Genomic DNA, 115,343 nt, shown 5'->3' on the forward strand with positions numbered 1-115,343 from the left:
GTGTGTATCCGGATAGTAGATCCGTGTTTGTTTCAGTCGAATTCATTGCGAATCCCGCATGATCGTTTACCGCATAGAAGATGCTTCGAACAGGCATTTTTCGCTGACGAAAAAAGAACGATTTAACTCCCTCAATACGTAAATAGACACCCTGCAGCTCTCCGTTTAGATACAGTATGCAGTGCTGCGTCGACGGAGCCGGAACCCGAAGGGATTCAAAAAAACGGAACGAGAGTGCATTGCGCAGCAATGAGGGATCATCATACTCGGCATTGAAATGAAATGTTCTGCTGGACGTTCGAATCTCAAAAGACTTTTTGACATAGCCACGTGTGTGCCCTCCCCGGTATCGAATTCGGATGGGAAGCGGTTTGCCGTCCATCAGCATCGTTCCGCTCACAAACGTATCTGACCAGATATCTGATGTTAACTGTTGATACTCGTTATCGGACACCTTGATGTGGTAGACAGGTAAAGCCATTTCCATCCGCCTTTCGAAGACTCCTGAGATTGCCCGTAGGCTGTTACATCATCCTATGCAGGAGCACAGCAAGCCGTAAGGGCAGATACACAGGTCCATTCATAGCACCTGCAAGCTCACCTTCCGGAATGCGGAATAATCGTGCCGTTAATCTATGATTATCTTCATCATCTCATAGATTATAGCCAAAATAGTATAGAAATGGTTGTCTGGCTAGTCCCTCTTAGAGGTATGTTTCATATGATTAAACTACAGACAGACACGAATGACGAATGCAGGGGATCAACAAAACATCCGCCATTAATGTCCATCTGAACTTATATCATGGAAGGGGCGCAACACTATGTCTATGAATGGTCAAGGTATGAGAGGTTTGCTCGGAAGAGAGATCAAGATTAACCGGGGTGGCCCAGATTCCGTAACGGGCACGCTGATGGACGTACGGTGGGACTATATGGCGGTGAGCTGCAAGGAAGGTATCGTCTATGTCAATGAAAACCATGTTAAAAGCATTACAGAGACAGGCCGTTCCGGTGGAAACAGAGCTGCAGCCTTAGGAAACCCAATTCCATCCAATACGTTTCTCGGGGTTATGCAGGCACTCCGCTTCCGTCGTGTGCAGATCAACCGGGGAGGTCCCGAGAAAGTCGAAGGCATTCTGGCCGATGCCAATCAGAATCAACTGGTTATGGCTTTGAAAAACCAGGAGATCGTTCGTATTCCCCTGCAACATGTGAAATCCGTATCCGTTGTACGCGGTAGTAACAACAATAATAGCAATAACTCTAACAATAGCAACAACAATAATGGTAATAACACGAGCCAAGGAAACCAAGCTGCTCAAGGCAACCAATCCCAGGGTAATCAGGCCGCTCAAGGCAACCAGGGTAATCGCTCCCAAGGTGCCCAACAAGGCGCTCAAGGCAATCAATCACGCGGTAACCGTTCCCAGGGAGCTCAAGGCAACCGTTCGCGCGGCAACCAAGGCAACCAATCCAAAGGAAACAAATCTGGCGGGAATAAATCCGGTGGCAACAAGTCTGGCGGTAAAAAGAGATCTTAATCGTTTCGTGACAGCTTAGGTTATCAACCAGTTTAAAGGGGGGAAACATCATGTTGATATTCGTTGCCGTTGTCTTAATCGGTGTGCCTTTATACTGGGTTGTTGTGCCCGGAAGGCCCGCTCCAACCCACGAACATTCGATTCAATCTCCACCAGGACTTCTCCCCCTTGGAGGTGAATCACAGTAAATGCCTGATTACCAGTTGTGGTTAACCTTCGGGGTGTTTATTATTACTGTCATTTTCCTGATGTGGCGACCTGGCGGATTAAATGAATCCATTCCTACCTCGCTTGGCGCCCTTCTTCTTGTGATTACTGGTGTGAGCAGCTTCGCTCATATTGTTGGCATCTTCGGGATTGTTTCCGGTGCTGCCGTAACCATTCTCTCGACTATTGTTATGTCCATCATTCTTGAGAGCATCGGTTTTTTTCGCTGGATCGCCATCAATATGATCGAAAAGGCACGAGGCTCTGGCTTCCGTTTATTCTGGCTGATTCTATTACTCTGTTTTCTTATGACCATCTTCTTCAACAACGACGGCAGTATACTGATTACAACTCCGATTATCCTCCGAATCTGTTCCATTCTACGCCTCAAGGTGCATCAGCAATTACCTTACCTGATCTCAGGTGCACTCATCGCTACAGCTTCCAGTGCCCCGATCGGACTTAGTAATCTCGCTAATCTCATCGCCTTGCAAATGGTTGGATTAAACCTGAACACCTACACCCAGATGATGTTTGTGCCATCGATGCTGGGGATCATGGTGATGACCATACTGCTGTTCTATTATTTTCGCAAAAGTATTCCCAAGGTTATTCATCACTACCCCATGTCCATGCAAACCACATCGGGTTCGGGGTATCATCCGCTGCAAACAGGAGATCAGGATACACCACGAGCAGATAGTGGAAAGAGCGTAGACTGGTGGTTGTTCCGTGTCTGTATCGGGATTGTTGTATTCATTCGTGCAGGCTACTTTCTCGCTGAGCAGTGGGGAATTCCTATGGAGATTGTCGCGATCACTGGTGTTGTTCTGATGCTGGCTGTGCGTTGGTATCGCACCCGGACTGGACTTAAGGATGTAGTTACTCAAACGCCCTGGCACATTCTGCTGTTCGCCTTCAGCATTTATATTATCGTGGATAGTCTTCACCGGGCTGGAATGACAGCTGTTATCGTTCAGTGGATGAAGCCCATGATAGAAGGTGGTGACGCCAGTCTCATTGCCGTATCGGGTCTAATGCTCACTCTATTATCCAATCTGCTCAATAACCTGCCTTCCGTCATGATTGGCACCTTTGCAGTAACCGATCTTCAATTAGGTGATACCCAGCTGCATCTGGCTTACCTTGCCAACATTCTGGGGAGTGATATTGGCGCCTTGCTGACACCGATAGGTACTCTAGCAACGTTGATCTGGATGTTTATTTTGAAGACCCACCATGTTCGAGTCTCTTGGAAACAGTATATGAAAGTAACCTTCATAGTGATACCAATTAGTCTAATTGTCAGCCTATTTTCCCTATATATTTGGACGTCTATTCTATATTGAGAGGAGGTATACTGTGAAATTCCCAACTATGTGGCTTGGAAAATCCATCGAATTGACACTATCCGGCTGTAAACTTCCAATTCAGGGTGAGATCATTGATATGGGTCAGGACCTGATTGTGGTTTACGGAGATCAACGATTCACCTATGTACCTCTTCATCACCTTCAATCCATGCACATAACCAAAGGGGGCGATGCCAGTTCTACCTCCAGCGTGCCTGTGCCTGATCCCGAGATGGATCACAACAATATATCGTATCGCAAAATATTAATGAATGCTCGTGGCAGATTCAGTGAAATTTCGATAGGCGGACGCACGCTGCATGGTTATATTACGAACATTATGAACGACTACTTCATCTTCTTCTCTCCGCTGCATCATTCGGTCTACGTCTCCATCAATCATCTGAAATATATCATTCCTTCTCCAACCAACAGCACGCCTTATTCCCTAAGCCAGCAGCATTTCCCCATTCAGCCTGCGTCCATGCCTCTTTCAAGGACAATGGACCAACAGCTTCAGAAAATGGTTGGTGAACTTGTCATCCTGAATCTTGGTGACAAGCCATATCGGGCTGGATTGCTGAAGTCCGCAGACAATAAGCTGATTGAACTGGTAGAGGCAGAAGGTCAGTCCTTGATTATGCATACCGATCATATTCAAACCATTCATCTGCCTTGAATATAGGAAATAACCGAAAAGGTCCATCCGCTTATCGGATGGACCTTTCATTTATGTTGGTAAGTTGTTGGGGCCCATGCATGCATGAATAGGACAGGCCGCGCTTCTACTTTCCGTATGTCTGTTCCATACGCTCTTCCTCATTCGTAGACAGCAATATGTTAAGCAGCCCCATCGCATTATTGGCATCGGTTCTCGCCGTTTGGTACTTCTCGGCAAACGCTGCCTCATCCTGCTTGGGGTCCATTGATGCCAGCTCTCCCCATGACTTGCGGGCCTTGTCGTAGAGTTCGCTTAACGTAATGTCATATGGATGCTGTGCAACCGGAGCCATGGATTCGAATTTTGCGGTGACTCTGAAGAAATCCATGGAATCCTGAAACGATTGGCTGCTGTAATCCTTGTTATTCATCGCATCCTCGGTGATCAGCAGACCTTCACGTGAAATGAACAGCGTCTTGACCATCGCGCGCTCCAGGTTGGTGGCTTCATCCCAGGTAATGTAGGACTCGTCAGGTGCCTGCACAGTTGTAAAGAAAGGAAAGGCATCATCGATTAAACGCTGTGTATTGGCATGAATCGGAACCTCCGCGTTCATATCGACAACAGTATCACTGTAATTGGCTACGTTAATATTCTTGGACCCTTCCTCACTAACCCGGCGAACCGGATGGTCGTCCAGCGGAATACGGATATAGCCCAGCTTGTCAGCGTATTGATCCTGCAGTTCTTTCAACGTCTCCGTAGCATCCGCGGCTGGTTCCGCCGCGTTACTCTCACTATTCTCTTTTGCCGTATCAGCACCGGATGGCTCTGTACTGCTGTCTGCTGTCGCTTCAGCTGCCTCCTGGGCAGGCGCTGGGCTGGCTGCTTCCTTGTCCCCGCCACCGCATGCGGATAAAACTGCAGCCAAACTGAATATCAAGGTAAACATCCGAATCGGTTGTATCCATCTCATGGTATAATCTTCCCCTTATCTTATGTATGCATCTAATCTACATTAACCATGGCATGTACGATTGAACTCCTATTCTCCTTAAGATCTATCTTCGGATAACATGCCGTATTCACAGGTAAGTATTGGTCTACATTCTAACATAAGTAAAATCCTGGGTGTATACGACGATGTACCTGTCTCCTTGAGCTGTCATGACTGGATGCCCCCGACAAAAGTACAAAAAAACACTGTCATCCCGAAGGACGACAGTGTCTGCAAGAAAACCTATCTATACGCTATTTAATCCCCTTAGCCTTCTCGATATGTTCCGCCCGAGTCTGAGGCTCTGTGCAATTGGCTGACGACAGCAGGGAATAGATGGCCTGAATATCCTGCTCCTTAAACAACGTTTCAGGCACTTCTGCTTCGAGTCTTTCCGTTTTGCGCAGAATCGTCTCAACCAATTCATGATCATATATCACCAGTTCATCGGAATTCACATACCGTACCGCAGGATCGACACTGATCCGGCAGCGATTGGTGAAGGTCACCATGGAAATCATGCGGATCCGCTTATAATCTCCGAGGTGTGCATGAACCGCCTCTACATGACCCCGATGCTGCATCAGCGGATTATACATCTTAATGCGACTGGTACTGACCGTCCAGTTGGCTTCTCTGCGCCCACCCCGAATCTCGCCTGTTGTCAGGTTACGGGTCTCGATGACGAAGATCCCCCGCGGACCAATAACAACATGATCAATCTGAGAATAGCCTGAACGGGATTTGGGATTAGCCACGAGCAGATCACTCAAAACTTTATATTGTCCCGGGAGACTGTACAGTCGTTCTGCTGTAGTCGGTTCTTCCGGCTCGCTAATCCAGGCGGCTTCATGTTTGGATTTGGATTTGGGTTTGCGTCTGCTCCGCGTCATTCGGGCAGGTACGGGGCCCGTATCCGGCATCGCAGGGGCCGTGGCCGTAATTGAACTCGCAAGCTCTGGCTGTGTCTTGAACAGAGACAGGATTTTTTTGAACATGGGCAAGCTCCGTTCTACAATTTAGTGTGAGTTACAGGTGATCGGTTACGACAATTGAACAACATAACAACATCGTTGGACTTCCATTATGTAAACTTCTATTACTTATGTCGGATGAAGACGGGTAAAAATAAAGGTCATCAGGCCTAATTTCCTTGCACAAACCAAAGTATACGAAAATATTTAACCAATATTGTGACTTTAGACACATGCGATCCATTGAAAATTCTAAAAAAACAGCGCATCCCTTTCCATTTAAGAAAAAGAACACGCTGCCGCTTACCAAAATGCTATTTATGCTTGAAGATAGTACGTATAGAGCACCTGCGTGCCCTTCTCATCCAGACCGTTTCTGGATATTTCCTGATACAGGGATTCAGCCAGTGCCAGTCCTGGCGTCTTCATGCCCATGGCTTTGGCCGATTCGAGGGCAATTCCCATGTCTTTAATAAAATGTTTCACATAGAATCCAGGCTCGAAATCGCCTGCGATCATGCGCGGACCGAGATTGCTCAGCGACCAGCTTCCGGCTGCCCCGGTAGCAATGCTCTTCAGCACGTTCTCCGCGTCAAGCCCCGAACTCTTGGCATAGGCGAGTGCTTCGCATACGCCCATCATGCCGGATGCAATGGCAATCTGGTTGCACATTTTGGTATGCTGACCGGAACCGGCCTTGCCCTGCAATACAATGTTGGTGCCCATACATTCGAACAGCGGTCGTACCGCTTCGAATGCTTCCTCGGTGCCACCAACCATGATGGACAGCTTGCCATCGCGTGCGCCAATATCTCCACCCGATACGGGTGCATCCAAGGCATGCAGCCCCTTGGCTTCTGCCGCCTCGAAGATGCGAGCAGCCAGCATGGGACTGGATGTCGTCATATCAATCAGGAATGAACCTGGTTTGGCATTGGCCACAAGACCGTCCTCGCCAAGATAAATCTCCTCTACATCCTTCGGATATCCTACCATGGTGATGATGACATCACACTCAGCCGCAAGCTTGCCTGGTGTATCGTGCCAAACGGCCCCTTCATTCACCAACGCCTCCGCTTTGGCAGCTGTGCGGGTATACACATGCAGCGGATAGCCCGCTTTCTGGATGTGACCTGCCATGCTTTTCCCCATAACGCCTGTACCGATAAAGCCAACTTTCGTCTCTCCAGGTGCCTTCGTCGTATTTGTCATCGTAGGTTTCCTCCTTGTATCTCTATGGTTTGGTGAGGTGCTTGTCTTGGATTGCTATATCTGTATGTTATAGCTTTCGCACGCCGCCGTCTATCATTTACATGAAATCTAGCGGACCGACATTCGATATTGATTGGGCGACATCTGAACAAACCGCTGAAAGGCCCTGTTCAGGTTACGTTCCGAATATCCCACCTGTTCGGCAATTTCCGTAATGGTGCAATCGGTATCCTTCAACAATTGCTTCGCTTTTTGCACCTTCAGATTCATCATGTATTCGATAAAGGACACCCCCATTTCCTTCTTGAAGAGCCTGCTTAGATAGGAAGGACTGACATTCACGAGTTCTGCACAATCCGATAGTGACTGCATTCCTTCGGGATGGCTGCTCAGATGCTCGCAGACCCGCTGAACAATCAGGCGGGATGAATTGGTGCGAAGATCCTGACTGGCCTCAATGCATAATGGAAACAGCACACCGATAAACCAGTCGTGCATCTCCTTCGATGTCTGATTCTCCTGCAGCTGATCGAACAGATTGCTGCCCAGTCGTTCAAGCATGCCGGGTCCCTTCGTCTCCATGAATTGAATAATGGCCGACAGCAGCATATGATATCCCTGAATCATGACCGTATAGGATTCGGAAGCACGCACTTTCTTGGAAAACCGATGCAGCGCATCCTCCGCATTCGTAAGCGTTCCGTTCCATAGGGATTCAAGAATCTCCTCTTCGATCTCCCGGGGATACATGAAGACCGGATTACGCTGGGTGGTCAGAATATCTTCATAGAACAGAACGTTCTCGGCATCATCAAATAGCCGATACTGCAGGGCAAGCTGCGCTTCACGAAAGGACTCTGCGATCCCATGCAGTTGACCCGGACGCCCTACGCCCACCGTTGCCGAGAAAGACAGGTATTGATCCAGTGCGTGATGAATCTCCTCTGCATAGCTGCATACCCTCTGCCTCGCTTCACGAGCAGAAATCTCTGAATCGAAATGCAGAATTGCCACCGAATCACTATCATTTTTGTCTACAACATACCCCGTCAGATCCGAGTTTTGGCTGAGCAGTTCATCCATGACGTTTCTCAGGGCAAATACAATGACGGGGCCTTCACTGGGTAAAAATCGTTTCTTCTTGACCAGATTTTCCACTTTGACGACCAGCACCAAAAATTGTCCCTCTGTCCGGAACTCGTGTCTGGCACATTCTTCTTCCAACCTGCTGCTGGTCCATGAACCGCTGGATTGCAGTAATCTCTGCAAAAAACGATCGCGGAGGTCTGGCTGTATGCCCTCTATATACCGATTCAGGGTTTCGGTCTGTTCATTGAGATAGCTGAGCGAAGACCGGATATATTCAATTTCATTCCCCTGGGGAGCTGTTTCCTGCCCGTTCCTGCGCAAGTGCTCCCCATACCGCAGCAGCTGCTGAATAGGGTTATAGGCTAGCCGTGAGCTGAACCAGGTGAGCAGCATACCGACCAACACAAAGATGGACACCGAGATCAAGATGAGCACCTTGATCCAATTCAACTGGGCAATCATCTCCTGCTCAGGGAGCTGGGATATATAGGTCCTCCCCATGGAGGCTGAGGCATATGCCACAAGCTCATTCCCCTGCTCCCCCTTCAGTACCTCATGGCCCGAGCGTTCTCTGCCTTCTGCATATGCGATCTGCTGCAGCACCTCGTCCTCTGATGCCCGTTTGCCAATCTCTCCAGGGCCGTCCGTGTGCAAAATAATTTGCTGGTCCGCATTAAGAATGGCGAGGGATTGATCTTCCAGACTGACGGAATAGCTGCGCAGCAAACTCCGCAGCTCCTGTTCCTTCACTTGGAGTATGACCACGCCGCGCGGTTCTCCCTGTCCCATGACAGGCACTTGCCTCACATAGGAGATATAGCCCGCTTCTCCGGACTCGGGAAGATACCTCCAACCTGCAGCTGCCTGGCCTTCCAGAGCAGCCCCCATGTCCTGCTTTTCCTTGTAGTCTGCCAGCGAAACCAATCCGTAATAATGGGACAGAACCATATCTGTTTTGGCATCATAATAGATCATTTCTTCAATTAGATTATTGGTGTTTTTGTGGAGCTGAAACAGATCGAGCAGATCCAAGTGGAGAAAGTAATCGCTCTCATAATGAGCACTGCCTAATGCATTTCGCATCAACGGGCCACTGGCGAGCTGCATCGATTCATGCTCAATATTGGTCAGAATATTCTCCACCCTGTCTTTGAGCAAGTTCAATGAGGCCATATTGTTATCCTGAAATTGTTCGGTCAGTTTGATCATCGAGAAATGATAGTACGCGCTTCCGGCAAGCACCACCGGGATGACCACCGACATGCAGCCCAACCAGATCAGTCTTTTCAGATAACCATTCGTTGCGAACCAGCGGTCAAGCGCTGATTGGATGGTGTGCATTACCTGTCTCATGGAATCACCCCCGTATGCTGCCTTAGGCTCATTTTCGCATGTCTCTGTTCGGGTTCATTATATCAAGAGAGGTACCCAGATACACTCCCAAACGTCCAGCTTGGGGACGCTAATTTTCAGTTTATTTCCAGACCGTTCTGTCTTAAGCTTCGTTCCTGCGATTAACGCTTCAGCGTCTCCTGCAGAATGATCCTCCCCTGTTAGAACTGTAATCTCAATATCATGGATAGGGAGCATGGATGATAGCGGTCTGCGTCCTGCCCCGTTCACCAGATGAATCAGCAGGTCGTTATCCTTGCGGAAAACAGTCAGCTGTAAACCGGGTGCTTCCGTGATCGATACCAGAGCTCTATTATTCAGCTGCACATGAACAGCATTGGCAAACAACCGAAAATGCTCCTCCAATTTGAATTCCTGTATAAGACCGCTAAGCGAAAATGGGAAATATAAGGTCTGCCCTGTGCCATAGCTTCGCAACAGTGCCAGCGGAAGATCGGTTTGTTTAACAGCCAGTGAGGCCCGTTCCGGAGGCGCCCCTACACTTTCCAACGGAGAGAACGGAGGAACTAACGTTGCCAATACCTGAACATCTGCATCCTTGGGCTTACAGTACATCACCTTACCTCGATGCGGTATAAGTTCCGTTTCCTCCAGCTTCCGCTGCAGTGGATTTCCTTCATTGTCTGTGCTAGATATCTGTTCAAACCGTAGATAGGATGCAGCCAAATACTCGCTCTCCTGCATTTCCCCGGAAATACCAAACAGGTCCATCAGCATCGTATCCGTCGGTTCTTCCATCTTCGGCAGCTCTCCCTCTGCGATAAGGCCACCTCCCTGACTCACATAATCGCGGAGCAAATCTATAACATGGGATGAATGTGCGAATCCTTCAGGCAAAATAACGACCGGATAGTGGTTCAGGTTCACAGTGCCCACCTGTTCAGGCAGAATCACATCAAAGGGAATGTGCTTATGGATGAGCGTCTCCGCCAAGCCTTCCGCTGAACGATTGGCACTCCACATGAGTGCCACCTGGTTCACGGGTTGTGCGCCGTCCATATGGGTTGCAAGCTTCGCTGCATCCCTGTTGACCTCTGTTACGGTTCGCAAAATCCGCTTATCCGTAATCGTATCCGGGATTCCGGTTAATGAATGCCAGAGCTGACCGCCATTGGCTGGAATCTGCGAGAGCCAGAAGCGGTATTCGGCAGGCGGAAGCCCGGTATGCCGCCAGTCCATGCCAGGGCAAGAATGTACAATGCCGAAGGGATCAGGACGACCCGGAACGGAGCGCCCCACCTTGATACTGAGCGCAGGCTGCCAGAACTCCGGGATACGGGTGTGCCCCAGCGACAACACATCCTGCGGTTCAGTACAGAGCATGTCGGTAATGGACACCCGTTGCTCCAGATTATCCCGATGCAGATTGTAGTACAGAATCATCGGTACCTCAGGCCGAACAGCCTTGATCTCCTGATACATCCGGCCCAGATTATCATCGAAGCAGCGGGCTGCAAAATCAGACGCCAGCTCTGCTGAAGTACTCGGCAGCTCTGTCCCATACAGTCCCTTGTATTTCTTATGACAATGCGAGCATTGGCAATATACATATCCGGGTGCGTTGAAGAAGACACCGTCAATCTCATAACGTTCCAGTGCTTCCCGGATTACAGGAACCGCCAGTTCTTCGTTACGGTAGCCTCCGTTAATGCAGGTCGACATCAACAGAGGCCAGGCCCCCGGCCGGGTGGCGCCGATAATATCCGGCTGACCCCCTTCCTTGCGGACAAACCACTGGGGCTTCTGCAAATAAACGGAGTCCTCTGCCTTGCTAAAATCAAAGCGGGCAATGAAGCGAATCCCGCGCTGATGACAGCTCTGGATCATATCCCGCAGTAGATCGCTGCCGCGGGGCAAGTATTCATTTTGAACATGAAATGCGACATTCGATCGGTACCAGGCATAGATTCCACCCACATTAAACACCATGGCATTGGCACCCATCTCGAGCATTTGTTCCGCAAGCCGTTCGGGATCAATCCTCTCGGTGTCCTTCACCTGCATGTTAGGTTGAATGATGCGCAGCGGCTGCTGCCACCAGGGACGTTGTTCCTTATCGCTAAGTATGGGAGTTTTCATCGCTTCTCCTTTACCTCGTTATTGTTGATTAAACTGCTCATAAGCCTTGGCCATTTCCTGATAAGCCTGCTTGATGTCCGGCTGACTGTTCAACTTGTCTACATAGGCTCTGAATTCTTCAACACTGATCTGTCCAACAATTGTTCGGGTCAACATGGAGCTGTACTCGTCTGCATATTTGGGCCATGTCTCTCTCCAGGCCTCCGAGGTAATCACCCGGTAGAAGTCGATCTTTCCAATTTCATCGAAATTCTCGACTTCCTTGATTTTGGCGTCATTATAGGCTTTGTCTCCGGAAGCACTAATCACTTTGCCCCACTTGGCATAGGCGAGCACACCTGCCCCTTTGCTCGTTGTGTTCACTTCCTTGACGCCTTGCTCCGTCAGCACTTTCTGACCATCCTGCTCCGTATAGTGCGTACCCTCGATTCCATAGTAGGCAAAGTCCGTCATTTCCTGGGAAGCAGTCAGATCAAAATACTTCAGGAGCTGCTTCACCTTCTCTTCAGGCACCTTCTTGGAAATGTAGAATCCACCCGCGACACCAGTCTCCAGACCGACCGCTGCGTCTCCATGAGGACCTGTCAGAGACAAGTTCAGAATTTTGGCGTCAGGCTGCCCTGATTTTTTCATGGCCTGCTCCCATTCATGATCCCACCAGATTGGACGTCCGTAAGAAGCCGCCCGGTTGGTCTTAAATAGTTCCTCGGCCTGACTCTCCTTCATGACAGCATATTCCTTGGAGAGCAGCCCATCGGCGTATAGTTCCCGGAACCACTCGACCATCTCCACATATTGCGGTGTTAATCCAGGGCTCATCAGCCCGCCATCGTTATCATAGGTTGGGTTATATGCCCCGAATCCGGCTTGGAACATGGCAGGTGGGTTGTTGACGAATAATAGGCCAACCGTGTCCTTCTTGCCATTGCCATCCATATCACTGTCCACGATTTTCTTCAGTGCTTCTCTATATTCCTCAAACGTCTTGGGAATCGGCAGGTTCAGCTGCTTCAGCCAATCCTCCCGAATTTTCAGTCCGCCATCAACCCGGGAACGGGAGCGTGGGACGGCGTAAATACTCCCTTCCACCGACAGGTATTTGAGCGCATCCGGCGCCAGATTCTCCTTCAAATTCGGATATTCGCTGAGATCTCCAAGGAATGGAGTCAGGTCCCAGAACGCGCCGTTCTTGATCGCAGTAATCAGCGTGGGGCGAATCTGATTCTGGTAGGCCACCACTTCTGGCAGATCACCGGAGGCGAGCAGCAAATCCAGCTTCGTATCCAGATCGCCTGAAGGCACCCATTCAATATCGAGTTTGGCGTTGGTCCGCTTCTCCCATTCGGTCCAGTATTCGTTGTTCATATCGGGAATTTCATTGTACAATCCGGCAAACATCTTGATGTCCAGCGGCTGGTCTCCACCGGATTCCCCGCTATTTGTACTGCCAGCCGTTTCACCTGAACCACTGTTCCCCGTACACGCCGCCAGCATGGTTACTGCCAGAAACATGCAGAGCCATGTCGCCCATCGTTTGTTCCCCTTGTTCATTCGCCTTCATCTCCCTTATCGTCAGATTGGTAAGCGTTTGCATTTATACATAAAGCATAATTTAACTTCAGCAGCGTTCAACCTTTGACGGAGCCAATCATGACCCCTTTGGCAAAATGCTTTTGCAAAAATGGATACACGATCAGGATCGGCACCATCGCGAGTACGATTGACGCCATGCGAATGGTCTCCTGCGGCACAACGCTTTCATCACTTGCCCCAGCCTGAGCTACGGCGACGGAGTTTGAATCGATAACGAGTGTTTTGATGAGCAGCTGCAGCGTCCATTTGCTTGAATCGGATAAATAGATCAATGCATTGAAATACGCATTCCAGTGTCCTACCGCAAAAAATAATGTAAACGTGGCGATCGCTGGCATGGATAACGGTACAATAATTCGGAAAAATGCGGTGAGATCGCTGCATCCATCAATCTGTGCCGCGTCCTCCAGCTCCGAAGGCAGCGATTCCAGGAAGCTTTTGATCACAATCAGGCTCCAGGCATTCGTTAGTCCAGGCAAAATCATGGACCAATAGGAGTTTAACAGTCCCAGCTCCTTCACGAGCAAGTAATTTGGGATAATCCCGGCACTAAAGACCAAGGTGAAAATGACCAATCCCATAATCCACTTATGCCCGGGCAGAGAGCGTTTCGTTAACCCATAGGCCATGGTGAAGGATACGATAATATTCAGTATGGTGCCTACAACCGTAATAAACAACGTGCTTTTAAACGCATTGATAAAACTGTTGGTTGATAAAATATACCGGTAGGATTCCAGCGACCACTTCTCCGGGAACAGATAAAACTTGAGCGGCACATACACCTTCGGATCGGTAAACGAAACGCTGAAGACATATAAGAACGGAAATATACATGCCAGCGAGATCAATGCAACCAGACTGTAATTGATCCAGTCGAAGAGCGTGAGCCCTTTTTTCTGCACAACAAAGCTCATAACCTATCCTCCTTTCTGACAGTCCACCCACCTATGGGACTAATAGATGCCTTCATGTCCAAGTCTTCTGACAATTTTGTTGGCAGCCACAATTAGGAACAATCCAACCAGTCCCTTGAACAGCCCCACGGTAACCCCAATGCTGATCTTGCCTTGCAATATCCCGTACGTATAGGAATACGTATCAAATACCTCTCCAACCGAACGAACGAGCGGATTCATCATCAGCAAAATTTGTTCAAATCCTGTATCCGCCATGCTGCCGAGGCGCAGGATCAGCAAAATGATAATGGTCGGCCGGATGGCAGGCAGCGTAATATGCCAGATTTGCCGGAACCGTCCGGCTCCGTCAACAACGGCAGCTTCATACCGCTGAGGGTCCACTCCCGCCATCGCCGCGAGGAAAATGATCGTTCCCCAGCCGGCTTCCTTCCACATGCTCTGAGCGGTAAGCAGCCCCCAGAAATAATTCGGTTCCGATAGAAACGAGATCGTATCCTTGCCGCTCTGTGCAATCAGCTTGTTCACAATGCCGACGTCCGTGGAGAGCAGAAAAAACGTCATGCTGGCAACGACGACCCAGGACAGAAAGTGTGGTAGGTACACAATCGACTGGTTGATGCGTTTAAACGTCTCATGCCGAATTTCGTTCAACATGAGTGCCAGCAGAATCGGCAGCGGGAAATGGAATACCAGTGCGATCAGATTAATGGCGAGCGTGTTACGCAGCATGATGTAGAAGTTGGAGCTGGCAAACAGCTCATTAAAATGCTTGAGTCCCACCCATTCACTTCCCGTAAAACCGAGGAACGGATTGTAATCCTGAAAAGCCAGCAGCAGTCCCCAGAGAGGTACAATCTTGAACAGCAGGAAATACAGCAGTCCCGGCAAAATAAGCAAATAGATCATCCGGTGTTTGTACATTCGTGACAGAAGGCTGCCCGATTGCAGCTTGCCCGTGGCACGGTTCACCGTAGGTATCTGGGATTTCATTCGGTTAATGCACCTCTTTCTTCGGGACATGTTCCATCTCGATTACAATGGCTTTATACCGCTTTAGCTCGGGAATGGTTAGTCTGACTTTGTTCCCCTCGGCTTGAATGGGAAGGGTCTCCATCGAATGTAAGGAGTACGCCCGAACAGGTACTCCTATATCGCGGAACTCTATCGTGCGGTTATATAGCGGAATCGCTTCCAGATATGTCGTTCCGTTGAAACCGGACAAGTTCAGGAGCTGGAGAAGTACATCTCCTTGTTCCGTCCGATTCAGAAATAGCTCCGTGCTGGCAGGCAGATCATTCTTTAACACGTTCTCCCCGATCAACCGGGCCAGAATATCCACCACGGCATGCTTGTGATCTTCGAAACCGTGCCTGTAATACAGAACACCCGGATTCCACGAGTAATAGGCTGCTGTACCGCCGGTTGGTGGATTGGAGATTCCCAGCCCGTAACTGTCCCCTACCCGGTGTCCATACGCCCGTTCAGGAGGACCGAATGATGCAGGTTCAATATACGGCATACAGCATTCGGTATTCGATGGGTCAAATTCTACGTGATCAAAATTACCGCTAACCGTGATCCACTCCCGGTCCTTCAGACTGGGAAAACGCTCTTCATCTCCCACGTGAAGATAGGCAGAGGGAAGCAAGTTGGTATTCCCTGTATGCACGGCTCCGAACCAGTCTGATAATGCTTCTGCATCCTCTCTTAAGGCATTTCCCGTAGCAAGCAGCGCTGCGCCTTGGCTGAGCAAATTGCTCAACGTTCTCTTGGTATCAATGTGTGGCCTTTGCAAACCAGGAAGGATGACTGCTTTCACAGCGGCCAGCTTATGTGCCATGGCGGTAATCTGGTCTTCGACAATGACATCGAACAGGACATGGGCTTCTTTTAACATTTTGAACAGACCCAAATATTCAGTCCCTGCCTCTGGTGCCTTGGGTTTAATCAAAATGACTTCAGCCATGGAAGCAAGATTTCCATAGATATGTTCATGTGCTGCATGATACCGGAAAATGTCCCGGGCTGTTTCAAAGTTCTTCCGATCCGGATATCCCTCGAAAGCCCCTATAATACAGAAATCAAGTCCGGAGCCGCTGGCGATGTTCTGATATAACCTTACTTCCGTCTCATAGGGAGACACTCCCGTGAATCGATAGGTCAGATCTATGGCATTGATACTGCAATTGCTGACCATTTTATCGTCCCAACTGCTCACGACGGAGGCCACATTCTCTGAAGCGGAATACTGCCATAAAGGCAGGCTTCGGGTTAGCGATGTATTCGATTCCTTGCGAATGATGTCAACCCGGTGCGGGTGATAGGTGCTTATCGCCACATCCGGCCAACGGGATTTTACCCGGTCTGCAATGTTCTCCAGGATCGCCCTGGATGTAACCTCCTGAAAATGAAGATACGTTCGATGCAGTTCATGCTCCGGCCCCGTGTAATCCAGCAGTTCAGCCCCGCAGATCTCCTGGAAACGACGTCTGCAGTTGTCACAATAACAAGGTCCGTAATGGTTGCCACTGTAATCCCAATGCTGGTATCCGAACATATTGAAGAAAATGCCGTCCACCGGATACCTCTCAAGCACCTCCATAATCGTCTCGATCGACTTTTCCTGCTGATACGCCCCATTCAGACACGTATGCACAATGCCGTAATAGTTCACTTCCTGTCCGTTACGGTCACGATAAAACCATTCCGGATGTGCCTCAAAAAGCGATTCGTGCGCCTTGCTGAAATCGAAGCGGGCAATAAACTTCATTCCTTGCTCATGGGTCTTCGATACAGCTTCTTGCAATAAATCAGTTTGAAGATAAGGTGTGACATATTGATGCTCCAGTGCAGAAGGGTAAAAGGCGAAGATTCCTCCCGCATTCATCATCAGCACATTGGCTTGGAACTCCTGCAGCTCCTGGATCAACAGGTCCACATTCATATCCGCATCAATCTCGCGGAGATTATTTTGAATCAGGCGAAGCCGGTTTGAAGACCACCATTTCATTCGCATCATCCTCCTCTTGTCTGCGATGTACCTTAACGGTATACCTTGAGCGGCAGGCACAGTAGGGACATATTTTGCAGATATAGAACAGGAAATTTATGTCCGTTCTATTGGAGAAGATGTGCTGTATTATGGCAAATGCTTCGGAAAAGGAGACAAAAATTGTCCGACCGTTAAGCAATGGAACGTTTTGCTTCAAAAAGCAGATTAGAGGAATCGAATCACCATATGCTGTACAAGCTAACGGAAACTTCCTCGTACGGAAAGGAGAATTTCCATGAGCCGTGAAAAGGGGGAAATCACGATATGGCTGTCCTTTTCCATCATCTTGCTCAGTGCCGGACTGGTATGCCATGTTCTATCCATTCCGGCCATTCTCGATCAGGCCGGTAGAGACGGCTGGCTATCTGTAGTAGCTGCTGCGCCTTTTTTCATGCTTTTTCTATGTATGATGTTCATTATTATCCGAAGGGTAAGGGGACAGCGTCTGACCGACTGGATTACGCGGGAGTTTGGTGCAGTTTTTTCCTGGATCTTTCGTATTTCGGCCTCTCTTTTACTGCTCGCACTTGGCACACATACCTTATATGAGACAACGAACTGGACGGTATCCACGTATCTGCAATTCACACCGCCATACGTGCTCGCCGGAGGCGGAGCGCTGGTTGCTGCCTGGGCGGCTGCCAAAGGGATTCGTTCCATTGCCATGACTTCGAGCATTCTGCTGCCTTTCGTGGTCCTACTCGGCTATTTTGTCATGTCAGCCAACATGAAATACAAGGACTACGGCCAGTTATTTCCGATCATGGAATATGGTGCCGGACCCGTTATGAATGGCATGATCTATTCGCTTGCAGGACTGATGGAGATCTGGATCTTAATGCTGTTTCAGCATGATGTTAAAGGCAAAATTCGTTGGTGGCACGTTCTGCTCCTTGGTCTATTTATGCTTAGTATGGCCATCGGCCCTACCCTGGGAGCCATTGTAGAATTTGGCCCGGAGGAGGCCGCCAAGCAGCGGAGCAGTCCTTATGAGCAATGGAAGCTGGTGAATATCGGGAAGCTGCTTCAGCACGTGGACTTCCTATCCATATATCAATGGCTGAGCGGTTCTTTTGCCAGAGTAGCGATTTCAATCTACCTCATTGTAGATCTGCTGGATATACGCAGGCCCAAGAAACGATACATTGCCGTATTGTCCGTCACATTCATTATGTGCTTGGTAGCTGTACATTGGTGGCGGATTGATTATGTTGATTTTTATGTGAAGCACATTCAATTTCCGACGATGCTCATCTATGTATCCATTGTTACCATCCTGTTAACCCTTGCAGCGTTCATACACAAAAAAGATAAGGAGGCTCCTGCCCATGCCGATCAAAACCGAACCCAAGAAGGCCACTAATCCGGTTGAATCTTTTCGAATCAATGAGCATAACCTGACGACGTTTTTTACCGGGTCTGACGATGTCATCATTAGCAGCCATATGATCGGGGAGTCTCCCGTACAGATCATCCTTGTGTATTGCAGCGGCATGGTCGATAGCAAATCGATATACGATATTATTCTGCCTGAATTGACTCGTGCTTACGAGCATACTCACTTTCTGCGTACATCCGATATCGAGAGATCCATCACCTTGCAATGGACACGTATGGATTTGCAGGCCGAACTGGGGACAGAGCTGATATCCCTCCGGGTGTTTGAGGGACATATGCTGGTCTGCATCCCTTCCCTGCAGACCATGTGGAGCATGGATATATCCAATATTCCTACCCGCACACCGGAAGAATCCACAACGGAAGTATCTATCCGCGGTCCAAGGGATGGCTTCATCGAACGAATGTCAGTGAATATCACGTTGATTCGTACACGTCTGCGTACAGCCGAATTAGCCTGCAATATCGAACTAATCGGTTCACGTACGGTGACCAAAGTCGCTCTGATGTACATCAAAGATATTGCCAACCCCGACTTAATTGACGATGTCAAGGATCGGCTGCGCAAGATTGATACGGAACGCATTATGGCAGCCAACGAGCTGGAGGAATTGTTATCGCCATCGAAGCTCACATTGTTTCCGGTAACTCATTACACGGGCAGACCCGATTTTGCAGCAGAATGCCTGCTCAATGGTCGCTTCATTATTATCGTAGATGGCAATCCCAGTGTTATCATTGGTCCGGTGAATCTGTTTCTGCTTCTCAAATCCCCGGAGGATGCAAACTTCCCTTTCCTCCCGGTAAACATGGGCCGCATGCTCCGCTTTATCGGTCTTTTGGTGACCATATTCCTGCCCGGATTTTATATCGCCCTGACTTCCTTTCATATGGATCAGCTGCCTTTTCCACTCGTAGCCACGATCTCGGTTGGACGGATGGGTCTGCCGATGGAATCGGGTGTGGAGATGTTTCTCATTATGCTTCTGATGGAGCTGTTCCGGGAAGCAGGAGTACGTCTTCCCAGCGCTATTGGTCAAACGCTGACCGTCGTTGGTGGTTTGATTATCGGGGATTCAGCCATCCGTGCAGGCATGGTCTCCCCGCTCATGATTGTCGTCATTGCCGTCACAGTGGTCGCAGGCGCTACAATCGTGAATCAGGTGATGACCAGTTCCGTGCTGATTCTCCGTTTCTTTTGTTTTGTCCTTAGCGCATCCCTGGGTATATACGGCTTCATCCTGTCCATCATCCTGTTCCTGATCTATCTGACCGATCTGAAGTCGTTCGGCATTCCTTACCTGACCCCGCTGACACCACTTAATTTCAAGCAGGCCATGGCATCCCTGTTCAAGCTGCCGAAGGGATGGATGAAGCGCAGACCGGTCTATCTTGAAACACAAAAGCCACGCAAAGAAGGTAACGATCGATGAAACGGCAGATGCGAAGGTGGTCGCTCGGGCTGCTTAGCCTTGCTCTGTGTCTCGTGACCAGCGGATGCTGGAGTGCCTATGAGATTCAGCAGGTCGATTATGCCAAAGCGATCGGCATTGAATACAAGGACGGTTTGTATCACATGTATGTTCAAACGATGGACTTTGCCAGTGTAGCCAAAAGCGAAAGCTCTGCCAAAACAGCGGATACCCCTCCCGTATGGGTGGGACATGCGGCTGGGAAAACATTGAATCTGGCTGTAAATGAACTGTTCCGGAGCGCTCAGCTTCATATCGCCTGGGGCCATGTGACCGCTATCGTCATGGACGAAAGCGTTCTGACAAGCAATCACATCAAGGATGTGTTCGATATGCTCGGACGCTTTCCGGAATCGCGATATACCACTTGGGTGTATGGTACTCGTGAGCCACTGGAGGATATTCTGAGTGCGACATCCATCTACAATATGTCGCCGCTGGACAGTATTCTTCATAACCCGCTCCCCACATTTTTGGAGGAGTCGCTCTTTCCTCCAGTGCTTAGTTTCAAGCTGATTGCCACGCATAACAATACGTCCACGACAACGTATCTGCCAAGTATTGCCCTGAACAAGGAGCATTGGTCTCAAAACAAAAAGAAACACGAACTGTTTGTCATTGAGGGTGCTTTTTTCGAACGAACCGGAGATAATTTCGAATATTTGCCTCGCAGCAAGCTTCAAGGATACCACTGGCTGCTCAAGGATATGCGGCGCGCACCACTGATGATTGAAAATGGGGGAACCATCTATGGGGTCCTCAGTGTGGGCCTGCCCAATCTTAAGATCAAGCCTATTGTTAAGGGGAATGAGGTTCACTTCAATATCGATGCCAAGTACCTGACCGCCTTGTACGAATATCTCACCCCCATTTCCTATGATGAAATGGTCAAATTTAGCGAGAAAACGTTACGGGCTCAAATCTTGCAAACGTACCGTGAGGGACTGCGGCGCGGAGTCGATGTGTACGGTCTTCAGGAGAAGCTGTACCGCAAAAATCCAGGCCTGTGGCGTAAGCTATCCAATAATGGCTCGAAGATGATCCTGACCGAAGACTCCATTCAGAACCTTAACATCAAGATCACCATTCCCTATACGGGAAAATTCCAGAGGAGAGTATAGCAAAGGTGAAACAGTAAGCCCCCTTGACTGGTCAAACCGGACAAGAGGGCTTATTTGGGTGTTAGTTGGGTTATTTCAGATATGTGAAGGAAGATGGAAAAGAAGATGGAAAGTGATTTATGAACCGTTCTTGCGTACACTCCGTTCCATTAACCAACCAATGAATATAGACAATGACAATCCGAACAGCAGGATTGGAACATTATAATAAAGAGTATTCGTATATTGATTCAACCAGCCAAAACGGTACACCACCGAATTTGGATCATTCGTGAAACCACCTAGCTGCACTCGCAGGTCCTTAATCATGAACAGCTGCCAAAAGACAGACAACACGCATAGTAGCAAAGCAGCCAGGGGTACCATGACATGTTTTTTCTTGCCCCAGCGCTGTTGCTGATCATATAACCACCACTTGGACAGTGACACCGTCCAGATACACAAGATCAGAAACGTAAGAAGGGACGGAAACAAGATGAGTATCCCCGGGTTACCATTGCCGGAGACTCCTTTACCAGCTTCATGCTGAAATGTTAACCCATGTACGGCAAAGATCATAAGTACGTTCCAGACAAGGAAGATGAAGTAGGGTTTGTTTATTCTTTCTACATGATTCAAGAACATTCCTCCTAATCTTCGTTCTCCTGCGATGAGTAGATCACTTGGCCTCCATTGTCCAACCCCTGTATCTCGAGCTGTATCCCCGTTGTCGGGTGCGAAGTATGGAGTACCATAATCTCTTTTCGCGTTCCACATGAACGTCCCTCACGTTGATGCATGCATCAAGGCTACCGTAAAAATGGCACCTCCGATAGCGCTGTTCCTAAGTAGCTTACCAATATCCAGGCCGCAATCCACAACAGAGGCAGCTGTATAATCCAGTAAGGAAAGATGTACCAGGTAACCAATGTGCCTTCTCCAATCACTTCTTATAATATTCCATAATCCTTAGACGAGTGGTCAGAATCAGCGCCTGAGGAATGAGCACGAAAACGATATATATAACGACAATCAACCATAGATGTGCAGCAAAATTTTCCGCACCGAAAGTCGGCTTCGGACGCTCAATAAAATACCACCAGCATGGGATGGCCACAAACCAGGTCAGGCCGGTCGAGATAAACATCTCCTCAATCCCGCTCCACAGAAAGCAAAATAAAGCAACAAAGATAATGGGACCGGCCCATGATTCCAATATGGGTCCCCAGCTCTGAAAGATGAAAATAATGGCTGGATACAGCAGCGTAAAGGACCAGCGCCAAATGGGGTTGTTATAGATGTGCATCGCTTCCTCCCTTGTGATAAGCAGTTCAACTCTAAGGGTAGTGTACGGCCTACCGAAAACAAAGGTCAGCAAAAATAAGCTAAAAGTCTTTAATTGATGACATCAAAGTACCATCAATAAAGAATTAAGTTAGGCTGTTGTTACCAGCACTCTTGGGGATATGCGTAATTGCAGGAAAGAAATTCTGCGGAATAAGCATGATTCGATATATGTTGGCTCATACTACCTTCAGGAAAAAATTGAAGGAGTGACAACATGAGCTTGAAAAGCATCATTGCAGTCGGTGCAATCCTGACCTGTTCATCTTTACTATGGGGATGCGGGAATAACGGAAATAGTGCAAACCAGGCATCACAGCAAAATGAACCTGAGGTTCAAGTTGAAAGCTGGAATGACCCCAAGCGACTTGAGGCTTCTCATCTTGAGGCTCTGGAGCGTATGGAAAAAGATCATATTCACCGAATGGTCTCATTGAGTGCACATACCGATGGAGATCAGGTGATGACCACACTCGAACGATCCAGTCAAAAGCTTGAGGAAATGAGACCACTTGCTGAAATGCTTCAGCATGAAGGGCACCCAGCATTGCTGCAGCGAATTCAGGACATGTCAGGTGATATCGAAGGCTCCAAAACAGCACTGACCGAGATGAAAAAGAACCCTGGAAACGGTAAGGTCAAAATCCAGTCATCTAAAACCGATGCTCTGCATCATATCAGCAGTTTCCGTGAATATCATCAGTATATGCAAGGGCAAGTGCAACCTCTGGAACAGAAACACCCGCAAGGGTCACACTAAAATAAAGTTAACTCAGAGAACCGCTAACCATTGGAATGCTCCATTCTGGTGATTTGTGGTTCTCTTTTTTCAATAGAATCCAATAACTTCAAAACACCTACTCCTCTTCGCTCGCACCCAGATACGTTAAGAACGCTGCCAGTGCAATGACGACGTAAATGTTAATCCATACTTTCGCAGCCCCATAGGTCATATTGAAGAACCCCAGATACACAAAATCTTCACCCTGTTCAACCGATTGAAATACAAGTAACAGACACAGCAATATGCTGTACACCACAACCGTTAGTGCGCCGATTCTCAGTCTTCTTCCTTCATTAATTCGAACGATCAGCAGAGCACTGAATATAATCGCAACAAAAAAAACTGCAAATAACATAAGTACCTCCCTTGTCTCTCGATGTCAATTTCTTGCTTCTCCCCTATACAAGGTAATTACCCTCTCGGCTTCAATCTCATTCCACCCACAGCGACACCCATATGAACATGCTAAATAACAGTACAGGCGTAAGTGCACCCGTCGCTAAAATAACCCAAAGCGTTACCGGTTTTACATTTTGAAAGTAGGTGTCGAACTTATGCATTCGTCCTTTTCGCCATTTGGCAAACTTGAGCTGTCTGATCATTCGATTCAGGACTCTTTGCCGCTGCTCGCCATCCTCTATATCCTCCAGTTCACGCCTCAACTCTTCATATAATTGTTCCTCTTCAAGCTCTGCCGCCACTGTGGATGTAGTCATCCTTCATACCCTCCCCTTGTCAAAACGTACTGAAATATTCCTCGGTTACATGTTAAATACCCTCTCAGCATCAGCCCGCCGTTATAACCCACTACCTAATCAACACGTAAATCATCTTCAAAGTTTGGACTTTAGTCGAAATTAACATAAATCAGGACCACCCGTCCAACGGGTGGTTTGCTTTTGGGGTATAACCCCCTGTTGCCAAACTGCGCCTAAAGACGCTAGCCTGACCACAAATCCGTTCAGGCTCAGTGTTCTTGTCACTTTCACTTACCAGTTAAACTGGTCTTACTTCTTTTTGCTCCGGTTACTGTTAAATGGATCTTCGTATTCTTTTACACTCAGCTTGTCTACCGCTTGATCATGTGCTTCTTGCTCACGAATATACTTTCTTACGGTTGCTTCATTTAGACCCACTGTACTCACATAGTACCCTTCTACCCAAAACTTCCGATTCCCGTATTTATACTTCAATTGGGCATGTTTTTCGAATATCATTAGCGAACTTTTTCCCTTTAAATATCCCATGAACGTTGAGACTGCAATTTTCGGTGGAATTGCTACCAACATGTGGACATGATCGGGCATCATGTGACCTTCTATAATCTCTACTCCTTTGTATTTACACAAACGTTTGAAGATTTCGATTAAATCTCTTCTGACTTGATTGTAGATTTCTTTCCGTCTATACTTCGGGGTGAACACAATATGGTATTTGCACATCCACTTTGTGTGAGCTAGACTGTAGCTCTTGGTTGCCATGAATGACCATTCCTTTCTTTTTGAGCCTGAACATCTCAATTTTATTGGAATGGTCATCGTGGTCAAACCTTCAATCCCTCCACCCGCATAGCGGGTGGTTTTTTGTTTCGCGCGTTTCACGCACTCAACTGGCTAAAGCCATAACCAAAAAGCCCGGGCAGGCCCGGACTTGGTTAAACACTTATTTAGTCTTCTAATTCGTTTGTTCTCGTTCCACAATCATTTATGTTTGAAGCGCTGCACGTTACCCATAAATTTAGTGGAAAGAATGACTTTGCGCCTAGCTGATCAATTCATTCAGACACACTGCACCCTGTGCGCGCACGTTCACGACAATAATTGGCGTTTCCAGCATGCCATGCATCCAGGACATATACTCCTCGACTTTGTCGTTTGGAAGGATGGTCAGGATAACCCCAGCGAATCCACCACCGTGGATACGGCAGGCACCATCGCCCAAGTTTTGCAGATAGTTTTCGGTCAGGGCCAGCGCAATCCCAATCTCCTGCTCTTTCACGGAACCACTTTGATATACATTCTGAAGCCACTTCCAAGATGAATTCCCTGACGCTGTAATCAGGTTCAGGAAGTCCGCAAAACGCCCATCCCGCAGCGCCTGCACCTGGCCATCTACCCGGTTGTTCTCCTCCAGGAAATGAAGTGCACGCAGCACCGCACGATCTCCCGCAGTTTCACGGATCTGCTTGAGGTTCGCGTAGATGCTCTCGGCTGTAATCTCACGAACATACTCCTGGCCCAGCGCCTGAGCAACCGCTCTCATCTCATAAGGCACGGCAGCGTAATCTTCGGTCAGATCGGCGTGATTCCCGCCTGTATTTACAATTACCAGGGAGTAGCCATTCTGTTGGAAATCCCATTGCACAGGTTCAATGACAGGCTCAGCCGGATTCGCAAAATCAATTGCAATCAGACCACCATAAGCACAAGCCATCTGATCCAGCAAACCGGACGGTTTATTCCAATATTGATTTTCCGCATACTGACCGATCTTGGACATCACCACAACATCCAGCGTTCCTTCGTTGTAGAAATGATTCAGAATTGTACAGATCAGCATCTCGAAGGAAGCCGACGAGCTTAGACCCGATGCCGAGAACACGTTACTGGAGATGTACGCCTGGAAGCCACCCACCTTGTATCCAAACTCTCCGAATCCCGCAGCCATACCGCGAATCAACGCCGTCGTACCATCGTCTTCTGCCTTCGGCGTCAGATCTGTAAGATCAATTACATATTTCTTGTCATAACCTTCCGAATAAAAGGTAATCACGGATTCCGCGGTTGGTGCCGCCACTGCAATTGTATCCAGCGTAATGCTGCCTGCCAGTACCTTGCCATGGTTATGGTCCGTATGGTTACCACCAATTTCGCTGCGTCCTGCAGCGCTAAACAATTTGCTGCCCTCTTGTACACCAAAGTACTCTTCAAAAGAAGCGTTCAGCTTCGTGTAACGTGCAGTCTGTTCCTCGACCTGCTGCTGTCCGTACATTTGAGCAAGCAATGCTTGGCCTTCTGCGGACTGGATCAATTGTAATGGTTGTGTCGTCATCTCTACTCCTCCTATGGGTATGTAGCGTTTATTTATGCTGTGGGTGAGGACTGTTTACCTTTGGTTTCTTGGCCATATTCCTCTCCCATTATCTCAGCTTCGCTCCTGAAAAGGTAGGGCAGAATTGAAAGTTTGTAAACGTTTTATGAAATGTATTAAATGTATCGTGCAATAGGGTTAAGCTTTTGTATTTTCAACTGGTTCGACTTCAATCTGATCAACGATGAACTCGTTCTTGGCCTCGTCATATGTGTAGGTCACATTAAAATCACATACATATGTGGGAGATATGCCAACAGATCGTTACATCCCCACATCCAAGCTGATCTTTTGTAATCCGGGGCTGGATCAGAATCATATTCACGAAATTATATGCTTTTCCTTGTACCTCAACTGTAATCGTTTACGTCCCATCCCCCTTCTTCAATTTTATAAAGACTTAATTCCTAAAGTTAGTTCTTTTGTATCATATTAATTTTATTTAACTTATACGGTATCTTCTGGAAAATATATATGTTAGGGTAATTAAGAGAATAAAAAATTACCAATGGAGGGTTTAAATGAGAATTAACAAAAAAATCTTAATTTTATGCACAAGTCTAATCCTAAGTCTTTCTTTAAGTGGTGCCAGCTATGCTGCAAATGAAAAAACGTCTGAAGGAAATTATAGCGGGTTTAGCTATAATTCAATCGATAATGTTTTCGCAAAAAATGCCGACTTACAAGATATTGAAATCTCGCTTTCTGATTCACATTTATCTTTGTCCTATATTTTAGATAATGTAGAAGTTAATATTGAGGCTGATAAATATTCAGATCAAACATTGGACAGTTACGCCGGTGATGCACTTGTAGGTAAAGATCATCTACTAACAGATATTGTTACAAATGAATATGGGTTGAGTGGAGTAGTTATGGATTCAAATCAAGAAGTTCACCATGCTTTTGCCATTGATGATAGAGGTGAAGTAGTCAAGAACTCGAAACAAATCATAGATACTATTAATGATAGTCAAGGGGATTTCGAAGTATCAATCAATGAAAATAATGAATTTTCTACGTTTTCAACAGCTAAAAATATGACAGTTAGACTCAGTCATAAGTCTTCGGAAATGGGGGGCTTTGTAAGAACAGGTTATAATGATGGTACACTTTACTATACAAGATATACAAATGACCCCGATGGAATTAAAATCTACTTTAATAAACTTAACGCAACAATTGAAAAATTAGGCCCCTTTGGTTCCTTTGGAATAAAAAATAAAGATGGAGGCTATGGATTCGTATACACAACACCTAATGAGGTCACACAACCCATTAAGGACTATCCTATTAATAAAACCTCTACAAGTAGTAATGATTTTATACTTTACTCCCAAGCATCAAGAGTAGTACAGGCGGGCCCTATTCCTATATATGCTTTTGATACAAAAGAAATTGTGATACCATAACGATAAGTTAGAGGGAATATTTATGAAAAATGATTGGCTCATTGCAAAAATTATTGTTGTAATTATCATTATCAGTAGAGGGTACTACCATCTTATTCCTTTTATGAACCAAGATTTATTTCCTTTTTTTGACTTGGAATTAAGTACGTTTTGGTATCTCCCCTCAATAATATTGGCAGCAATTGTACTTTTGTCGGCAGTTGTTTTAATTCTAACGAGACGTGCGATTGCGAAGAAGATACTGGGGATTTTTATATTAACTGATAGTGTGTTTTTTATGCTCTATTCATTAATAGCATTCATCCCACAATTCTCAACTTCTTGGTATTTACTTCTCTTTTGCCTATTTTTAGGTGTATTTGAACTGGTAACAGGCAGGAGAACATTATCTGAAATTTATTAATTAAAAACCCGAATTATAGAAAATCAATCTATAGTTCGGGTTATTTATTTTAATTGGATAGTGGATTTTTTTGCTATTTACATGTACCACGCTCAAAATACGCATGCAATCGATATAGACAAATCTCCCTTGTCCAACGGTATAATAATGACCGTTCCTCCACATCTTGCACATGTACGTTCAGTGAGAATATCCCAACATCAAAACTCGCCATACTCCCTTTCGCCTTACTCCACATGGACATCGGCATTTTAACAATTAACTTCTCAATCTCAGTTGCCGTCTTCTTATTCCATTCCCAGAGCGCAAGCTTGTCCTTGTCCGAAAAGTCCTTCCGTTTCCGATATTCCTTCTCTGTCAGATACGTATGGAAAAAATTCGCCAACTCCCCCGGGGTCACCGGGTCCATCCAGTACTCTTCGCCTCGCTCCAGCATGTACAGCAACACAATCATCTTGTAGCTTTTGTTCATAACCGTCTTCTCTACATCCCTCAGCCATGCTTCATGGCGGACATATACCTCTGCCTCAACCGAGGACAGCAGCTCCGCCCAATAAAGAAACCCAACATATGAGCCAAATTCGCTTCGATACCCGATGCTCTTGGAACGTCCCATAAGATGCAGCTCCAGATATGTCGGAATGCGTCCCAATTCTCTTTTCACATCCAGAAAATCCTGTTGCAGCTTCTCGCGGCGTGGCAGTCGTTTACGGCTTAGCTCCTGAAGCAGATTCACCACTCGGGTCTCAAGATGAATCCCGCAGTTGTCCGGAACTTCCGGCACAGCCGAATCCATTCCTTTCCCGCTTCGTTCCTCCTCACCACGCACATCCAGCAGACTCAGCTTCACATACGCATTCCGGTAATTTCCGATCAGGTCAATAATAACACAATGTGATTTTCCTTCCGCCAGCCGCAGACCTCGGCCCACCTGCTGGGTAAACACCGTAAGTGATTCAGTTGGGCGCACGAAGAGCAGCGTATCCACACTTGGAATATCCGTTCCTTCATTGAACAGATCCACCGTCAGCACAATCTCGAGTTCACCCGCATCAAGCTGCCGGATGGCTTCCTCCCGCGACATCTCCGACGTGCGGGAATGCAGACTGAGCACCTTCACCCCCTGACTGCGAAAATACGCTGCCAAATAGTCTGCCTGCCGGATCGACGAGCAAAAGCCAATCGTTCGTGTCTGTTTATGCCGCATCCAGGCTGAGTAGATGTTCTCCACATGCTCCTCATGTAACTGGACCGCCATAAGCTGTTCTTCATCATACTTTGTCCCGATCCAACGAATTTGCGAATAATCCGTATCATCGAATACCCCGTAATATTGAAATGGAGCAAGCCATCCTTGCCGGATCGCATCAATAAAATGCATCTGGTAGGCCACGTTTCCATCACATAGTGCATACACATCTTTGCCATCCAGTCGATCCGGGGTAGCGGTGATACCCAGCAGGAACTTAGGCTGAAAATGCTCAATCACCGACATATATGTCTTCGCAGCCGCATGGTGGAACTCATCCACCACGATCAGATCAAAAGCATCCGCCGCAAACCCATCCCGGTGCTTCTGCATACTCAGCGTAAAGATCGAAGCATACACACAATTCGCTGCTCCATCCTTATGCTGCCCGTTGTAGATACCATGACTGCGCTCCGGCATAATCTGCTGAAAAGACTTCTTCGCCTGGAACAAAATCTCTTCCCGGTGTGCCACAAACAGTATCCTTTGGAATCGCTGGGCGAAGAAGCCCGCCAGATACGTTTTGCCAAGCCCGGTCGCCATGACGACCATCGCCTTGTCATACTGCTCTTCCATCGTGCCTTCCAACGCTTCTAGTGCATCGAGCTGCGCAAACCGCGGCTGGATCGGTATAAGCGACAGCTCGGCGGCTTCTTCCTCTGTTTCTTCTGGCAGTCCGGTGCCGAACTCTGCCTCTTCCATCTCCGTGATCCGCTGGATCATCTCAGGGTTCTTCTGGTGGTACTTTCGGTACTCTTCTTCATAAAGCGCAATTGAATCCGGGTTCACCGGCAATGTCGTCTCATGATAGAAGCTCTGCATGAACTTGTCCAGAGCCATCTGGAACGTATATGGTTCTGCCTCTGCATTCATTGCGAGATTCCATTCATACCCCGTCTTCAGCGCCGTGAACGAAAAGTTCGACGATCCGACAATCAGCAGTCCTTCCCCGTTGTCATGATCGAACAGATAGGCTTTCGGGTGAAAAGAAGTTCCCATACTTCGCCACAGTCTTGCCTCAATTCGTGGATCTACCTCACACAGCGCCCGCAGTCCTTCCGGTTGCGTGATATACAGATAATCTCCCGCAAGCATTCGCACCTCGGCTCCACGTTCTGCTGCCCGCTTCAAATGCGGTGCCAGCAACTTCACCCCGGACTGCATAATAAAGGACGTCATAATATAAATCCCGGATGCATGCTGCATCCGGGTAATCAGTTCATCTGCCAGATTATCGGTGATTAGTTTAACGTTAAGCTTCGTCGACATCGATTAGATACACCCGCTCCTGGAATTCGCCACGCGCCTCGGCTTTGTCCGCCCGCAGTTTGTCAAGCTGTGCCGCATTCGCCCCGTGCACCTCTGCCAGTGCCCGAATGACCTCCAGCATATCGGCCAGTTCTTCCAACGCTTCCTGATCGCTTACTGCATTTACGTACTCATCCGATTCTTCTTGCAATTTCGTTCTTAATTCTTGCTTATATTCCTCCGGGTCTAGAATGCGCGTCCGGCATTCCTTACCACTGGATGTGATAATATGCGGAATTTTGTCCCGTACCAATTTGTTGTATGTAGGCATGTGGTATAACATCCTTTCTGCTATGAGAGCCTTCGGCCTTCACGCGAGAATCTCCCTTTTTGCCATTATACCATTTGCCATGGGGAGAGATGGGTTGATTTTGTAAAGTAGTACATCCTCATGTCTATTCAATAAAAGCCCATTTTCACTCGAAATCGAGTTAAAATGAGCCTTCAATTATATGAGCTGTTCATTTTTTTACTTAGAATCATTTATTTCTATCATCATTAAATGTGGATAATCAAATAGCTTTTGTTTTTCGACAATTCGGGAAGTTGCTACATCCCCAAAATTCCGCTCCAGTCTTATTCTTTCGTTTAACCATTGCAGCCCCGCAACTGCACTTGATATTAGATACTATTTTAGATGAAGATTGCTCTTTCTTGGACGTAATAGTTTTTATTTTTTTATTGGATGGTGTCCATTTCCCCCAACTGCGCAGCTTGCTGTCTACTAACCCACCGTGCCAGTAATCCACTTTGAATTGATCTGCTTCTTTTCTTGCTGGACCTGTAAGATCAGATGTAGTTACGATTAAAGATAAAATACAGTCATGATTCCTCTTCGCACCTACTAGTTCACGAACAGTCATCACCTGAACCTTGTTATGGTCAGCATAACACTTTGCCTGAACCGCTGTTTTCTCACCACGCTTATCCGTGATAACCAAGTCTACTCCACCATCTTTACCCCCAACGCCAACTTCTTTTACCGTATAACCTTTGTCTCTAAAGTAGAGTGTAAGCAAGCGTTCAAACTCTGCTCCTGTCATTTTATCTAACGGCAAAGTTAGAATCACTTCGTCAGGTCTGCACGTAGAGGAAGCACGATTAAAACCGTTATTCACTGGCTTTTTGGTAGTCTTTTTCTTCCGTGTGCTGGAACTTCTTCTTTTTTTCTTTTTTGAAGGTTGTAATAATCCAGCAAGAACACCTAGGGCTATAATTCCAATGACGAACCAAATGATTTCTTTCATTAATATTCTCCTTAAGGATTGATAATGTATTAATATCTCTATTTAACTATTTACTATGCCCCACAAATAATATGTACGTTAAAGTCTAACAAACAATATTTATCTCCAGAACCCAGCTATTCTGTTCCAAGTCCATATTGAAGATAGAAATAAAAAAACAGATATCACCTTCTTTTTGTAGTTCTATTTTATCAGTAAATATTAAAATGAATTTAGGTCCACAGAATCATTATTCAACAATAAACTGCTCATTTCCACTTTAAAATACATTATTAAACAAAAAAACCTCTTATACATAAGCAGGTCATTCATTTCATTCAAACAATACACTTATTCGCCACCGCCACCATTTTCGCTGGCATCTCTTCCCTTAGACGCCACACAAAACTCATCGGCTTATTCCCCTCATGACTCACATAATCAGCTTCGCCCAGGAAGACAAATGGAGACGTATAGCCATGCTCCTCCTTATATTCCCGCACGAACAGCGCGATCCGGCTCCCCGTCTCCCGATGATGAATATACCGTTGCGCCGTAGCCGTATGCTCTGAAACCCGGCTCTGAGTCTGCCAGTGGAACAAGCTCTCATTGATCGCATAATCCTCATATAGTGTGGAGGGCGAGAAGTCTTTGTCCGATTTGTTCAGCGTAATGAAGAAGATATCCGTCTGTTCATCGGCAAAATACTTCACGCCTTCACGGAAGGCGGGTGATTGTTGAGCATTCCAGTAGCCGAAGGCAGCAAGCACTTGGTCGATAGAGTACATACAGTGGACATCCAGTGGACAAGTGTATGGAAACGAATTACTTTTATCCACAAATCGCAGATGAGCCAAATTATATTTGAAGATATCCACAAGCTCTGCCCGGAATGCCTCACAAGACAGTACACGCTGCACACCGTCTTCGATACTGTTCAGTCCCAGCTTCTCAGGTGCAGCCCGATGGAAGGTGTAATAGAACATGATCAACATGCGACGTTCAACAGCGGTCGTGGGTTCTTTCCCTTTTTCAATATAGTCGATCAGGAACGTCAGCCAGCTTCGGGAGTTGATTGTCAGCACAGATGGAATTCTGCGGATATATTCCTCTTGCTCATTCTCGATAGGCTCTGTCAATCCAGCTTCGGCCAACATACCGCGGAAATACCTTCTTCCCGAACGCCCGCCATAAAATTCATAAATTGTCATTCCGTGATATTCCACAAAATGAGCCAGCGTCAGCGGCAATCCGGTGTCTTGCTGGAACGTTTGCAGCTTCTGAATCAACGCTCTGCGGTTACGGCTCATCTGCTTCAGATTACGCATGACGTAATCCTTTGCCTGTTTCTCCAACTGAATGAAAGTGCCGCGAGGCAGATTCGAGAAGCCATTCTCGACGTAGTGCGAGATGGAGTGTTTGGTTGTGCCGATCAAGGCCCGGAATTTGTCCTGGAAGCTGTATTCCTGATGGGCTTGCCCGATGAAGTCGAGCACGGTCAGGCACTCTTTGCACTCAGCCATCCGCAGTCCACGGCCCAACTGTTGCAGGAATACGGTCAGGCTCTCGGTAGGACGTAGGAACAGAATGGTGTTCACTTCCGGAATATCCACGCCCTCATTGTATAGGTCTACCACAAAGATCATTCGCAGTTCCCCGCTTACCAGTTGCCCTTTCGCGGAATGACGCTCCTGCTCGTTCGATCCGCCATGCAGGGCCATGGATGGAATGCCCGCTTCGTTAAATATTTTTGCCATATACAGCGCATGATCTACCCCTACGCAAAACCCGAGCCCCTTGACCTCTTCAAGATCAGTCACGTATTTGTTCAGGCTATGGATGATCTGAGTGGCTCGGATTTTATTGTGAGTATACAGCTTCTCCAGTTCATTAAGGTCATACCCTTTACGTGACCACTTTACTTGGGACAGATCGACGGTATCGGTTACGCCAAAATATTGAAACGGGCTCAACAGCTTCCGATCTATTGCGTCGGTCAGACGAATCTCAGCAGCAATCGTATAATAGAAGTAGGCTGTAATATCTTTGCCATCCATTCTTTCAGGGGTAGCAGTTAAACCTAATAAAATCTTCGGCTCGTAGTGAGACAACAACTTCTGGTACGAAGGTGCTGCAGCGTGATGGAATTCATCCACAATAATGTAATCGTAAAACTCCCGACTTGTGATCTCTGTCAACTTCATGGAGTTAAGGCTCTGAATGCTAATAAATAGATGGTCAAGCGCCTGTGCCTGATGATTTCCCACATGCAGCTCACCAAAGTTCATATCCTTCAGGATATACCTGAAAGTATCACGGCTTTGCTTCAAGATTTCTTCACGATGTGCGACAAAAAGAATTTTGGCTCCCGCGCAGCTTGCCAGAAACCGTTTATAGTCGAAAGCAGAGATAACCGTTTTGCCCACACCTGTGGCAGCGACGATCAGGTTACGGGTTCGCCCATACAGTGTACGCTCCGCGTGCAACTGCTCCAGCACTTCTTTTTGATAATCGTAGGGCTGGATGTCGAGGTGGAATGCATTTAGGTTATCTTTTTTACGATTCAGAGCCGCCTTCAGCTGTGCTTCATGTCTCTCATTCTCAGCCACATACTTTGTAAATTCACGGTCGTTCCAGTAACTCTCAAAGGTCGCTTCAATCTTGCGCAGCACATCGAGTGAATCCTTCTCCGTCACCTTGAGGTTCCACTCCATACCACTGGTCAGTGCAGGGTTGGACAGATTGGAAGAGCCTACATAGGCGGTCGTAAATCCGGTCTCGCGGTGGAAAATGTACGTTTTGGCATGTAGCCGTGTAACCTTCGTATCATATGAAATCTGTATTTCGGTGTTGGGCAGTTTGCTGAGTTCGACAATGGCCTTAAGGTCGGTCGCTTCCATATAAGTCGTCGTGATGATGCGCAGCTTCCCGCCACCAGATGTAAATTGCTGAAGTTGTTCCAAGAGTAGGCGAAGCCCACTGAATTTGATAAAAGACACGAGCCAGTCGATCCGGTCTGCTGTCGCGATCTCTTTTTGCAACTCCAGAAGCATACTCGGCTCAGACTTTGCACCAGTGAATAATGAGCTTTGAGCGATAGGCGTATCTGGGCGAATGATTTTACAATTTCGTACGGCTCGAATATTGTTCAGCTTGGAATACACATGGGTCAGCACTTCACCTTGCTCATCCAGCTGTAATTCACTATACTCCTCTTCCCCCAGCGTCTCTTTTAACGTAGCGATAATTTCATTAGATGTACGGATCTGTGCAAGTACTGCCGTGCTATCTTCGGTTTGTTCTCTCACAATCTTCAGAGCTCGTCGGGTCACCGCAGCCAAATACGTAGATAGTAGTTTTCGCGCTTCCTCTGCATCTAGCTTCTCAGTCCCAATGTTATACACATCCGGATCTAGTGCCGAAATCTCCTGCCTGGTGATTGTGTTGATAAGCTGTTCATATATGCCTTGTTTCATGAATATACCTCGTGTGGGTGTAGGATGGTTGTGTGTTATGGATATGAAGGTGATTCAACTAGGACGTCGTATAGTCAATACAACTTCAACTATATTATCGTCCAGCATAAGGAAAATTTCATTAGTTGTTTTGATATCAAAAAAGATGGAGTACTCCTTATGAAAGAGTACTCCATCTTGGACTTGATCATATCTGAGCCATATATTTTACAACCCATCCGAATACAATAACTTGTCAACGTTCAAATTGTTTGTCCGATCTGTATATAAAATTCGCAAACGCGGTTGTCCTTGGTATGTGTCTAGATAAAGCGTAACTTCTGTTTTCTTATTATTGATTAACCAACGTGATTTAAACAAAATGTTCCCCATCATCAAGTCCAATCCATCGTCGTTCCTTAGGCTAGACTCTGCACCATTAATGGTGTATTTGTCATTCGCATTGGTAGGTTTACCGTATTTGTTTTCCAATGCCTCTTTGATGCCATAGTATGTGTTAATCTTATCACCAGCAGTCGCAAACGTGTTACCCTTCACTTCATAAATGCCACGAACTAGTTTGTTCTTGTAGAATAAGTAAGATAACTCTGCAGATGTTGAAGATACTGACGAGTTGTATGTAAGATACGAAAACTTGTTAACACTGCCAGAATCGATTAGTTTATCCTTCTCTAGTTTCTTCACCTGCTTAGTGTTCATTCCCCACTTTACAGTGCGAAAGTCAGCTTTTGAAGCAGCAGAGGCAGTAAGTGGTAAGATAGTGATAGCTACCATAAATAGAACTATAAACATGAGAGGAATTTTTCTCATACGTCAACTCCCTAGTGTGTTATTTTCACAATTACGCTCAATCTGTTGATACATTTGACCATCTTTTTTATATTTTATTAAGATGATATCTCACGAACTCCTCCAATTGAGAATGTATTAGAGGGATCCATTGTAGGAACAAAGACAAAATCACCTATAAAATCTTCCCCTAAGGTTGTCATTCCTATAGCCACTATTTCTTTAGTTGATACCCTAATCCAACCTAACAAAACATTCTCTTGTCCCACATAAAACTTCCCTGGTATCCAAATCGATTGAGTGGCTTCATCGTACAATTCCTTTATTCCTTTTGAATGTATGATAGAAAAAGTATATTCTTGTACTGCGGGCAGATCTTCTTCCCTAACAAATAACTCGGATGCATGGCTCTGAACAGCTTCCTCACTCAGTGTAGCAGGAACAAAATTCCCAAGCTTATACGCATGTTTTGCTTCAGGTGCAGCCATGATCACTCCTCCACAGTTAATCAAATTAACATGAATTCCACTTCTAAACCCCACATACTTCCCTAAGCCGAGACCAGCCTGGGAATGTACTGTTATTGTTGAAGGAACCACTCTGTTTCCACGCAATCGAACTGGCTTTTCTTCACGCTCAATTAATATAAATGGCACGTTTTTCTTCTCAGTCCTTTCTTCATTGTATATATTCTCCGTTCTTAACACGCTTTATATCATGAAGAAGTTCCTTCTTGAGATTAATATCTAGTGGATATTTATTTATGATAGCGCGTTTAGCCATAATTTCAAGGTCTTCTGGTGAATACCCTGCCTTTTGTAATCCATTTTTATATTGTTGCCAATGATTGATTTCCTCTAGCATGTCCACAGAACGAAGTTTACTAGGATTCCACCTGAACCATACTCCTTCTTCAATAGAATTCCCACCAAAAACAGCATAAGTAGGGCCCATATCTGCTTTTCTGATCGTCCCACCAGATGATCTAACTTCACTCAACATCCTAGCAAATTTAGTTCTCATGGGATGCCACTTTGGCAAATCCTTGACTAATTGTCCATACCCATCACCAGGTTGACCAAATGAACTTTTCCAAGGGTCTATATATTTTTAGCAAGTTTCTTTTCTGCCCATTCTCTTGGAACTGTTACTTTTCTGATACCGCTATTTCCTTTATTACTGTTGTTTATGTTAATCTTTTGCATTACATTGGTCCCTATCAGGTTACCCTTCATCCCCACTCCTTTGGATAGGATAGCGCTTGTTGCTACGCCGAACATCGCTCCGGCCTTTAATTCCGCATCATGTTGCATATACTGATTGTTTAAAGTTAGGAATGTTTCATCGTCAATAGGCGTTTTGAGCTTATCAGCGACTTCATGAATGCCTTCAGCATCATAGCCTCTAGATAACCAATAATCTCTTGAACCTAACTTATCATCTGTCGCACTATAATCGTTGAAGTATTCTCTCAACCCTACACAATGTAAACCAAATAGTGGGTATTGATCAGGATTTGATAAAGCATAGTTGAAATATTCAAGTGCCTCGTCCAGCTCTTCTGTAGCTACAGCCATTTTTTCACGCTCAAGTTCAGCTTCAACGACCGCTTTATGCTTCATAAGCTCCCAGTTTTCACGTACTGTTTCGGTTAAATAATCCCATGTCTGCTCCGTCCTATGAGTTAGCATCCTCCATGCTTCCTGGGGGGTGTCCGGTAAATGGACTTCACCCGAATCCGCATCAGTGAAAAGAATGACGATCCGCTCCAGCTCTTTCGCTGTATTTTGGATCACTGCCAAAATCATATTCATGCGATTCTCAGCCTCGCGATACTCATATCTGAATCTCTCGACCGAGTGACCTTCCAATCCAAGCATTACACTAGACAACGATGTATTTAATCTATTTAACTCATCACTGAGTCTCACGTGTTCATTATGAAATTTTTGTGCTACTTTCCTTAAATGATCTGGCGGGACCTGAATTCTTCCCATATGTAACTCATCCTCTATAAGTAATAAATGATATATTATGACAATATTCAATTATTATACAGGCAATATGTTTAATTTTATGAGGTACTAATGTACTATGTTAGACGAAATATTTAAAGGTAATACCCCGCCATCAGCAACACCAACAGTCACAGCTCCCCTACTTTCCTCTCATCTCAAAACTCTTCCAAAACCTTATACATTGGTTAATATACGTTACATTTCCAAAAAAAACTAAAACCTCATTTCCAGAAAGGAGCCTGTCCACTTGAACAAAAGAAGTATCATCATAGCTATACTCATCGGCCTTATTGTGCTCATTCTTCCCATCATACTTTACTTTGCAGTTGAAGTGTCTGATGAATCAGCACCGCCGGAACATAACACTCACTCTCCATATACACTGGAACTGAAAAAGAGTTAATTCATGATCACCATGAGTTAACTCTTTCTTATTGTCTATTCCAAGGCTTTTCCCATCCACAATTTTATATATAGGCCTCAACCCACTGAAGATACACTCAGACATCTGCGAATAGATTGAATGTATCCCAGATGGTACCACTCATGATAGAGCGTACGCGGTATCACTTCGCCGATTGTACTCATGCCTAACTCGCTCTCCCCGAGCAGCGGCTCTTCCAGACGACCTGTAAATTTGTTTTTCAATTGGTCTGGTTGTGCCCTTAGACGCTCCATCAATTCAGTCCAGGATGGGGGTGTACCATCCCACGTTGCCGGGCTTGTCCCATAACCGAAGAACTTTGCATAGTCCGCAGGCACTTCCGAGTCATCAGCAATGAGATAATGAAACCACATATCCTGGTCCAAAATGATGTGTCCCACATTCCACAGAATGGAGTTATTGAATCCCTTCGGTACATCATGAACCTGTCCCTCATCCACAGAGTCGCACACTTCCAGCGTAAATTGCCTCACATCCTGCAGTTGATTCCATAGTACATCTTCATTAAACTTCATCGTTCATCCTCCTTTTCTCCCTTACCTGAATGGTCCATTGATTCACATAGTTAGATCTAAAACATTTTCAATATATAGGCATTTTATCATTTCTCTGTAACTTCATCACTCCCAAGAGCGTTTAGACATATAGAAAAACCGCAGTCCCCTAACCCACTCGAAAAAGAGGCGATTTCATGAGCTGGCCGGAGCCATCTGATCATAGAACTAATCCAGAACAAACTTCCTTCATACCACCCGATCCCCCTGTAAAAGGTAAACCCGCTCGTAGATGGCGGCTGGCGGTCGCTTCTACTTGGTTGACCACAACCCTATTAACGGGGCTGGGCCATGGCTCAATATCATACGCAGCAACAACTCCGCTGCCTCCCAGCAGTACATCTGCGTTCCATACCACCGCGGCAACCACAGAAAACAGACTTACATATACCGCTGTGGAGGGAGCTCGTTATTATACAATCGCACTGCGAAGTGACGGTTCCGTCTGGGCTTGGGGTCGCAATATGTTCGGAGAGCTTGGTGTCAGTGAAGACATCCGTTACCGCCATACGTCCAGTCCCATTCGCATTCCGGGAATTTCGAATGTCATAGCTATTTCAGCCGCAGGAAGTGGGATTAACGCAGCGGTTCAGGCAGATGGAACGGTGTGGGAATGGGGCGCTGGTACACTCCCCTACCAAGTCGAAGGCATTTCCTCTGCGAAGGATGTGGTGACTGGTTCTTTCAATATCGCCCTTCTCCGGAACGGTACAGTTATGTTATGGCTGAGCCAAGGGACTCAAGAAAACGATTCTGAAGTACATCGTCCACACGCAATAAGCGGTTTGAAAGACATCATTCAGGTAGGATCATCGGGCCAACAAGGATATGCCTTGAAGAAAGATGGCTCCCTGTGGACATGGAATGAACCAAATCAACCAGATAACCCCCCTTCCAAACCAGCCAAGTTAAAGGGTCTGTCCAACATATCATCGATCACAAGCACAGATAGCTCCCTACTTGTACTGGACCAGAACGGGAAAGTGTGGGGCCTGGGGGAAAAGGGCAAACCAGTTCTTCTGCATGACGACCTCAAGGTGAAGCAGATGGACGGGAATTCGCAATATATCCTGCTGTTAACCACTTCGGGTGAGGTGTACAGCTACGGAAGGACGGTTACAGGCAAAGAAGGCAGAGTTAAGCATCTGTCGGGTATTACCGATATTTCGGCAGGGTATCACCACAGTCTTGCCTTATCCTCCAATGGTACCGTCTGGGGTTGGGGAAGCGACAAGTATCAGGAGGCTGGAGCACCTGCAACATCATCTGGAGGTATGGTTTACCAACCCGTTCAGGCCAAGCTGGGCATCGATGTATATATCAACGATGAGCTGCTCCAGTCCACGTATTCGGCAGTCCAAACCCAATATACCGTTCAACTTCCCGTAAGAGCCGTATCCGAAGCAATTGGGGCAGCATTTGAGAGGAACCAGGTAAACGGAATAGCCAAAGCTTATTCATTGCAATATGAAGATCGTACCGTCACAATCCGCCCTAACGAGACGGAGGCCACGGTGAAATCCACCTCTTCCACTACAACTCAATCCATTTCATTACCAGAACCAATAGGTAATTACTCAGGTGCGACCACTGTTCCCTTTGAAATATTCGAGGCCTTGGGACTTGCTGTGAACTGGGATGAAGAGACAAGCAAGCTGACGATCCAAAGTGATACGTAGCAACGAGAATATTCATTATGTACAGGAGGATTATTACCATGTGGTTAAAAAAGATCATGGGTGCAGGTATCGTTTTCTCTGTCCTGCTCATGCCCATAAATAAATTGGATGCTGAAAGCAGAATCCCTGCTGAGACATCATCTAAGGTAGCCAATGCTGCAGAAGATTCAGTAAAACCAGATCTGAATGCTCTGCTCATTGGTCAAACCCATCATCAAGGCCGTGCAGCATACACCGGCAGCTTCACGATGGTTGCTGACAATGGAACGCTTGCGGACATCATCATTGAAAATCATAGTAATCACCCCATGTATATGAACCTGTATGTTGACGACTATAGTGAGCCTATGGAGACCACGATCAGCAAAAACAGTGAAAAGACCGTGAATCTCCTTGCCTTACAGGACACCGATGTCAAAGTATACATCTACAGTAGAATAGGGCATGACATGGATCTCTCTATACGTGCGGAGCAATTCCGTTAGACATTCGCGCTCAAATAGGTTACATACCAAAATCCCCTTCACTTGTGCGGTTTAGGTTCATTTGAACTTAAATCACACACCTTGAAGGGGATTTAATTTATTTATATAGTTTATTTTAAAAAATTTACTCTACTATAAGGCCGTGTATCTCTTAAAACCACTTACTTCTCAAACCGGAACCATCCGAAGTCAAACTGACTTCCCGGCAGGAAGATAAAGGTCACTTTTTGCACGCCTGATACCTGTTCAAGCTCAAACACCCGCTCTTCATACCCTTCCGAGTGCATGAACTCAACCAGCTGATTGCTCTGTCCAGCTTCGCCTGCGAAGCGGATATGAATCGTGTTCTTATCAATCGGTGAACGGCCATAGATGACGAGCTTCGACGTGCCTTCTGCCGTAAAGTCCATGTTTTCGAACTCCAGTGACACGTTGTTACCGATCCCCTCTACATACTCATCTTGGATCGAGAACGTATCGCCGTAGAGATGGTCGCATGAAGCGGCTGTATTTTGCTCAAATGCACGACTCTGACGCTCGAACGAGAAGCCCTTGATATGAATCTTCTGCTTCAGTACAAAACAGATCGACGTAATGCCGCTCAGCCGCTTGGACAGCTGGTACGTCTCTTCCTGATACACATTCCATCTGGATTCCTTCTGGTAAACCACGTCAGCCAGCAGCGTGCTGCCCTCTTCATCCGGCATACCCTCCCAGATTTGCAGGAAATAATCCTCGCTCGACAGTGCAAAGATCGGAATCGTAATGGTATCGGAGCCGTACGGTCCGAAGTCGATATTGCGGAATCCGACATGCGTCTCCCCATCACGACTTGTCGCTACACCGCGTTCGTTGCCGTTACCGACATCGCCTTTGGTGTAATCGTACAATCCACCAGTAATGAAGCCGTACGGATCTTTGTAGGCTGTGCCCAGACCCGTTGCTTTGAATTCAAGCTGCGAGATCAGCTTGGTTTTGTCCGTACCATTGCTGCTCGTTGCACGAAGGCGGAATTCGCCATCACCCAACGCTGATACGCGTACTTCCAGACCGTTCGCTTCGACCTTTGCAATGTTGGACTCAATACCGGCATCGTTGACCACAGCCCATTCAATGTCACGGTACGACGTGTTCTCAGGATACAGCTTGGCGGTAACCACCATCTCCTGGATCGACGGATCGAAGGCTTGCCCGGCTTCACTGATAATCTCGATTTTTCGCAAAGGAATCTCTTGCACATGTCCGGTGAGGACTGGACGTTCTTCGTTCTCGGTTAACACGGTTTGTCCTTGAGTCGCAACGGATGCGGACGCACTCATGACTTCGCTATCCACTGCCTTCGATTCAAACTCGGCTGCTGCACCCTGGAGTCCTTCGGAGGTTACTTCGATCCGGATGCTGCCCGGTTCATGTGTTGCCCCGATGATTGCCATCAGCTTGCCGCTGAACAATCTTCTGCTCAGACCTTTGTACGGATCATAGTCCGTGCTGTCCCCGTTATCCAGACCAAGCAGTCGTCCTGCACCAGTCACCTTAACTTGTACACGATTGTTTGCATTTTGCACGGGATTGCCTGCTTCATCTTCCACTTGAATTTCCACGAAAATAAGATCAGTTCCATTCGCTTGCAGCTGCTCTTTATCTGCTTGCAGACGAACCTTCTGTGCGTCCGTATAAGATCGCTGTACATCCGTTGCGATAATTTCCCCGTTCTCATCATAGGCGATCGCTTTCAGCTCGCCCTCTTCATACGGCACTTTCCACCAGCCGACCAGCTGGGTTCCGTTCGCATGATCAATATCATACGTGCCGATCGTGTTGCCGTTCAGCTGCAATTCGATCTTCGGCGCATTACTGCACACGCGTACATCAATCAGCTGACCAGGGCTGAAATCCCAGTAAGGGAACAGGTGCACCATCGGGCTTGTTTTGTAATCGGTCCAGGCTGCTTGATAGATGTAGTAGGAGTCTTTGGGGAACGTTGCCGTGTCCAGCTGTCCAAAATATGAATTCTTCGTATGGTATGGCGTCGGCTCTCCGATATAATCGAACCCCGTCCACAGGAATTGCCCCAGTGAATATGGCCGATCCCGTTCGGCCAGAATGCAGTATTCTGCCGACTTCGCGCCCCAGCTTGTCGTGCTGTTTCCCAGTGCAGAGCACTGCTCGTCATCATCTGCCAGGATGGATTGCTCGAACGGGAAGTGATAGATCCCGCGGCTCTGGACTACAGATGATGTTTCACTACCGTAGATGATCCAGTCCGGGTGCTCCTCGTGATGCTTGTCGTAATATTTCTCCGCATAGTTGTAGCCTGCCAGCTTCACGATATCCGCGCATTTTTGCGCATTTTCCCAAGGCATGTAGTTGGAACCGATGGTTATGCCTGCGTTGCCTTTTGGATCGAATTCCAGTACATACTCCATCAGCATTCGCGTTACTTCCTGGCCCCGTTCATCTGCGTGGGTATCATAGATTTCATTCCCGATACTCCACATGACCAGACTTGGATGGTTGCGGTCACGCTTCACCCAGCTCTTTACATCCGTGTGTGCCCATTCCGGGAAAAATCTCGCATAGTCATAAGGCGTCTTGGATCTTTCCCACATGTCGAAGGCTTCCGAAACGATCAGCATGCCCATCTCATCTGCGAGCTCCATGAACTCCTTGGCAGGCATATTGTGCGCGGTCCGGATCGCATTGACGCCCATCTCCCGCAGCAGGTTGAACCTTCTGCGAAGTGCCGTCAGGTTGAAAGCAGCCCCCAGTGCGCCCAGGTCATGGTGTTCACACACGCCGTTCATTTTCATCTTGACCCCGTTCAGATGGAAACCTTCGTTCGGATCGAGCTGGATGTCCCTGAAGCCAATTCGCTGCGATACCGATTCAAGCGTCTGTACATGCTGGTCTGCATCCACCACTTGCAGTTCCGTAACCAATTCATACAGATTCGGTTCATCCGTACTCCACAGTTTTGGGTTCTCCACCACGATCTGCTGACGATCCGTTACTGCCGTATCTCCGCTTGCAGCCGCCGTAACCGCCGCTGTATTAGTCGCAATAACCTGACCCGCATATCGGATCGTATGCACAAGCTGTGCGTTCTGATCGATATTCAGCTCCGTGTCCAGTTCAACCTGCCAGCCCGCGGGCTGCTGCTTGATCGATACGTAGATGCCATCGGTTACGATATGATTGCGGTCTCTCGTCTTGAGCCATACATTGCGATAAATTCCGGCTCCGGAATACCATCTGCTGTTCGGACTCTGATGCACCACTTTTACGATAATTTCATTATCACCTTCCACCAAAGCCTCCGTGATCTCATGTTCAAACGCGGAATAACCATATTTCCACTCCCCGACCAGCTGGCCGTTTACATATACGGAAGAGTTCATGTAAACGCCATCAAAACACAGCATATGCTGCTGATCATCCTTCGTGTACGGGAATGTCTTGCGGTACCATCCAATGCTGTCTTCGTACAGGTCGAGTGTATTGTAGATCAGCCAGTCATGAGGAAGCTCCACAGGCTCGAATCCCAGTCCCGCAGGGTCCGTAACATCCAGTTTGGTTTTGGCAAATTGCCACCCATCATTAAAAAGCTTTTTCTGGTTCATCGCTATTCTCACTTTCTGTGTGATTTATGTTTGCGTTTACAAAAAAATGACGACTTTCGCCGATAACCTTTTCGAAAAACGGTTCGACGTGACATGAATACTCCAACCGATTATATCATCTGATGGTTTCTATGTACTTTAATTTCATGCATTTTTTGGTGAGATTATATGAACAGTCCACATTAGAATTTAATGGGTGCCTGATGGCCTCTACTCATGTTCAGCTGAGCGTTCATATTTGAACATATGGATATTCCTTTATACCTATATAATGTATCAGTCTAACGATTCAAATTTAAGGAAACAACGCCGGTCTCCAAAAATTTGTAAAACTATTCCTGTAATTTCTTGTAATCCTATGTTAGATTATCCCTTGGAATAAAATCACATCTATAGATAGGGGACATGTAACGTGAAAAAGAGGTCTTGGGTATTATCCATTATTATGAGTTTTGTATTGCTGGGCGGGGTATTCGCTCCTGCTGGTTCCTATGCGGCTGCAGCGGAAGACACCACCACTACATATTCGGAAGATAACTACACGGAAGTGGACACATCGGAACAAGAGCCGATTCCTAGCGCTGAAGAGGAAGATTTCCTGAACTACCTGGATGCACTTGATCGCACAACTGTTTATGAAAAGAAAGCCCTGGATTCCATTGGCAGCACGTATGTTACATCCGCCAACCGCAAATCCATCTTCCTGAAATTGAACAATACTGCGGTTCCCAATTACACCAAGTATGTGTCCATGCTGAAGCAGATCAAGCCAGAGAACGCAGAGCTGCAAAAAATTCATAACAAACTGATCAAAGGAAGCTATGCACAGCTTGAAGGCTATCTGCTGTTCAAGAAATCCGTATCCAAAACCAAAGTAAATAGCGCCCTTCTGAAACAAGGCAATGCCAAAATTGACACAGGCATTAAAATTCTGGAGCAATACAAAAAAGAAATCCAAGCCTACGCACAAGAACTGGGCTACGATTTTTAATGAAGCAAACTTTAGACGAAAAGCCCGAGCAGAGGCATTCACATCCACCTGCCTTCCCATTTAAATAAATTGAGATTTCAGGAAAAAAAAGTGTTTTCTTTTGCCGGGATAATTCGTATAATAGCCGTATAATCAAAAGGCTATGCTGCCGAAAGGTACAACCTCGTGAACAATGGAGGTTGTGCCTTTTTTGCGTTTTCATGGCCGAATATCATCTGAATTTCAACGTATAAGGAGTGATTCAACATGATTCTTGAAGCCATTTACCATCGTCCCAAATTAAACTGGTCCTATGCCTACGACCGGTCTACCATGCACCTGCGACTGCGTTCCAAACGCGGAGATCTGGATGCGGTTATTGCCATTACCGGGGATAAATATGCCTGGGAGCAGACCATCACCCACACACCGATGCGAATCTTCGCCCGGGATGAGCTGTTCGATTATTGGGAAGTCGAAACCCAGCCTCCCTACCGGAGACTGCGTTACGGCTTCCAGCTGGTCGAGGGCGAGAAAAATGTCTGGATGACCGAACGTGGATTCGAGGAAGCTCTGCCGGAACATCCGCTGGAATTCTTCGATTTCCCATTTATGAATCCGGTCGACATTTTTGAACCGCCTGCCTGGGTCAAGGACGCTGTATTTTATCAGATTTTCCCTGAACGCTATGCGAATGGTGATCCTTCCATTAGTCCGAAGAACGCCGAGCCTTGGGGTGGGGAGCCTACACCGGTTAATTTCTTCGGGGGTGATCTGCAGGGTGTGCTGGATCATCTGGATCATCTGAGTCAGCTTGGCGTGAATGCAATCTACTTCTGCCCGCTGTTCGAGGCTACAACCAATCACAAGTACAATACAGCCGACTATATGAAGGTGGACCCTCATTTCGGGACCAATGAACAGCTGAAAGAGCTGGTGGATGCCTGTCATCAGCGCGGCATTCGGGTTGTGCTTGATGCGGTCTTCAACCATTCGGGCAGAGAGTTCCCGCCTTTTGCTGACGTATTGGCGAACGGGGCAGCTTCCCCCTATGCGGACTGGTTCTACATCAGGGATTGGCCGCCACGCATTGAAGATGGCATACCGACCTACGATACCTTTGCCTTCGAACCGCTTATGCCCAAGCTGAATACGGAGCATCCCGAGGTTAAAGCCTATCTGCTAGAGGTGGCGCGGTACTGGATTGAGGAAATGGACATCGATGGATGGAGACTGGACGTTGCCAACGAGGTGGATCATCAGTTCTGGCGTGAATTCCGTCAAACGGTAAAAGCCATCAAGCCTGACGCCTATTTGCTCGGCGAGATCTGGCATGATTCACTGATGTGGCTGCAGGGAGATCAGTTCGATGCGGTGATGAACTACCCATTCACCAACTCGGTACTGGACTATGCAGTTCACGGCAAGCTGGATGGACTTGGCTTCGCGAATGAGATCGGCAAGCTGCTCGCAGCCTACTCCCAGCCTGTGACTGAAGTTGCCTTCAACCTGCTTGGCAGCCATGATACACCCAGACTGCTCACCCTGTGCGACGGGGATATCCGCAAGATGAAGCTTGCCGTTACTTTGCTTCTCACGTACCCAGGTGCACCCTGCATCTATTACGGAGACGAAGTTGGCCTGGATGGCGGATATGATCCTGGCTGCCGCAAATGTATGGAGTGGGATGAAACCAAGCAGAATCTTGAGCTTCTCGACTTCTTTAAGCAGACGATTGCCCTCCGCAAGGAGCACCCTGCACTGCGTAGCACCGAGTTGAAGATTCTCCATGCCGAAGCTGGAGATCCGGTGATTGCAATGGAACGAGTGGATTCAGCCACAGGGGAACGTTTCCTCATCGTGCTGAACGCTGGTGACGAAGCTTGCAATATAGACCTGCCGCTGACGGATCGAAGCGTCTGGCGAGACCTGTTTACGACCACTTCTATAGAAGCGAAACAAAACAGATTATCTGTAAAACTGGAAGCTTACGGCTTCTCCCTGCTGCAGCTCGAAGTGAAACAACCTGCAGAAGCCTGATCACCTGACTATTCCTATGGCAGCAGTCTAAGACTTAGGCATTTCACCGTCCGTGCACCCTATTTCTTGATAAACGAAAGAACAGGACGACATGCCATTATCGCAATAATCAATTCATTAAAATTCATTAATTCCGCTCTCCTTTTGGGCAAAAAAGGGCTGAACGTTGAATAACGTCCAGCCCTTATCTCTTAAGCGGCCCCATTAAGCGTTCCAATACCCTAATGAACTATCCAACATCCCTCTTCTTAGGATATAAGCTTACGACGATTCCGATTCCAAAGCTGCAGATGTCTCTTCCCTCGCTGCTGCAACTTCATCCATGGGTGAATCAGCTGCTGCAGGTGTTCTGACTTTCTTCATTCTCGAGCTCACAAGTCCCTCTTCCGTAATGACAATTTTCTGTGGAATCTTGTACGGAGGCAGCTTGTCCTGGCAGTACGACCAGATCAAACGTCGCAGCTCGGCAAGCGTGCAGTCTGTCGCGAGCTTAACGGTGGCCTTCACCTTCTGGCCTGTGATGCTGCTCGGTTCCCCTGTAACTACTGCTGCCTGGATGCAGTCCATCTGTTCCAGAATGCTCTCCACTTCGGCCGGATACACCTTACGCCCGCCTACATTAATGATCTCGGAGCGGCGCCCCAGGATACGGATATACCCCTGCTCCAGTACCGCTTCGTCCCCTGTGCGCAGCCATCCGTCGTCCGTAAATGGTGACGGGGCGTTCAGATAACCGATCATCGCTGTTTCTGTCCGGATCTGAAGCTCCCCTTCAACTACCCTGAACTGGACGTGATCATCATGAATGGCAAACAGCAGCGATCCTGGCTCCTTGGAACGTGTTGGCAGAATGCCGAGTTCAGACATTCCATATGCCTGTATCGTTCGTATCCCTGGGAACCGTCGATTCCAGGCAGCCAGTACCGTTTCGGGCATGACCTCTGACCCGTAGGAGACAACTTCAAGACTCGATAGATCGTATGCCTCATCATTTCGGCCCAGAAGCAGCAGATTCATGAATGTTGGAGAAACCGGGAGAGCCTGAACTTGATGCTTCTCAATGGTCCGGCACACTTCCTCGGGGGAACGATCGGCAATAATGCACAAGCAGCCTCCACTGGACAGCGATTGCAGCATTGTATTCACCCCGCCAATGTGATCAAACATCATGAACGGAATCGTTCGCAATGGCCGCACCTGCCGCCGAAAACGCTGTAAGAGCCGATCTGCACGATGAACCGTGGCCTTGCTCACACCTGTTGATCCGGATGAGAAGAGAACGAGTCCACCCACACCTTCCTGCTCAAGCGCAGCCAGTAAAGCAGGACGCAAACGGGCATTAGACTTATCCCGGATTGATAACCTGCCATTTTCAATGCCAAGACGCCACTGTACCTGTGCCAGCTGAATATATTCCTGCCGCTTGGCTTCAACCAGATGAAGGTCCATGGGCAGCACAATGCATCCCTTCCCAAGAAGTGCGATGAACGCTGCGGCCGCATAAGGAGAGTAGTCCTCTTCCAACGTCACGAGCTGTCCACGCAGTCCTTCTGCCTTAATCCATTCATCCATCATTACGATCTGATCAAGCAACCATGCGTAGCTATACTCCCGATCTTCCCAGATGAATGCGGGACGCGCGCCTTGTTCTGCGAATCGCTCCAGCAGGAATCGAATGCTCATCCCGCATCCTCCTCCTGATCAGGCAGCCATTGCTGTTCCAGATAGTTCACCAGCGAATCAACTGTTTGATATGGACTCTCTGGCAATGAAGCTGCGGCCATCTCGGAAAGTGCGGCTCCTGCTCCCGTTCCCCATTCGTCTTCAAGCCCCTGTTCGACGACAGCAAGCAAGGACACCAGCTCCAGTGAATCCAGTTGTCCATCTCGGCCATATAGCGGAGCATTCCCACCCTTGTCGAGGGGTATGGTCGTATTATGGTACGCATTCAGTTCCCGGCAGCTATCCAGTACAATGCGCAGCAGGGCATCCCTGTAGTCATTTTCGGTTCGCGGTTCCATCTGCCGATTGAAGCACGCCTCCTGCGGCACAGCACGTCGGAGAGCTTCGTACCAGCGCCATTCATCGGCTATCAATTGCTGGATTACGCTTGTTAGCTGTACCCGCCAATCCGTCCGCTGCTTGATCCGACTGACCTGAAGCAATTGATTTGCTTTCTCCCAACGTTCAATGATTGCGTCATACGCTACAGAATACTGATCCAGCGGAGAACCGAGCCATAGCGCGGCTTCTTGAAGCAGATCACGGAGAAAATAACGGCTCCAGCGCATATCAAACAACAGATTCGATACCAGCGTGTCATCGGCTTGCTTTCCTTCATTCCCCTCCTGCAGTGCCTTCATCAAATGAAGGGAAACGCCTTGTCCAAAATGATAACTGCGCTCCTCTTGCGTAATGGTCCTGCCCGTCATAAATTCACTGATCTGTGTCCCCAGCGCCTGGGTCAACATGTCACGATAACCGGAGGAATCAAGCTTTCCGGTTGAACGGACGTCCATGGTGCCATAGGTACGCAGCTTCTCCTTACGCTTGGCAGGAGCTAGCTCGGGTATGCTTTGGTTTCCTTTCCAGAATTCATGAAAGGCTTCTTGGGAAATCTTCCCCATATATTTCGAGGGTACCGGATCATAGACGTGAAAATGCTCATCATCGATGCCATACACTGCAATCCAGTGATCCACAAGATGCAGACGAGAGCCTGGTTTGACATGTTTGCGGATGTACTCGGGGTTCTGATAATCTTCGCAATACGGCAGGTGATAACTGGTTCCCGTAGCGAGAAAGAGTCCCCCTTCGCCTATATGCTGCCGCATATGCACCTTCCCCTCCTCGAAGCTGCCAAGCTCCCGCTGGCCATACATCTCCCAGATTGGTTCCTCATAGTCCAGCTTGTGAAAATAAGGCTTCACCAGTCCGTTATCCGCGCACGAAGGGAGGCAGTACAATCGGCTTGCGGCGAGCAGAGCCAGGCTGCTGATCGAACCTTGCCGCAGAAGCACCTCATGAATCAGAGGAAAATTGCAGGGATAGTAGTAAGGGATGTCCATTACTGGAGCGAACGATTGGATCATCATGATCATTGACCTCCTGTTCCCGCTTTGGCAGTTGAACTGCCCCATGACTGGATGCGGTAATGTACTGACATGTTATCTGTTGCCCGAATGACCCGATTGGCTACTGGCATGCCACTTTTGTCCGTCTCAAAACGCCGGAAACCACGTGTGAACCGGAAGGAAAAACCGCTGTCGCGCGGAACAAGGTAACAGCCTTCATAACGCCCCGTTCCCGTCCGAACCAGCTTCATGCCCATCCCTCCATATATGGATTCAGCTGGTTCCTCTTCATGTTCCACTTCGGCACAGATACATACCTCAACGCGAGCAGAGAGTTCAGGAATAACGGTATACTGACGAGTCGTTGATAACTCTCCTACGGTCAGAGTGATGAGCGCACTACCTGGTCCGACAGGCACCAATTCACCATTCGGCCGTACTCGAAGCACATGTGGGTGACTTGATGTATAGCTCCCTTCGAGCAGGCTCTCTACCCATCCGCTATCATAGTGAAGCCGTGCATTAATGCACGTGTTCATTCCACCGGATAAACCAATGATCTCTCTGCCTTGCATTTCCAATGCCACAGGTTGGCCTACTTCGCCGAACATGTATAGTAACGGAAGGTCGACACGTGCTCCCCAATCCGATTCCTGATGACAGGCCTCCGGTTGCTCCAGAAAAGCCAGGCTACCCCGAGTTCCGATACCTCTCTCAAGTAATTCATGAGCAACCCTTCTTACCTGGGAGGGCAGGAAGAGTCCTTCTGCATCCCCAATGTCCATCCACATTTGCACGTCTGGCACCTCATCCGGCAAGCGATACATCGCTTCTTCCAATAGACCGCTGTCCGACATTTCATCCAGCTGCACATCTACCAAAAACGGCGACATCATAACCAGTTTTCCGAATACCTCCGGATTCCGCATGCCCATATGAAGTGTACATAGTGCCGCTGCTGATGAACCGAGCAGCCCTGTATTGGACTTGTCCGGAAGTGTACGGTATCGATGGTCGATCAGGGGCTTCAGTTCATGAATGATGAAATGCTCGTATGCGACCCCTGAACAACCCACGCTGATCGCTTCCCTCTCGGGTGCAATGAAGTGATAGAACTCGTTGTGCGTCACCGGACGGACATGCGCAATGCCAACCATAATCAGTGGCTCGATCCGCCCGGACACAATTAGCTCGTCCACCGCTCGGTCCATATGCCACGTTTCATTGCCGGGTCCGGGTGGACCAAAGGCCCGCTGCCCAGCATGAACATAGAGAACAGGATAATGCCGATCCGTCTGCTCCTGATAACCTGGCGGGAGGTACACATAAATGTTGCGGACATTGCCCAGCTGTGACGCATGAATACCTTCCAGACATTCTATGACCGAATGCGTGCTCAATGGATCATCAACCGCCTCTCATCTCCGAATTGCTCTGAATCATACATGATTCAGGTACCCTACGTTCCCCTATTCCATCCCCGCCATGGCTTCATGCACAAACAACCCCGCCTCAGTAGAGACGGGGTTGTTTCAAGACACATCAATGTCAAAATACATGGCCCTCATATTGGTGGATCTGCGAATAGTTTAAGTCCCGGATCGTCATTTGTAAATATGAAAATAGAAAAAAAATTCTCTTGAGAAAGTTATTGACATAATTGTAATTTTTTCTTACGATAACGATGTGATCATAACTCGAGGGCCATGCTTTTAAACCCAAGCGGTTTAGGACAACCCCGGTAACTCCCCAGGAGATACCGGGGTTGTTGGCGTGTCGAAGGAGGGAAGTCTTTAAGCCACAGAATGTCTCCTCGTACAATTGTAAGCGCTGTTATTCAAGAGCCAGGTTAGTTGTTTTTGTTGAAAACTACTACATTCATGAAGGGTGGATTACCATGTTTCAAATGGCCAAACGCGTTCTCCTCAGTACCACGCTAACGTTCAGCCTGCTTGCCGGCAGTGCATTGCCTTTCCTGCCTGCTTCCGCGATTTATGCCGATGCGGATACGGCTGTCACCAACAAGCAGAATTTCAGTACCGATGTCATCTATCAAGTTTTTACGGACCGGTTTCTGGATGGTAACCCATCCAACAACCCCACCGGGGCTGCCTTTGATGGCACATGCAGCAACCTGAAGCTGTACTGCGGTGGCGACTGGCAGGGGCTGATTAACAAAATCAATGACAACTATTTCAGTGACCTGGGTGTCACAGCCCTCTGGATCTCCCAGCCTGTCGAAAATATTTTTGCAACCATCAACTACAGCGGTGTAACCAACACTGCTTATCACGGCTATTGGGCACGGGATTTCAAGAAGACCAATCCATATTTTGGAACCATGACCGATTTTCAGAATCTGGTAACCACCGCCCATGCTAAAGGCATCAAAATCATTATTGATTTCGCGCCAAACCATACGTCCCCTGCCATGGAAACCGATACGTCCTTCGCTGAGAACGGCAAACTGTTCGATAACGGCAACCTGGTTGGCGGGTACACCAATGATACGAACGGATATTTCCACCACAATGGCGGCTCCGATTTCTCCACGCTTGAGAATGGCATTTACAAAAACCTCTACGATCTGGCCGATCTGAATCACAATAACAGCACGATCGATACATATTTCAAAGACGCCATCAAGCTGTGGCTGGATATGGGCGTGGACGGCATCCGTGTCGATGCGGTCAAGCACATGCCTCAGGGCTGGCAGAAAAACTGGATGTCATCCATCTATGCGCACAAGCCGGTATTTACCTTCGGTGAATGGTTCCTGGGATCGGCTGCATCCGATGCGGATAACACGGATTTTGCCAATGAATCTGGTATGAGTCTGCTTGATTTCCGTTTCAATTCGGCTGTCCGCAACGTGTTCCGGGATAACACCTCCAACATGTACGCGCTGGATTCCATGCTTACTGCTACGGCAGCAGATTACAATCAGGTCAGTGACCAAGTCACTTTCATTGACAACCATGATATGGACCGTTTCAAAACAAGTGCGGTGAACAACCGCCGTCTGGAACAGGCGCTGGCCTTCACGCTGACCTCACGTGGCGTACCTGCCATCTACTATGGTACCGAGCAGTATCTGACCGGGAACGGCGACCCGGATAACCGGGGCAAAATGCCTTCCTTCTCCAAATCGACTACAGCGTTCAACGTGATCAGCAAGCTGGCACCTCTGCGCAAATCCAACCCGGCGATTGCCTACGGTTCCACACAGCAGCGCTGGATCAACAATGATGTATATATCTATGAGCGCAAGTTTGGCAAAAGCGTTGCCGTCGTTGCCGTTAACCGCAATCTTACGACGCCAACCAGTATTACGAACCTGAATACGTCGCTTCCATCAGGAACATACACCGATGTGCTGGGCGGCGTGCTGAACGGAAACAACATCACGTCCAGTGGAGGCAATATTTCTTCCTTCACGCTCGCAGCAGGAGCTACCGCTGTGTGGCAGTATACGGCAAGTGAAACGACGCCAACCATCGGTCACGTTGGCCCTGTAATGGGTAAACCAGGTAACGTCGTTACCATCGACGGACGCGGGTTCGGCTCTGCCAAAGGTACCGTCTACTTCGGTACAACAGCCGTTACGGGCTCAGCCATCACTTCATGGGAAGACACTCAGATCAAAGTCACCATTCCACCCGTAGCAGGCGGTGACTATGCAGTGAAAGTAGCTGCCAATGGTGTAAATAGCAATGCCTATAACGATTTCACCATCCTAAGCGGCGATCAGGTCTCGGTTCGGTTCGTCATCAATAATGCCACAACTGCGCTGGGTGAAAACATCTACCTGACGGGCAACGTGTCCGAACTGGGGAACTGGACCACAGGTGCTGCTTCCATTGGACCAGCTTTCAATCAGGTCATCCACGCCTACCCGACTTGGTATTATGACGTAAGTGTTCCAGCCGGGAAACAGCTGGAATTCAAGTTCTTCAAGAAAAACGGCGCTACCATTACATGGGAAGGTGGATCCAATCACACCTTTACAACACCGACCAGCGGTACTGCCACAGTAACGGTAAACTGGCAATAACTAGCCATAATCCAATAATGAAGCCCGGAGCAGCGCTCATGCAGCGCACCCTCCGGGTTTTGACGTTTCATCTTGTTTCTGGTTTATCGGTAAGTTCGAATGGACTTCAATGTGGTCGCGGCAAGGATTCCGGTTGCGAGCAGCAGCATGCCGAGTCCCTCCAGGACCGCCGCTGCCCCCCACTGATCAGCCATCACCGAGACAACTGTCAATCCCAGGATAGGCGCCGTGCTTGTAATTGTACCGACAACACCATAGATTCTCCCCTGCAGCTCATCGGGTACCGCTGTTCTTAGCATGATCTGGGTGAGCATCGTGCAGCAGGCAAACATCGCTCCCCCGCCCACGATAAGCGGAAGTGCCATCATGGGAGAAGTTACCCGGGACAGGAGAATATAGAGCGGCCCCAGAACCAGCAGACCGATGAATACCCATCGCCCTCTTCGCTTCATTCGTTTTCCCGATGCGATCAACACTCCCGATCCAAGCATATAACCAAGCGGAATACACGTTTCAATCAATCCAAACTGTACGGGGTCTGCTTCCCATACCTTGACTGCCATCACCTGAACCAGCATCATGGCTGACATAAAAAATAAAATCAGCAGTGGATTAAGCAATACAATCGACCGAATTAGTGGACTGCGATAGATATAGGAGAATGATCCCCGCCATTCCTGAACGAAAGTGGTCCGCTGATCGCCCGATCTTCTGATCTCCGGGAAACGGCCGGCCATCAGCACACATACCGCCGACAGAAGAAAAGTTGCTCCTGTAATCAATATGGCGACAAACCCGCCAAAGGCGGCAACGGCGACTCCGGCTGCTGCGAGTCCGCTGATTCGGGCCAGGTTATCCACCAGATGAATGGCCCCCGTAGCTTGCTGAATATGCTCCCTTCCCACCATACTTGCCACGGACGCGTGGAATGCAGGCGCCTGAAACAGGCTGGAGAACATGGAAAGCGAGAGCATCAGCAGCAGCACAGGAAATGGTACATGCAGCCCAAACAAACCAATCGCGATACATATGGCCATCACACCCCGAAATACATCCGAGGTCAGCATCAGCTTCCGGCGATCCAACCGATCAGCAACCGTACCTGCCAGTGATCCAAACAAAAAACTGACCGCCATGTTGCAGATTTGAACAGCAGCCATGCTCTTGGCACTTCCCGTTGTCTGGAGCACCCATAGACTAATGGCAATACCGTTAAAGCAGTCTCCAAACACAGAGATGCCGTAGCCGTATAAAATCCTGCGGAAAGTGACATGCTGCCAGAGCTTTGGCGGAACCTTGTTTTCTTCGCGCAGCACGGCTTGTCCCTCTTCATATCCAATCGCCTCGGGCTCAGTGGACGGTATTATTCCCATACTTCCCTTTCCTCCCCTTGTTATGATGGAGCCCTAGGCAAAATCAGGCACTTCCGTTGTCATGTCCGTCGAAAAGAGACATACATGGCGGAAGTGCCTGAATGTGCGGCCGCGTAGAGGCGGCCATCTATGCTGTTAATGGCACGGCATTATCCTTTGGAGGCACCTGTTGTGAGCCCCTGAACCAGGAAGCGCTGAAGGAACACGAACAGCAGCGTAATCGGAATCGCAATCAGCACGGCCCCTGCGGCAAACATGGTGAAGTTACTGTCCTGGTACCGGTTGACCAGATCCCACATGCCTACGGCAAGCGTCCAGTTTTCCTTCGTCCGCAGAACAAGCCGGGCGAAGATGAAGTCCATCCATGCGCCAGTGAAGCTGGTTAGCGCCACATAGGTCAGCATCGGTTTGGATAACGGGAGGATGATGCTGGTGAACACCCTCAGATGACTCGCACCATCAATGCGTGCTGCCTCATCCAGACTGCGCGGAATCGTATCGAAGAATCCTTTGACGATAAATCCGCCGAGTACCGCTCCGGAAGAATACACTAGAATCAACGCGGCATGCGTATCGAGCAGTTTGATCTGCAGCAAAATGATATAGATCGCGATCATGCTCATAAAACTCGGGAACATGCCGAGAATCAGCATGGTGGAGAGAATCGTCTGCCGCCCGCGAAACCGGAAACGGGATAGGGCATACATCCCAAGCGTCACCATGAGCGTGGAGAAGATCATGGTGAAAAAGGCAATTTTCAGCGTGTTCAGATACCACCTGCCATACATGAAGGACGGATTGTTGAACAATTCGCCATAGTGGGACAAGGTAAAGGCTTCAGGCCACAAGCGCTCGCTGAACAGTGCCGCACCAGGTCGCAGGGAAGAGAGAAAGATCCACAACACCGGATAGACAGAGACCACGGCAATGATGATCAGCAGCACATAACTAAGCGTTAACCGCAGCGGATTATTGCGTTTCTTCATTGAATCATGTCCTCCTCCTTAAACGATTTGGAGCGACGGAAATTCCAGATGGAAAACGACGCGATAATAATGAAGATGATGATGCCCACCGCTGAAGCCATGTTGTATTTGTTGTTGTCCAGCGTAAGCTTGTAGAGCCAGGTCACCAGCAGGTCTGTTGCTCCCGCATACTGGTAATCTCCGCGTAACGGATTACCGTTGGTCAGCAGGAATATGACATTGAAATTGTTGAAGTTGCCAGCAAATTGCATGATAAGCACCGGAGTTGTTGCAAAAAGGATGAATGGCATCGTGATGATCCGGAATTTCTGGAATGCGGATGCTCCATCCACTTCAGCGGCCTCATACAGATCACGTGGAATCGCTGTCAGAACGCCAAGGATCAGCACCATGCTGACCGGAATACCGATCCACATGTTAACAACAATAACCGTGACCTTGGCCCAGAACGGATCGGTCAGCCAGGGCAGTCCCTCCAGCCCAAAAGCTCTCATATACGTATTAATTGGACCGAATTGACCATTGAACAGGTTCCGCATGAGCAGCAAGGAAATGATCTGTGGTATGGCATAAGGGAGAATGAAGATCGTCCGCCACAGCTTTTTGAACCGGATGCCGCGCTGCTCAATCAGCAGTGCTACAAGTACCCCGCCAAAATAAGTGGTTACTGTGGCTAGTACCGCCCATATAACTGTCCACGTTAATACACCATAAAAGGTGTGACTCCATGATTTGAGCTGAATCAGGTCGCTAAATGTCTTGAACCCTACCCAATCCACGAGCTTGGCAGGCGGAATATGGTCCGGGGCCGAGTAGTTGGTAAACGCGAGGGTGATCGTAAACAGGATCGGCATGATCGTGAAGAACAGCACCCCCAGAGCCGGAATGGACAAAAACAGATACGGAAAATTTTTGTCCACCATATTACGGAGTGAAGCTGCCGCTCCCAGTGTTTTCTTTCCTTCCTCCCTCGCAAGTCCCGTAAGGTACGCATCACGGATGTTCAGGATGTAGACTATGATGAACACAAAAAACACGAGCAGCACAATAATTCCTTCTAACAGTAAAAAGATTGAATGGTCGCCCCGCTGAAGCACCGTAGACCCATTCACTTTGACAAAACGCTGCGTATTTTCCCCCAGTGTCCATATTCCCCATACGGCCTGCGACAGGCGGGGAAGCAGGTAAGCAAGACCTGCCCCCTCCAGTAACAGTAGGCAAATTCCCTTGATCCATTGCCGGTTGTACAGCTGTCCTAGACCCTGCAGTATGATTGATAATATGGCCGCTGTCATCCGGTGCTGCTTTTCCCTGCTCTGGGGAGCAGACACCGGGACATGCTGCTGTTTCATTCGCTCTCTCCTCTCCACCTTCTCCTTAACAGGTGCTCCGTCCGATTATTGAACCGTTGCCAGACTCTCCTGGATCTGTTTCACGGCGTTGTCCAGCGACGCCTTCACATCCTTGCCGCCATCCCAGATATCGGTCATGGCTGAAGTGATCGGGCCCCAGACGCTATCCATCGCGGGAAGCGAAGGCATCGGCGTCGAATTGTTGAACTGCTCAAGGAACGCCTTATTGATTGGATCCTCCTGTACCTTCGGATCAGCTGCCACATTGGCGTTGGCAGGAAGCGTGCCGTTCATCTCAAAGTTGGTCATCTGGGCATCTTCATTAGAGAGGAAAGCCGCAAAAAGTTTGGCTGCATTCGGATATTGCGTGAATGCATTGACGTAATAGGCTTTCACGCCAGAAAAGGATGTCATCGGTTTGCCATCGATCGCCGGGAGCGGTGCAACACCGAAATCAATACCTGCATTGCGATAGTCGGCAATCGTCCAAGGACCGTTAATGTCCATAGCCAGTTTGCCGCTGGAGAACAATCCTTTTTTGATATCATAGTTCACGTCACCCATCTTGAGCGGCAGCACTTCCGACTTCAGCGTCTTCAGGAACTCCCCACCCTTCTGGGCTCCTTCGTTATTCAGGCCAAGATCTTCGCTGTTCATTCCGTTATCCCCGAAAATATAACCGCCTTGGGAAGCCAGGAACGCATAATTGTAATAGAACTGCTGCAGTTCCCACATGAGGGCATATTGGTTGGATTTCACATCATTAAAGGTTTTGGCGAAGCTGACAATCTCCTCAAAATTCTTCGGTGCTTCCGGATAAAGTGCCTTGTTATAAAAGAGAGCGTACGTTTCCACGCTGTACGGATATCCGTATAAAATGTCCTTGAACGTAACGGCCTTCAGCGCATTTTCGCTGGTGTTCGCTACCGTCTCTGCCTCAAATATATCGTTTGGCAAAATGAGCCCCGCTTCTGAAGCGCTTCCAATCTTGTCATGCGGGAATACAACAACATCTGCTGCGAGTCCCGCCGGACCGTCCGTTGTCAGCTTGGTTACCTGATCGGTAGGAGGCAGCTCCTCCATCTTCACGGTTACACCATACTTTTCCTCAAACAGCCTGGCTCTCTCCTCTACAAAACTCTGTTGGTTCTTATCTTCCCAGATGACCAAAGTTGCGCCTTCTTCCGGCTGAAGATTATCTGCTGTCAGCTCCACAACTTCCTCTGGAGTCTCGCTTCCCCCCGCTGCCGGAGAGTTCGTTCCACCACCAGCCGAGCATGCGGCCAATGTAAAGGCCATGATGACAGACAATGTTGCCCCTTGCCATTTTCTCATGTAAAATGTCCCCTTCCCTCTGTTTGGTTCAACCAGTCTCGCGCTTTCCACCCTTGATTGGTACGAATGATGCAGGTTTTGCAATCCATGTTCGCTTTTGCACAAACGTTTGCTCAAATGGAAGACAAGGATACTTCTAAGTATGTATTCAGGGAGAAATATTCTAAGATGCAGGCTAAACCCACTTATGTAAGCGCTACAACAACAATCAAATCATACAATATCAGGCTTTCTTTGCACAAACGTTTGCACAAGCCATATTTGTTCAATTTCATCCATATTCCTTGTTCTACCTCCAGTAATTTCCTGTTTGCTTGATCTGTCTTCTTCTTCCTTATTTTTACTTCTTCTGTATCCTGCATGCTGCAGTTTGCAATTGATTTATCGAATCTGTTGCATTACCATAGGAGAATGTTGAAATGATGGATCAGAAGGGATTTTTTACATGATTACGATCAAAGATATTGCCAAAATGGCGGGTGTCTCCCCTTCTACAGTTTCACGGGTGATCTCCAACCATCCCAGAATCAGCACCGAGACGTCTCTCAAAGTGAAGCAAATTATGAAAGAACTGAATTACCATCCCAATATCATGGCCAAGAGCCTTGTATCCAAGACGACCCAAACCCTTGGCATCATGCTTCCGCGTCCTGCCGAAGAATTGTTTCAGAACTACTTTTTCGGAGAACTGCTGCGAGGAATTATTACGCATGCCACCCGCATGAATTATGAACTGCTGCTAACCACCGAAACGTCATCAGACAATGAATTACATGCGATTTCCCGCCTGGTTCATGGACGGAGAGTGGATGGCATTCTGCTGTTAGGCTCCAAACGGGACGACCCAATCATCTCCTTTTTGGAAGAAGAAAAGTTCCCTTTCGTACTGATCGGACGCAGCGAGGCTCACCCTGACGCGCCGATGGTTGATAACGACAATGTACAGACCGCTTATGATGCAACCCAGCATTTAATTGCTCAAGGGCATACACGGATTGGATTCGTCAGCGGCCCGCCGGACATTACGTTATCGCATGACCGCATGCAAGGATACCAAAAGGCACTTGCCGAAGCGGGACTTTATACCAATAATGACTGGATTGTGGAAGGAGAATTCCTGCAAGAGAGCGGATTCCGTGCCATGTCGTTGTTCATGGCCCTGCCCGACAGACCTACCGCCATCGTTGTGATCGATGATAATGTTGCTTTTGGCGTACTGAGAGCTCTTGCCGAACTTGGTTACCGTGTACCTGAAGATATCAGTGTGGTCAGCTTTAATAACATCGCCTTATCGGAATTAGCTTCTCCGCCTTTAAGCTCCATCGATATCGGAACCTACCAGCTTGGTTATACGGCTGTTCAAGTGTTGTTGAAAATTCTGAACAGGGAAACGCTGCCTCAGAATCCGGTCATTATTCCGCATCGTTTAATTGTGCGCGAATCTTCTCTCTTTTCGAAGTCTAAACCAGCCTCTATTTAGACATCATTGAAATTCAATACAGCAATGCAAACGTTTGTCCTTTTCCTTGAAATTCCTATCGATTTCAGTGATGGATGGCAGCAAAAAGAAGCCGCTGCATGCGGCTTCTCGTTTACATATCCATATTTGATTGTCATATGCATGGATTAATAGGCATTCCAGCCTGAGTCCGCTTCAATCACAGTTCCGTTCACGAAGCTGGACTCGTCCGAGCCGAGGAACAGGGCTACCTTGGCAATCTCTTCACTTGTTCCTATCCGCGGGTTAATCGCCATGCCCAGTTGTTGTCTCGACGCACCGAATTGGCTGATCCCTGTCATGGAGGAACCGATATTCGTTGCTACCCCACCCGGAGCGATGGCGTTGCAGCGAATGCCCTGACCTGCATACATAAACCCTGTATTTTTGGTAAAGCCGACCACAGCATGTTTGGATGCCGTATACGCCGCTCCCGCACGTCCACCATGCAATCCGCCTGCCGATGCAACGTTAACAATGACACCGTTTTGCTTCTCTAGGAAGATCGGCAGAACTTTGCGCGTTGTACGCATTACACTCGTGGTATTCACCGCAAAGAGTCGCTCCCACTTCTCATCCGTTACTTCCGCAGCCGGCTCCATGCCATCCATAATCCCTGCATTGTTTACCAGAATGTCTACTGTTCCGTACGTACTAACCGCCTGATCAATCAGGTTTTGCACATCTTCCTCTTTGGCCACATTGGCCAGAATCACGATGGCATCTCCGCCTTGGGCTTTGATCTCATTTACTACCGCCTGTGCGGATTCCTCGTTGATGTCCGATACAACCACTTTGGCTCCCTCCTGCGCATATAGCGTGGCAATCGCCTTTCCCATACCGGAACCTGCTCCTGTAACAACAGCTACTTTATCTTGAAGTTTCATCCCATGTATCCTCCTTTGTGTATTCGTTTACAATAAGTTAACAAACAAATGTTCATTAACTCTTATCCTTAGTATAATAAGTCATAGCATTCTGGTTCAATCAGTAAAAGCTTGCCCGATTGTACGTTAATGAACACTCTAGAACGTTAATGTACGTTTACTTGAATTCGACCCTGTTCAGGAGGATTACACATGTCTGACATTTCCAGTTCAACAGATAGAAGAATCAAAAAATCAAAAGCATCGTTGAAGGATGCCCTTCTTCAGTTAATGCAAACACGCTCATTCAAAGAAATTTCCATCACGGATATTGTACAGCTTGCGGATCTGAACAGAGGCACCTTCTACCGGCATTATCAATACAAAGAAGACCTGTTTGATGAAATTATAGATGATGTGATACAGGATCTGGTGACTTCTTTTCGCAAACCCTATCAAGGTATGGAAAAATTCGAGGTTGGTCTGATGCCCTCTTCGGCAATCACCATATTTGAGCATGTGCACCAGCACGCACAATTCTACACGCTTGTTGTGAAATCCGAGGCTTCTTCCAACTTTCAGCGCATGATCTGTGATGTTCTTCGGGATCTCTCCTTAAAGGATCTGAATCAGATCTTCCCGCAGCACATCAACCCTGAACTGCTGGCAAGCTATCAGTCTCATGCGATATTCGGCATGATCTTGGAGTGGATCAGACAGGATTTCAAGCACACCCCCGCCTACATGGCCGAAGAGTTGTTCAAGATCATTCATTACCGACCTGACAATGTCGTGTTGAAAGACTGAATGAAACTTAGCAATATCCAAGAAAAGAGTAAATTACACGTTACTAAAACAGGGTAATGCCAAAGTAAACACCGCTGATTTTCTAATGGACCAATGCGAAGAGCAGTTATATGCTTATGCAAGAAGTTTGGGCTATGGCAGCCAGTAACGATTTTCATAGAAACCCAGAAAAGCGACCATTCCCCATACTTAATAGAGAACAGTCGCCTTTTAATAATTATAAATCAAGATAACAATCTAATACGTTTTTATTTCTCTCTTTTGATTACAACCCCAGCTTCTGCCCTTTCTCCAAACGCTGAATCTGCTGATCTCCGGTATCCGCGAGTTCACGGAACTGGTTGATCGTCTCCCGCATCCGCGGTAATGCCTCCTGCTTATAGACACTGATGGAATCCAGTGCAGACAGGACATCCGTGAAGGCCTGCTTCATCGTATCGACGGAAATGCTGGCATCATACGCCTGCTTCTGAATGGCGATACCCTGGTCCTTCAGCATCTTGGACGTGCCTGCGATCAGGTCATTGGTCGTCTGATTCAGCAGCTCGATCTTCTGCAAAACAATCTTCTGATTGTACAGCGCACTGGCAACGGTAACGGCAATTTTTAATGCCGAGATCGTCACATTCTTGGCCCGGTCGACTCCGCGGATCAATTCCTTGTTGTTGCGGATGACCACCTCAATCGCCATGATGCCCTGCTGGTTCACAACCAGCATCTGCTGCAGATCCATGACCCGCTGACGCAAGGGGAACAGGACTTCTTCCGTAATAAACCGGACTTTCTCCGGGTCCTCATTCCGAACCTTCGCGGCTTCAATCTGTCCGTCGATCGACTCATCCATGAGCACGCCGAGCTGAATTTCCTTTTGCAATCGTTTGGTCAATTCCCTCAGTGTATGCTGCTCGATCTCCAGTGTTGTATTATCATTGCGCAATGTTGCCCTGCCTTTATCCAGCGAGGTTACAATATCGGCGATGACTGCATCGGCCTTCTGGTATTTGAGAAAATAAGCCCGCAGCGGATTGAACAATTTGCCGAGGAATCCGGTCTTGGCGAAATCGACCACGCTGGGGTCGAGATCCTTGAGCTGCATGTGCAGCTCGGTCAAGCCTTTGGCGACCTGACCGCCCTCGTCTCCCGTCTTGGACAGATGTCCAACAGAGACTTGAAGCAGCGCGTTTTTCTCCGAAGAGGATCTCATCGTGTTCATGCCAAAGCCTTCAATGGACTGTAAAATCTCCTTGCGCTTATCCAGTGATTCCAGATCCAGTGACATGATCATCTCCACATTGGCGTTCGCCACCTGCTGCAGCTCCGCCACCTCGGCCGGAACGGGCTTCACCTCTTCCTCGATAACCTTCTGAATCTCCTTCTGGCTGGGTATTTCCATTGAAAACGACATCCGAACTCCCCCTTAAATTAAGAGCTATATAAATAATGTAACTTACACTGGTTCACTTCGAGTGCAGCACCATCTTCAGACTATTTACATCTGGACGTTAAACAGGTTTCCGATCTTGTAGACGACATCATCTGTATCTGCGTTGATGCTGGCAGCTTCGTTAATGCTGGAGATGCTCTCCAAGGCTTTGATGTCGGCGTTGTATCCGATCGTATAGATCGGTACTTGGTAGGTCTCGACCAGTTCACGTATATCTTTCAGTGTATGTCCCTCATTGGTCTCTCCATCACTCAGGACAAAAATCAGCGGTTTCACGTTCGGATCAGCCGCCATATAGTCCTCCAGCATCTTCATGGCGACCACGATACCATCAAAGGTCGCTGTACCGCCGCCTGCTTGCAAGCTATCCACGGACCCGACGAACATGGACTGCTGGTTGGTATCATACTTGGCAATCGGCAGGTTCACGGTTACACTGCTGGAATAGGACACGAGGCCAATACTATTGTCGGTACCGAGATATTTCTGACCTTTACGAAGGGATTCCTTCAACCGGTTCAGTGGTTCCCCATCCATGCTTCCGGATACGTCCGTAACGAATACGGCAGCGATCGGTTTACTTCCGTTCTTTTTCTCTTTCCATACCTTCTGAGCGGATAATAGCGTCCCTCCATCGACGGTCGCCAGCTCAGACTTGTAATCCTGCAAACCGTTAAATCCGAACTCTTCCGCCGACTTCTGGTACTTATCCTGAGTGACGAATTCAGCGAATTTCCGGATGATTTCCTGTTTGTTCTGCGGCAGCTGCCCCAGTGCATACAGCGGGCTGTCATGTCTTACACCAAACGGGGTAAAGACATATCCGCTCTTCAGGTCTGCGGTATTGACGTATGTCTGGTATTCAAGCACAAAGGCATCCAGTCGGCCCGACTTCGCGGCTTCACGCATCTGAATGGTTGTGGAAGCCGTAAATGGCACATTGGCCTGGAACTTCTCGAAGCCTTCAATCGCTTTCTCCCCCAGCGGATTGGAGCTGTCGTACGTGTTCAGTGCCGTCACAAGAAAGTTAAGTCCTGTCGAGCTGGCAAACGGGTCGGTATACCCCATTGCGAGTTCATTATTGGCAATCGCTTCGGTGACCGTTTTGACGTTGACGGAGCCGTAGGTGTCAACGAGCGAATCATATTTGGCTTTGGAGATTACAATTCCGGGCACGTTGCCCACGAGTCTATCGGATACCTTTTCGGTCTTTACACCGCTTGCGGCAACCATCTCGCCCCACAGTTCATTGGAAGGCGTGTATGCATCGGGCACGTATTTGCCAGACTTGATGTAATCGGCTGCAGTACCGGAAGCAATATTCCGGATTTTTACCGATACCGGTTGACCGCCCACTGTAATATTAGCCTTGTTGAATTCTTCACTGACCTCGGTCAACCAGCCGTCTGCTCCGGTGCCTGACTTCTCAATGGAAGAGAAAATCTCGACATACTCGTTCGTGGTATTCTCAACGGTAATCGGGAACTTCGAGATATCCGGGAGGGAATCTGCCACATCAACCGGATCCAGATCAATCTGTCCCTTTACAGGTTCAGCCGTTGCTGGCGCAATGTCCGCGTACAGCTTGCCTAATTCTTTGCCTGCATTCTCTGTTGTCACCTGTGTACTGGATTTGCCGAAATTCGATGTCAATGTAATTCCTGCATAGACCAATCCGAACACGAGCACCAGCATAACAATCGATATGAGAAAAAACTTCCCCTTCTTCTCCATAAATGCAACCCCTCACTGTCTGTATAATTTGGTGTGCTTAATTAACTGATCAATGTCCTGCATACAAGGCATCTGTTCAATATCCCCGGCTTCAAAACTGTCCAGGCGTGATATTTCCAGCAGCAGCTGGTCAAGTTTGAGCAAGATTTCTTCATTCGTATGGAGCGAGTCTTTTACATAGGATAGATAGTCGTTATACACTTTGGTCTTTTCCTGAACTAATTTGGGTGGAATCTTGGAGGATTTGGATTTCATTAAAGCGGCGTATTCGGCTTCATCGAACACATGGAGTCTGTTCAGCACGCTTCGAATGTTGAGATACAGCAGCTTCTCCACTTCAAGCGTGACGGAGGCAAATTTCTTATAACTCAGCTCCCCCGGATCGAACCGCTGGTTCAGCACGTTCAGGAGCGTCTCTTTCTTTTTCTTCATCCGTCTCAATTGGGACAATCCCAGCGTAATATCTTCTTCCAGCACTTTAATTCGTCTGTAAAAAGATAAAGCTTCTACATAATCTTCATGCGTCTCGATCTGCTTAACCGGCAAGACTACAGGCTGTTTGAACAGCAGGGTGTAACTTCCGTAAAACAGGGCCATCACACTTCCGAACAGCAGGGTGACGGACAGTGCAGTGGAGAAGGCTCCACCACCGAAACCAAACCCGATGAAGCCTGGTGAAAATAACAGAATATTGATGACAACAACGCCGAAGATCAGGCCCAGCCATTTTATGTATTTGATCATCGTAATCCACTGACCTCCTTTCTCGCTATATGACGGATCAATTGTCGATATTTCCCACTAGCGTATATCACTCATTGTACATGATGCAGCCCTGATTCGGTCGAAGATTATGGATATTCCTAATATACGTGACGCCAGCTTATCCCATTTCATCGATACAGGGACATGTGGACGGATTTTTGACGGCTCACTATTGAACCGATTTACGACGGAGGAGAAAAACGAAAATATCCGTTAAGGGAAAAAGAAAGATTTACAGGTAATACGTGGAATATGGAGGTTACGTGTCATTTTTTATATAGTACAAGCCGGAGAAGGCAACAAAAATACTCCGGGCACAGGGCACCGGAGTATTTCAAATTTTATTCTATTCCAGCCTGAACAGCTGATGAAAGGGTATTGCGAGTTCCGGGAACTGCTTAGATTGAATCATCTGCTCTTCCGTATACAGCCTGCGATCTTGATAGCTTCCGTCCTCCAGCGTGTATACATGTACCGTCTGGTTGCCAGGATCGACAATCCAATATTCATTCACACCATATTTCTGATACAAATTAAACTTCTCATTAAAGTCCTTCAGGGCTGTTGAAGGAGATAGCACTTCTATAATTAAAGACGGTGCACCGTGACAGCCATTTTTGTTGATTTGGTCTTTGGAACATATGACAGACAGATCCGGTTGTACAACATGGTCAGGTGTATCGTATTGTTCATTTTCGCTAAAAAACACATCGAACGGTGCAACAAACACATAGCATTTTTGGTTCTGTAAAAAAGTTCGCAAGGAGAAATGCAGCTCGCCCACGATAAACTGGTGTATGGAGGTCGGTGCCGGGGACATATTGTAGGCCTTGCCGTTAATGAGTTCCCAGGCTCCTTCCCAGGTCAGCCAATCCTGAAAGTTATAGATGCCTTTGTTATCCGGTTTTGCCACACATTCCACCTCCCTGATCCCTAATCGACTTCGTCCTCATTATACCATTGTGTTGGCTGATTTCCATGCTCTGCCTGTTTATGAGGTCACAAAGTTTGGCTTGCTTCGGGTTGTTCGCACCTCTACGACTTTCCCTGCGCATCCATGATCACCAATCGCCTCAAACGTAACTGTCACACTCTCCTTACCGGAGGTAACAGCCTGAGGAATATCATAGGTCGCATAGAACACTTCACCAATCTTGTTCAGATGAATTCGCTGCTCGCCAACTACAACTCCATCCACCACAAGGTTGAATATTCTGTCATACCTCGTCCCTTCCCGTTCAAATGGTGTATGATCCCCGCCCCAGTAGCCAACGCACAAAACATTGGTGCCGGAACCATCCACCGCCAGCCGGTAACTGAAATAGGCCCCGCTGATACCAAAGGCTTCGCGCCACATATGCAGCCTGTTACGGCTATCCGTGTAGGAACCGTTGTGATGCTCTGCTCGGCAGTTGCTATCCAGATGATGCCCAATCTCGTCCTGCTGACCGTCTGGCTGCACCCTGTCAATCGTAATCGCATTCAGTTCCTTCTCCAGTGCATCGCCTTCATCGTTGAACGGCCAATAGACCGTATAAAACTCATGATGCACATCGTAGAACGGAATCAGCTTCACGGCTTCACCCGTTGACGTCACGTCCTTGCTAAGCTCAAAGGTTAACGTCCCCTTATCCACCACCTTGATCCATTCCCGGACATCCTCCTGCTCCGTCCAAATCACTGGCACGGGTGCTGTCTTCGGATTTAGCGCGGTCTCATCCACAATGGTATCCTCCGGCAACCCTTCGCTTCCCAGTGCGCCCGCGAGCACAATGGGTCCATACAGGAAGGCGACTTTGTGGGTATCATCCCTGGACGTGTATCGGCTCAGCGACATCGGCAGGGTGATGGTCACGACATCCCCGGCGGACCATGTACGCTGGATAGAGAGATAGCCGGCTTCAATCCGTGTATACGGATGGGCCGTATCCCCATTGACGGTTGCCGTCATTGGCTCCTGCAGCCAGGAGGGCACGCGTAGTCTTAGATTGGCCGGGGCATGGCCTCCGGTAATCGTCAGGGTTACCTTTTCCGAATAAGGAAAGTCGGTTTCAAGCTTCAGGGATAGCCCTTGTGACGTCCAGTCCAGCCCGGATGCGATATACAGGTTCACATACAGGTCCTGTTCATCTTCGAAATAGACGGCCTCGGCATATTTGCCCGGGTTCTCCATCCCTGAGCCTGTGCAGCACCACCATGCGGTATCGTGTGTACCGTAGATTTTGTAATGGCCCTGGAGGGTTGAGGCAAAATACGTTTTGTTCCCTGTATCGGGGTCCTGTGTGCCCAGAATATGATTGTAGATCGCGTTCTCATAATAGTCCATGTAGGCACTGTCCGGGTTCCAGGCAAACAGCTGCTTCGTCAGATGCATCATGTTGTGGGTACAGCAGCTCTCCCCGGTTTTGATGCCAAGACTCTCCATACCCTTTGCTTCATAATGTTCCGATATGCTCGTGGCACCAAACACATAGGAGCGGTGATGAATCGTTGTGTCCCAGAAGAACTCCGCCGCTGTCCGATAGCTCTCATGGGAATGATCCTGATTGTAAATCTCGGCTGCACCGATCACTTTCGGAATTTGGGTATTTGCATGTTTGCCCTGAAGGTCATCGCGCTCCTGCTCCAACGGCTCAAGGATCATCTGGTGGGTAAAACGGTTGGCCGTATCGAGATACACGCGCTTACCCGTGATGCCATACAATTGAGCAAATACTTCATTCATGCCGCCATGCTCACATTGGAGCATCGTCTGTACCTGTTCTTCCGTCATGCCACTCATGCCTGTCACAGCCCAATCAGCGAAACGGATAACGACATCCAGTGCGAGCTGATTACCTGTGAGCTTGTAAGCATCAAGAAGACCACGATAAATTTTGTGGACACTGTACCACGGAACCCAAAATCCGTTGATATCAAAACTGCCAATGCGTTCGGCCCGAAATGCCGCGTCGAAGGCCTCCTCGGTTAATCCACCGATATATCCGCTGCCTGCTGCCTGCTGAATTCCCGCAAGCTCGGTGACGGCATAATCCAAAGTTTGTTTGAGCGTCTCATTACCTGTCGCCTGATAAGTCACTGCCAGAGCAGACATATAGTGCCCCAGGGAATGTCCACTGATCGTCCGTGCTTCCCAGCCAGCGTACCGCTCCTTCTTCGCCGTTAGCCCGTGTGCCTCATAACATGGAGCCAGAAATCGATCAATATCCAGTGATAACAGGTAACGTTCCCCGACCTCCTGAGATGTTTGGAAAACCCCGTTTAATAGCTGCACGTGCTCCGGACCCAAAAATCCCCGTTTCGTTTCGATCATGACCAATGCTCCTCCTCATTATGTACAGAATGTTATCGTTCCTGATATCTTTCCGGCATCATACGAGAGGGTAAAATCCGTTCTACCCACCAGCTGCTTCTTAACCCCCAATTCATACAAACCCTTGAATATCCACATATTATCAAATAAAATACAACTACATCAGACTCATAATCCAAGAAAAGGTGGATAAATCCGTCTTATGCAGAAGCCACTCGAATTTTATCTGTGCGGCAAGTTCATCACGGAAGGCAATTGGACACATATGAAACGGATCATGCCCGTGCATGAGATCATTTTGATGCTGGAGGGAGAAATGTACATTGCGGAGGAGGAGCGGCATTACGTGGTTCGCGCCAATGATCTGCTGTTTCTGAGAGCCGGCCATACCCATTACGGATATCAAGTCAGCGATGCTCCTGTCAGCTTTTACTGGGTTCACTATGACACCTTGGCAGAAGGATTCGATCGTTATCCCACACATGCGACCATCCCGGTACCCTCCACGGCCAATCAGCTGTTCAAGCAGCTGCTGCATGTCTCATCCTTCTCCACCGAAGAGGCAAATGCCGCACTTTTCCTACTGTTAAAAGAATTGGAACGCAATACGGAGGCTGGTTATCGCCCTCATAATGCGGTTGTTGACCATATCTGCAAGTGGGTTGGTATTCATCTCCATACCGATATTACGGTAGGCAAGATTGCGGAGCATTTTAATTTTAACAAGGACTATATCTCCAAAATGGTAAAACGAGAGAAAGGCATTGGGCTGAAAGCCTACATCCTTACCGAGCGGATCAACCGGGCCAAACAGCTGCTGCTCAATACCAATGCCAGTGTTAAGGAAATAGCCGGACAATGCGGATTCTCGGACTACAAACTGTTCCTGCGCATGTTCAAGCAGTACGAAGGCAGTACACCAACCGAATATCGGAATAACCTGTATTCCACTCAGCTCAATCGTTTATGATCGATGGATTAGTATGAAATCATAAGATTGTCGCATAGACTGACTCATAGAAATTCATGCGTATCCAATAGAATATTTTGATTATTCCGATAAATTTAGTTGTGTTAAGATGTGAAATAACTGTATTTCATCCACCCCATTTCAGAAGGAGAAATTGAAATGACGACAACGGCAGTCACGATTCAACCCGCTTCAGAAGCTGATCATAAAGGGATCGTAGATATCCTCATTGCAAGTTACGCAGAGTACAAGGATACCTTTCAGGATCAACAACGTTGGGAAGCCTATGTGAAAGACATCGAGGAATCACTGGATAATCCCTACCTCACACAATTGTGGGTCGCCAAAGTGGACGACCAGATTGTGGGGACCGTGCAATTGTTCGAAACCGCACACCATGCCTATCCCAATTTTGAGCTCCCGATTGATTATCCATTCATTCGCCTGCTTGGTGTGGATCCTACGTGGCGGGGTCACGGTATTGCCCGGGAGCTCCTTCGTCAGTGTGTTGCATCCGCCAAGGACATGGGCAAAAATACGGTGTATCTGTTCACGGGCGGGCAGATGACAAATGCCATCCGTTTATATGAACGTTTTGGCTTTGTGGAGGATGAAGAATTCAGTACACGCAGCAGCGGCGGCAACGCCATCTGTTATCGTTACGATTCATGACCAATGTTTCATGCGGGAGTACATGGAATTAAGCGTAAGTTATAAAACTTCAGTTCAATCAAAGTGATAAAGATGAAAAAAAGGCCACTCATCCGAGTGGCCTTTACTATTGGGAAGATGCAGCAAGGTATTAGCTTATTAACCGCCGATCTCTACCAAAATTTTTGCATGACTCTTGTCGCTCATCAGCAGTTCCAGTCCTTCTTCCACGATGTTATCCAGTTTAATTTTCTTCGTAATGACCTGTTTCACATCGAGTGCTCCTTCAGCAATGAGGGAGATGACTTCAGGGAAAATGTGGCGATATGCCAGTGTGGCCGTCAGATTCGCTTCCTTTACCAGAAGATCGAAGAAGTTCACTTGCAGTGGGTTAGGGATGGCTGCAATGACAACCACTTCTCCACCTTTTTTGACTACCGCTACAGCGCTATCCATCGTAGGTTGTACACCTGCTGCTTCATAGGCGACATCAATTCCGCCAGATTGCTCCAGAATTACTTCCGTTGCATTCACTTTGGCACTGTTCACTGGAATGGCTCCCAGTTTAGCTGCCAGGTTCAGGCGTTCCTCGAATACGTCAACCGCATAGATCGTGGAAGCTCCTGCCGCTTTTGCAGATAGAATGGTCAGCAGTCCAATTGGGCCTGCACCATACACGGCTACCTTCTGTCCCACTTTCAGCTTGCTGTGGCGAACGGCATGGAAGGCTACCGCTGTAGGCTCAACAAGTGCTCCTTCTTCAAAAGAAACCTTGTCTGGCAATGGGTGCACCATATATGCTTCGACAACAACATACTCGGCAAAACCACCATCCCCATTCAAACCTACGAAGCCGAATTCGGTACACTGATTATAGCGGCCCTGGATACAGTATTCGCATTTACCGCAATGATACAATGGCTCCACCACAACACGGTCTCCTATGTTGATATCGCTTACATCACTTCCCAATTCACTAACTGTTCCGGCGAACTCATGGCCCAATGTTAATGGTGCCTGCTGACCTGAGAGCGGATGATTCTCACCTTCCTGAATTCCTACACCATGGTGATAAGCATGCAAGTCACTGCCGCAGATCCCCGCATATTCCACTTTAATTTTGACTTGTCCGGATCCAGCAACCGGAACTTCACGTTCTTCCACTCGAACATCTTTATGTCCGTACCATACTGCTGCTTTCATGTAAATCCATCCCCTTTTAATTGAGCTTATAAATAGCTTGTCTATGTATTATATCGCCGTTCACTTATTATTCATATTTATAGATACTAATGTTAATATTAGTAGCAGTAATGTTAAAACGGAGATGAACCTATGAATCTGGAACAGCTTGAATATGTCGTTGAAATTGCCAAAACCCAATCGTTCTCCGCCGCTTCGGAGCACCTTCACGTTACCCAATCGGCCATCAGTCAGTCCATCCATCGTCTGGAAAAGGAGCTTGGCCTGATCCTGTTCGAGCGCTCCCGTCAGGGAACCCACCCTACACCGGAGGGCAAACAGTTTATTGCCAAGGCACTGGACATTTTGCAGCGGGTTGATGAATTGAAATCGCTGAATGTGGAAGCATCCTGCCTGACAGGCGAGCTGCATGTAGCGACCTTTCCCAGTGTCATGCACTACCTTGTCCAGACCACTGCCGATATGAAACGGGAGCATCCTCTATTGAACATTTCCATTGAAGAGAAAGGTTCGATGGAGATTATCGAAGACATCCGGAACAACAAGGCACACCTTGGTTTCATTGCCATCTACACGAAACAGCTGCGTGAATTCGACGGGCTGCATTTCAGCCCCATGTATTCCGGCAAACTGGTTGTAGGTACCCATCACCAGTCTGATCTGGCCAAGCTGAATCGGGTGACGCCGGATCAACTGAAGGAACATCCCCTCGCGCTGTACCGCGATGGCTTCATAGAAGATTTCATCAAGGATTTCACATACGATTATGGAGCATTGTCCATCCTCTTCAAGACCAACAATTCGGAGGCGATCAACACGGTGCTTAGAAACAATATAGCAGCCAGCATCGGCCACGACTTCTCTTTCTACCAGAACACATTGTGGAAAGAAGGCCTTGTGAAAATGGTGGAGATTGCCTCCATTGACCAGCCCAAGATGCAAATTGGCTTCGTTCAGACTGAGTCCAAGGAGGTCGCCGTTGCCGCCGAACGATTTGCTCAAAAGTTCAGACAGGCGATCGAGCTGGATTATTTGAAAAGTTAATTTTTTTTCCATTTCACTAAGAACTCGCATCATTAATCAGGGCCCAAACCAAAGAAAAAGGTACACCACACGCTGGGGATAATCCACTTCAACTCCTCCAGCAGCATGGGTACCTTCTCTTATGTGATGCCTACACCTTTACTTTTCTCACAGCTTCGCTCATCTCATTGGTTTGCTGCTCCAGCAAAACGGATGTCCGGGCGACTTCCTGGAACAAGGCCTTCTGCTCCTGCATCAGGCGGTAGATGTCATCGGAATGATCCGAAACCCCGGAAGAGATCTGCGAAATGGTATTCACCGAAGCTGCAGCTTCTTCCGAGCCTGCCGAAATCTCTTCGGCTGCTGCTGATACTTCCTGAATACGGCTGGTCACCAGTTGGAAAGCTTCCACCACATGGGAGAAGGCAAGCTCCGCCTCCGCTGTGATCATAACTCCTTGTCCAATCTCCTCGGAGGCCACTCCCATCTGTGAACCGATCTGTTGGGACTCCTGCTGGATACGAAGCAGCAAACCCGAAATGAGCTGCATGGATGTACTCGAGGCTTCAGCCAGCTTGCGGACCTCTTCCGCAACAAGGGCGAAGCCTCTCCCATGTTCCCCTGCATGAGCTGCCTCAATGGAAGCATTCAGTGCAAGAAGCTTTGTCTGGCTCGCAAAGTCATTTACCGTATGCAGCGCACCGCCAATCTCCTGGGAGTAATTATTCAGCACATGTACCAATGCCACCACTTCATCCGAAACCTTTGAAATACTCTGCATCTGCTCCTTCATTCGGGACATGCTCAGCTTACCGGTTTGCGCCGTGGTTAGCGCACTGGTTGCCGCATCGGATACGGCCATGGACGACTCGGATATGTCGGTGATGCCTTTAGCGATCTCCTCCATGGCATGGGCGCTGTCGCTTGCCCCCTGTTTTTGCGTGTGGGCTCCCTGACGAATCTGTTCAACGGATTGATCAACCGTCTGACTCATCTCCACCATTTCATCGGTGCTTTGGTTAAATTGCTTGGTTGATTTGGCGAGCATATCGGTGGTAGCGGATACACCTGCGACCATATCGCTAACGATTTTATTTAGATGACCTGACATATGAGTCATTGCCTGATAGGTCGTGCCAATCTCGTCTTCGCTGCGCGGGCGATACGACGTCAATATGCGGCTGGCTTCTGCAAGCTCGCCCTGTGCCATCTGTTCCACACTCGCCTTCAAAGGCCGCAGCGGACGCAGCCCTCTTACAATGAACCAGAGGACCACACCAATGCCTGCAAGGGTAATCAATAACAGAAGCCCATAGAACGGAATACTCGACTTCAGGATATCTGCCTCGATGCTGCCAATAACAGATACGGCTGTATCAATTCCGAGCGCACCAATCATGACACCATTTTGGTCCACAATCGGAGCATAGGACGAGATATATTCGCCGTACTCCTCATTGTTAATGATCGGTGAGCTAGCCGTATTCCCTTGCAGCAGCCGCTGGACAGCATCGCTTGGAATATCGGTGACTTCATTAATCGGAGAAGCCTTATCGGCATCTTTCATGCCATCCACCATAATAAGTGGCGTGCCTTGATCATCTATTTTGACAAAATACACATACATGGCCCCAATGCTTACGCGAAAATCATCCAGTTCATCACGAATCTTCAGGAACAACTCATTTTCCTTCGGATCTTGGGCAAATTCGGCATAGGGTACAGTATCCATCTGCTGAACATAGCTCTGTGCAATCTGGATATTGTAACTTGAAATGGCCTCCTGCGCGGCTAACTTCATATTGGCCAACTGAAGCAGCATGCTCCCCGTGTAGATCACCAACATCACCAGTGTAACCACTGCAACAATTCGCACCACCAAACGCTTTCTGAAAAACCTGACCATCCGTTCCTCTTCCTCTCCCCTGAAACCCAAGCCGCTATCATCTGTCCTACCCAAAAGTCATAGGCTTGAAGCACTAAGTATGGGAAAATAGTATATGAATATGTCGAATTAAGCAAGAAAATATTGGATGTCTTTAAAACGCTGTCATCACTGTGTCAGCTTCAATTGGATGGAACTCTGTTGCTGCCTGCTTGAGGTAAAATTGTACGTTATAGTGCAAATAAAAAAACTCCAACGTGGTCGTCAGAGTTTACCGTATTATTCGTTGCATGATTGACCCTTGTCGCCATGATTACCGTCTACATGTTTCAGTGCAGCCCGGTGCTTTTTCGTTTCCAAATCAGCTTGTCTTACAGGGATAGGCAATCGGCTTTCTTTGTTAATTAACGCCAGGGTCACTTCGGTAGCCGTATTGATATCAATCCCATTGCCACAGGAGACAAAGATCGGTTTGACCTGTGAATGCGTTCGCAGTGCACGGCCATAGACTTCACCGTTAATCACAATATCCGTGAATTTACCCGATTCGCTTGCTGGCATTTCATAGTCCGTGTCTTGAATTCGGAGATAGCTTTTGGCGATCCCGATGGTAGGCTTGTTGAGGTAAAACGAAGCATGTGTGGCAATCCCCATATGCCGTGGATGCAGATAGCCGTTTCCGTCAAACATGACCAGATCCGGATCATTCTCCAGTTGGCCTATCGTATCCAGGATGAGCGGCAGCTCCCGGAAGGACAGATACCCTGCGATGTAAGGCACCTTGATCTCATCCTGCAAGGACTTCGTTTCCACAATCTCATGGGTAGTGTAATCCACTACGCTAATGCAGCACACCGCAAGTGTCCGGTCTCCATCCTCCCAGTACGCCAGGTCCACACCTGCCACGAGACGGACATCTTCCATGTTGAAGCTGTTCTGCAAGTGTATTCTTGTCACCAGCTCCCGCTGGATCTGATCAAAGGTTTCTTCGTTGAATGCTTCAGGGGGTGAAATGTTAAGTTGATTCAATAATGGCACCTCTCCGCTGGATTTTGTTAAAAAATATCTGTACCTCAGTAGGGGAGACAAGCTCCCCTTCATTTATTTTACCTCTTCTGTCTTTGTAGCTGCCGTTGGTAACTGAATCATTGGTGTATTGGATCCACTGACATATGGCAGCACACCGTCCCACTTCTTAATCGTTTCGTATTGAACAAGTTGGGTTGTAAGTGATTGTTGAAGCTCTTTATTTGCTTTGGCTTGACCTTCTGCTTCGATCAATAGTTTGTCTGCATTACCTTGTGCTTCCACACGTTTTCGTTCTGCCTCTTTCTTGGCAATTTCAAGCTCAGTCGTTTTACGTTCCAACTCTTGAGATGCCTCAACTCGTTTATCTATGGCTTCTTGGGTTTTTGCATCTGGTTGAGGAACACCAACGGTCACATTGGATACAATGAAACCCAGTTCTTTGACATCGTCTGCGAAACGCTGTTGAACGTCTACGCCAGCCTCAGATGATTTTTCTCCATATACATCAATTACAGTAAATTTAGAAATACCTTTCCGTGCTGCATCACGAAAACGTGTTTTCAGATATGTATCTTCAATTTCCTGAATGCTAATGGGTCCAAAAGTATTGAAGATCGAAGACACTTGGCTTGGTTCTACTTGATAGTTGTAAGCAAAATCGATTGTGATGTTTTTTCCGTCAGACGTAGCAATCTGTATATCCTTGTATTCAACAGTTTGGATTCGAATTGGATATTTGGTTACTTTATCAAAAGCACCAACCAACTTCCAGCCCTGACTCAGCGTATTATCCTTTACACCCCCATTTGGTGAATAGACAACGCCAACATATCCGTTAGGAATTCGTGTCACAAAAAAGCTAACCAATACTACTCCTACAATAATCACTAAAGCTACTGAGATGGCTCCCACCTTAAACGTCTTTAGATTCTTCATTTACATTCTCCTCTTGTTTGAATTTGTTGTATCTTTTCAACACTCTTCTACCTACCATATTGAATAGCGGGAACATTAATGACCATAGAATAAACGCTAAGATAAAGACTAAAATAATTCCTCCAATGAATGGCATATTCGTCCTCCCTCTATGGTTGTATCCAAATACAAACTTCATCATCACCTAGAAACTCACACAGATCGTATGCGTTCAATGAATTACACTTCTGCTTAAACTCTCCCCCTGATAATCCTTCGTAAACCAAACTTTATTTAAAAATGTTATTAAATCCGTCTCTCCCTTCTCCCAGTCGTTAACTAAAATATTTAATTCTTCTAATTATATACTTCTATTTTCATATCTGGTTTCAATGATCTCTAAAGGCTTCTTGCTGACCAAGGATCTCTGCCTCACTTTTCAACATTGTAAAGACATGAAAGAGCAAGACCTCGTTCCTGCCTGATCTCAACTCTCTGAGCTCATTCCTTTGCACATAAAAAAAACACCCCGGCATACATGCCGAGATGTTTGTTCAGTGCAGCTCGATGACCAACTCCTGCTGGATCTGACCAGAAATTCTTCGTTAAATAATTCTGGGGTTAAAATGTTAAGTTGATTCAATAAGGGTACCTCTCAGTTAGATTTGTAAGGGATATCTATGTCTTCTCCAACTTCATCTATAGACTCTTCAATGATTTCCTTAACTTCCCTATCCAAATCCATATTTAAAGCTGACTTCATCAACTCATAACTTTTTCGCAAATTCAGGGTTTATAACTACATAGGCATAATTATCGACCAGTTCCCCAGATGAAACCTCCCTAAGATTAATCGACTCTTGATCTTAGATTAGATTCTAACAATTCGTGAGTATAGACCTTTCTATCAGCTAATTCTGATAACGTTTCTAAAACGTCTATGCTGTCCAAATCATCGGTGTTTTCAATTAAATCCAAGTAAGCATTAAAGTACTTATTTAATGTTTCCTTCGACATTACATCAGGTAAGTTTTTAAAGTCCTAAAGTTTCATACTTACCTTTGCAAGCTATAATTAAAATATCCTCAATCGAACTAGTCAGACTAAACCTCCCTTATTCATTATTTTCATCTTTCTTTGTGTAAGGCAACCATCATCTAATCATGACATTAAATTCATTAAGACTTGTCTGTATACACTTCTGAGTTAAGGGGAATTTCAGATTGGTTGATTGATCTACCAACACAGATACCAATGCTTTTCTTATTCATTAATGAACTTGAGATTTGTATTGAAACCACTTCTATTGAAAATTCTTTTTTATCAGGTGTTCTAATAACAATACGATTATCGATGCGATTTTTAATTTGATCATGGCTGAGATCATCAAGTTCAGGATTGATCCCCACTAAAATAGTGCCATATTCCAATGATTCAAAAACATCTCCAACATTCATCAATTTATACATACTAATCTCCTTTCTATCTATGTTGAATATAAAGTTCATTCTTGACATCTCGTACACGGAGATTTGCATTTTTCAATCTAGTAATTGCATCTCTTAATAGTGTTATTCTCTCTACAGAAGTTAACTCGGGAGCAAATCTCGCTGCTCTTATGCTGGCTTGAGCTTCGTCTAAAGCAAAATTCCGTGTATACGTATTATCATCAAGATTATATAGTTCAAAGGCTCTTCCGCTTTTAAACGCTTCATAATGTCCAATAATTTCATGAGCTACAGTAGCTCTACCCGAAACACGTGCGTTGGCACTCAATGTGCCAATTCCATGGGACTCTGCAGGTAGAACGTCTGTATTGATATACAGTCTGTCATACATCATTCCGGTATTCCAATGTTCTCGAAACACTATATTCTCTTCTGGGAAACCTAATCTTTTAGAGTAATTAACCAGTTCGGTTTTCTGGGCATCTGTTAGTTCTAGTTCGTTCCTCAAACCGTCTGAAGATATCTGACGATGATCCCCTTTTCCTATTTCCTTTTCCTTCTCCAGAAACTCGGAGAATCCAGATGATTCTCTCGCCTTTTTACTCTCGGCAATATTGTCCAATACTCGAATGCGGGGATCCTGAAAGCCATTAAATCCACCCGTCATTTGTCCTGTACCCGATGGACGTGTGAACGAATTTATTTTCGCGCCCCCTCCTGAAGATGTCAGTAGATTATGCGGTTTGATCATAGAAGAGGCATATCCGGTACCAACCATCAGCCCTCCCATACCAATCATATTCGCCCAGTGTTCGCTGGACCAGGCATTGGTTGGCATAGTAGCCTCCCTAATCGTGCCGTGAATACCGAATGTAAGCCAGTTTGCTGTATCATTGGGGGAGTTAAATGCTTTATCCGCCCGGTCTACATATCCCTCAACCAGTCCACTCGGGATACCAAACGTCCAGTAATCCAGGAATCCCCCTACACTATCATAACGTTTTTGATATCGATCGTCCGCAGATTGCATAAATGCACGACCCAACTCGGCCAAGCTGTCAGCTGATTTTTGGAATGCATTACGGTTGTCCGCTGCCGGAGCACTACATTCATCCGGCGGTGGGGGTGCACACCTCGAATCATAAGATTGCACTGCTTGCTGATCTGCAAGTCTGAATTTTTCTGCATGTCCTTCGAGTTCTTTCGAAATCGACTGAGATAATGAAACAAAGTTATCCATTTTCTTTTGGGCAACCACAAAATCAACGTAAAACTTTTCCTTTGTGCTTCCATCCCACTGTCTTTCGATCTCGAATAAATGTTGTTTCAGGATACTATTCATCTGAAAAACCTGGCTCTGTGCGACTGCAAATTGTTTAGAAACAGATGATAATTGTTCAGGTGTTACCTTTATCGTTGTCATATGATACCTCGTTCGAAATATGTATTACGTTGTTATAAGAATACGGCAGGCACGAAATATTGAATTGATTCAAATATATACACTTGGCCTTCTATTATAAAATGGAACAAAATTATTTCGTAGCGACTGCTGGTTTATTTCCATAGTTCGTATCACCCCCAATATCTCCCAAATGTAACAGATCATATCTTCCCTTATACTCTGAGTCCATTCCTTTGCACATAAAAAAACATCCCGGCATACATGCCGAGATGTTAAATCCATGTAGAGGTACATACCTCTACTCTTCAATTTTACTTCTGCAAACCTTAAACTTCTTGTCCATTCGACTTCCTGAACCGGATCAGGGACCAGATAATCAATATGGCTAGAACACCGAGGCAGATACTGATACTGAACCGATTGGCCTCATCGAATATGAACATCACCGCAATAACACCAAGTGCAAGTATGGTGAGTCCGGTTACGTAAGGGAATCCCCAGACTTTGAATGTCGGTGTGACCGGGTAGCTCTTCCGCAATTTTAACTGGGAAGTGGCAATGCAGATCCATACAAGCATCACGACAAACCCAGGCACTGCCAGCAATACGCGGAACAATTGATCCTGAGCGAACAGTCCAAGCATGGAGCCTCCGAGCAAAATAACGGAACAGACCAAGAGCGTATTCACCGGACTTCCGCTCCGATTGGTTTTGGACAGTGCTTTGGGAGCCTCACCGCCCACCGCCATGGAATGAAGCATCCGCGATGCGCCGTAGATGCCGGAATTGGCAGCAGATAGAACGGCAGTAACCAGAATAAAGTTCATAATATGTGCTGCTCCAGGCAGACCTGTGGAAGCCAATACTTGTACAAACGGGCTGCTCTCCGGCCCGAGCTCATTCCATGGAATGAGACCACAGATGATGAGAATGGGCAGCGTGAAGAACAAAATAATTCGGAGCATGAAATTGCCCACAATTTTCGGCATGACCTTGTCCGCATTTTCCGTCTCCGTCAGCGTCAGACCAATGAGTTCCGAACCTCCATACGAGAACATGACGACCAGCAGCGCGGAGAAGATCGATGACCAACCATTCGGGAGGAAACCTCCGGCTTGTGTGTAATTTTGCAGATAAGGTGTATTATCACTTGGAATAATGCCAAAGATCAATGCAGCACCCAGGATGATAAAAATAATGATCATGGCTATCTTGATGCCTGCCAGCCAAAATTCAAACTCCCCGAACACCCCAACACTCAGCAGATTAACGAGTATAATAAATGCCGCGCACGCCAGACTTAGCATCCATAACGGCACTTCCGTGAACCAATATTGCAAGAAGCTCCCCGCAGCAATTACCTCAATGACACATACGGATAACCATAGGAAGCAGTACATCCACCCCATAACAAAGGATACCCTGCTGCCGAAGGCTTCCTGCACGAAGTCTTTCATGTTTTTGTTTTTATAGACGGTAGCCATCTCCGCCATCGCTGCCATTACAACCAGCAGTAATAGGCCGGCAAAAATGTACGTTAAAATAACACCCGGACCTGCGAGTCCAATCGTTTCGGCACTGCCCTTAAAAATTCCGGTTCCAATGACACCGCCCATGGCCATGAAGCTGATGTGTCTTGGTTTAAGTTTTTTCTGTAATGTTCCTTCTGTTTGAGCCAATTCAAGTCCTCCTGATGTCAACAACGTCTGTAATCTTCTCTCAAGCTTTTATAACATAATTTCCAGTATACCCTATTGTTCATGTCTCAGCACAGAGATTCATTATGGCAAATTCATTCAATTCAAGCGCCCACGCCAAAAAACCAGAACCCTGCCAAGGCAGAATCCTGGTTGATTACCCTTTTGTAAACGAAATTGAAACAATGAGGAGGACTATGCGAGCGGTGATAACTCCTTCGTCATGAATGCACTATTCGGGTCCAATATATAATCTGCAAAAGGCTCGCAGTATTCGAATCCGAAGTCTTCATACATCCGGCGTGCCGGGATAAACGAATCCATCGATCCGGTCTCCAGGCTAATGCGTTTGTATCCCCGAGTTCTGGCAACCTCAATGATGTGAGTCAGGATTTGTCTCGCTACGCCTTTTCGAAGATGAGCTTTGGCTGTACGCATTGATTTCAGTTCGGCATGCTCGGCGCTCAATTCCTTCATGGCTCCACATCCCAGCAATTCCTCACCTTCCCATGCGCACCAGAATGTAATCTCTGGTTTCTTCAATCCATCCAGATCCAATGCATGAATGCTTTCCGGCGGCGAATCTTCGGCCATGCCAAGCAAATGTTCTGCGATTAACCCCTTAACCTGATCCCCACTCAAATCATCCACTCTGATCTCCATAACAACCACTCCTGCCAACAATTTTGGTGTACTCCATCGCTGTTTTTAAACTATATGATTTCATCTTACTACCGTGGCAGGTTTACTGACAAGAGTTTAAGAAAACCCACTGAAAAGTGTATTGTGATCCCCTGAAATTTCCAGTATGATGGGGCTATCTGATTTTCAAAGGGGCGAAGATATTGAGCCAACCATACAGTTCATTTTCGTACTGAGGTGAAGCGAGCTTCATTTATCTTCAAAGGAGACCAACATGACACTGACAACGGACAACCTGTTTTATAGCAAACGATTGAAAATGACACCTCCACGTGAGGGAGACGTACAGACGATGCTGCAATGGAATGAAGATCCCGAGTATCTTCGTAATATGGATACCGATATCGCCATCCCCTACTCGGAGAAGCAATTGGAGGATGAGGGGGAAACGAAAAACAAAGAAGTATACTTCAGGCTTCGAACACACGAAGAGGATACACTAATTGGTTTTGTTGTCATTCACAGCATTGAATGGAATAACCGCTGCGGGCAGCTGGCCATCGGCATTGGACTCGCCGAACACCGCAACAAAGGGTATGGAACAGAAGCGTTGCATCTGATTTTGCGATATGCCTTCCATGAAATGAACCTCGATCGTGTGGGGCTGGATGTCATTTCCTATAATGCAAAAGGGATTCGTGCCTATGAGAAGGCCGGTTTTCAGTTAGAGGGACGAGCACGCTCCGCGGTATACCGGGACGGACGCCGTTATGACCGCCTGATGATGGGCATTCTGAAGCCGGAGTGGGAAGCACTTAATCCAATATAAATGGAGGAAGAACAATAATGGCCTTGAATACAGAAGTCACGGAGTTTATCGAACAGATCTCAACCCCCTGGCAAATCGCCGTAGCAGGACAATTACGCCAGCTCGTGCACGATTCCATTCCGGACGCGCAGGAGCGCATACAATACAAGAAGCCTCATTTCCTGAAGAATGGCAAATATGCAGCGGTCATCTCCCCTTCCAAACAGGCGGTGTCCTTCACCATTTTTAATACGGCTGCTCTTGATCTGCCCGATGGAGTATTCGAAGGACCAGCAGAACGCAAAACGATTAAAATCAAGGAAAAGGATACACCGGATTACGAATGGCTGGCAGGTCTCCTAACGCAGGCATCTGCAGAATTGTAGAAGGATGTACAAACTAATCTATTATAAGTGATTTCGTTCGAGTCTACTATGTTAGACTTGTTCTATTTCAAGATAATATATGTAGTCCTGTAATTTGAATATGATGCTCTTAACACTATATCCATCCGGTTATCGAATCCTAAATTGCTTTTGTTTTTTAAAGCGTAAGAAAACGAAAATAAAATACACCAGGTCAACCATGGTGGGCCCTGACCATGCTCGGCCTGGTTTATATAACGACGTTCCCCACATTCATATTAAAAAAACTACGAAACAAGCGTTTAGTGATATTGTGGCTTCATTGGGGGTGTTATAATCCTTGTTGTTGAGACTGTAGAGAGTTTACACATAAAATGCTTCACAGCTCTATCGACTTCTCTAGTTCATACACCTCATTGCATCTTTTATTTATCCATTCTACTGCTGATTCTGCATCTTCTCTTAACATAACGCCTTGTTTGCACTTATACTGATAATTTTCCTTTGCCCATAGCAGTATAATCTTTGTATATTCTAAAGTCTCAATTTTACATGTACTGTCCTCTTCATCATCTTCGGCAAAAATGTCTTCAATAGTTGTAAAACGTTCATCTGATTTTATTATGTTTACATTCCCCCCACCTTCGTATAAAGTTACCCTTCCTTTTAATAATTCGAGTAATTTTTCAATTTCATCCTTTACAGTAGGAAAATCCCCAAAAATATCCGAACCTAGTGAATTACTAATCAGATAACCATTCTTTAATGATGTATCTATACCGAAATCCAAAATAACCTCATTAAAATCTTCATTATATTCAGTGGTATACAAATATTTAATCATATAGTTATCTCCATTCTCTTAATACAACGGATATGCTGACGTGATTTTCCCATTTTTTACAACAAACTCAATATTCATTCCTGTACTCGCAGTCCCTCTATATCTATTATTCTTGAAAACAACTTTGTTGTCGAAAGCTATATTGTGCATGAGTAAAATCAGCATAAAAGTTTTCTTTTGTACTCCCATCCCATACTCTCTCAATCTCAAATATCCGTTGTTTCAGGTTGTTATTCATCTGATAAATCTGGTTCTGAGCAGCTTCGAACTGTCTGGATACAGCAAGAAGTTGCTCTGGTGTTACTTTCATAGTAGTCATAGCGTACCTCATATAATAAGTTTCCGTTGTTAAACGAAGCTTTCATCCTCCACTACAATGCCACAAGAATTCGGCCACCCGTAGTATGAAATATTATTATAAATGAGGCACACCGTGAGTAGGTAGCTACTCACGATGTATTTGCATAGTCCACTTTTCCCTAATTATATCCAAAACATAATACTACTTGGAACCTATTCTGCTTCCTACTCATCTAAAAATTCAATACTTATAAGTCCGATCATTCGGCAATCTAGTTAAGATTGCTGATACGTCACCGCAGTCATCTGACACGGCTCACATAGAAACATATAATACATACCCTCGCCATACTCCTCAATCTGTGCCCAGTCTACCTGCCCAACCGCCTTCATGGTTGTGGTGCAGCAGGGACAGACCGGATACGCTGCATCCTGAACCCATCCAGGATGACCGCCAATCTGGGATAGTGACGGTTCCATGGCCCACTCACTGCCATGGAAAGCTTGACGTGGTTCTGTCGAAATGTAGAATGAATCACCAGCATCCGGAGCAGGTTCAAACGAGTTTTCCGGATCAATATCATCCATTCCTACTGGAATGACATTGTGGGTACTCCAGAAGGGCTCCCCTTTTGAGCTAGTCTCCATATACACCACACCGTAGCAGCTGCAGTTGATACAAGTTTGAATCTGTAGCTTTTCAGCTTGCCAGGAAACAGTTTGCAAGGCCGGATGTCTAACATCCAGAGCAACCAAAGTGGTTAAAGCGGTTCCACACCATGGACAGCTGCCGGTACTTGTTTGAAGCATTTGAATGGGTACGCCGCTTGAAGGCGCAATCGTTCCATCCTTTGCATCACCTTTATATAATGAATAACTTGGGCTGATGAACAATTCTCTTCGCTTCCCGTCCTTGGTGAGTTCCCACCCGGCTTCTAAGGTGTATTGTTCTGGTCTCACATATAACGGATCTGCCCAGGCCGGCGGAGACTGCTTCCACTGCCAGAACTGCTCCACGACTACCTCATCGCCGATATAGGCTAACATAATCAGGATATGGTTACGATTCTCGTCATCGGTGTGCACCTGCTGCAAGAACTGATCCCGCACTTTCGCTGAAGCACTTTTATACAGGAGCGCAGGGTAGTAGATCTCCTGCTCCAACAACTCGGGAATCTGTGCAGCGAGCGAGATATCATGGTAACAGACCAGGTACAGCAGAATGTCTTTGCCGGTATCAACATCATCGGTACGAATCAACTCCATCGCATAGTCTGCCATCGCTTCCTGCTGCTCCGCAGACAGTGACAGGTAGACTTGCTCTTGAGAGCGTTCATACGGCACATAGTGAATTAATGGATCGCGTACATGAGTTGTATGCATGATTTTCAGAATCTCCACCGGATCATGTACTCCCTCATACAAATTCACGTCCCGTCGATTCGCTTCAATGTATTTCCGATGTTCCTCCCGCTCCATCTCCTGCTTGCAGGGCATGCAGTACCCACCTGTCTTGGCCGCGGTTGCCGGTAAAATCGTATTGGTGCATCCTTCACGGATACACGGAATGCGTTCTGTCATTCCTAAGGACCTCCTTGCCGTCTGATCGATATACCCCCGAGTATATTACAGGAAAATCATAGGTTCTAATAGACCCTGAAGCTAAGAATATCCCCGATGCGCAAAAGCACGCCACAATTTGTGACGTGCTGCTTATTATAGATATCGCTTCGTCCCGAAGCCACAATTCATCTTAGTGATGTCCCAGCTGGTCCTTGGTAAATTCATAAAAGGCTAATGCATCTTCACTGCTGGCAAAGCCCGCCTGAGCCATTCTGTCACTGCCCCCGCCTTTGCCCTGGTAGGCTCCGAGATTGCCCTTGAAGAATGGACCGCAAGACCACTCCGGCGGCTGCCCGTTCTGAGCCAGAACAACCTTGGCCTCCGAGATGCTGGCAAAGAGCACGATGCCCTCATGATCTTCCGTCAGCTTGGTCGCCAGGCTCTGCATGTCCTTGAGGGATTTGTCCTCGAATACCTGGGCAATAACTAAACCTTCCCGTGCAGATAGGAGTTCCTGAGCATAATACGTATCATTGGTCGACTTGACTGTACTCAGCTCGGACAGAAGCTGTTTTTGGTCTGTTTCCATTTTATCGATACGGTCAAGCAGCTCTTCCCTGCTGGTTTTTAATTTCACCGAAATTCCGTTTAACACCTGTTGTGCTGCCGTGAATTCGTTTAATGCTCGGAATCCACATTTGAAATAGATGCGTGTGCCACCTTTAACCTTCTCCGTTTTCAGCAGCTTAAGGATGCCGATCTCGCCTGTTGCCGCCACATGCGTGCCGCCGCATGCGTTGTATTCCACACCCTCCATCTCGACAATACGAATGTCCTCTGTCACAGTAGGCTGCTTCACGAGTGGCAGACGCGCTGCTTCCTCCGCAGTAACCCAGGAGCTGCTAATGCGAGCATTGCGGTAAATCTGGCGGTTCACTTCTTGCTCAATGGCTGTCAATTGATCCGCTCCCAATTCTGCAGCGGCTACATCAATCGTTGCATATTCGGTCCCGAGATGGAAACTGAGCGTCATCGCATCAGCCAGCTTCAGCGTGATGGCTGACAACAGATGCTGCCCCGTGTGATGCTGCATGTGATCGAATCTGCGCTCCCAGTCAATTTCACAGTGAACCTCCTTCTGCTCAGGCGCCCGCTCGACCTTATGCCATACCTCACCATTCTCGATGTTCACATCAAGTACAGCGACACCTCCGATTCTACCGAGGTCACAGGGTTGTCCACCTCCGTGCGGATAAAATGCCGTCTCTGCGAGTGTGATATATGTACCGTCTTCCTTGTCCACTCTACCCGTAATTTGTGTATGCCAATCCCGCGTGTATGCGGAGTCGTAATATAACTTTTGTGTCATTAACTAATCCTGATCCCTTCTCGTTCAATTTAAGTGCTGATCCATGCACATTCCTTACGTATCTGTTCTACAGATTACACTATTTGGTATTAAGACACCAAATTTCTGCCCTGCCGCTATAGCTTCTTAAACCAAAAAGACCACTCTGTAACCAAGCTACAGAGTGGTCTTTCTTACTTACATTTAACAATATTTTGGATATAAATCCAAACCTTCATTCGATTGAATTAAACCAGATTCCAGAAAAGAGCTGTATTGGCTACCGTAATCATCGTAAACAGAAGCGTATTTACCAGAGCAGCAACCCAAACATTATTGGTTTTTTCAAACAATTTGCGTGCGTACACGGCTGCAATCACCAGGCACGGAATCAGCGCAAACAGCAGAATGGCATTCAACGCTTGCCCAGGGTACATGGCTACACCCGTGGTGAAATCCAAACCATATTGAAGAGCCATCCAGAGGACCAGTCCGCCAACGTTCAAGACGATGGACAGGAACATGCCTCCTCGTTTGCCGCGTGTATTGGCATTGAGCGCTACTGTACTTACGAAGAAGTATATAAGGAAAAACGGTGCATAGCGCAAAGCTGTAATGAAATGCTCGCTCTCGAATGTCCGTACTGCAAACGTCCAGATCCGGAAATCCGTTCCAAAGATCGCCTGCACTGCAAACAGTAGTGCATAGCCAATCACGACCGCAAGAACCGCAGTGACTAGACTGGCAATAATCGTGACCACATTCAGGCTAATGCCATAATCGCTGAAACGAGTCCCTGCATCCTTTTTGGAGAAGTAATGGAAGGCAAACGTCACTACAATCATAATTAGCGCAGATACCAGAGCCCAGTAAACAATTTGGTTCGTTGTCGGTTCATTGAAATACGTGCTTGTAACCACAATCTGATCGGCGTAATTGAATACAAGCCACATGACAAGAGATACAATAGCGAGAAGCACGCTGCCTACAGCGATATTCTTCATTCGCCTGCTGGCCTGATAGTCGGTTTTCTTGCTGCTAGCCAGGATGAATCCAATCACTGCCCCCAGCACGCTTGCAAACAACAGGACCAGGGCAATGATGCGGAGCACATTCAATCCGTTTGCTTCTTTGTCCATCAGAGTCGGGAACAGAATTGCCGGAATTAGAGTACTGAAAACAATTGCAATCCAATAGATTGTTTTCTGCATGCCCCCAACCGCAGCCGATACTGTCGCAATTTCACCGCTGATCGCATTGCGCAGGAATGGCAGTCTGAGCAGTAGCGTTACCAGCGGAACAATCATCAGGAAGAAACCGATCAGGGCTACAAAGTTGAAGGCCTCCTTCGCCCACCAGATCTGATTGCCGGAATCCAGATCGACATGGGTTTGATTCGGTGAAGTTACACCTTCGAATGCATGCGCATAGAAGTCGATCAAATGTCCGGTTGTCGTTCCCGAGAAATGATTCCATGGGTGGGTCTGATTCGGTGTAAACATGATATGTTCACCTGTTTGGGATGGACGTACGACTGTACCTTCTACAGTCAAATCACCCGACTCCACCGGGATAAACTTGCCTGTCTCTCCTCTTGCAGCATCAGGCGCGAGTCCCAGGAAGGCTTTACCAGAAGCTGTTGCTGCGAAGTCCTTGCGTGTGACTGTGCCTTGAACTTCTTTTTCCTCAGCCGTTTTCTCTTCATCCGATTTGTTGAAGAAAAACTCGTCATATTGTCCGGCAATCATGCCCACTGTCCGGCTGCCGTAAGCAGCTTGGAGCTGATCCTGTGGTGCGACCGCTGCTGCATAAGAATAGTCAGAACCAACCGAGATTCCGGCATGAATCATCCGGTAACCTGTTTGCAATGCATTCATCTCATCCATATACATGGATAACAAAGTAGAGAAACCACCCATGGAATGGCCGCTGACAGATACATAGGCGTTGCCTTGATCATCTTTTTTGGTGAAATCCTGTTCATAGATATACTTTGCTGCGTCATACTGGGAATAGATCCAGAAGGTACTGAACAGATCCTTGACCGGAATATCTCCGCTCCAACGTGAATCCCCATGATCGTACATGTCCAGTGCGAGCACAATATAACCGCGTCTCGACATTTCAATTGCAGGGGCATCCTGCATTTCCTTGGTATTCAGATACCCATGAGTCGTGATAATGACAGGCCGTTTGTCATCCGCACCCGCGCCTTTTGGCATGTATAGCAGGCCTGACAAGGTACCGTGATCTGCTTCGAATTTGATTTCTTTGACTTTAACGGAATAAAAGGATGTGTTGAACATCCCGGCGAACAAGCTGCTGAAAATGACCAGAACAAGTGATAAAACCAGCAACCCCTGCGGTTTTTTCAAGAATGATGTGACTGCTCTCATAATAACTCCTTTATCGCTATGAAATGTTAATCCTATGAATGTATGAACGGACCTTACTCTTGTGATGCTTGGATAATGTAACAATACACATGTAAAAATAGACTTAAGTATGGTTAAAAAAGGCACACATAAAGACGCCGGACATCCGGCGCCGTTACCTGTGTCGCTTGCTGCTTATTCTTGCTAATACACTAGCTTCCACAATCTTTTTTTGCTATAAACGATGTCTTTAACCGACTTCTCTACTTCATTGACTCGGAGAGCTCTGTGAAAATAACTCCCAGTGCGTATGCACCGGCATCCGGATACCCCAGACTGCGATCTCCGACCGTACCTGCGCGGCCCATGCGTGCCACGATGTCTTCGGTTTTCTTCGCACCTTCAACTGCCGCTTGTGCCCCTTTGGCAAACGCCGTTTTGAAGTCATCTCCGGCAGTTGCACTTTGTGTCCAAGAATCAGCACAAGGTACGAGTGCATCAATCAGCGTTTTGTCACCCACAACTGCGCCGCGTCCGAAAGACCGCTCACCTGTGGATTGAATGCCTTGCACGGCTGCTTGCATCATTTCGGCAAACTCGGATACATTCAGCTGCTGTTTGTCTCCTACTTCCTTGCCGGCAGCGCGGAATGCCGAGCCCCAGATTGGACCGGATGCCCCGCCGCAATATTCCATAATAACGAGCGAGCATGCATCCAGGAACGAACCGATATCCTTCTTCTCCTCGCTGATGATATGATTCCATTCGCGTTTCAGCTGACGGAAGCCCTTCGCCACGCTCATTCCGAAGTCGCCATCTCCCGCATGCGAATCGAGCTCACAGAACGGTACTTCGTTCTTGATGATGATCTCACCCATCTTATCGATCAGATACACGATATTGTCCAGGGAGAATTGATTGTTGTTAATAACTGCAGCAGATGCAGGTGTCTCCACTTCATAGGAAACCGGAGCATCTTCACCTACAACTGCTTCAAGTGCTTCGGAGTAGGCTACTTGTGCAGCCGGAGGACCGGAAACCTTGAATGCAGGTGTATCACTTTCCTTAAATAACAATGACTTGAGCTCATCATCCAGCTTCAGGATCGTCAGCGATGCGCCAGCCATATCGATGCTGGTCATATAATTGCCTACAAAGGTGGTGGCTACTTGCAGACCCGAACGGCCTGCCAGCTCGCGCTGAACAGAGTTGTTAAGCAGGTACAGTTCCTGCAAAGGTGTTGCACCAAATCCGTTCACGAGCACGGCAATCTCCGCGGATGCATCACCATCCAGCTTCATGTCCGTGAGCAGGGCTTCAACCATCCCGCCTGCCAGCTCATCAGCAGACACAATTTTCTCACGACGAATACCAGGTTCACCATGAATACCAACGCCGAACTCCATTTCATCGTCCGCAATTTCAAACGTTGGTGTCCCTTTGGCAGGTACGGTGCAGGACGTGAATCCAAAACCAATACTGCGTACGTTCTGGGCTGCCTTCTCGGCAACCAGCTTCACTTCTGCCAGACTGCGCCCTTCTTCAGCTGCAGCTCCGGCAATCTTATGGACCAGAACTGTTCCGGCTACGCCGCGGCGTCCTACAGTGTAGAGACTATCCTGTACAGCAATGTCATCTTCAACACGCACATACTGTACATCGATACCATCTTCCTCCGCCAGATGTGCAGCATTCTTGAAATTCATCATGTCACCGCTGTAGTTCTTGATGATCAAGAGTGTGCCCTTGCTGCTGGCCGTTGCCTTAATTGCCTGGTACACCTGAATCTGGGAAGGAGATGCGAATACATCTCCACATACCGCAGCATCCAGCATACCTTTCCCCACATAGCCAGCGTGAGCCGGTTCATGGCCACTGCCGCCGCCGCTGATGAGGCTAACTTTGTCCGTATTAATCTCTCTGCGTTTGATGACCTTATACTTTTTCAAAAATTCAAGCTCGGGGTGCGCCAGCGCAATCCCGTTGCACATTTCCATCACGACATTTTCAGCCTGATTGATTATTTTCTTCATTACTTTGCCTCCTGGCGAGCTTTGTATTCCCGGCCCATACGGTCCGCCGCTGCAATGGCAGCAGCCACTTCAGGAACAGTGATCGGGAATGGCATAGCGTGAATGGATTCTTCCGGAATACATGCGATCTCTGCCACTTTCAGCAGCTCTTCTTGAGTAATGGTATCTACACCGATATCCGCCAAGCTTACAGGCAGTCCCACCTCGAGGCAGAAGTCCATAACTTCATGCAGCTCTTCGGTTGGTGCATTTTCAAGGACGAGCTGTGCAATCGTACCGAAGGATACTTTTTCACCATGGAAGAAGTGATGTGTACCCTCCAGAACCGTCAATCCGTTGTGGATGGCATGTGCAGCGGCCAGACCGCCACTTTCGAATCCAAGACCCGACAGCAGAATGTTGGTCTCAACGATATTTTCCAGCGCTTGCGTTACAACGTTGCTGTCACTGGCTACTTTTGCTTTTGCTCCGTCAGTCAACAGCATTTCATAGCACAATTTAGCCAGCGCCAGTGCTGCATTCGTACCTACAGCAGACGGAGTATATCCTTCGCGGGATCCCATTGGCAGACTTGCGTTTACACGGGAATACGATTTTGCTGTTGCTCTTGCTTCGAAGTACGTAGAGAGTGCGTCTCCCATACCGGATACCAGGAAGCGTGTTGGCGCGTTAGCAATTACAGTTGTATCCACCAGCACAACGCTTGGACTTTGTTTAAAATATGCGTAGTCATCAAAAGATCCTTCTGGTGTATACAATACTGCCGAGTGACTTGTTGGTGCATCGGTTGCAGCAATCGTTGGGCAAATGATCAACGCTTCGCCTTCCGCTACGCATTTGGCTGCATCAATGGCTTTACCGCCTCCAAGACCGATGGTGCAGGTGCATCCTTTTTCCTTCGCAATTTCCTGCAGACGAGCCACTTCCTGACGGGAGCACTCCCCTCTAAAACCGCTTTCAACAAAGGTGATATTGAACTTTTCTGCTGTTGCATCAAGCTTTGCCTTTACACGCTGTACATCATCCGGATGTGCAATCAACAACGCGGAATCTCCGAAGGATTTCACAAAGTAACCAAGGTTCAACAGTTCATCTTCGCCTTGCACATATTTGGTTGGGCTGATAAATGCTTTTCTCATAATGGTATGCCTCCTAAAGATAGTTAATAAGGTGTCGTGTTTATACATCAAATTTGAATGGTTCACTATTAACCTAAATATATCTCATGAATACGAGAGACACATTGGACTTTAATAACAAATAATTATAACTTCCAATCGTAATTTTTTGCTTTTTTCTGAATTCATGGTATGTTATTGTCATTGGATGGTTGAATGTTGACATCATCTTACATTACCCGTTTGCATCCTATTCTAATATGTACAACTTGCTAACTTTTTAGCGCTTAAGGGCCGTTAATCAGGTTAGCTATGGAGGTTCACACAATGATTAAAGAATACTTGCACATTAATAAAATCCTCGATCTAAATAAATGGAAGCGCCTACAGGATTCACTGGCGAATGTAACCAAACTGGCTATCCTGACCGTTGACTACAAGGGCATCCCGGTGACCAGCCACAGCAGCTGCCAAGCCTTCTGCCAAAATGTACGCAAAGATCCCGAGCTTCTTCCCTACTGCCAAAAGTGCGATTCGCGCGGCGGGCTGGAAGCAGTTCGGTTGAATGAACCTTATGTATACTTGTGTCATTTCAATATTATTGATATCGCCATTCCCATCACCATCGATGGCAAATACATTGGAGCCGTAATGGCAGGGCAAGTTAAACTTGCAGATCCGGACAAAGGCACCCATCTGGAACAGATCGTCTCTTCCAAAAATGTGCCCATGCATGAAGCGAAGCTGCAGGAACTGCAGGATAATTATGATCAGCTGCCTGTTATGACCTATGAAGAGATTGTAAAAATCTCCAACATGCTGTCCCTGCTGTGCAACTATATTGTAGAGGAAGCTCTCAATAAAAATTTGCTGGTGGAGATGTTCGAGAAGGCTTCCGGCTCCCAGGAATCCGTTAATCTATCCACAATTTTGCCCGGGTACTCCATTCGCAATATTGAATCCATCAAAAAGGAAATGACCAATGCGATTGCCGATGCCTATCTCAAAAACAGTCCAAGCGATAATGCATGTACCAGCCCTGCGTTGCAGCCTGCTTTTGAATATATTCACAGTCACAAGAGCGAGCAGGTGACACTGAAACATATGGCAGATCTATGCCACCTTAGTCCAAGCTATTTCAGTAGACTGTTCGCCAAGGAGACGGGGGAGAATTTCACAACCTATCTGGCCAAGCTCAAAATCAAATGGGCCAAGCAATTGCTGGAGGTTACCGACATGCCGATCTCACAGATCAGTGATGAGCTGGGGTTTAACGAATCCGGGTACTTTATCAAAATTTTCAAAAAATTCGAAGAGATCACGCCTGCCTTATATCGCAAATACATTCAAGAGCAATCTGTCACCTAGTCGTGGATAAGCATCAGAACTTTACCCGAATTCCGTTCCTGAACAGCAATGCTTCCTTCTCCAAAACCGCCAATCGGGAACGGGTTCAGGTGTTCAATCCCGGTGGAGTTTCCTGAAATAGAATTTTTTAGCCTTCGTTATTCCTGATTGCCATCATCTCCAGCAAGCCTCGTAATGCAGCCGATAGATATTCACTTCGGGCATGTACAAGTCCCACTTCCAACCTGCAGTATGGCTCTGGCAAAGATATCACTGAAACTTCTCCTCTTAATTCGGCTTGGACAACCGAAGAACGCGGGAGTAATGATACCCCTATGCCTGCAGATACACCACTTAGAATCGTGTTCAGTGTTCCAAATTCCATTACATTGAGCGTATGGACCCCACGGCTATGTAGAAAAGCTTCAGCTTGAGTTCTGTGCGTACACCCAATCTCAAAGAACAACATCGGTTTATCTAAAACTTCTGCCATTTGATGCAAGCCGGGTTCCGCAATCATAACCAGTTCTTCATCAAACACCTTAATATAGTTTAGTTCAGGATGCTCGACTGGCCCATAGACTAAGGCTCCTTGCAGATCATGCTGCATGACCCTCTGATTCAGCTCATGAGTCCCTCCTGTGACAAGTGAAGTCTGTACTTCTGGATAACAGGAATGGTATTTAGCCAGGAATGGAGCAAGGAAGCTGGAGGCCGCTGTCTCAATGGAACCTAAACGAAGCTTTCCTGCCGGTTTGCTTCCTGTTTGAGTCGACAATTCTGCTTCATGCAACAAATCCAGTATTTTATCTGCATACTCGAGCAAATGATCTCCAGCAGGTGTAAGTACCATTCCCCGGTTCGTGCGATGAAAAAGTGAAACTTGAAGTTGACTTTCCAGCTGCCTGATCCGCGTTGTAACATTGGACTGCACATAATTCAGTGCCAATGCCGCTTTACTAATACTTCCCTCTCGAGCAACTGTCCGAAATATTTTCAGATCTCCTGCATCCACGATAATCACCTGCTTGCTAGCTATTATTTTTATTAATACCCACATTCAATTCTGTTCATTTTACGTGAAACCACCCCAACTGTACAATGAGGTTCAATCATGACCTTTAATTACATCAACGGGAGGAATAACATTATGAAAGCTATTATACATTCAGGCCGAAGTGGCCTCAGGGGGCTCCAATATACATCATCCACAAGTCGAGCAACGGGGCTCGGCGAAGTCAAAATCGAGTTAAAATCCGCCGGTCTTAACCATCGCGACCTCTTCATCATGGCAGGTCGGACAACCCATGACGCTCCGCTCATTCCAGGCTCCGATGGGGCTGGTATAATAGTAGAAACTGGCGAAGGCGTTGTACACCCTTCTGTAGGTGATGAAGTCATTATTCATCCAACTCTTGGTTGGAAGTGTGCAGCAGATGTGCCACTTGTACCTGAGATCGTAGGCGGACCAACGGATGGAACACTTGCACAGTATATTACCATCCCTGCCGAAAATGCATTACCCAAACCATCTCATCTAACTTGGGAGAAAGCAGGGGTATTATCCCTATCGGCATTGACAGCATACCGTGCATTATTCACCCGTGGTGGTCTTCAGCAGGGAGAACATGTTCTGATTCCCGGCATTGGAGGTGGTGTAGCCACCTATGCTCTTCTCATGGCAGTATCCGCCGGAGCCAAGGTAACCGTAACCTCAAGGAGCGAAATGAAGCGAAATGAAGCCATTCGTTTGGGAGCTGTACAAGCATTGGGCAGTCATGAGGATTGGAGTAAGCAAAACAAGCTTGACCACGTGGATCTGATTTTGGATAGCATCGGACAAGCTCTTTTCCCCCAATATTTCAATATTATCCGACCCGGTGGTCGAATCGTAATGTATGGCGCAAGCTCCGGAGATGATCTGACTCTTCCGATCCGATCCATCTTCTTCCCTCAAGTAAGCCTGATTGGTACTTCCATGGGAAGCCATGAAGAGTTTGTACAGATGCTGCAATGGGTGGAACATCATGATATACATCCTGTAGTCGATAGAGTATATGCGCTACAGGACACAGCGAAAGCGTTCGAACGGATGGAAAAGGGAGAGCAGTTTGGCAATCTCGCTATACGGATTGAGTAATAACTAATCATATGAATTATTCAGGAGGTTTTGTTATGTCTGACCATGCACAATTGGTAGAACAGGTTCGCAAGCTGATGAATGCCGAGGGAACCGAAGCGGAACTGGATGATATGCTGACTGAGCTGCAGCAGCAGCTGCCCTATGCGGAGATCAGTAATCTGATTTTCTGGGATGATCGAGACCTGACCCCCGAACAGATCGTGGAAGAAGCACTGGCAGCCCGTCCTATTCAGCTTCCGCCCCAATCCTAGCTTCTCATTCAGGAGGTGAATGATCTACTATGTCTGATGTAAACTATAGTAACTTTGAACAACTAGATTTCGACGCACTCAGTGGAGAAGAAAAGCAGCAGGCTCTTCGCAATTTGACCGAGCTAACAGACCATCATCTCACGCAGCAAGTCCTTGCTATTGGTATGAATTCTCAAGAAGAAGATCTGGTGCGCATCGAAGCCTGGCGTGTACTTGGTATCGCAAGCTCCTCTGATCCCCTGGATGAAGTCCTGCATGCTGCTGCGCAGCTTGTTCGTGACCCGGACGAAGATGAGGATGTACAAAACTACGCTTTGCAGACTCTGGCCCTACTGCCCATCACCGAAGCCGAGATTCAATTGGCTCTGGAGGTTTTGCAGGGGAATGCCTACATCCTGATCAAGGGAGCTGCCTTTGCTGTTCTTGCCGCCCATCAACATGTTTCCGGTGCCAGGTCGGCGTTAGAATCGCTTCAATCCGATCCCGATTTCGGCTCTTCCGCGAAGCGGGTATTACAATCGAACCAAGGAAGTGATAACCCATGAACAAACATGACCCTTCTTCCGGTGAACATGAAGCTTACGAAAATATGGATCAGTCCCCTGCAGCATCGGGAGAACATGCCGTTAAGCCTGTCTACCTTACCCAGGGTGAGATCAATGCCTTGCAGAAGGCGATCATGTTCCTGAAATTTGAATGCGAGGAAACTGACTCTCTCCTCTACGCGGGCAGTCCTCTGTTGAACAGTGTGCTGGAAAAGGTACGGGATGCGCATGACTATGCTGAGTACAGCAAAGACTTTCACTCCCGTCCCAATGAATATGCCGAACGTTTTATGAGAGCCAAACTGGAGCGTTCCTACGCAGAAGAATTAGACCCACGTGAACGAACAGCAGAACAACGGGCTGAAATTCTAGGCGCCTGCATGTACCCTTTTCCAGTGAAATAGCATTCAGTATGTTTGGGTATCTGCATGATTAAATATGGATGGTCTAGCTAACTGCTGCTGTGGTCGTATAAACTCATACCACACTTCTTCCAAATTTTCGTTATAATGTAAGCATTACACCGAGAAACGGGAGGCGAATTATGGAAACCGAAGGTTTACGCAACGTTGAACAACTAGCCTTGAAGAAACACAAGATTTACAAACAAAGTTTAATCAGGTACCTCTCACGTTCCATGTTAGCCAGCATGTTTATTGGATTTGGTGTGATCGTGGCGTTTAAAACAGGTAATTTCTTTTATATGGAGCAGTCCCCATTTACATACCCCATGGCAGCACTCACGTTTGGAGCGGCTATTATTCTGATTGCGTATGGCGGGGGTGACCTGTTTACCGGAAATACGTTTTATTACACGTATGCTGCACTCAGGAAGAAGCTGCGCTGGCTCGAAGTCGTGAAGCTGTGGATTGCCAGTTACAGCGGGAATCTGATGGGCGCAGCTGTCTTTGCTCTATTAATCTATCTGACGGGATTATTCGATTCATCTCAGGTCAATGGATTTCTGCTAAGTGTGGTGGAGCACAAGATGGAGGCACCGGCAATGCAGCTCTTTTTCCGGGGGATTCTATGTAACTGGCTCGTGTGCTTGGCGTTCTTCGTACCGATGTTCATGAAGGAGAATGGCGCCAAGATGTTCGCCATGATGCTGTTTGTCTTTTGTTTTTTCATCTCGGGATATGAACACAGCGTAGCCAATATGTGCACGTTCGCCATCGCGCTGGTACTGAATCATCCAGGAACAATCTCGTTTGGCGGGGTCATTCACAATCTCGTTCCGGTAACCCTCGGCAATCTGGTGGGAGGCGTGCTGCTGATGGGCTTCATGTATTATGCGGTGAACAAACCATTTCTCGATGATGAGACTCACTAACGTATGAAAAATCCCCCGCGACCATCCATCTCAAGATGTTGGTTACGGGGGACTTCTATTTTAATTCCAGATGTAATATGGGAAAAGGATTCCCTGAGCCATCCAGCTCCGATCTGCCTGTCTGTACAAATCCCATTCGGGTATAAAACCGGGCTGCTCCTTCGTTTTGTTCATTCACATCCACTTTGAGATCGTTACCCTTAAGGTCAATGGCATGCGTAACAAGCATCCGTCCGACACCTTGCCCATGCTGGTCCACATCCACGAATAACATCTCAATGTGCTTGCCATCCAGCCCCATAAAACCAACGGGTTCTCCCGCCGAGTCCACTGCTTCCCATACTTCCATGCCTGACAGAGCTTCACTCACCACACTTTTATAGAAGACAATATCCTCTTCAGCCAGAAATGTGTGCGTAGCCCGTACAGCTCGTTCCCAAATGGCAACCAGCTTGGCATGATCCAGTGCCCGGTATGGTGTAACCATCATGTTCAATTCCTCCCCTCCGATGTAGTGATTATTATATTGCATAAATCCAAGGAGTGGGTAAAATCAAATGCTGTTTATTGCTGAAAAACAACCCAACTCTGCTATTCTAGGTGTCCTCCGGCTTCCAGCGAAACGTAACAGCGGATTGAGATGGCAGTGTATATTGAAACGACTCTTCCTCCATGACGACACGGAAAACAGTATCTTCGTTACCTGTGTTAGCTGCAACCAATACCATGGTTCCATCCGGGTTGCAGAAGGCCACATTCTTCAATTCGTCCCGTTCCTCTGTAGATTCCACTCTTACAGCTCCTGCACGAACGTAACGGCTAAGATGTGCCAGCGCATAATATTCAACATTGCGTGTCACTTCACCCGTTTCCGGATCAATGGTCACTACCCCCCGGCAATTCGCACAGCCTCCATTGGTTGGTCCACCTTGCGGATCCAGTGCAATATTCCAGAGCAGTACGCTTTGAGCCCAGTTTCGCGGAGCACCGATCATTAGATTGGACATCTGCCAGCCTAAATTTTCACCAAAATCAGAACTCCACTCCCCCCCGCTGCACTCGGTAAAATAAATATGTTTATCCGGGAAGCGATCATGCACTTCCGTCATGGAGGACGGATCCCCTTCATAACAATGGAATGCCGAACCATCGATATATGATGCAGCCGCTTCGTCCCCAAGCACACTGCCCGTGTATTCTACCGCCTGATCCCAGTTATGGTCATACGTGATGATTCGTGTGTCCAGTCCTGCATCCTGCATAGCAGGCCCAAGGTAATCCCGAATAAACATGGCCTGTTCTTCGGCTCCCATACTCATGCTCGGATAATTAGCGGTAGTGAACTCCGGTTCATTTTGCAAGGTCATTCCATAGATTGATATCCCCTGTGCCTGAAAAGCCTGAATGTATTTTACAAAATAACGTGCATATGCTTCATAAATTTGAGGATTGTTGTAATCGAGATACCAGCCATTCATTGTCTTCTCGCCATATTTCATCCAGGCCGGGGCTGTCCAGGGTGTGCCCAACACCTTGATGTCCGGTTTCAGCACAGCGACCTGTTTCAGCATATCTACCACTTCCTGATCTTTGTCGATCGAGAAGTGATCCATATTATAATCCGTGCCAGACTCGATATCATTATACGTATAACTTGATGGTTCACCAGATGCATCCACCGAGTAATCAGAAGTACCAATCGTATGACGCACCATATCCAGATTCAATCCTTCACTCGTAAACAGCTCCTTGAGTAATCGTTCTCGCTGTTCCTGCGGAAGCTGATCGAGTAAATAGGTGGCTGAGCCTGTCATGGCAGCACCAAATCCATCCATCGTTTGATACGTTTGGGATGGATCAATGGTGATGGTGTGCTCTGCTTTGGAATGGTTTGCTTCCGTTGATGTTTTTGTCCATTGAATCGGCTGCTGCGGTTCCAGTAGATGCTGCTGATCTCCGGTTGTCAGCCATGCTTCAGCTGTTGCCGGGCTCTTCCCTATTGGTGGTGGCGGGATGGCATCTTCTTCGCTGCGGTCTGTCATCCACCATGCGCTGAAACCAGCCACAATACATACGGCGAGCAGCAGGAGCATCCATCCTGTTTTCTTCTCTCTCCATCGCACGTTCATCTCGTTTACCCCCCTCTCCAAGTGTGGAAAAAAGCCGCGGCCATTCGGCCACGACTCTTCGCTTCTTCCTTTTATTTACCGGATGGACTTCCGATCTTCACGCTGCCTGTCAGACGGATATCATCTGATGCACTGCCGACATAAATAGATACTTTACCCTTAGGCATTACCCACTCATGCGACTTTTCATCCCAATAGGACAGTGCGCTGCGATCCAGTTTGATTTTAACACGCTGCTGTTTGCCTGCCTTCAGATCGACTTTGGCCCAGCCAGCAAGTTGTTTTTCCGGTGTTTCCACACTCGTTGGCAGATTGCCTACATAGACTTGTACCACTTCTGCACCAGAAACTTTACCGGTGTTCCGAAGGTTCAGGGACACTTCTACGGTAGCATCGTCCCCTTTACCAGTGTTTTTCACATGCAGGTTGCGGTAGTCAAAATCGGTATAAGACAATCCGTGTCCAAATGCGAACGCTGGTGTCATGCCTTCTTTGTCATACCCTTTATAGCCTACAAAGATGCCTTCAGAGTATGTGCCCACGCCATTCACACCCGGGAACTGTTCCGCGGTGGAGATCGGCGTTTGCGAATCGTCCGACGGGAACGTCACTGGCAATTTACCAGAAGGGTTCACATCACCGAACAGAACGCGAGCTACCGCGTTACCTTGCTCCTGACCTGCGTACCAGGCTTGAACAATGGATGGAACTTCTTTTTGCCAGGAATCCATTTCCACAGCGCGGCCGCTCATTTGTACAACAATCGTCTTCGGATTTGCTGCTGCAACCTTGCGAATCAATTGCTCCTGGTTGTTTGGCAGTTCCAGATCGGAACGGTCCACATAACCTTCGCTGTCATACGTACGTGTCACGACAACGGCCACATCGGATTTTTTGGCCAGATCCACTGCTTTTTGCATTTTGGCATCCACGGCATCTTCAGGTGCTTCCCAGCCGAAACGCATTTGGGCACCCATGTCATGGCTTGACTGTACCGGGAAGTCGGTACGGTATTCGATCTTAATGTTGTGGGATTCGCCTTCTTTTAACGTTATTGCTTTCTTCGTTGTGCTCAGCGTTTCACCTTGATTTTCTACGAGCAGCTGATCATCCACGTACAATTTTGCAGATCCCAGGCTGGTCAGAGACAATTTGTAATCACCCGTTTTGGGTGCTGTAATGGAACCTGTCCAACGTGCGGACATTTTACTGTTGAATTCCGTTGGTGTAACCGGAAGCTTGGATGACTGGGCGTTGAACCCTTCATAGTTATAAAATCCAAGATTCATGTTGACCTGATTGTCTGTACGAACCAGTGAAGGGTCACCTTCCATGTTCGTGTTGGTCCAGTATTCGGCATGAAGACCATACTCCGCTTTGTCCGTACTGCTCTTCTCGGCATCTACCGGAGATAAGAGGGTGGATGGTACTGCGGAAGGACCGTTAAATGCATCTCCTGCGGAGATAGGGTCTGTTCCCGCTGCATATTTCACTTCCACGCCATTGCCTGCGCGGTTACGAATCCCTTCAAGCGGACTCACGGTATATGTCGGGTTAACGAGGCTGCTGCCTCCACCTGCTGCAGAAGCCGTGTCTGCATCTGGTCCAATTACTGCAATGGAATTCAGTTCTTTCTTGGAAAGCGGCAGCACGTCATTGTTATTTTGTAACAGCACCATGCTCTGCTCAGCAATTTCCCGTGCCTGCTTACCGTCTGCCTTCGCATTAATTTGCGTATTGGTTACAGGGTTGTCGAACAGCCCTTTCTCGAACATTTGGAGCAAAATGCGGCGAACCTTCTCATCAATGGTCTGCTCGCTGACTTCACCTTTGTTCACGGCTTCCAGCAGCTGCGTTCCCCATTTGCCATAAGGTTCCCCTGGTGTCTCCAGATCCAGACCCGCGTTAGCCGATTTGGCTGTACTGAAATTGGCACCATAGTCACTCATGATGAACCCTTCGAAGCCAAACTGATCCTTGAGCAGATCGGTCAGCATCTCTTTGTTCTCACAAGCATATGTACCGTTCACCTGGTTAAATGAACACATGGCGGAACCGAGATCTGCTTTTTCAACCATAGCCTGAAACGGACGTGCATAGACTTCCTGAATGGCACGCTCGCTGGCGGTTGCATTCGTTGTGAAACGCTCCGTTTCCTGATTGTTCAGGATGTAGTGCTTCGCCGTTGCAATCACCGGGTTGCTCTGAATTCCGTTGACATATGCTGCACCCATGCCGGAAGCCAGCAGCGGATCCTCACCCAGGGATTCGAAGTTGCGTGATCCCCATGGTGTACGTGCAATGTCCAGACCAGGACCAAGAACAACGTTATGTGTTGTATCATGGGCTTCCTGTCCGATCAGATCACCATATTGTTTGGCCAGATCGGTATCCCAGGATGCTGCCAGGGCGATCGGCGCAGGTAGTGCCGTGGACTTTTTGTCCTGCACATCCGGATTGGCAACCCGTACCCCTGCTGGTCCATCCGCCATTTGTAGTGCCGGAATGCCAAGCCGCTCCAATCCATCATTATAGAAACCATAATAGTTATTTACTTTACCAGTAACAAATCCGACTTTCTCCTCCAGCGTCATCGCCTTGAGCAGCAGTTCGGTGCGTTCCTTCGCAGATAAGGATTTGTTCATCCAAGGGCGATCCGCCCCGGAATCCGCTTCTGCGGCAAAGGCGTGTAACGGCATGGCCGCAACCGCCACGATGATTAACAGCATAAACCATCGTTTGAGGAAAATCAGGTTGAGTCTTCTGTTCATGTTTGTAAGCTCTCCTTCTCTCTTGATCATTTTTCTTGCACACATAGTTGGATACATGTGTACAAGGGAATGCAAACTGGCTTGTCCCAGCCCTTCAAGCATTCAGGCAGCCCTGCACATCGCTACGAAAAGTGCGGCTCGACAAGCGAGCAAGCAATTTCGCTTTCTTACGATAGCCGACCTGCGGATCAATTACATCCCCTTAAATATGGAAATGGAGCCGAAAGGAGTGAATTAGTTCTTAGGTATGATGTCAGAAATAATTCGTATAACATCATATGAAAACGAGTTAATTACATTTTTGTAACTCAATTCATACAAAACATTCACTTTTGAAAACAGTCGTTATGTCCCACTTCAAAATTAACAATTTATTCAATTAATTATCATATTAAGGAATTTAAGTTGAACACCTGGGCCCAAAGTCTATTTGTAAACGGATGCAATGAATTTCTTCGTTCCGCATGGAAAATAAAAAGCAACCGAAGTCCCTTTTAACAGGTACCCCGGCTGCTATTTCTTCCTTACTCACCTCTAATAGCGTCCCATTTCTCCAGTCAAACTTCCTTAAATTTACATCCATTCTTACTAACCGTGTCACCTGCTGAGTCCTAAACTTGCCTGCGATCTCGAATTATTTCTAGCCCTTCAGCTGCGCCAGAATTTGTGGATCTTTGATCTTCTTATCTTCTGCGAGCAGCATGATTTTGGATAAAATCTCCGCTGTTCTTGGATCTTCATCCAGGAATGGCAGGAAGATTCTCCCCCGATGCTGACTATGCAGAGGTACGATATATAGCGCACCAGTTGCCTGTTTAAACACATTGCCACTGCCAAGATGAACGGCATATTCGCCGAGATCGCCTTCGATCCGTGCATAATTGCCATCCAGTCGTACATTGTCTATCTTGAGCAGGCGCAGGGATTCATTCACGATCACATGACGCATTTCAATCGTTGTCAGGCTGGCTTCTGGATCCACACCACCCACATGCGCAACACTGACTACCAGATCAACATCACGCATGACCTCCGAGAAGAAGACCTTCGGTACATCTTGCAAGGCTACAGGCTTATACGTTTTGCGATCATAAAATTGTACTGTCTCCAGCGTAGGTGCTTCCGTATCTGCCGGCGAGAACCAGTCTGCCATGGCATACAGATTGGCAATCAGGTTATGCTCATAGCTGACTTTCTGTAAGCCTTCCTCGTAACTGACGGTCCACTGGCGCCCTTTGAGCAGGGCAACCGTCTTCTTCGGTTGAATCTGATACCCGGCATACCGGCGGGAGACGGTTCCATTCGCAAGCTCATCCTCATTTGGAAGGTACAGCTCACGGAAAACCTGTTTGAACGGCTGTCGTTCCTGACGGGTGAACAGATCCCGCTGGAATTCGCTCCATGTCCCGCTGCGGAACAATTGCAGCGGATGTGCAATCACCAGTGGATCCTGCTCCTGCAATGCTTGTGTGGTACTTTGTTCGCCAGGTACAACCAGGCCGGCAGATTCCGCATCGAAATACCCTAATCGGTCACCTGACTGGAACACCAACGTGCGAATCAGCGGTCGAATAACCGGATTTTGCATGAGGCTGGTCACTTCCTGGACGGTAAAGGCCGTCTCTGCCGTCATGGAACGCTCCAGCTCCTGTTTTGCCCGGCGATACTGCTGAACCAGATCCCCTTTTAATTCCTTCAACTCCGTAATGTATCCATCTTTCTTGAATCGTGCAGGGACCGATTTGAGTGTCTTCCCTTTACTTACAAGAACCAGCTCGGACTGACCATCCTCATCAATGACCAATTGTGCTGTGGTTGTCTCATCCAGGGCCTTCGGTTCAAAGTAGGATTTCATCTCATCCAGCTTGCTCGCTTCCATGTTCCAGATCAGCCGGGTCACATCCGTATACCCTGCATTGCGGGCAAGGTTGCCAAGGGCAATCTGCGCGGCTGCATCTTCGCTGGCACGACGCTGGGCTCCAAATTGCTTGCTCTCCAGGAGGAATTTCTGAATAAAATCATAACGTTCCCGCAGATCCCGTTCCTGCTCCGCCTGAAATGGAATCAAACTGTATGTGAGCAGATGGTCCTTATTACGCTTCTCCTGCACAGATTGACGCATGTCCTCCAGACGAAGCTTCCCTAACGCTGCATCCGCGAACAACTGGGATCTGCGGTGGTTTGCTCCACCGGAAATGTATTTGGCACAATCATATAACAGATTGAACCGTTCCTCGCCGACAGCAGCATAAGCTTCCTCGAACCAGGCAATATCAAATGCTCCGTCGTTGAATTCCTGCGGCGATATCGGTGAATAGTGAGCGACGATGGTTTCCTTTTCAGCCGTAAATCGTTCATTAATGTGGGCATGGAAGTACCATGCCGCACTGCGAAGTCCTTCCCATCCCAGATGCTTTGATACAATCTCCATCCACTGCGGTGCGTACATGGCGGCTTCCAACAGCTTTTTCTCTTGAATCGGATTTTGCTCTAACAATTGGCCCAGGGAAGTATCATCCTCACCCTCACGTGGATGGCAGACCTGAATCAGGTGACTGAACGTCTCCTTGCGTGTTGTATTATCTCCGTAGCTGTAGATGTAGCCTCGTACAAACGTATCCTTATCCATGGCTGAGACCAGATGCACCCAATGTTCCATGCCTTCAATTCGTTCAAACTTCATGGCCAGTGTGCTGACTTCGGTGGAAAGCTCACCTCGTGTCAGTTCAATCTCCAGAATTCGTTCAACGACAGTATTCCGCAGCTCTATAAGTTCCGGATCATCCGTGATACCTTCGGTGCGTGTCGACGTCAGCTCACGAATGAAGGCAAAACGCTCCCCACCCGTCAGCAATTGACGGTACATCGTCTGTTTATCAATCAAACGCAGTTTGAATGCCCGCACGTAATCCTCGAATGATAACAGGGAGAAACGCTGTGTATTTCCCACAAGGTTGATGAACTGGTACGCCGTTTGGAAAAATCGTTGGAAACTGGCATCATCATATATTCTGCTTCTTACCAGGTAGTTCCACCGTTCCGTGAGGATATGAAGCATGCCGGCTTCCTTCTCCAGTTGATCTTCCGGCATACTGGCGATAATGGAAGCCCATGTTTTCTCCGCAATCCCAAAAGTATCTGCAGGGGTGCTGTCCATGAACGCTGCCGCAATCAATTCTATAACCTGATCCGTATAGGTCAGCGAAGCCGCCATCCGCTTCATTTCTTCCATATAGGATAGAGGATAGGTCTGTTCGGCAAAGGACTTGCGCCAGCCTTCCAATAATGGGATTTTGCTTAATTCGTTATAATCATATTGAGAGTGATAATAGCTGTAATGTTCATCCAAGTTGCCACTCAGTGTGCTGAATTGCAAAATAAAATAGAGCTGCATGAGTTCCAGGCTATTCAGATCACTCTGCGCAACATACGCCTCCCAAACGTCGTGAAGAGGATATTGCTCCATCTGTTTCATCTTATTTCGTTCCGCATAGGAGAACATGGAGCGCAGGCTGGCTCCAATCAAGAGCGTCTCTCTGTAGCCCGCATAATACTCCACCTCATACTCATGATCCCTGTGTTGATGGACCAGAGCATCTAATCCTTCCATAAATGGTTTGGCCTTCTCCAGCGAAAGCGTAAAGATTTCCTTCGGATTAAAATCACCAAGATCACGCTTCTCCTGAAGCAAGGGCTCCACCCGGGATGGATCAAACAATCCGAAACCATTCGAAGAGGTATACCGGCTGCCCTCCTTCGTCAGCTTGTCCAGCAGCTTTTGCTCCTTCGTGGTAGGCTTCTGGATCAGTCCAGCTAACGTCTGTAATTGCTCATGCTGATCTGCACGTTCCGGATCTGCCGAAATTTCGGTCAACAGCTCAAGTGCACCAAGACGCTGCAATTCATTCTTCGCTTTCAGCAAACGTTCCAGTGATACCGCCAGCTGATCCACAGGCTGCAGCAAAAGTACCTGAATGACCTTCTGCCGAAGTGAACCGGTCTTGAGTTTGAGCAAGGCCTCCATCTGTTTCATCTCGTCAGTAGTCAGCTCAAGCTTCCTCACTTGGACTAGGGCCATCTCCCGGTTGCTCATGCTTTTGTCGGACAGGCTTTCAAATACAAACTGTCTTTGCACCTCGTTATCGGGCTGCTGAACGAACTGGGATAACAGCTCACCTCGAAGTTCCGGGCTCAGCATGTCCTTGATTGCAATGATTTCTCCGATCCAATCGGGGTCCATATCATACGCAGCCAGATAGAGCATTTTTTTGACCACATCATTCCGTTCAATCCGGTAATGGACATATTCAAGAACGCCAGATGGTCCACCTTCCCCTCCCAGAGGAATGCGGTCCAGCAGCTGCTTAAATTGATCGAAGTCCTGACGCCGAATTGCCTTGTCTTCGAAGACAGGCAGGGGCGAAATATGAATGCTGCGCTGATTCTCTCCATCCTCAAAGTTCCAGTTATGCATGTACATGGCATCATAGTTTTGGATAATCCAGTGCATCAGCTCCAGATCCTGTACGTCCAGATATCGACGGGCAATCCTTAGCCGCAGGTCACGATTCTGACTGTTCGCAAGCACATATTGCGCAACGATTTTCTGATACAGTTGGCCGTGATCCATAATACGGATTAATTTGTCATTGAGATGGTCCTCTTCAATAACAGCCGTTGCCCACAGACTGATGAATATCTTATTGACATTGGAATCCTGCTCCCAATCTTCACGAACAGCTGCATCGGTCAGCGCTTCGTAGGCTTGCTCAATCAACTGTGATGCAACGCGCGAATTGGCCGCTTCAATTCCGAGTCCTGTCCATACGGCTAATGCTCGAACCACTGAACTGTAGCGAATCAGATTGTGATCGATGATTACTTTTAATATGTATATAAATGCTTCAATAGTTCCTTCATCCATCCGTTCAACGATACTCTGGCGCAATCCTTCCTGCAGCCTTGCTGCCACAAGCAGTTCACCCACCATATGGTACGCCTCTGGATGATCACTCATGAATATACCTTTGATCATCTCACCCGTAAGCAACGCCGACTGATTATCGCCATATATAATCTCGTGTAAGGCCTGCTTCATACCCCCGTTGTCATGATCCAGATCATATGCAATGCAATCCGGAAGCACGGATCGAACCTCGTACAAATGATCAAACTTGTATTCACGAACCGATACATACTCATCCAAGGAGAACTGGCGAATCTCCATGCGCAGCAATCCAATGAGTTTGCGGATTACCTGTCCAAAATGCTGCTCAGGATTGGCAGTTCGATAAGGACGGCGTTCGTACATGACACTGTATGGAAAATGGGTGGCACGGTCAGCAATATAACGGAATCGTTCGACCAACCATCCATTCGTCAGCTGCTCAAGCACATTCAGTAAGGGTTCAAATAAGGGCTTTCCCGTTTCAGCCGCCTGCTTTTGCAGCAATTCCTCTGTATTCAAATATACCTTTTCATCTCCGCGCAAATACGTGGAACCAGCCATCTCCACCACATATCCTGCAAGCTCCTGCCAGGTCCCGTTCAATGATTCTGCCTTCTCTTGCATTCCTTTGATATACACCTGTTCATTATCTTTCTGATTCATCCAATCTCCTCCTTATCGTTTACTACCACAAGCGTCCGGCAAGCATGGTAAACCGGATAAACACCAATTCGTCACCTTCCTGCAACTCCAGTGGTGCATCCAATCCGGACAATTCTTCATCATTGAGGAAGACTTTGTACAGTCCATCTTCATAAGCCATCATCGCTGTTTGAACCGCATGCTCCAGATCTTGGATCTCCTCATTGTACACTTCACCAAAACCGACTTTTCCCGTTGATCCCTTACGTTGAACTTCCTCAGGCATAAGATAGGTGAGCAACGCTGCACTGTTTTTCTTCTCCTGAAGAGCGTTCACCTGCACGTGTACCATATGTTTGATTAGCTCTCGTAACGTTCCGGTTGTTTCCGGAAGTGCTGTGGCTTGCTTGGCAAGTGCAGGCTTGCGTTTGCCCAGGCTTTTCACCGTGACCCATACGTTCACAACGCCCCCTCCTTCTTCTATATGAACTGACTAGTTACGTCTCCCCAGTCTAGTAAAAAACTAAAAAATGCGTACACATGTACCCCTTATTAGCATCATAACCAATATTTCCGCCACAATCATGAGCCATTCCTCACGTTTACCTGAAACCTGCGAACTACTGAACCCCAACGTACTTACGCAAAAAAAGCCGGGTTGTTCCAATAACCTCGGAACTCCCAGCCACATCAGCATTCATACAGACCTGATTTGTGTTATGAGACAATGAACAGCTTTGGATTCATCTGGCCAATCGCATGGGGCGAATCGTTACAGCCGCCGTTTTGAAGCCTGGCATACGGCAGTAAGGGTCCAGATCGGGCCTGGTCGCCCGATTGACGTTCTGAATGCCGCCCCAATGCATTGGTACGAACAGTGTGTCTTCGCGAATATGTTCCTTAATACGGGCACGTACCGTGAAGCTCCCATGCACTGATTGAATCTCGACCCACTCTCCTTCCATAATTCGATGACGTGCAGCTGTACCCGGATGAAGTTCCACAAAATTCTCCAGTTCACGGGCTTCCAGCGTTGGGCTCCGATGGGTCTGTACGCCAGTCAGATAGTGAGGAAGGACGCGGCCATTGGTCAGAATCAGAGGGAACTCCCGCGAGACATCATGCCAGCCAGCACTTAATTCACTTGTGAATGTGGCCCTGCCGTCCTCATGGGCAAACCGCTCACTGAACAGTAATCCTTCACCCTCATCCTCCAAAGAAACGCAGGGCCAGTAAATGCCTTTCTCCCTCCGCAGTCGTTCGTAGGTTATTCCGTAGTAATCTGCAATCCCGCCACGGCTGGCCAATCTGAGTTCATTGAAGATATCCTCGGCACATGCATATTGAAAATAAGTAGCTTTGCCGAGTCCGCTGGCAATGGAGCATAGAATATCCCAATCATGGCGGGTCCCTCCCGGTGTCGGTCTGCCCTGTTCCCGTAACAGCACCCGTCCTTCCAGATTGGTCAGCGTACCTTCGTTCTCGAGATAAGCCGTGACCGGAAGCACCACATCAGCCATCTTCGCTGTCTCGGACAGAAACATATCTGCCACGACCAGAAAATCCAGCTTGCGGAGGCTTTCTTCCACCAAGCGCACATTGGGATTGGATACAACCGGGTTGGAGCCCATCACAAGCAGAGCACGGATCTCCTGCTCATGCACCCGTTCCATCATTTCATAGGCAGATACACCTTTTCCCGGCAAGGTTTCAGGTGCAACTCCCCAGACGGATGCTACATATGCGCGGTCCTGTGCATTTTCTATGGAACGATATCCTGGCAATTGATCGGCCTTCTGCCCATGCTCTCTTCCGCCCTGTCCGTTTCCCTGTCCAGTGATCGCACCGTAACCACAGCCTGGTCTGCCGATTTTTCCAGTTGCCAGTACCAAGTTAAGAAAATGACGGACCGCAAGATGTCCATCCGTTTGCTGTTCCACTCCGCGCGCAGTCATGATCATGCCTGTCTCCGCCTGACCATAGGCCATTGCGGCCTGACGGATCAGGGTCAAGTCCACCCCGCATTGCTCTGCGGATTCTTCCAGGTCTATCTCGCTCAGTGCACTCTGCATACTCTCATAGCCTTGGGTTCTTGCATCAATAAAATGCTCATTCACAAGTCCCGCTTCCATAATGACCTTCAGCATGATGTTCGCAAGCAGTGCATCCATACCCGGTTTGATCTGCAAATGAAGGTCGGCAATGGCTGCAGTAGCTGTCTTGCGCGGATCAATAACGATGATGTACGCTCCATTTTCCTTCGCCTGGTTGAAATAAGGCAGCAGCGTGGGCTGGCACTCTGCAACGTTGGTCCCTGCAAGTACAATGCACTGGGCCAGCGGGATGTCGGACAAGCGGAATGTCAGCCCCCGGTCCATGCCAAACACCTTACTTCCTGCTGAGGCAGCAGCTGACATACAGAAACGACCGTTATAATCAATATATCTTGTCCCTAGAGCAACCCTTGCGAATTTCCCTAGCAAATAGGCTGTTTCATTGGTGAGGGAACCCCCTCCATACACACCGATTACATCGGCACCGTATTGATTCTGAAGACTGGTAAAACGTCCTGCGATATATTCGGTGACTTCAGGCCATGAAGAAGGTATCAGTTCACCATCCCGGCGGATGAGAGGCTGCAGAAGTCGCTGTCCACTCAGTGCATGCTGATGCGCATTCATGCCTTTAACACACAATCTTCCCTGTGAAGCTTCATTCGGCACGCCTTCAACGGTGTACGCGGCACGGCGCTCACCAGCGATGGGCCCAGCAACTTCCTCGACGGTCATTTTGCACTGTACGCTGCAATACGGGCACTGTGTCTCCCGTACATGCAGTTTTGAAACAAACGAACTGTCTTCCATGGATGTCTTCATTCCCATCTTCACTCCATTCCCTACCTTTTGGGTCAAGTAAAAGTCAATTCGCTTACCATTTTGCCCGCAAGCTCGATCTGGAATTGTGGATCCAGCAGATTTTCGCGGATGGATATGAATCCCACTCGCTCTACCCATGCCCAGAGGGGTTCATCATACCAGGCGGTTCGGCGATACAACTCGAGACATGCCGAGATCAGCCGCACTGCATCTTTTTCCGTCTCGGCAAGTCCGAAGAGTGCCCCCTCTTTTACCGGATGAGCCGCATGACCACCCGCGTAAATTTCCCAGCCGGCGGGAGATTCCTGCAAACCGATATCCTGCACGATCGGGCTTACCCATGAGCTTGCTCCACCCGACAAGACGACCCTCACGGGAGCAGGCATATCTGCATTAACCCACCTGAATTGAAGGTCTTCTGCCATGGCTTCGAACTTCATATCACCTGCATGGACCTCGATACCCACAACCGCGCCCCGCAGAATATCGTTCCGGTTTCCAGCCCGTTCAGGCTGCTGCATACTCATCCACTTCCCGGTTATCTTCAAATAGTAACGAAGTGCAGGATGGCAGACATCGCAGCCTTCTTCTGTTCTCCAGTCCAGCTGCTGCATGATTCTTCTCATTCCATCATCCTCGTGAATGCCATACAGATGGTGATGGTCTGTCGAAGCTGCAAGCTCAGAGGGATTACCATCCGGCAACCGCTTGAGCGTTTCTTTCAATGAGGCATGGCCCAGATCCGTACAACTGCAAACGGGCCATTCTGTCGTTTTTGCCGCAGCTGCTGCTTCGCTTTCATTACCACCGTTTTTCTGGAGATGCAGCGTGTGCTTCACCAGTGCCGTAACCATTGGACGACATCCGCCGCAGGAACCGGAAGCTTTGGTATGCTCCTTAACCTGTTCAGCAGTCTGCAGCCCCTTGTCCTGTATGGCCCTCATAATCATCACCTTGCTCACATGGTTACAGGCGCACACGGTCTCCTGATCAGCCAACGCTGCTGCTGCCTTCTCGGCTGGATTCGTCCCTTCCTCGCGCGGAGCAAGTTCCTCGACTCCAGCCCCACGCTGAACGAGTCCCAATAGGCTGGCACTCTCCGTCGTATCCCCGAACAGGATCGCTCCACTTACATGCCCTTCCTTCATCAATACTTTCTTATACGTACCCCGAATACCATCAAGCATCTGTACAGCCGTCCGCATTTCTTCTCCGCTAATGTTTCCGGCCGAGAACACGTCAACGCCAGACACCTTCAGTTGAGAATATGGAATAGAACCTTTATACTCTGCTGTCTCCTGTCCGCATAAAAAACGTGCGAGTACCTTCCCCTGCTCATATAAGGGGGCTACCAGACCGTAACTGATGCCCCGATGTTCGGCACATTCACCGACAGCATACACATCTGGTACGCTGGTACGCATGTAATCGTCGACCACAATCGCCCGGTGGGTCCTGATTCCGCTCCGCTTGGCCACTTCAACATTGGGGCGAATACCCACGGCCACAACGACAACCTGTGCTTCAAGCTTGGTTCCATCTGTAAATTGAAGCCCCTGAGCCTGGGACCGACCCACAATTTTTTGTGTATTTTTGTTTAACAGGAAAGACATACCCTGAGCTTCCAGCTCATGCTGAAGCATGGTCGCTGCCTGCAGATCCAACTGCCGATTCATAATATAAGGTGCGTTATGCACCACAACGGCTTCCATTCCCAAATGCAGCAGTCCGCGGGCAGCTTCAAGCCCAAGCAATCCGCCACCAATAACGGCTGCCTTACGATGTACTTTGGAATACGCGGACATACGTGTGCAGTCATCTACGGTGCGGAAAGACATCACCCTCTCTTTATCCACACCAGGAATGGGCGGAATAAACGGAGCAGACCCTGTCGCAAAGATTAGAATATCGTAGGACTCCCTCATCCCGGATAACGTTTCAATCGTTTTGGACGGAGTATCAATCTTGTGGACCGTCTCTCCCGCACACAGCCGAATGCCATGATCCTCATACCAGCTCCAGTCATTAATGATAATATCCTGCAGATCGTGCTCACCCTGCAGCACTTTGGATAACATGATCCGATTATAGTTGGGACGTGGTTCACTTCCGTAGATAACAATCTCATAGGTATCCGGAGATACGGCTATGATCTCTTCCACACACCTAACACCTACCAT

At 47.6% G+C, this 115,343-nt stretch carries 92 protein-coding genes (2 of these 92 only partly in view); 29 read left to right on the forward strand and 63 right to left on the reverse strand.

The genetic code is table 11. The annotated features are described in order from the left end of the window. A protein-coding gene (locus GUA98_RS12650; protein WP_153977088.1) for a CotH kinase family protein crosses the window boundary here: on the reverse strand, positions 1-487 show its beginning. Its footprint begins 566 nt before the window's first position; 487 of the gene's 1,053 nt are visible here — the first part of the coding sequence; the start codon lies at positions 485-487; the stop codon falls past the left edge of the window. A 337-nt stretch (positions 488-824) separates the two neighbouring features. On the opposite strand from GUA98_RS12650, the gene GUA98_RS12655 reads away from it, so the two are divergent. Genes GUA98_RS12655 through GUA98_RS12670 form a run of 4 tightly spaced genes read left to right on the forward strand, consistent with a single transcriptional unit; the run spans position 825 to position 3,782 of the window. Further along, positions 825-1,544: a hypothetical protein gene (locus GUA98_RS12655; protein ID WP_193723222.1), complete on the forward strand. Its 720-nt coding sequence runs from the start codon at positions 825-827 to the stop codon at positions 1,542-1,544. Between the two features lie 50 nt (positions 1,545-1,594). Further along, positions 1,595-1,732, forward strand: coding sequence for a hypothetical protein (locus GUA98_RS12660; RefSeq protein WP_193723223.1), 138 nt, complete (start codon positions 1,595-1,597; stop codon positions 1,730-1,732). Further along, entirely contained in the window at positions 1,733-3,100 is a 1,368-nt protein-coding gene (locus GUA98_RS12665; protein ID WP_193723224.1) for an arsenic transporter, read from the forward strand. A gap of 13 nt (positions 3,101-3,113) precedes the next feature. Next, positions 3,114-3,782, forward strand: a complete 669-nt coding sequence (locus tag GUA98_RS12670) for a DUF2642 domain-containing protein (RefSeq protein WP_321573872.1) — start codon at positions 3,114-3,116, stop codon at positions 3,780-3,782. Positions 3,783-3,888: 106 nt separating this feature from the next. Here GUA98_RS12670 and GUA98_RS12675 read toward each other — a convergent pair whose 3' ends face one another. From GUA98_RS12675 to GUA98_RS12715, 9 genes are all read right to left on the reverse strand, one after another. Next, on the reverse strand, positions 3,889-4,740 hold the full coding sequence (locus GUA98_RS12675; RefSeq protein WP_193723225.1) for a hypothetical protein: 852 nt from the start codon (positions 4,738-4,740) through the stop codon (positions 3,889-3,891). Between the two features lie 275 nt (positions 4,741-5,015). Continuing rightward, complete coding sequence (locus tag GUA98_RS12680) at positions 5,016-5,759, reverse strand: nuclease-related domain-containing protein (protein ID WP_193723226.1); 744 nt, start codon at positions 5,757-5,759, stop codon at positions 5,016-5,018. A 294-nt stretch (positions 5,760-6,053) separates the two neighbouring features. Beyond that, positions 6,054-6,947, reverse strand: coding sequence for an NAD(P)-dependent oxidoreductase (locus tag GUA98_RS12685; protein ID WP_193723227.1), 894 nt, complete (start codon positions 6,945-6,947; stop codon positions 6,054-6,056). Positions 6,948-7,055: 108 nt separating this feature from the next. Beyond that, the gene (locus GUA98_RS12690; protein ID WP_153977083.1) at positions 7,056-9,389 is read right to left on the reverse strand and encodes a helix-turn-helix domain-containing protein; all 2,334 of its coding nucleotides are present in this window, start codon (positions 9,387-9,389) and stop codon (positions 7,056-7,058) included. Positions 9,390-9,446: 57 nt separating this feature from the next. After that, a complete protein-coding gene (locus tag GUA98_RS12695) occupies positions 9,447-11,528 on the reverse strand; it encodes an alpha-amylase family protein (RefSeq protein WP_153977082.1) in 2,082 nt (693 codons plus the stop codon). Between the two features lie 18 nt (positions 11,529-11,546). Further along, the gene (locus GUA98_RS12700; RefSeq protein ID WP_153977081.1) at positions 11,547-13,079 is read right to left on the reverse strand and encodes an extracellular solute-binding protein; all 1,533 of its coding nucleotides are present in this window, start codon (positions 13,077-13,079) and stop codon (positions 11,547-11,549) included. A gap of 77 nt (positions 13,080-13,156) precedes the next feature. Beyond that, complete coding sequence (locus tag GUA98_RS12705) at positions 13,157-14,038, reverse strand: carbohydrate ABC transporter permease (protein WP_095288713.1); 882 nt, start codon at positions 14,036-14,038, stop codon at positions 13,157-13,159. Positions 14,039-14,077: 39 nt separating this feature from the next. Further along, positions 14,078-15,031, reverse strand: coding sequence for an ABC transporter permease (locus tag GUA98_RS12710; RefSeq protein ID WP_153977080.1), 954 nt, complete (start codon positions 15,029-15,031; stop codon positions 14,078-14,080). Between the two features lie 4 nt (positions 15,032-15,035). Next, the gene (locus GUA98_RS12715) at positions 15,036-17,051 is read right to left on the reverse strand and encodes a family 10 glycosylhydrolase (RefSeq protein ID WP_167301684.1); all 2,016 of its coding nucleotides are present in this window, start codon (positions 17,049-17,051) and stop codon (positions 15,036-15,038) included. 277 nt (positions 17,052-17,328) lie between these two features. Here GUA98_RS12715 and GUA98_RS12720 point away from each other — a divergent pair, with 277 nt between their 5' ends. From GUA98_RS12720 to GUA98_RS12730, 3 genes are read left to right on the forward strand one after another with little or no spacing between them, the layout of a single operon-like run. Beyond that, on the forward strand, positions 17,329-18,456 hold the full coding sequence (locus GUA98_RS12720; RefSeq protein ID WP_153977079.1) for an endospore germination permease: 1,128 nt from the start codon (positions 17,329-17,331) through the stop codon (positions 18,454-18,456). Next, positions 18,422-19,924, forward strand: a complete 1,503-nt coding sequence (locus tag GUA98_RS12725; RefSeq protein WP_227779598.1) for a spore germination protein — start codon at positions 18,422-18,424, stop codon at positions 19,922-19,924. The genes GUA98_RS12720 and GUA98_RS12725 overlap by 35 nt, the downstream gene beginning before the upstream one ends. Next, on the forward strand, positions 19,921-21,084 hold the full coding sequence (locus tag GUA98_RS12730) for a Ger(x)C family spore germination protein (protein ID WP_193723228.1): 1,164 nt from the start codon (positions 19,921-19,923) through the stop codon (positions 21,082-21,084). Before GUA98_RS12725 ends, GUA98_RS12730 begins: the two co-directional genes overlap by 4 nt. Before the next feature lie 117 nt (positions 21,085-21,201). Here the strand turns inward: GUA98_RS12730 and GUA98_RS12735 are convergent, their stop codons facing one another. The 3 genes from GUA98_RS12735 to GUA98_RS12740 form a co-directional block, all read right to left on the reverse strand. Then, on the reverse strand, positions 21,202-21,702 hold the full coding sequence (locus GUA98_RS12735; protein ID WP_193723229.1) for a hypothetical protein: 501 nt from the start codon (positions 21,700-21,702) through the stop codon (positions 21,202-21,204). 11 nt (positions 21,703-21,713) lie between these two features. Continuing rightward, positions 21,714-21,863 (reverse strand): hypothetical protein, encoded by a 150-nt coding sequence (locus GUA98_RS29565; protein ID WP_227779599.1) that lies wholly within the window; start codon positions 21,861-21,863, stop codon positions 21,714-21,716. Positions 21,864-22,006: 143 nt separating this feature from the next. Then, on the reverse strand, positions 22,007-22,369 hold the full coding sequence (locus GUA98_RS12740; protein WP_193723230.1) for a hypothetical protein: 363 nt from the start codon (positions 22,367-22,369) through the stop codon (positions 22,007-22,009). A gap of 255 nt (positions 22,370-22,624) precedes the next feature. Here GUA98_RS12740 and GUA98_RS12745 point away from each other — a divergent pair, with 255 nt between their 5' ends. Beyond that, positions 22,625-23,167, forward strand: coding sequence for a hypothetical protein (locus tag GUA98_RS12745; protein ID WP_193723231.1), 543 nt, complete (start codon positions 22,625-22,627; stop codon positions 23,165-23,167). A 97-nt stretch (positions 23,168-23,264) separates the two neighbouring features. Here the strand turns inward: GUA98_RS12745 and GUA98_RS12750 are convergent, their stop codons facing one another. The 4 genes from GUA98_RS12750 to GUA98_RS12765 form a co-directional block, all read right to left on the reverse strand. Then, positions 23,265-23,546: a hypothetical protein gene (locus GUA98_RS12750; protein WP_193723232.1), complete on the reverse strand. Its 282-nt coding sequence runs from the start codon at positions 23,544-23,546 to the stop codon at positions 23,265-23,267. Between the two features lie 76 nt (positions 23,547-23,622). Further along, positions 23,623-23,907 carry a hypothetical protein gene (locus GUA98_RS12755; RefSeq protein WP_153977073.1) on the reverse strand — a complete coding sequence of 95 codons (285 nt, stop codon included), beginning with the start codon at positions 23,905-23,907 and terminating at the stop codon, positions 23,623-23,625. Positions 23,908-24,198: 291 nt separating this feature from the next. Continuing rightward, positions 24,199-24,672 (reverse strand): IS200/IS605 family transposase, encoded by a 474-nt coding sequence (gene tnpA, locus GUA98_RS12760; RefSeq protein WP_193723233.1) that lies wholly within the window; start codon positions 24,670-24,672, stop codon positions 24,199-24,201. A 280-nt stretch (positions 24,673-24,952) separates the two neighbouring features. Then, positions 24,953-26,242 carry a galactokinase gene (locus tag GUA98_RS12765; protein ID WP_193723234.1) on the reverse strand — a complete coding sequence of 430 codons (1,290 nt, stop codon included), beginning with the start codon at positions 26,240-26,242 and terminating at the stop codon, positions 24,953-24,955. Positions 26,243-26,802: 560 nt separating this feature from the next. On the opposite strand from GUA98_RS12765, the gene GUA98_RS12770 reads away from it, so the two are divergent. Continuing rightward, positions 26,803-27,693, forward strand: coding sequence for a hypothetical protein (locus GUA98_RS12770; RefSeq protein WP_193723235.1), 891 nt, complete (start codon positions 26,803-26,805; stop codon positions 27,691-27,693). A 22-nt stretch (positions 27,694-27,715) separates the two neighbouring features. Further along, positions 27,716-28,096 (forward strand): hypothetical protein, encoded by a 381-nt coding sequence (locus GUA98_RS12775; protein WP_193723236.1) that lies wholly within the window; start codon positions 27,716-27,718, stop codon positions 28,094-28,096. Positions 28,097-28,169: 73 nt separating this feature from the next. On the opposite strand, the gene GUA98_RS12780 is transcribed toward GUA98_RS12775, so the two are convergent. The 8 genes from GUA98_RS12780 to GUA98_RS12815 form a co-directional block, all read right to left on the reverse strand. Continuing rightward, positions 28,170-30,614: a DEAD/DEAH box helicase family protein gene (locus GUA98_RS12780; protein WP_193723237.1), complete on the reverse strand. Its 2,445-nt coding sequence runs from the start codon at positions 30,612-30,614 to the stop codon at positions 28,170-28,172. Continuing rightward, the gene (locus GUA98_RS12785) at positions 30,598-30,924 is read right to left on the reverse strand and encodes a nucleoside triphosphate pyrophosphohydrolase (protein ID WP_193723238.1); all 327 of its coding nucleotides are present in this window, start codon (positions 30,922-30,924) and stop codon (positions 30,598-30,600) included. The genes GUA98_RS12780 and GUA98_RS12785 overlap by 17 nt, the downstream gene beginning before the upstream one ends. A 241-nt stretch (positions 30,925-31,165) precedes the next feature. After that, a complete protein-coding gene (locus tag GUA98_RS12790) occupies positions 31,166-31,900 on the reverse strand; it encodes a restriction endonuclease (protein WP_193723239.1) in 735 nt (244 codons plus the stop codon). A gap of 317 nt (positions 31,901-32,217) precedes the next feature. Continuing rightward, the gene (locus GUA98_RS12795; RefSeq protein WP_193723240.1) at positions 32,218-35,355 is read right to left on the reverse strand and encodes a DUF3427 domain-containing protein; all 3,138 of its coding nucleotides are present in this window, start codon (positions 35,353-35,355) and stop codon (positions 32,218-32,220) included. Between the two features lie 207 nt (positions 35,356-35,562). Further along, complete coding sequence (locus GUA98_RS12800; protein WP_193723241.1) at positions 35,563-36,165, reverse strand: hypothetical protein; 603 nt, start codon at positions 36,163-36,165, stop codon at positions 35,563-35,565. Positions 36,166-36,242: 77 nt separating this feature from the next. Beyond that, complete coding sequence (locus GUA98_RS12805; protein ID WP_193723242.1) at positions 36,243-36,851, reverse strand: hypothetical protein; 609 nt, start codon at positions 36,849-36,851, stop codon at positions 36,243-36,245. Beyond that, complete coding sequence (locus GUA98_RS12810) at positions 36,823-37,167, reverse strand: hypothetical protein (RefSeq protein ID WP_193723243.1); 345 nt, start codon at positions 37,165-37,167, stop codon at positions 36,823-36,825. The genes GUA98_RS12805 and GUA98_RS12810 overlap by 29 nt, the downstream gene beginning before the upstream one ends. 77 nt (positions 37,168-37,244) lie before the next feature. Then, positions 37,245-38,141: a WXG100 family type VII secretion target gene (locus tag GUA98_RS12815; RefSeq protein WP_193723244.1), complete on the reverse strand. Its 897-nt coding sequence runs from the start codon at positions 38,139-38,141 to the stop codon at positions 37,245-37,247. A gap of 268 nt (positions 38,142-38,409) precedes the next feature. Between GUA98_RS12815 and GUA98_RS12820 the strand changes: the two genes are divergently transcribed. Beyond that, positions 38,410-38,565 carry a hypothetical protein gene (locus tag GUA98_RS12820; RefSeq protein ID WP_193723245.1) on the forward strand — a complete coding sequence of 52 codons (156 nt, stop codon included), beginning with the start codon at positions 38,410-38,412 and terminating at the stop codon, positions 38,563-38,565. A 77-nt stretch (positions 38,566-38,642) separates the two neighbouring features. Here the strand turns inward: GUA98_RS12820 and GUA98_RS12825 are convergent, their stop codons facing one another. Continuing rightward, complete coding sequence (locus GUA98_RS12825; RefSeq protein WP_193723246.1) at positions 38,643-39,122, reverse strand: DinB family protein; 480 nt, start codon at positions 39,120-39,122, stop codon at positions 38,643-38,645. A gap of 176 nt (positions 39,123-39,298) precedes the next feature. Here GUA98_RS12825 and GUA98_RS12830 point away from each other — a divergent pair, with 176 nt between their 5' ends. Both GUA98_RS12830 and GUA98_RS12835 read left to right on the forward strand, forming a co-directional pair. Then, positions 39,299-40,840: a stalk domain-containing protein gene (locus tag GUA98_RS12830; protein ID WP_193723247.1), complete on the forward strand. Its 1,542-nt coding sequence runs from the start codon at positions 39,299-39,301 to the stop codon at positions 40,838-40,840. A 38-nt stretch (positions 40,841-40,878) separates the two neighbouring features. Continuing rightward, entirely contained in the window at positions 40,879-41,325 is a 447-nt protein-coding gene (locus GUA98_RS12835; RefSeq protein WP_193723248.1) for a hypothetical protein, read from the forward strand. Between the two features lie 161 nt (positions 41,326-41,486). Here GUA98_RS12835 and GUA98_RS12840 read toward each other — a convergent pair whose 3' ends face one another. Continuing rightward, positions 41,487-44,945, reverse strand: a complete 3,459-nt coding sequence (locus GUA98_RS12840) for a glycoside hydrolase family 2 TIM barrel-domain containing protein (RefSeq protein WP_193723249.1) — start codon at positions 44,943-44,945, stop codon at positions 41,487-41,489. Between the two features lie 412 nt (positions 44,946-45,357). Between GUA98_RS12840 and GUA98_RS12845 the strand changes: the two genes are divergently transcribed. Next, positions 45,358-45,936 (forward strand): hypothetical protein, encoded by a 579-nt coding sequence (locus GUA98_RS12845; protein WP_153977060.1) that lies wholly within the window; start codon positions 45,358-45,360, stop codon positions 45,934-45,936. A 246-nt stretch (positions 45,937-46,182) separates the two neighbouring features. Beyond that, a complete protein-coding gene (locus tag GUA98_RS12850; protein ID WP_153977059.1) occupies positions 46,183-47,955 on the forward strand; it encodes an alpha-glycosidase in 1,773 nt (590 codons plus the stop codon). A 261-nt stretch (positions 47,956-48,216) separates the two neighbouring features. Here the strand turns inward: GUA98_RS12850 and GUA98_RS12855 are convergent, their stop codons facing one another. The 3 genes from GUA98_RS12855 to GUA98_RS12865 are packed head-to-tail and all read right to left on the reverse strand — an operon-like array spanning position 48,217 to position 52,429. Then, positions 48,217-49,638 carry a class I adenylate-forming enzyme family protein gene (locus GUA98_RS12855; protein ID WP_193723250.1) on the reverse strand — a complete coding sequence of 474 codons (1,422 nt, stop codon included), beginning with the start codon at positions 49,636-49,638 and terminating at the stop codon, positions 48,217-48,219. Next, a complete protein-coding gene (locus GUA98_RS12860; protein ID WP_193723251.1) occupies positions 49,635-51,050 on the reverse strand; it encodes a hypothetical protein in 1,416 nt (471 codons plus the stop codon). The genes GUA98_RS12855 and GUA98_RS12860 overlap by 4 nt, the downstream gene beginning before the upstream one ends. A gap of 2 nt (positions 51,051-51,052) precedes the next feature. After that, entirely contained in the window at positions 51,053-52,429 is a 1,377-nt protein-coding gene (locus GUA98_RS12865; protein ID WP_193723252.1) for an alpha/beta hydrolase, read from the reverse strand. 497 nt (positions 52,430-52,926) lie between these two features. Here GUA98_RS12865 and GUA98_RS12870 point away from each other — a divergent pair, with 497 nt between their 5' ends. Then, the gene (locus GUA98_RS12870; protein ID WP_415753021.1) at positions 52,927-55,083 is read left to right on the forward strand and encodes an alpha-amylase family glycosyl hydrolase; all 2,157 of its coding nucleotides are present in this window, start codon (positions 52,927-52,929) and stop codon (positions 55,081-55,083) included. A gap of 83 nt (positions 55,084-55,166) precedes the next feature. Here the strand turns inward: GUA98_RS12870 and GUA98_RS12875 are convergent, their stop codons facing one another. The 4 genes from GUA98_RS12875 to GUA98_RS12890 form a co-directional block, all read right to left on the reverse strand. Further along, positions 55,167-56,456 (reverse strand): MFS transporter, encoded by a 1,290-nt coding sequence (locus GUA98_RS12875; RefSeq protein WP_193723253.1) that lies wholly within the window; start codon positions 56,454-56,456, stop codon positions 55,167-55,169. Between the two features lie 149 nt (positions 56,457-56,605). Then, positions 56,606-57,442 carry a sugar ABC transporter permease gene (locus GUA98_RS12880; protein WP_127538467.1) on the reverse strand — a complete coding sequence of 279 codons (837 nt, stop codon included), beginning with the start codon at positions 57,440-57,442 and terminating at the stop codon, positions 56,606-56,608. Next, the gene (locus GUA98_RS12885) at positions 57,439-58,794 is read right to left on the reverse strand and encodes a sugar ABC transporter permease (protein WP_153977054.1); all 1,356 of its coding nucleotides are present in this window, start codon (positions 58,792-58,794) and stop codon (positions 57,439-57,441) included. The genes GUA98_RS12880 and GUA98_RS12885 overlap by 4 nt, the downstream gene beginning before the upstream one ends. A 45-nt stretch (positions 58,795-58,839) precedes the next feature. Then, positions 58,840-60,129: a maltose ABC transporter substrate-binding protein gene (locus GUA98_RS12890; RefSeq protein ID WP_193723254.1), complete on the reverse strand. Its 1,290-nt coding sequence runs from the start codon at positions 60,127-60,129 to the stop codon at positions 58,840-58,842. Between the two features lie 445 nt (positions 60,130-60,574). Between GUA98_RS12890 and GUA98_RS12895 the strand changes: the two genes are divergently transcribed. Next, positions 60,575-61,609, forward strand: coding sequence for a LacI family DNA-binding transcriptional regulator (locus tag GUA98_RS12895; RefSeq protein WP_193723255.1), 1,035 nt, complete (start codon positions 60,575-60,577; stop codon positions 61,607-61,609). Positions 61,610-61,755: 146 nt separating this feature from the next. Here the strand turns inward: GUA98_RS12895 and GUA98_RS12900 are convergent, their stop codons facing one another. Then, complete coding sequence (locus GUA98_RS12900) at positions 61,756-62,514, reverse strand: SDR family oxidoreductase (protein WP_193723256.1); 759 nt, start codon at positions 62,512-62,514, stop codon at positions 61,756-61,758. A 192-nt stretch (positions 62,515-62,706) separates the two neighbouring features. On the opposite strand from GUA98_RS12900, the gene GUA98_RS12905 reads away from it, so the two are divergent. Beyond that, positions 62,707-63,300 carry a TetR/AcrR family transcriptional regulator gene (locus GUA98_RS12905; RefSeq protein ID WP_193723257.1) on the forward strand — a complete coding sequence of 198 codons (594 nt, stop codon included), beginning with the start codon at positions 62,707-62,709 and terminating at the stop codon, positions 63,298-63,300. A gap of 265 nt (positions 63,301-63,565) precedes the next feature. Here GUA98_RS12905 and GUA98_RS12910 read toward each other — a convergent pair whose 3' ends face one another. The 5 genes from GUA98_RS12910 to GUA98_RS12930 form a co-directional block, all read right to left on the reverse strand. Continuing rightward, positions 63,566-64,705: a toxic anion resistance protein gene (locus GUA98_RS12910; RefSeq protein ID WP_193723258.1), complete on the reverse strand. Its 1,140-nt coding sequence runs from the start codon at positions 64,703-64,705 to the stop codon at positions 63,566-63,568. 84 nt (positions 64,706-64,789) lie between these two features. Further along, positions 64,790-66,478 (reverse strand): vWA domain-containing protein, encoded by a 1,689-nt coding sequence (locus tag GUA98_RS12915; protein ID WP_193723259.1) that lies wholly within the window; start codon positions 66,476-66,478, stop codon positions 64,790-64,792. A gap of 12 nt (positions 66,479-66,490) precedes the next feature. Continuing rightward, positions 66,491-67,222: a hypothetical protein gene (locus GUA98_RS12920; RefSeq protein WP_227779600.1), complete on the reverse strand. Its 732-nt coding sequence runs from the start codon at positions 67,220-67,222 to the stop codon at positions 66,491-66,493. A 367-nt stretch (positions 67,223-67,589) separates the two neighbouring features. Beyond that, positions 67,590-68,156: a Uma2 family endonuclease gene (locus GUA98_RS12925; RefSeq protein ID WP_193723260.1), complete on the reverse strand. Its 567-nt coding sequence runs from the start codon at positions 68,154-68,156 to the stop codon at positions 67,590-67,592. 78 nt (positions 68,157-68,234) lie between these two features. Then, positions 68,235-70,556, reverse strand: coding sequence for a glycoside hydrolase family 127 protein (locus GUA98_RS12930; protein WP_193723261.1), 2,322 nt, complete (start codon positions 70,554-70,556; stop codon positions 68,235-68,237). A gap of 202 nt (positions 70,557-70,758) precedes the next feature. Between GUA98_RS12930 and GUA98_RS12935 the strand changes: the two genes are divergently transcribed. After that, positions 70,759-71,526: a helix-turn-helix transcriptional regulator gene (locus tag GUA98_RS12935; RefSeq protein WP_193723262.1), complete on the forward strand. Its 768-nt coding sequence runs from the start codon at positions 70,759-70,761 to the stop codon at positions 71,524-71,526. A 159-nt stretch (positions 71,527-71,685) separates the two neighbouring features. Then, positions 71,686-72,198, forward strand: a complete 513-nt coding sequence (locus GUA98_RS12940; protein ID WP_193723263.1) for a GNAT family N-acetyltransferase — start codon at positions 71,686-71,688, stop codon at positions 72,196-72,198. Positions 72,199-72,336: 138 nt separating this feature from the next. Here the strand turns inward: GUA98_RS12940 and GUA98_RS12945 are convergent, their stop codons facing one another. Continuing rightward, positions 72,337-73,380 carry a 2,3-butanediol dehydrogenase gene (locus GUA98_RS12945; protein WP_193723264.1) on the reverse strand — a complete coding sequence of 348 codons (1,044 nt, stop codon included), beginning with the start codon at positions 73,378-73,380 and terminating at the stop codon, positions 72,337-72,339. Between the two features lie 132 nt (positions 73,381-73,512). On the opposite strand from GUA98_RS12945, the gene GUA98_RS12950 reads away from it, so the two are divergent. Then, positions 73,513-74,424: a LysR family transcriptional regulator gene (locus tag GUA98_RS12950; protein ID WP_193723265.1), complete on the forward strand. Its 912-nt coding sequence runs from the start codon at positions 73,513-73,515 to the stop codon at positions 74,422-74,424. Positions 74,425-74,554: 130 nt separating this feature from the next. Here the strand turns inward: GUA98_RS12950 and GUA98_RS12955 are convergent, their stop codons facing one another. The 7 genes from GUA98_RS12955 to GUA98_RS12985 all read right to left on the reverse strand — a co-directional run bounded on the left by GUA98_RS12955 (position 74,555) and on the right by GUA98_RS12985 (position 83,445). After that, on the reverse strand, positions 74,555-76,282 hold the full coding sequence (locus GUA98_RS12955; protein WP_321573873.1) for a HAMP domain-containing methyl-accepting chemotaxis protein: 1,728 nt from the start codon (positions 76,280-76,282) through the stop codon (positions 74,555-74,557). A gap of 285 nt (positions 76,283-76,567) precedes the next feature. Beyond that, positions 76,568-77,317, reverse strand: a complete 750-nt coding sequence (locus GUA98_RS12960) for an endonuclease V (protein WP_193723267.1) — start codon at positions 77,315-77,317, stop codon at positions 76,568-76,570. Between the two features lie 72 nt (positions 77,318-77,389). After that, positions 77,390-78,253 carry a prohibitin family protein gene (locus GUA98_RS12965; RefSeq protein WP_153977039.1) on the reverse strand — a complete coding sequence of 288 codons (864 nt, stop codon included), beginning with the start codon at positions 78,251-78,253 and terminating at the stop codon, positions 77,390-77,392. A 1,157-nt stretch (positions 78,254-79,410) separates the two neighbouring features. Continuing rightward, the gene (locus GUA98_RS12970; RefSeq protein ID WP_095288654.1) at positions 79,411-79,701 is read right to left on the reverse strand and encodes a hypothetical protein; all 291 of its coding nucleotides are present in this window, start codon (positions 79,699-79,701) and stop codon (positions 79,411-79,413) included. Between the two features lie 13 nt (positions 79,702-79,714). Further along, a complete protein-coding gene (locus tag GUA98_RS12975) occupies positions 79,715-81,103 on the reverse strand; it encodes a WXG100 family type VII secretion target (RefSeq protein ID WP_153977038.1) in 1,389 nt (462 codons plus the stop codon). Between the two features lie 308 nt (positions 81,104-81,411). Continuing rightward, a complete protein-coding gene (locus GUA98_RS12980) occupies positions 81,412-82,764 on the reverse strand; it encodes an amino acid permease (RefSeq protein ID WP_153977037.1) in 1,353 nt (450 codons plus the stop codon). A gap of 213 nt (positions 82,765-82,977) precedes the next feature. Then, on the reverse strand, positions 82,978-83,445 hold the full coding sequence (locus GUA98_RS12985) for a GNAT family N-acetyltransferase (protein WP_193723268.1): 468 nt from the start codon (positions 83,443-83,445) through the stop codon (positions 82,978-82,980). Between the two features lie 253 nt (positions 83,446-83,698). Between GUA98_RS12985 and GUA98_RS12990 the strand changes: the two genes are divergently transcribed. Both GUA98_RS12990 and GUA98_RS12995 read left to right on the forward strand, forming a co-directional pair. Continuing rightward, complete coding sequence (locus GUA98_RS12990) at positions 83,699-84,253, forward strand: GNAT family N-acetyltransferase (RefSeq protein ID WP_193723269.1); 555 nt, start codon at positions 83,699-83,701, stop codon at positions 84,251-84,253. Between the two features lie 23 nt (positions 84,254-84,276). Beyond that, a complete protein-coding gene (locus tag GUA98_RS12995) occupies positions 84,277-84,618 on the forward strand; it encodes a DUF1801 domain-containing protein (RefSeq protein ID WP_153980559.1) in 342 nt (113 codons plus the stop codon). 358 nt (positions 84,619-84,976) lie between these two features. Here the strand turns inward: GUA98_RS12995 and GUA98_RS13000 are convergent, their stop codons facing one another. The 7 genes from GUA98_RS13000 to GUA98_RS13030 all read right to left on the reverse strand — a co-directional run bounded on the left by GUA98_RS13000 (position 84,977) and on the right by GUA98_RS13030 (position 94,199). Next, positions 84,977-85,441 carry a hypothetical protein gene (locus GUA98_RS13000; RefSeq protein WP_153977035.1) on the reverse strand — a complete coding sequence of 155 codons (465 nt, stop codon included), beginning with the start codon at positions 85,439-85,441 and terminating at the stop codon, positions 84,977-84,979. Between the two features lie 106 nt (positions 85,442-85,547). Then, positions 85,548-85,760 carry a WXG100 family type VII secretion target gene (locus GUA98_RS13005; RefSeq protein ID WP_193723270.1) on the reverse strand — a complete coding sequence of 71 codons (213 nt, stop codon included), beginning with the start codon at positions 85,758-85,760 and terminating at the stop codon, positions 85,548-85,550. Between the two features lie 257 nt (positions 85,761-86,017). After that, positions 86,018-87,322: a DUF1963 domain-containing protein gene (locus tag GUA98_RS13010; protein ID WP_153977032.1), complete on the reverse strand. Its 1,305-nt coding sequence runs from the start codon at positions 87,320-87,322 to the stop codon at positions 86,018-86,020. 172 nt (positions 87,323-87,494) lie between these two features. Then, positions 87,495-88,673 carry an alanyl-tRNA editing protein gene (locus GUA98_RS13015; protein ID WP_193723271.1) on the reverse strand — a complete coding sequence of 393 codons (1,179 nt, stop codon included), beginning with the start codon at positions 88,671-88,673 and terminating at the stop codon, positions 87,495-87,497. Between the two features lie 227 nt (positions 88,674-88,900). Further along, positions 88,901-91,027 (reverse strand): alpha/beta hydrolase family protein, encoded by a 2,127-nt coding sequence (locus GUA98_RS13020; protein WP_227779601.1) that lies wholly within the window; start codon positions 91,025-91,027, stop codon positions 88,901-88,903. 263 nt (positions 91,028-91,290) lie between these two features. Beyond that, entirely contained in the window at positions 91,291-93,060 is a 1,770-nt protein-coding gene (gene dhaK / locus GUA98_RS13025; protein ID WP_193723273.1) for a dihydroxyacetone kinase subunit DhaK, read from the reverse strand. Then, entirely contained in the window at positions 93,060-94,199 is a 1,140-nt protein-coding gene (locus GUA98_RS13030) for a glycerol dehydrogenase (RefSeq protein WP_193723274.1), read from the reverse strand. The genes dhaK and GUA98_RS13030 overlap by 1 nt, the downstream gene beginning before the upstream one ends. 306 nt (positions 94,200-94,505) lie before the next feature. Here GUA98_RS13030 and GUA98_RS13035 point away from each other — a divergent pair, with 306 nt between their 5' ends. Next, positions 94,506-95,546, forward strand: coding sequence for a PocR ligand-binding domain-containing protein (locus tag GUA98_RS13035; protein ID WP_193723275.1), 1,041 nt, complete (start codon positions 94,506-94,508; stop codon positions 95,544-95,546). Positions 95,547-95,673: 127 nt separating this feature from the next. On the opposite strand, the gene GUA98_RS13040 is transcribed toward GUA98_RS13035, so the two are convergent. Then, positions 95,674-96,585, reverse strand: coding sequence for a LysR family transcriptional regulator (locus GUA98_RS13040; RefSeq protein WP_227779602.1), 912 nt, complete (start codon positions 96,583-96,585; stop codon positions 95,674-95,676). Between the two features lie 90 nt (positions 96,586-96,675). On the opposite strand from GUA98_RS13040, the gene GUA98_RS13045 reads away from it, so the two are divergent. The 5 genes from GUA98_RS13045 to GUA98_RS13065 all read left to right on the forward strand — a co-directional run bounded on the left by GUA98_RS13045 (position 96,676) and on the right by GUA98_RS13065 (position 99,797). Beyond that, positions 96,676-97,665 (forward strand): zinc-binding dehydrogenase, encoded by a 990-nt coding sequence (locus tag GUA98_RS13045; protein ID WP_193723277.1) that lies wholly within the window; start codon positions 96,676-96,678, stop codon positions 97,663-97,665. A 35-nt stretch (positions 97,666-97,700) separates the two neighbouring features. Next, a complete protein-coding gene (locus tag GUA98_RS13050) occupies positions 97,701-97,919 on the forward strand; it encodes a hypothetical protein (RefSeq protein WP_227779603.1) in 219 nt (72 codons plus the stop codon). Between the two features lie 29 nt (positions 97,920-97,948). Further along, a complete protein-coding gene (locus GUA98_RS13055; RefSeq protein WP_193723279.1) occupies positions 97,949-98,464 on the forward strand; it encodes a hypothetical protein in 516 nt (171 codons plus the stop codon). Continuing rightward, positions 98,461-98,868: a hypothetical protein gene (locus tag GUA98_RS13060; RefSeq protein ID WP_153977021.1), complete on the forward strand. Its 408-nt coding sequence runs from the start codon at positions 98,461-98,463 to the stop codon at positions 98,866-98,868. The genes GUA98_RS13055 and GUA98_RS13060 overlap by 4 nt, the downstream gene beginning before the upstream one ends. Positions 98,869-99,008: 140 nt before the next feature. Continuing rightward, positions 99,009-99,797, forward strand: coding sequence for a formate/nitrite transporter family protein (locus tag GUA98_RS13065; protein ID WP_095288637.1), 789 nt, complete (start codon positions 99,009-99,011; stop codon positions 99,795-99,797). Between the two features lie 55 nt (positions 99,798-99,852). Here the strand turns inward: GUA98_RS13065 and GUA98_RS13070 are convergent, their stop codons facing one another. From GUA98_RS13070 to nirB, 7 genes are all read right to left on the reverse strand, one after another. Next, positions 99,853-100,293, reverse strand: a complete 441-nt coding sequence (locus GUA98_RS13070) for an acetyltransferase (RefSeq protein ID WP_415753025.1) — start codon at positions 100,291-100,293, stop codon at positions 99,853-99,855. Between the two features lie 100 nt (positions 100,294-100,393). Next, positions 100,394-101,926 (reverse strand): glycoside hydrolase family 30 protein, encoded by a 1,533-nt coding sequence (locus GUA98_RS13075; RefSeq protein ID WP_193723281.1) that lies wholly within the window; start codon positions 101,924-101,926, stop codon positions 100,394-100,396. 71 nt (positions 101,927-101,997) lie between these two features. After that, positions 101,998-104,697 carry a beta-glucosidase gene (locus GUA98_RS13080; RefSeq protein WP_193723282.1) on the reverse strand — a complete coding sequence of 900 codons (2,700 nt, stop codon included), beginning with the start codon at positions 104,695-104,697 and terminating at the stop codon, positions 101,998-102,000. A 640-nt stretch (positions 104,698-105,337) separates the two neighbouring features. Next, positions 105,338-110,308 carry a DUF4132 domain-containing protein gene (locus GUA98_RS13085; protein ID WP_193723283.1) on the reverse strand — a complete coding sequence of 1,657 codons (4,971 nt, stop codon included), beginning with the start codon at positions 110,306-110,308 and terminating at the stop codon, positions 105,338-105,340. A 22-nt stretch (positions 110,309-110,330) separates the two neighbouring features. Continuing rightward, entirely contained in the window at positions 110,331-110,750 is a 420-nt protein-coding gene (locus tag GUA98_RS13090) for a hypothetical protein (protein ID WP_193723284.1), read from the reverse strand. 280 nt (positions 110,751-111,030) lie between these two features. Then, on the reverse strand, positions 111,031-113,163 hold the full coding sequence (gene nasC, locus GUA98_RS13095) for an assimilatory nitrate reductase catalytic subunit NasC (protein ID WP_193723285.1): 2,133 nt from the start codon (positions 113,161-113,163) through the stop codon (positions 111,031-111,033). A gap of 32 nt (positions 113,164-113,195) precedes the next feature. Next, on the reverse strand, positions 113,196-115,343 hold the 3' portion of the coding sequence (nirB, locus tag GUA98_RS13100; protein ID WP_193723286.1) for a nitrite reductase large subunit NirB. Its footprint extends 36 nt past the window's final position; only the last 2,148 of its 2,184 coding nucleotides appear in the window; its start codon lies off the right edge, out of view; its stop codon occupies positions 113,196-113,198.

Source organism: Paenibacillus sp. P13VS, from assembly GCF_015143645.1.
Lineage (GTDB): Bacteria > Bacillota > Bacilli > Paenibacillales > Paenibacillaceae > Paenibacillus > Paenibacillus xylanilyticus_A.

What these genes read in the sequence shown, in the direction of transcription:
- GUA98_RS12655 (WP_193723222.1), top strand. Translation starts at nt 825, where the DNA reads ATGTCTATGAATGGTCAAGGTATGAGAGGTTTGCTCGGAAGAGAGATC.
- GUA98_RS12660 (WP_193723223.1), top strand. Translation starts at nt 1,595, where the DNA reads ATGTTGATATTCGTTGCCGTTGTCTTAATCGGTGTGCCTTTATACTGG.
- GUA98_RS12665 (WP_193723224.1), top strand. Translation starts at nt 1,733, where the DNA reads ATGCCTGATTACCAGTTGTGGTTAACCTTCGGGGTGTTTATTATTACT.
- GUA98_RS12675 (WP_193723225.1), bottom strand. Translation starts at nt 4,740, where the DNA reads ATGAGATGGATACAACCGATTCGGATGTTTACCTTGATATTCAGTTTG.
- GUA98_RS12680 (WP_193723226.1), bottom strand. Translation starts at nt 5,759, where the DNA reads ATGTTCAAAAAAATCCTGTCTCTGTTCAAGACACAGCCAGAGCTTGCG.
- GUA98_RS12685 (WP_193723227.1), bottom strand. Translation starts at nt 6,947, where the DNA reads ATGACAAATACGACGAAGGCACCTGGAGAGACGAAAGTTGGCTTTATC.
- GUA98_RS12690 (WP_153977083.1), bottom strand. Translation starts at nt 9,389, where the DNA reads ATGAGACAGGTAATGCACACCATCCAATCAGCGCTTGACCGCTGGTTC.
- GUA98_RS12695 (WP_153977082.1), bottom strand. Translation starts at nt 11,528, where the DNA reads ATGAAAACTCCCATACTTAGCGATAAGGAACAACGTCCCTGGTGGCAG.
- GUA98_RS12700 (WP_153977081.1), bottom strand. Translation starts at nt 13,079, where the DNA reads ATGAACAAGGGGAACAAACGATGGGCGACATGGCTCTGCATGTTTCTG.
- GUA98_RS12705 (WP_095288713.1), bottom strand. Translation starts at nt 14,038, where the DNA reads ATGAGCTTTGTTGTGCAGAAAAAAGGGCTCACGCTCTTCGACTGGATC.
- GUA98_RS12710 (WP_153977080.1), bottom strand. Translation starts at nt 15,031, where the DNA reads ATGAAATCCCAGATACCTACGGTGAACCGTGCCACGGGCAAGCTGCAA.
- GUA98_RS12715 (WP_167301684.1), bottom strand. Translation starts at nt 17,051, where the DNA reads ATGAAATGGTGGTCTTCAAACCGGCTTCGCCTGATTCAAAATAATCTC.
- GUA98_RS12720 (WP_153977079.1), top strand. Translation starts at nt 17,329, where the DNA reads ATGAGCCGTGAAAAGGGGGAAATCACGATATGGCTGTCCTTTTCCATC.
- GUA98_RS12725 (WP_227779598.1), top strand. Translation starts at nt 18,422, where the DNA reads ATGCCGATCAAAACCGAACCCAAGAAGGCCACTAATCCGGTTGAATCT.
- GUA98_RS12730 (WP_193723228.1), top strand. Translation starts at nt 19,921, where the DNA reads ATGAAACGGCAGATGCGAAGGTGGTCGCTCGGGCTGCTTAGCCTTGCT.
- GUA98_RS29565 (WP_227779599.1), bottom strand. Translation starts at nt 21,863, where the DNA reads ATGCATCAACGTGAGGGACGTTCATGTGGAACGCGAAAAGAGATTATG.
- GUA98_RS12740 (WP_193723230.1), bottom strand. Translation starts at nt 22,369, where the DNA reads ATGCACATCTATAACAACCCCATTTGGCGCTGGTCCTTTACGCTGCTG.
- GUA98_RS12745 (WP_193723231.1), top strand. Translation starts at nt 22,625, where the DNA reads ATGAGCTTGAAAAGCATCATTGCAGTCGGTGCAATCCTGACCTGTTCA.
- GUA98_RS12750 (WP_193723232.1), bottom strand. Translation starts at nt 23,546, where the DNA reads ATGTTATTTGCAGTTTTTTTTGTTGCGATTATATTCAGTGCTCTGCTG.
- GUA98_RS12755 (WP_153977073.1), bottom strand. Translation starts at nt 23,907, where the DNA reads ATGACTACATCCACAGTGGCGGCAGAGCTTGAAGAGGAACAATTATAT.
- tnpA (WP_193723233.1), bottom strand. Translation starts at nt 24,672, where the DNA reads ATGGCAACCAAGAGCTACAGTCTAGCTCACACAAAGTGGATGTGCAAA.
- GUA98_RS12765 (WP_193723234.1), bottom strand. Translation starts at nt 26,242, where the DNA reads ATGACGACACAACCATTACAATTGATCCAGTCCGCAGAAGGCCAAGCA.
- GUA98_RS12770 (WP_193723235.1), top strand. Translation starts at nt 26,803, where the DNA reads ATGAGAATTAACAAAAAAATCTTAATTTTATGCACAAGTCTAATCCTA.
- GUA98_RS12775 (WP_193723236.1), top strand. Translation starts at nt 27,716, where the DNA reads ATGAAAAATGATTGGCTCATTGCAAAAATTATTGTTGTAATTATCATT.
- GUA98_RS12780 (WP_193723237.1), bottom strand. Translation starts at nt 30,614, where the DNA reads ATGTCGACGAAGCTTAACGTTAAACTAATCACCGATAATCTGGCAGAT.
- GUA98_RS12785 (WP_193723238.1), bottom strand. Translation starts at nt 30,924, where the DNA reads ATGCCTACATACAACAAATTGGTACGGGACAAAATTCCGCATATTATC.
- GUA98_RS12790 (WP_193723239.1), bottom strand. Translation starts at nt 31,900, where the DNA reads ATGAAAGAAATCATTTGGTTCGTCATTGGAATTATAGCCCTAGGTGTT.
- GUA98_RS12795 (WP_193723240.1), bottom strand. Translation starts at nt 35,355, where the DNA reads ATGAAACAAGGCATATATGAACAGCTTATCAACACAATCACCAGGCAG.
- GUA98_RS12800 (WP_193723241.1), bottom strand. Translation starts at nt 36,165, where the DNA reads ATGAGAAAAATTCCTCTCATGTTTATAGTTCTATTTATGGTAGCTATC.
- GUA98_RS12810 (WP_193723243.1), bottom strand. Translation starts at nt 37,167, where the DNA reads ATGAGAACTAAATTTGCTAGGATGTTGAGTGAAGTTAGATCATCTGGT.
- GUA98_RS12815 (WP_193723244.1), bottom strand. Translation starts at nt 38,141, where the DNA reads ATGGGAAGAATTCAGGTCCCGCCAGATCATTTAAGGAAAGTAGCACAA.
- GUA98_RS12825 (WP_193723246.1), bottom strand. Translation starts at nt 39,122, where the DNA reads ATGAAGTTTAATGAAGATGTACTATGGAATCAACTGCAGGATGTGAGG.
- GUA98_RS12830 (WP_193723247.1), top strand. Translation starts at nt 39,299, where the DNA reads ATGAGCTGGCCGGAGCCATCTGATCATAGAACTAATCCAGAACAAACT.
- GUA98_RS12835 (WP_193723248.1), top strand. Translation starts at nt 40,879, where the DNA reads ATGTGGTTAAAAAAGATCATGGGTGCAGGTATCGTTTTCTCTGTCCTG.
- GUA98_RS12840 (WP_193723249.1), bottom strand. Translation starts at nt 44,945, where the DNA reads ATGAACCAGAAAAAGCTTTTTAATGATGGGTGGCAATTTGCCAAAACC.
- GUA98_RS12850 (WP_153977059.1), top strand. Translation starts at nt 46,183, where the DNA reads ATGATTCTTGAAGCCATTTACCATCGTCCCAAATTAAACTGGTCCTAT.
- GUA98_RS12855 (WP_193723250.1), bottom strand. Translation starts at nt 49,638, where the DNA reads ATGAGCATTCGATTCCTGCTGGAGCGATTCGCAGAACAAGGCGCGCGT.
- GUA98_RS12860 (WP_193723251.1), bottom strand. Translation starts at nt 51,050, where the DNA reads ATGATGATCCAATCGTTCGCTCCAGTAATGGACATCCCTTACTACTAT.
- GUA98_RS12870 (WP_415753021.1), top strand. Translation starts at nt 52,927, where the DNA reads ATGTTTCAAATGGCCAAACGCGTTCTCCTCAGTACCACGCTAACGTTC.
- GUA98_RS12875 (WP_193723253.1), bottom strand. Translation starts at nt 56,456, where the DNA reads ATGGGAATAATACCGTCCACTGAGCCCGAGGCGATTGGATATGAAGAG.
- GUA98_RS12880 (WP_127538467.1), bottom strand. Translation starts at nt 57,442, where the DNA reads ATGAAGAAACGCAATAATCCGCTGCGGTTAACGCTTAGTTATGTGCTG.
- GUA98_RS12885 (WP_153977054.1), bottom strand. Translation starts at nt 58,794, where the DNA reads ATGAAACAGCAGCATGTCCCGGTGTCTGCTCCCCAGAGCAGGGAAAAG.
- GUA98_RS12890 (WP_193723254.1), bottom strand. Translation starts at nt 60,129, where the DNA reads ATGAGAAAATGGCAAGGGGCAACATTGTCTGTCATCATGGCCTTTACA.
- GUA98_RS12895 (WP_193723255.1), top strand. Translation starts at nt 60,575, where the DNA reads ATGATTACGATCAAAGATATTGCCAAAATGGCGGGTGTCTCCCCTTCT.
- GUA98_RS12900 (WP_193723256.1), bottom strand. Translation starts at nt 62,514, where the DNA reads ATGAAACTTCAAGATAAAGTAGCTGTTGTTACAGGAGCAGGTTCCGGT.
- GUA98_RS12905 (WP_193723257.1), top strand. Translation starts at nt 62,707, where the DNA reads ATGTCTGACATTTCCAGTTCAACAGATAGAAGAATCAAAAAATCAAAA.
- GUA98_RS12910 (WP_193723258.1), bottom strand. Translation starts at nt 64,705, where the DNA reads ATGTCGTTTTCAATGGAAATACCCAGCCAGAAGGAGATTCAGAAGGTT.
- GUA98_RS12915 (WP_193723259.1), bottom strand. Translation starts at nt 66,478, where the DNA reads ATGGAGAAGAAGGGGAAGTTTTTTCTCATATCGATTGTTATGCTGGTG.
- GUA98_RS12920 (WP_227779600.1), bottom strand. Translation starts at nt 67,222, where the DNA reads ATGATCAAATACATAAAATGGCTGGGCCTGATCTTCGGCGTTGTTGTC.
- GUA98_RS12930 (WP_193723261.1), bottom strand. Translation starts at nt 70,556, where the DNA reads ATGATCGAAACGAAACGGGGATTTTTGGGTCCGGAGCACGTGCAGCTA.
- GUA98_RS12935 (WP_193723262.1), top strand. Translation starts at nt 70,759, where the DNA reads ATGCAGAAGCCACTCGAATTTTATCTGTGCGGCAAGTTCATCACGGAA.
- GUA98_RS12940 (WP_193723263.1), top strand. Translation starts at nt 71,686, where the DNA reads ATGACGACAACGGCAGTCACGATTCAACCCGCTTCAGAAGCTGATCAT.
- GUA98_RS12945 (WP_193723264.1), bottom strand. Translation starts at nt 73,380, where the DNA reads ATGAAAGCAGCAGTATGGTACGGACATAAAGATGTTCGAGTGGAAGAA.
- GUA98_RS12950 (WP_193723265.1), top strand. Translation starts at nt 73,513, where the DNA reads ATGAATCTGGAACAGCTTGAATATGTCGTTGAAATTGCCAAAACCCAA.
- GUA98_RS12965 (WP_153977039.1), bottom strand. Translation starts at nt 78,253, where the DNA reads ATGAAGAATCTAAAGACGTTTAAGGTGGGAGCCATCTCAGTAGCTTTA.
- GUA98_RS12970 (WP_095288654.1), bottom strand. Translation starts at nt 79,701, where the DNA reads ATGTATAAATTGATGAATGTTGGAGATGTTTTTGAATCATTGGAATAT.
- GUA98_RS12975 (WP_153977038.1), bottom strand. Translation starts at nt 81,103, where the DNA reads ATGACAACGATAAAGGTAACACCTGAACAATTATCATCTGTTTCTAAA.
- GUA98_RS12985 (WP_193723268.1), bottom strand. Translation starts at nt 83,445, where the DNA reads ATGGAGATCAGAGTGGATGATTTGAGTGGGGATCAGGTTAAGGGGTTA.
- GUA98_RS12990 (WP_193723269.1), top strand. Translation starts at nt 83,699, where the DNA reads ATGACACTGACAACGGACAACCTGTTTTATAGCAAACGATTGAAAATG.
- GUA98_RS13000 (WP_153977035.1), bottom strand. Translation starts at nt 85,441, where the DNA reads ATGATTAAATATTTGTATACCACTGAATATAATGAAGATTTTAATGAG.
- GUA98_RS13005 (WP_193723270.1), bottom strand. Translation starts at nt 85,760, where the DNA reads ATGACTACTATGAAAGTAACACCAGAGCAACTTCTTGCTGTATCCAGA.
- GUA98_RS13010 (WP_153977032.1), bottom strand. Translation starts at nt 87,322, where the DNA reads ATGACAGAACGCATTCCGTGTATCCGTGAAGGATGCACCAATACGATT.
- GUA98_RS13015 (WP_193723271.1), bottom strand. Translation starts at nt 88,673, where the DNA reads ATGACACAAAAGTTATATTACGACTCCGCATACACGCGGGATTGGCAT.
- dhaK (WP_193723273.1), bottom strand. Translation starts at nt 93,060, where the DNA reads ATGAAGAAAATAATCAATCAGGCTGAAAATGTCGTGATGGAAATGTGC.
- GUA98_RS13030 (WP_193723274.1), bottom strand. Translation starts at nt 94,199, where the DNA reads ATGAGAAAAGCATTTATCAGCCCAACCAAATATGTGCAAGGCGAAGAT.
- GUA98_RS13035 (WP_193723275.1), top strand. Translation starts at nt 94,506, where the DNA reads ATGATTAAAGAATACTTGCACATTAATAAAATCCTCGATCTAAATAAA.
- GUA98_RS13040 (WP_227779602.1), bottom strand. Translation starts at nt 96,585, where the DNA reads ATGTGGGTATTAATAAAAATAATAGCTAGCAAGCAGGTGATTATCGTG.
- GUA98_RS13045 (WP_193723277.1), top strand. Translation starts at nt 96,676, where the DNA reads ATGAAAGCTATTATACATTCAGGCCGAAGTGGCCTCAGGGGGCTCCAA.
- GUA98_RS13050 (WP_227779603.1), top strand. Translation starts at nt 97,701, where the DNA reads ATGTCTGACCATGCACAATTGGTAGAACAGGTTCGCAAGCTGATGAAT.
- GUA98_RS13055 (WP_193723279.1), top strand. Translation starts at nt 97,949, where the DNA reads ATGTCTGATGTAAACTATAGTAACTTTGAACAACTAGATTTCGACGCA.
- GUA98_RS13060 (WP_153977021.1), top strand. Translation starts at nt 98,461, where the DNA reads ATGAACAAACATGACCCTTCTTCCGGTGAACATGAAGCTTACGAAAAT.
- GUA98_RS13065 (WP_095288637.1), top strand. Translation starts at nt 99,009, where the DNA reads ATGGAAACCGAAGGTTTACGCAACGTTGAACAACTAGCCTTGAAGAAA.
- GUA98_RS13075 (WP_193723281.1), bottom strand. Translation starts at nt 101,926, where the DNA reads ATGAACGTGCGATGGAGAGAGAAGAAAACAGGATGGATGCTCCTGCTG.
- GUA98_RS13080 (WP_193723282.1), bottom strand. Translation starts at nt 104,697, where the DNA reads ATGAACAGAAGACTCAACCTGATTTTCCTCAAACGATGGTTTATGCTG.
- GUA98_RS13085 (WP_193723283.1), bottom strand. Translation starts at nt 110,308, where the DNA reads ATGAATCAGAAAGATAATGAACAGGTGTATATCAAAGGAATGCAAGAG.
- nasC (WP_193723285.1), bottom strand. Translation starts at nt 113,163, where the DNA reads ATGAAGACATCCATGGAAGACAGTTCGTTTGTTTCAAAACTGCATGTA.